The sequence below is a fragment of the Faecalibacterium sp. Marseille-Q4137 genome (genome assembly GCF_017377535.1).
GTDB lineage: Bacteria > Bacillota > Clostridia > Oscillospirales > Ruminococcaceae > Faecalibacterium > Faecalibacterium duncaniae.
The window spans coordinates 1-113,415 of record NZ_JAFREK010000001.1; the positions used below are offsets into that span (position 1 = coordinate 1).

The window sequence follows — 113,415 nt, forward strand, 5'->3', positions numbered from 1 at the left end:
GGGACAGCTTGCCCACTCCCATGCCGATGGCACCGGACGAGACGAGGATGACCTCGTGCCCTGCGTTCTTCAGGTCGCTCAGCACCTTGACCAGATCCTCTGTGTGGCGGATGTTCAGCCGCCCGGTGGAGTGTGCCAGCGTGGAGGTGCCCACTTTGACGACGATGCGCATAAACTTAACCCTTTCCCATTTCCTTTGTCTTGTCGTAGGCGGCGATCACCGCATCGGTCACCGCGCCGCGGAAACCGTGCTCTTCCAGCACGCGCACGCCCTGAATGGTGCTGCCGCCGGGGCTGCACACCGCGTCCTTGAGCTCACCGGGGTGTTTTCCGCTCTCCAGCACCAGCTTGGCGCTGCCCAATACCATCTGGGCTGCGTATTCCTGTGCCTTGGCCCGGGGCAGGCCGCAGGCCACGCCGCCGTCGGCCAGCGCTTCAATGAACTGATACACCCAGGCCGGGCCGCAGCCGGAAACGCTGCTTGCCGCATCGATCAGGGCCTCGGGCACAGCGTCCAGCCGCCCGGCGGGTGCCATCAGCTTCAGAAACTCCTGCTCCTCCTCCGCTGTCACATTGGCGGAGCAATATTGGATCATGCCTGCCCCCACCGAAGCCGGGGTGTTGGGCATGATGCGGATCACGGGGTAATCTTCCCCCGCCATCTCCTGGATGCGCGCGATGGAAAGCCCTGCCGCCATGCTGCAAAGGATGAAGCGGCTCGGCCGCTCGTTCAGGGTGAACTTAAGCGGAGCCAGCAGAGCCTCCATCATCTGGGGCTTGACCGCCAGAAAAATCAGGTCGGAGCGGCCCGCCACTTCGGCGTTCGTGGTGGTGTTGCAGCCCAGCTCTGCGGCCAGCGCCTCTGCCTTGGCGGCAGTGCGGTTGGCAAGATAAACATTTTGTGGGTCGGCAGCCTTGCAGACGGCCCGCGCAATGGCACCGCCCATGTTCCCACAGCCTAAAAATCCGATGGTCTTGATCATACTTGCTTTCCCTTCCTTTCTCACTCAGAAAGAAATAAATAAATGGAACGCACATTCGTTCCACTCCATCCATTGTAAGCATCCGGAGCCAGAAAATCAAGAGGAACCTCCCGGAAACCCGGCAAAAAGGCGGCGGGACGGCTGCAAAATGGAGAAGAACGTGAAAAAAATATCAAAATGAGAGATTTTGAACTTGCAAAACGGGGGGCATTTGCGTTATAGTATAAAGGAAGTATTCTTACTTCTCTGGCCCCATAGGGCGGCTACCACGGTCGGCGGCACAGTGTGTGCCGCTGGGAAAGGATGGATCTCGTGTCGCAAACTACAAAAAGGGCGTTGGAGGCATCGCTGAAAAAGCTGCTGCTTCAAAAGCCGCTGAATAAGATCACCATCAATGATATCACCGAGGACTGCGGCGTGAACCGTATGACCTTCTACTACCACTTCAAGGACATCTACGACCTCGTGGACTGGATCATGGTCGAGGATGCCGCCAAGGCGCTGGAGGGCAGACAGAGCTTTGAGAACTGGACAGATGCCTTTCTGGATATCCTGCATCAGGTGCAGGACAACAAGGTTCTGGTGATGAATGTTTACCGCTCCGTGAGCCGTGAGCAGTTGGAACAGTACTTATATAAACTGCTGGACTCCATGCTGCGGGACTTTGTGGACCGCAGTGCGCAGGGCTTTACCGTGCAGGATTCCGACAAGCAGTTCATCATCGACTTTTACAAATACGCGCTGGTGGGCATGGCACTGGAATGGATCCGCAGGGATATGAAGGAGGACCCCGTCCGGATGACCGAGCGGCTGAATGTTCTGCTTCATGGCGAGCTTGAGCGGGCGCTCCGCCGCTTCCGCACCGACCGCAGCCCCGCAGATCTTGACGACTGACAATATTTTATCAATCCGGGCACCGTGATGGGTTTTCCATCACGGTGCTTTTTCTGTTTATGGCTTTCCGTTTGACAAAATGTTACAGTATGATCAGCGCAAAATGAAAGGTGAAAACCTGGAAACCACAGCAAACGGAGGGAATAAAATGTATTATTCCAGCGGGAACTATGAGGCCTTTGTGCGCCCGAAAAAGCCTGTGGGAGTGGATCGGAAATCGGCCTATCTCGTGGGCACCGGTCTGGCGGCGCTGACAGCTGCCTGCTACCTGGTCCGTGACGGTCAGATGAAAGGGGAGCATATCCATCTCTTTGAAAAGGGGGCCATCCCCGGCGGTGCCTGTGATGGCTGCCAGTACCCCGGCATCGGTTATGTGATGCGGGGCGGCCGGGAGATGGATGACCATTTTGAAGTCATGTGGGATCTGTTCCGTTCCATCCCGTCGCTTGAGACCGAGGGCGCAAGCGTGCTGGATGAGTACTATTGGCTGAACAAGGCAGACCCCAACTACTCGCTCTGCCGCGCCACGGAAAACCGGGGGCAGAACGCCCACACCGATGGGAAGTTCGGCCTTTCGGATCAGGGCTGCATGGAACTCATTAAGCTCTTTTTTACCCCGGATGAGCAGCTCTATGATAAGCGCATCACCGATGTCTTTGACGCGGAGGTGTTCTCTTCCAACTTCTGGCTTTACTGGCGCACCATGTTCGCCTTTGAGAACTGGCACAGCGCACTGGAAATGAAGCTCTATCTGAAGCGCTACATCCACCATGTGGGCGGTCTGCCTGATCTGCGGGCACTGCGCTTTACCCGGTACAACCAGTACGAGAGCATGATCCTGCCCATGATCCGCTATCTGGAAGGGCATGGCGTGCGCTTCCACTACAACACCAAGGTGACCAACATTGAGTTTGAGCTGACCGGGGGCAAAAAGCAGGCCAGGACCATCTGCCTGCTGGTGGACGATGAAGCGGAACGGGTGGACCTGACCGAGAATGATCTGGTGTTCATCACCAACGGCGGCTGCGTGGAAAGCACTTCCATCGGCTCCCAGGATCAGCCTGCAGTGTTCAACCCCACCCTCCGGCCCGGCAACGGCTGGGATCTGTGGAAGAAGATCGCCGCGCAGGATGAGGCCTTTGGCCGCCCGGAGAAGTTCTGCTCCGATCCGGAGCAGACCAACTGGATGAGCGCCACGGTCACCACGCTGGACGAACGCATCGTGCCCTACATCCAGAACATCTGCCAGCGTGACCCGTTCAGCGGCAGGACTGTCACGGGCGGCATCGTCACGGCGCGGGATTCCGGCTGGCTGCTCAGCTGGACGTTCAACCGTCAGCCCCAGTTCCGGGATCAGCCCAAGGGTCAGCTCGTGGGCTGGATCTACGGCCTGTTCAGCAACACGCCCGGCGACTACATCAAAAAGCCCATGCGGGATTGCACCGGCAAAGAGATCTGCATGGAGTGGCTGTATCATCTGGGGGTCCCCGAAAACCAGATCGAGGACCTGGCGGAGCACAGTGCCAACACCGTGCCCGTAATGATGCCCTATATCACAGCTTTCTTCATGCCCCGCGCGGCAGGCGATCGCCCGGCGGTGGTGCCGGAGGGCGCAGTGAACTTTGCCTTCATCGGCCAGTTTGCCGAGACAAAGCGGGATACCATCTTCACCACCGAGTATTCCATGCGCACCGGCATGGAAGCCGTGTACACCCTGCTGGATATCGACCGGGGCGTGCCGGAGGTCTGGGGCAGCACCTACGATGTCCGCGATTTGCTGAACGCCGCTGTTCAGCTGCGGGATGGCAAACCCCTGAGTGATCTGAAAATGAACTGGATCAAAAAATTTGCACTGGGAAAAGCGGTAGAAAAGGTACAGGACACCGACCTGGGCCGTCTGCTGCTGGAGTATAAGATCATCTGAGCGCCGGGAATTCAGCCCGGCAGGCAGGGAAGAGAGCCCTGTAAAATTCTATTGAATCTGGAGGAAATAAAAATGAATACCGCATTTGATTCTCTGACGCACAAAATGCAGCGTGCTGCACTGGGCAAGACTGTGGATCTCGTGCTTTCTCATGCCGAGAAGGACCCCGCCAAGACGGTTGGACAGATCGTAGATCTTTCAAAGCAGTTCTACGGCGATTCCTTCAGCGAGGAGACCTACACACACGCCAAGCAGACCCTGACTGACCCCAACAGCAAGTGGTCGAAGCTCATCAACTGTATGCTGAACCAGCTGGACCCCAACGTGGCCCGCACCACGGCCCTGAACCTGGGCTATGAGGCCTTCTTCCGCGGTACCAAGACCATCCGCGAGAATCGTGTCAAATATCAGTGCAACATTCCCTGGCTGATCCTGTTTGACCCCACCTCTGCCTGCAATATGCACTGCGTGGGCTGCTGGGCCGGTGAGTACGGCCACAAGAACAACCTGAGCTTTGACGATATGGATAAGATCGTCACCGAGGGCAAGGAGCTGGGCGTTTATCTGTACATGCTCACCGGCGGTGAGCCGCTGGTGCGCAAGGCTGATATCCTCAAGCTGGCCGAGAAGCACAACGATGTGCAGTTTGCCATCTATACCAACTCCACCCTGATCGATGAGCCGTTCTGCAAAGAAGTGGTCCGCCTGGGCAATATTGCGTTTATGCTGTCCATTGAGGGCACCCCGGAGACCAACGATGCCCGCCGCGGCGAGGGTCACTATGCTGCCGTTATGCGCGCGATGGATCTGCTCAAGGAGCACGGCATCCTGTTCGGCACCTCCATCTGCTACACCCGCGACAACATCGAAGCCGTTACCAGCGATGAGTTCATGCGTTTCCTCTGCGATAAGGGTGCACACTTCGGCTTCTACTTCCACTACATGCCCGTGGGCAACGAGGCAGCGCCTGAACTGATGCCCTCTCCCGAGCAGCGCAAGTACATGATCCAGCGCATCCGCTATCTGCGCAGTGAAGCCTGCGATATCCCGTTCTACCCCATGGACTTCCAGAACGATGGCGAGTTCGTGGGCGGCTGCATTGCCGGCGGCCGCAACTACTTCCACATCAACTCGGCTGGTGACGCTGAACCCTGCGTGTTCATCCACTACTCCAATGCCAACATCCATGACAGCAGCATCCTGGAGATCCTGCAGAGTCCGCTGTTCATGGCCTACCACAACGGCCAGCCCTTCAATAAGAACCATCTGCGCCCCTGCCCCATGCTGGAAAACCCCGAGCTGCTGCGCAAGATGGTTCACGAGACCGGTGCCCACAGCACCGACCTCCAGAGTCCGGAAAGCGTCGATCATCTGTGCGACAAGTGCAAGAGCTACGCAGCCAATTGGCAGCCGACCGCCGACGAGATCTGGTCCCATACCAAGATCCGCGAGAGCCGTTACGAGAACTATAAGGATTGGAAGCCCAATCAGCAGTGATTTGCAGGCATAAGCCCTTGAAATAGAAAAATTTCCCTCCCGATGTGCTGAGACGGCATAGGGGAGGGAAATTTTTTTGTGTAAAGCAGAAGTTGCTTATGATTTATGGCTCTCTTTAAGTGCCTTCAGGATACAAATTCCCATAGCCAAAACAGGAAACAGCACCCTGAGCGCTAGAAATCCTTGCGGGTCTCCAAAATCGATGTTTACGTCTGCAAATAGCCCAACGAACCATGCCGCTAAAGTAGAAATGATCGCGATCGTGTAAGTCATTTGTCAAACCTCCGTGAATTATATCTCGGTTGTGTTTTTGCCCCGTACAAACATACCGGCAATTGTGATTAAAAGACCTGCGGCTCCACCAACAAAAGCAAAAATATTACTTATAGATAAGGCAATCCCAGCCAGAATAACGGCGATACCCAATAACATGATTTTAATACCCATTAAATCGTTCTCCTTTGTATACGTTCTTATGGTACGGCATGGCTAAAAAATACCCCGCATCGGAAGTGCTCTGATGCGGGGGCAGGGAAGGTTTACTAGTTTTCGGCAGGTTGCGGTGCAGCGGGCTGTGCCGGATCACTCGTCGTCGGGGTCACCGAAGGCATCGTGATAGAGGTTTACCATGCCGGATTCGTCGTTGCGATTCAGGCCGTGGAACACCAGCTTTTTGATGACATCATAGATGACTGCGAAGAGCGGCACGCCGATGATCATGCCCACAAAGCCCCACAGGCCGCCGAACAGCAGGATGGCGAACAGCACCCAGAAGCTGGAAAGGCCGGTGGTGTTGCCCAGGATCTTGGGTCCGATGATGTTGCCGTCCACCTGCTGCAGCACCAGAACGAACAGCACGAACCAGAGCGCCTTGATGGGGTTCTGGATCAGGATGAGCAGGGTGGCGGGAATGGCACCGATGAAGGGGCCGAAGAAGGGGATAACATTGGTCACGCCGATAATGACCGACACCAGCAGGGCACTGGGGAACTTGAAGATCAGGCAGGCAATATAGCACAGCACGCCGATGATGGCGGAATCCAGGATCTTGCCGTTGATGAAGCCGCCGAACATCCGGTCAGCGTAACGGACTTCCTCCATGATGAGGTCGGCCCAGCGGGGCTTGACCAAACTATAAAGGATGAGCTTGCCCTGCTGCCCGAATTTCTTCCGGCTGGCCAGCAGATACACCGAAACGATGAGGCCGATAATGAAATTTTTGATCCAGGTCACCACATTCACCACGCCTACAGCGGCACCGCTGAGGATGTTCTGCATGGAGGGGAGCAGGGTGTTTTTGATCCAGGCATCCAGGTTGGCATCCAGGCTGTCGTAAGAGTTCTCGATGAAGTCCAGCAGCTTTTTGTTGTTGGCAATGAACTCCTGCTTGGAGATCCACTCCACAAAGTCGCCGATGTTGTCCCGTGCCGTGTAGTACAGGGCGGTCACGCTGTTGATGAGCTGCGGCACGATCATCATGATCAGCGCGTAGATCAGCAGCAGACCGAACAGGATGGTCAGAGCAACGGCCAGCATGTTGGCAAAGCGGTGCATCCTTTCCGGGAACAGCTTGTGGAGAAATGCTTCAAGCCAGTTGCACACCGGCTTGAGCAGATAGGCAATGACACTGCCGTAGATAAAGGGCATCAGGATGCCTGTCAGGGTCGAAACGGCATTGCCGAAGCCCTGAAAGCGGTAGATCAGGAAAAAGAAGAGGATGCTCAGGCTGATCGCGCCAAAGCCTGCGAACATTCCGTAGAGATAGGGTTTGATATGCGGTTTTTTGTCCATCATGTCATAGAAACTCCATTCCTGCCGCAGACAGCAGGATTCCCTGCGGCAATGTCAGCGCTTGTTGCTCCTGCGCCAGATGTGCAGCTTTTCGGCTTCGGCGATCAGCTCGTCCCGGAAATCGGGGTGTGCCACGCTGATCAGTGCTTCTGCCTTTTCCCAGCTGGTCAGTCCCTTCAGGTTCACACAGCCGTACTCGGTGCACAGGTAGTGCACGTTTGCGCGGGTGTCGGTGACGATGCTGCCGTTTTCCAGGGTAGGACGGATGCGGCTTTCCAGCTTGCCGGTCTTTTTATTCATAAAGGTAGAGGACAGGCAGATGAAGCTCTTGCCGCCGTTGGAAAGGTATGCGCCCAGAACAAAGTCCAGCTGACCGCCTGCACCGGAAATGTGCTTGATGCCTGCACTCTCCGCGTTCACCTGACCGAACAGGTCAATATCCACCGCATTGTTGATGGAGATGAAGTTGTCGATGGCGGAGATGCTGCGGATGTCATTGGTGTACTCCACGGGAGCGGCCATGCACTCCGGGTTGTCGTTCAGGTAATCGTACATCTTCTGGGTACCGGCACCAAAGGCATAGACCTGACGGCCCTTGTCCAGATTTTTGTGGCGGCCGGTGATCTTGCCGGCCTTTGCAATATCCACAAAGGCATCCACATACATCTCGGTGTGCACGCCCAGATCCTTCAGGTCGCTCTGCGCGATCAGGTTGCCGATGGCGTTGGGCATACCGCCGATGCCCAGCTGCAGGCAGGCACCGTCGGGGATCTGCGGGACGATGAGGTTTGCCACCTTCAGATCGACCTCGGTGGCGGCACCGGCAGCGGCCATCTGGCCGATGGGCGGGTTGCTGCCCTCCACAACACCGGCAACCTGAGAGATGTGCACCCAGTTCTCGGTGCCGCCCAGGCATTTGGGCATGTTCCGGTTGACCTCAACGATGATCTTCTTGGCCTTATCGCAGACGGCACCCAGGTGGGAAGCACAGGGGCCAAAGTTGAAATAGCCGTGCTCGTCCATGGGGGTCACCTGGAACACCGCCACATCCACGGGGTCAGAGCTGTCGCGATAGTAGCGGGGCAGTTCAGAGTAGCGGATGGGGGAGTAGAAGGAAAAGCCCTGGGCAATGGCCTTGCGCTCAATGCCACCCATGTGCCAGCTGTTCCAGGTCATGTGGGCAGCGGGATCCTCGATCTGGAAGATGGCGGGCACCCACATCAGGATGCCGCCGCGGAAGTTGACATCCTCCAGCTCAGGCAGACGCTTTGCAATGGCAGCGTCCACTGCAACGGGGGTGTTCACGGCCCAGCCGTAATCCACCCAGTCGCCGCTTTTGACCAACGCGGCAGCCTGGTCAGCTGTCATTTTCTTCTGCGCATACAATTCCGTAAAATCCATTATAAACCATCCTCTCTTACAATAACATAAAGGAATTGTAAATTCCAACTTAGTTATATCATTAACAAACGGGAGAATCAATACTTTCCCGGCAAAAAACAGGGCTGAATGCAATATGACTAAAAATCTTAGCTTTTTGTAGAGATTCTTTGGTGCACAAAAAATAAATTTTACACAAAAAATACTTGATAAAATTTTGACGATGTGCTTTACTTATAGCGTAGCAGGATGCAGCGTGGCACTGCGGGTAAGATTGTTTAAAAATTAACGATGCACCGTAGCAGAAGAAAAGAACATCTTGCACAGCAAACTGGAAAGTGCTATCATGTCAGAACCAATGCGCTTTTCAAAGGCGCGCAAGGAGGACAAAACCGATGGCAACTGCAGTTTACCCCGGGTCGTTCGATCCGGTCACACGAGGTCATCTCGATATCATCAAGCGCGCGGCAAAGATCAACGATCATCTGATCGTGGCCGTGCTCATCAACAGTGCAAAGCACCCATTGTTCACCGTGGAGGAGCGGGTGGCCCTGCTGCAGGAATGCTGCAAGGGGATCCCCAATGTCACGGTGGAGAGCTTCGACGGCCTGACCGTGGAGTTCGCCAAGAAGCGCCACGCTTCGGTCATGGTGCGGGGCCTGCGGGCGGTAACGGATTTTGAAAACGAGATCCAGCTGGCGCAGACCAATCATGCGCTGATGCCCGGCATCGAGACCATGTTCCTTGCAACCAGCATCAAGTGGAGCTATCTTTCCTCTACCATTGTAAAGGAAGCCGCCCGCTACGGCAGCAGCATCTCCAAGTTCGTTACTCCGAATGTGGAAGCCGCCGTGGAGCAGAAGATGGCTGAGCTGCGCAGCAGGGGAGAGAACGTCTGACCCCATTCCTTATGCAAGAAACGCTTCGGCGTTTTGATAAAACAGTCTTTCTTAAATCACAACATACACAATCAGGAGGCTATTCACATGAAAAAGATCGTTATCGCATCTGCATGCCGTACCGCCATTGGTAAGTTCGGTGGCACCCTTGCCAACGTCCCCGCTGCTGAGCTGGGCTCCATCGTCATCAAGGAGGCTCTGAACCGCGCAAACGTCAAGCCTGAGCAGGTCGATCATGTTTACATGGGCTGCGTGATCCAGGCTGGTCTGGGCCAGAACGTTGCCCGTCAGGCTTCCCTGAAGGCTGGCCTGCCCATCGAGACCCCCGCTGTCACCGTCAACGTGGTCTGCGGTTCCGGTCTGAACTGCGTGAACATGGCTGCTCAGATGATCGAGGCAGGCGATGCTGATATCGTGGTCGCAGGCGGCATGGAGAACATGGACATGGCTCCCTTTGCAATGATGAAGGGCCGTTACGGCTACCGCATGGGCGCTCCCATGGGCAAGAGCGAGCTGGTCGATACCATGGTCAACGATGCTCTGTGGGATGCCACCGGTTTCAACAAGCACATGGGCATGACCGCTGAGAATGTCTGCACCAACGAGACCTTCCAGAAGAAGTACGGCTACAGCCCCATCACCCGCGAGATGCTGGATGAGTTCTCCTACAACAGCCAGGTCAAGGCTGACAAGGCCATCAAGGACGGCGCTTTCAAGGATGAGATCGTTCCTGTTGTCATCAAGGGCAAGAAGGGCGACACCGTGTTTGATACCGATGAAGGCCCCCGTCTGACCCCGGTCGAGAAGCTGGCAACCCTGAAGCCCGCTTTCACCAAGGACGGCATCGTGACCGCAGGCAACTCTTCCGCCATCAACGACGGCGCTGCTGCTCTGGTCATTATGAGCGAGGAAAAGGCCAAGGAGCTGGGCGTTGAGCCTCTGGCAACCTGGGTTGCTGGCGCTCTGGCCGGTGTTGAGCCTGAGGTCATGGGTCTGGGCCCCATCGCAGCAACCAAGAAGGTCATGGCAAAGACTGGCCTGACTGTTGCTGATATGGACCTGATTGAGGCCAACGAGGCATTTGCTGCACAGTCTGTGGCTGTCAGCCAGGCTCTGAACTTCGATATGAGCAAGGTGAACGTCAACGGCGGCGCCATCGCTCTGGGCCACCCGGTCGGCGCTTCCGGCGCTCGTATCCTGGTCACTCTGCTGTACGCTATGAAGCACCGTGGTGCTCACAAGGGTCTGGCTACCCTGTGCATCGGCGGCGGCATGGGCTGCGCTACCATCGTTGAGATGTAAGCTCCCCCTTTGGAATTGAATTGAATGACAGCCCGCGCCCCGGCTCAGACCGGAGACTCTGCCGGGGCGCGGGAGCTGTTTTGAAACACTGAGAATCTGAATTGGAGGTTTTCACAATGGCTTTTGTAAAAACCGAGGTGCAGGGCGCTGTCGAGATCATCACCATCGACCGTCCCAAGGCACTGAATGCCCTGAACCCTGAGGTTCTGGCAGACCTGAAGGCAGCTTTTGAGGCTGTCGATCAGGAGACCATCCGCTGCATCGTCCTGACCGGCGAAGGCGACAAGAGCTTCGTTGCAGGCGCTGATATCGGCTCCATGAGCACCATGACCAAGGCAGAGGGTGAGGCCTTCGGCAAGCTGGGCAATGACGTGTTCCTGATGATCGAGAGCTTCCCCATCCCCGTCATTGCAGCCGTCAACGGCTTTGCACTGGGCGGCGGCAATGAGCTGGCCATGAGCTGCGACATCCGCATCTGCTCTGACAACGCCGTGTTTGGTCAGCCCGAAGTTGGTCTGGGCATCACCCCGGGCTTCGGCGGCACCCAGCGTCTGGCACGTCTGGTCGGCATGGGCATGGCAAAGCAGCTGGTCTACTCTGCCCTGAACATCAAGGCAGACGAGGCTTACCGCATTGGTCTGGTCAACGCCGTGTATCCGCAGGCTGAACTGATGGAGAACGTACTGAAGCTGGCCGGCAAGATCGCCAAAAACGCTCCCATTGCAGTGCGCAACTGCAAGAAGGCCATCAACGGTGGCATCAGCCTGCCCATTGAGAAGGCTGTGGAAGTTGAGGAGAAGCTGTTCGGTGCTTGCTTCGAGACCCACGATCAGCAGGAGGGCATGGCCTGCTTCCTGAGCCGTGAGAAACCGAAGCCCAAGGCAGTGTTCACCAACAACTAATCCGTTACATAATTTTTGATATTAAAGGAGAGATTTCCTATGAAGATCGGTGTTATCGGCGCTGGCACTATGGGCCAGGGCATCGCAAAGGCATTTGCACAGGTTGAGGGCAACACCGTTGCTCTGTGCGACATCAAGCAGGAGTGGGCTGAGAACGGCCTGGCAAAGATCAAGAAGGGCTACGAGAAGCTGGTTGCTAAGGGCAAGATCCCCCAGGAAAAGGCTGACGCGATCGTTGCAGCCATCACCCCGGGCCTGAAGGAAAATCTGTGCGCAGACTGCGACCTGATCGTTGAGGCTGCTTTTGAGGATATGAAGGTCAAGCAGACCACTTTCGGCGAGCTGGATAAGATCTGCAAGCCCGAGTGCATCTTCGCTTCCAACACTTCCTCCCTGTCCATCACCGAGATCGGCAAGGGCCTGAGCCGTCCTCTGGTCGGTATGCACTTCTTCAACCCCGCTGACCGCATGAAGCTGATCGAGGTCATCGCCGGCTGCAACACCCCCGCAGAGACCGTTGAGAAGATCAAGGAGATCTCCGTGGCCATCGGCAAGAATCCTGTTCAGGTTAACGAGGCTGCAGGCTTTGTGGTCAACCGCATCCTGATCCCCATGATCAACGAGGCTGCCTTCATCAAGATGGAGGGCGTTTCTGATATCGCAGGCATCGACACCGCTATGAAGCTGGGTGCCAACCACCCCATGGGACCCCTGGAGCTGGGCGACTTCATCGGCCTGGATATCTGCCTGGCCATCATGGATGTCCTGTACCATGAGACCGGCGACAGCAAGTATCGCGCCTGCCCGCTGATCCGCAAGATGGTCCGCGGCGGCAACCTGGGCTGCAAGACCGGCAAGGGCTTCTACGTTTACAACGCAGACCGCACCAAGACCCCTGTTGACCAGCTGTAATTTCTGATAAACATTTCTCCCGGCCGTGGGGAAAGCGGTCGGGAGGAATTTGTTTGCAACCGGGAAGGGGAGAACCCCGACCCCGGGAGATAAAAAACACCCGTTAGGAGGATATAGCGATGGATTTTACTCTGTCCAAGCAGCAGCAGATGGTGCAGAAGATGTACCGCGAGTTTGCTGAAAACGAAGTCAAGCCCCTGGCTAAGAAGGTTGATGCAGAAGAGTACTTCCCCAAAGAGACCGTCGAGAAGATGGGCAAGCTGGGCATGATGGGCATTTACTTCCCCACCTCTGTCGGCGGTGCAGGCGGCGATGTGCTGTCCTACGTCATGGCAGTGGAGGAGTTGAGCAAGGTCTGTGGCACCACCGGTGTCATCGTCTCCGCTCACACCAGCCTGTGTGCTGCTCCTATTTATGAGAACGGTACCCCCGAGCAGAAGGCAAAGTACCTGCCCAAGCTCTGCAGCGGCGAGTGGCTGGGCGCTTTCGGCCTGACCGAGCCGGGTGCTGGTACCGATGCACAGGGTCAGCAGACCATTGCCAAGGAAGAGGATGACTGCTGGGTCCTGAATGGCTCCAAGATCTTCATCACCAACGCCGGTTTCGCTGATGTCTTTATCGTCATCGCTGTCACCGACCACGTTCTGGATAAGAAGGGCCGCCCCACCAAGCTGTGCTCTGCCTTCATCGTTGAGCGCACCGATCCGGGCTTCTCCGTCGGTAAGGCTGAGGATAAGATGGGCATCCGTGGTTCTTCCACCTGCGAGCTGATCTTCGAGGATTGCCGTATCCCGAAGGATCGTATGCTGGGCGTGCGCGGCAAGGGCTTCCAGCTGGCCATGGCTACCCTGGACGGCGGCCGTATCGGCATCGCTTCTCAGGCTCTGGGCATTGCCGAGGGCGCTCTGGAGGAGACCGTTGCCTACGTCAAGGAGCGCAAGCAGTTTGGCCGCAGCATCTCCGCATTCCAGAACACCCAGTTCGAGCTGGCTGAGATGAAGGCCCGCGTTGAGGCTGCCAAGTATCTGGTCTACGCTGCCGCTCTGAAGAAGCAGCAGGCCATGGACGGCGCAAAGGTCCGTTACAGCGTGGAGGCTGCTCAGGCTAAGCTGATCGCAGCCCGCACCGCAAGCGATGTGACCCGCCGCTGCCTGCAGCTGTTCGGCGGTTACGGCTACACCCGTGACTACCCCATCGAGCGCATGATGCGTGATGCCAAGATCACTGAGATCTACGAGGGCACCAGCGAAGTGCAGATGATGGTCATTTCCGGCGCTCTGCTGAAGTAAGGGAGGTAAGATTTACAATGAAAGCAATTGTTTGTGTAAAGCAGGTTCCTGATACCTCCGGCAAAGTCGCCGTCAAGGCAGACGGTACTCTGGATCGTGCCTCTATGGCCACCATCACCAACCCCGATGACCTGAACGCTCTGGAGGCTGCTCTGAAGCTCAAGGACGCTACCGGCTGCGAAGTCGTTGTCATCACCATGGGTCCTCCTCCGGCCGAGGGAATGCTGCGTGAGCTGCTGGCCCGCGGCGCTGACAAGGCCGTTCTGGTCTCCGGCCGTGAGTTCGGCGGTTCCGATACCTTTGCAACCAGCCAGATCCTGGCCGCTGCTGTCAATAAGATCGGCGTTGGCCCCGAGGACGTTGTGTTCTGCGGCCGTCAGGCAATTGATGGCGATACCGCACAGGTCGGCCCCCAGATCGCTGAAAAGCTGCATCTGCCTCAGGTCACCTATGTGGCTGACATCCAGAAGGATGGCAACACCCTGACCGTGAAGCGTATGCTGGAAGACGGCTACATGATGGTCAAGGTGCAGACTCCCTGCCTGCTGACCTGCATCAAGGAGCTGAACCAGCCCCGTTACATGAGCGTCAATGGCATCTTCACCTGCTACGACAAGCCCATGGAAGTGTTCGATTACAACGCTCTGAAGGATGATCCGCTGATCGAGGTCGATACCATCGGTCTGAAGGGTTCTCCGACGAACGTCTTTAAGTCCTTCACTCCTCCGCAGAAGGGCGCAGGCACCATGCTGACTGGCGACGACACCGCCGCACAGCTGGCAGGTATCCTGGCCAAGAAGCACCTGATCTGATGAAAGGAGCATAGGATTACAATGGCTGATTTTAACGAGTACAAGGGCGTTTGGGTCTTTTGTGAGCAGCGCCAGGGCAAACTGATGCCCACCGATTTCGAGCTGGTCAGCGAGGCCCGCAAGCTGGCTGATGAGCTGAACTGCGAAGTCACCGGCCTGCTGCTGGGCGATAACGTGGACGGCATTGCCAAGGAGCTGGGCGGCTATGGCGCTGATAAGGTCATGGTCTGCGACAGCCCCCTGCTGAAGGATTACACCACGGACGCATACGCCAAGGTTGTCTGCGACATGGTCAACGAGTACAAGCCCGAGGTCCTGCTGATCGGTGCCACCAACATTGGCCGCGATCTGGGCCCCCGCTGCGCAGCCCGTCTGCACACCGGCCTGACCGCTGATGCTACCCACCTGGATATCGACACTGCAAAGTACATCGACTTCCTGAAGGAGAGCTCCACCATCGACCTGTCCAAGCAGAAGTTCGATATGGAAGACCGCAACCTGAAGATGACCCGTCCCGCATTCGGCGGCCATCTGATGGCTACCATCATCTGCCCCCGCTTCCGTCCTCAGATGTCCACCGTGCGCCCCGGCGTTATGAAGAAGGCTCCCTTCGATCAGGCCAAGGCTGATGCCTGCCAGATCGTGAAGCCCGCTTTCGAGCTGTCCGCTGCCGACATCAAGACCGAGGTCCTGAGCGTCGAGAAGGCTGCTGAGAAGCTGGTCGATCTGATCGGTGCCGATGTCATCGTCTCCGTTGGCCGCGGCATCAGCAAGGATGTCAACAAGGGCATCGAGCTGGCTGAGCAGCTGGCTGCTGCACTGGGCGGCGGCGTTGTGGGTGCTTCCCGTGCCGTTACCGATGCAGGCTGGATGACCGCTGACCATCAGGTCGGTCAGACCGGTAAGACGGTCCACCCCAAGATCTATGTTGCTCTGGGTATTTCCGGTGCCATCCAGCACACCGCTGGTATGCAGGATTCCGAGTGCATCATCGCTGTCAACAAGAACGAGAGCGCACCCATCTTCGGTGTTGCTGACTACGGCATCGTGGGCGATCTGTTCAAGGTCGTTCCCGAGCTGATCAAGCAGATCGAGGCTGCCAAGGCTGCTGAATAAGCACCTGATTTTCCCCGAACCCTGATTGTGATAAGGCCGCCGCGCAGTGGAAACGCTGTGCGGCGGCTTTTTGCATCCCCGGAAAAGCGCTCCGTTCTATCCCACCTGTTCCCGGAATAAAATGACACCAAGAGCGGACAGGAAAGGAGCGCGTACCATGGAGTTGAAGATCTTTCGGGATGCCCTGCCGGCGGCGGGGACAAACTGTACCCTCAAGGCAGAGCTGCCGCTGGAAACAGAGATCCTGATCTCTGATTATCTGCCACCGGTGTTCAAGCTGGTCAAGTGCTTTGTCAGGCCGGTGGTGCTGCAAAAGCGGCTGCAGCCCGGCAAGCTGCAATTGGAGGGATATCTGCGCTGTGTGGTCTATTATCAGGGGGAAGATGGAGCGGGCCTGTGCCAGACCGAGCAGAAGCTCCCTTTTACAAAGCTGCTGGACCTGCCGGAGTTCGTCTTCACGGCATGGGCCGTGCAGGTGGAAGGCCAAACCGAATATCTGAACTGCCGCACCGTCAACCCGCGCCGCATCGAGGTGCGGGGGGCGTATGGGCTGGTGGTATCGGTGCATACGCAGGTCAAAACGGATGTCATCACGGCCCTTTCGGATGGCGGGGTGGAGCAGAAACTGGTCACCCTTTCCGGGGTGCGGCGCGCCGCTGTGCTGGAAAAGCTGGTCACGGTCGAGGGCGAGATCCGCTTTCCCACGCCGCCCGCCGCCGTTTTGGACCTCAGCGGCAATGCCTCTGTCGGAGACCTCAAACTCCTGAACGGGAAAGCCGTTGCCAAGGGCGGGCTGGTCGTTTCCTGTGCCTGGCGTGCCGAGGGCGACCCGGCACTGCAAAGCCAGAGCGTGAACCTGAACTTCAATCAGGTGCTGGATGTGGACGGCCTGAGCGAGGACTGCCGCTGCCTTTGCGTGGCTGAGCCGGTGGGCTTTACGCTCACGGAGGGAGAAGGGGAGGAACCCAGTCGCCTGACTGCCACCCTGATGCTGCGCCTGCGGGCATGGAGGCCCTACCAGCTGCAGTGCGTGGCGGATGCCTTCTCCACGAAATTTGAGACAGAACAGACCCCGCAGACGGTACAAACGGAATCGCTGGCCTGCACCCTGGATGAGACCGTGACCCTGACCGGCTCCGGCCCCCTGCCAGACGCTGGGGCTAAAATTCTGGCCTGCTTTGCCTCCTTTGGCCCGGCCCTGCTGGCATACAGGGAAAACAACTGGGATCTGACCAGCCGGGTGACCGTGACTGCCTTTGGGGAGAACAGCCTTTCAGAGCTGGAAAGCTATGAAAAGGTGTTGGAGCTTGCCCTGCCGCTGGGGCGGGAGCTGCCCTCGGACGCGGAGCTGATCCCGGAGTGCTGGCTCCGTGCCGAGGACCTGCGCTGTGTCTGCGCAAACGGCACACTGGAGGTCAACCTTTCCGTCAAGGCAGAAGGAGCCATCCTACAGCGGAGCGGAAACACCTGTGTGGGCTCCATCGCGCTGGGAGAGCCGTTGACCCCGGCAGACCCGGAGATCAGCCTGCGCATCTATTATGCACAGGCGGGGGAGGAGCTGTTTGCCATCGCCAGGCGATTCCATGTCTCCCCGGCCCAGATGCTTGCCGCCAACGACCTTGCAGAGGGCACCACGGCCATCGATGCGCCTCAGAGGCTTCTGGTGCCGGGAGCAGGAGGCTGATCCATCCGATTTTGTACTTCATAGAAGAACAATTCAAAGCTAAAGTATGACTTATGAACTAAAAATGAACAAAAAACATCCCGGACCTCTCCCAATTTGAGAAAGGCTCTGCTATAATTATTTTTGTCGTGTAAAAAAGCCTTTTAGATAAAGGAGAAGTTATGATCAAAAATATCGAGTTGGAGAAGGGTGCATACCAGTTTGATGCCAAGATGCCCCTTCGCCAGGCCATCCCGCTGGGCCTGCAGCATGTATTTGCCATGTTCGTGGGCAACCTGACCCCGCTTCTTATCATCACCAGTGCCTGCGGCCTTGCAGGCGGTGAGTTTGCTGACCTGCAGGTCAGCCTGCTGCAGAACGCCATGTTCGTGGCCGGTGTGGTCACGCTGGTGCAGCTGTTCTCCATCGGCCCTGTGGGCGGTCAGGTTCCTATCATCATGGGTACCAGCTCCGGCTTCCTGGGCGTGTTCAACAGTGTGGCTGCTTCCATGGGCGGCGGTGTGCTGGCCTACGGTGCCATCATGGGCGCTTCCATTCTGGGCGGCCTGTTTGAGACTGTGCTGGGCTTCTTCCTCAAGCCCCTGCGCAAGTTCTTCCCCACGGTGGTCACCGGCACGGTGGTGCTGTCCATCGGTCTGTCCCTGATCTCCGTGGGCGTCAACTCCTTTGGCGGCGGCAACGCAGCCAAGGATTTCGGTTCCGCGGAAAACCTGCTGCTGGCCGTGTTCGTGCTGGTGGTGATCCTGTTCTTCAAGCATTGGACCACGGGCTTCCTGAGTTCTTCCTCCATCCTCATCGGCATTGTGGCGGGATATCTGGCAGCCTTTATCATGGGCTTTGTCCTGCCCACCACCGGTGTCACTGCCGAGGGTGTGGAGTTCACCAAGGCATGGGTGCTGAACTGGAGCAAGGTGGCACAGGCCGACTGGTTTGCCATCCCCAAGCTGGTTCCCGTCAAGATCGTTTTTGATATGCGCGCCATCCTGCCCGTGCTGATCATGTTCATCGTCACCGCTGTGGAGACCGTGGGCGATATCTCCGGCGTGATGGAGGGCGGCATGAGCCGTGAGGCCACCGATAAGGAGCTGTCCGGCGGTGTTATCTGCGACGGCCTGGGCTCTTCCTTTGCCGCCTGCTTCGGCGTTCTGCCCAACACCTCCTTCAGCCAGAACGTGGGCCTGGTTTCCATGACCAAGGTCGTCAACCGCGGTGCACTGGCTACCGGTGCCATCTTCCTGATCCTCTGCGGCCTGATCCCCAAGCTGGGCGCACTGGTCTCCATCATGCCGCAGGCCGTTCTGGGCGGTGCTGCCGTGATGATGTTCTCTTCCATCGTGGTGTCCGGCATCCAGCTCATTACCAAGGAAAAGATGACCCCGCGCACCCTGACCATCGTTTCCGTTGCACTGGGCGTGGGCTACGGCATGGGTGCCAATGCCAGCATCCTGGCACACACCCCCCAGTTCTTCCAGTTGATCTGCGGCGAGAGCGGCATCGTGCCCGCAGCCTTTGTGGCCATTGTGCTGAACGTGCTGCTGCCCAAGGACGATAAGGCCGAATAAACCTCTCAATCACCTTCGGTGACAGCTCCCCTGACAGGGGAGCCAAGAAGTGCCCTTGCCTCTCCTGTCAGGTGACGCACCATTGCGCTGCAATGGCGGAGAGCTCCTCCAGAGCTTCCGGCGTATCTACATCCAGCAGTTCTTCCCGCCGCTGGGCGTAAACGATCTGTACCTGCTCAGGGTGAGCCTTGAGCACAACACTGCCGCCCTTGCCCTCGGGCAGGGTGCGCAGAGCGGGAAAATATCCGTATCCAAACAGAACGGGACTTCCGACAACGGTATCCGGGCCATGTGCGGCCCGGGCTCCCAGCCGGAAGATCGCCCGCTCTGTTTCTTTTTGTGTCTGGGCAAAAGCAGTGATCAGCGCTTCCAGCGTCTCCCGCTGTAGCAGGGGCTGATCTCCGGGCAGGAAGATGCAGCCTGCAAGACCGGGGCATTGCTCCAGCAGCGCCTCCAGCCCCAGCCGGACGGTGTCGTTCCGGCCCGGCAGGCTGTGGAGCAGGCAGGGAACGGCCTGTGCGTCACACAGGGTCTTTACCTCGGCAGAACGGGTCACGACCACCCGGGCGGCAAGGGCAGGGGTGGCGGTGACCTCCAGCGCCCGGCAGAGCAGGGGGCGGCCCCCGAAATCGGCCAGCAGCTTGTTGGAGCCAAACCGCCGGGCCAGCCCCGATGCCATGATGACGCACCCCACCGAAGGGCGGGCGTTTTTTCTGCACAACTCTGCCATAAAATCATTCCTCCTGAACCTGCCGGATCTGCGGCAGTCTTTCCAGTGGCATTATAAGGGATTTTGTGATAAAATAAAAGTAGCAATCGAAAAAAGAGAGGTACTGCGTATGATGACGATCCGGGAATACAAACGGGCCGAAAGCCTCGAGGAAGCCTGGCAGCTCAACCAGAAGCGAAACAATCGGGTCATCGGCGGCATGATCTGGCTCAAGATGGAGAACATCAATGTCGGCACCGCCATCGACCTGTCGGGCCTTGGGCTGGACAAAATTGAGGAAACGGCCGAGGGCTTTTCCATCGGGGCCATGGTGCCCCTGCGGCAGATCGAGCTCCACGAGGGGCTCAATGCCTACACGGACGGCGCTGTGCGGGAATCTGTGCGCCACATTGTGGGTGTGCAGCTGCGCAACCTTGCCACCGTGGGCGGCAGCATTTACAGCCGTTTTGGCTTTTCCGATGTTCTGACCATGTTCCTGGCCCTGAACGCTTCGGTGGAGCTCTACAAGGGCGGCATCGTGCCGCTTTCGGAGTATGCTCAGCGCCCGTACGACAGGGATATCCTGGTGCGGGTCATCGTGCCGAAGGAGCAGGCAGCATTCTGCTATCAGTCGGTGCGCAACAGCCAGACGGATTTTCCTGTGCTGACCTGTGCCGCCGCGAAAACGGCCGGGGGCTTCCGGGTCGCCATTGGTGCCCGGCCCGGCAAGGCAGTGCTGTATACCCTGCAGCCCAATGCCGCCGAAACGCCGGAGCTGACCGCCGCCCGCTTTGCCGCTGAGGTGCGGGCAAACATCCGGACGGAGAGCAACATGCGCGGCAGTGCGGAATACCGCAATCATCTGGCCGGGGTGCTGGTCAAGCGCGCTGTGCTGAAATTGGAAGGGAACAGGTGAGACAAGATGCAGGTGAATATTATTCTGAACGGAACCAAAGTCACGGCAGAGGCCGCACCGGACACCCTGCTCATCGATTTTGTCCGCGCACACGGCTGTTACAGTGTCAAGCGCGGCTGTGAGACCTCCAACTGCGGCCTGTGCACCGTCTTTCTGGACGATGTGCCGGTGCTGTCCTGCTCTGTGCTGGCAGCCCGTGCCGACGGCCACAGGGTGACCACGCTGGAGGGCCTGCAGGAGGAGGCTGCTGAGTTCGGTGCTTTTATCGCTGATCAAGGTGCGGAGCAGTGCGGCTTCTGCAACCCGGGCTTTATTATGAACGCCCTCGCCCTCTTCCGGGAAAAGGAATACCCCACTGAGGAGGAGATCAAGGAATATCTCGCGGGCAACCTCTGCCGCTGCTCCGGCTACGAGGGTCAGCTGCGGGGCATCCAGAATTTCCTCGCCTGGAAAAAAGCAAAACAGGAGGGTGCCGAATGAAAAACGTCAACAAAGCATTCCGCAAAAAGGATGCCATGCAGCTTGTGACCGGCAAGCCCGTTTACATGGATGATCTGGCCCCGGCAGACTGCCTGATCGTCAAGCTGTACCGCTCGCCCCATGCCAACGCCATGGTGGAGCGCATCGACACGTCCGTGGCCAAAAAGGTGCCCGGCATCGAGGCCATCTTCACCTGGGAGGATGTGGACCAGAACGCCCGCCGCTACACGCAGGCCGGCCAGACCTACCCCGAAGCCAGCCCCTACGACCGCCTGGTCATCGACCGCCACGTCCGCTTTGTGGGGGACGTGGTGGCCATTGTGGTGGGCAAGGATGAGAAGTGTGTCGAGAAGGCCATGAAGCTCATCAAGGTGGAGTATCAGGTGCTGGAGCCGGTGCTGGATTTCCACACTGCGAAGGACAACCCCATCCTTGTCCACCCGGAGGACAACTGGGAGAGCCTGAGCCCCGTGGGTGCCGACAACAAGCGCAATCTCTGTGCTCACGATGCGTGCGGCGACGGCGACATCGATGCCGTGCTGGCAAAGTGCGATGTTGTCATCGACCGTGTCTACCACACCAAGGCCTGCCAGCAGGCCATGATGGAGACCTTCCGCACCTGCTGCTGGATGGACCTGTACGGACGGCTGAACATCCTCAGCTCGACCCAGATCGTGTTCCATACCCGCCGCAATGTGGCAAACGCCCTGCACATCCCCAAATCCATGATCCGCGTCATCAAACCCCGCATCGGCGGCGGCTTTGGTGCCAAGCAGACGGCAGTCTCGGCCATCTATCCGGCCTTTGTTACCTGGAAGACCAAGAAGCCCTGTAAGCTGATCTTCACCCGCGAAGAGAGCCAGACCGCATCTTCGCCCCGCCACGAGATGGAGATGCACGTCCGTCTGGGTGCCACCAAGGACGGCATCGTGAAGGGTATCGACCTCTACACCCTGTCCAACACCGGTGCTTATGGTGAGCACGGCCCCACAACGGTGGGCCTTTCCGGCCACAAGTCCATCCCGCTGTACGGCAAGGCCGAAGCCTTCCGTTTTGTCAGCGACGTGGTCTACACCAACCACATGTCTGCCGGTGCGTACCGCGGCTATGGTGCGACCCAGGGCCTGTTTGCGGTGGAATCTGCTGTCAACGAGCTGGCTGCCAAACTTCACATGGACCCCTTCAAGATCCGTGAAATGAACATCGTCAAAGAGGGCGATGTAATGCCCGCCTATTACGGCGCTGTGAACACCAGCTGCGCGCTGGATCGCTGCCTGAAAAAAGTCCATGAGATGATCGACTGGGACAACAAGTACCCTGTGCGCGACCTTGGCAATGGCAAGGTGCGCGCCGTGGGTATGGGCATGGCCATGCAGGGCTCCGGCATTTCCGGCATGGACGTGGGCAGCGCCACACTCAAGGTAAACGATGACGGTTTCTACTCCCTCATCATCGGCGCGGCCGATATGGGTACCGGCTGTGACACCACGCTGGCTCAGATCGCCGCCGAGGTGCTGGACTGTGACTTGGACAATATCACCGTTTTTGGTGCAGATACCGACACCTCGCCCTATGACTCCGGCTCCTACGCTTCCTCTACCACCTATGTCACCGGCAAGGCGGTGGAGAAGTGTGCCCTCCGGCTGCGCGGCCAGATCTGCAAGCTGGGTGCGGAGCTGCTCCAGACGACCGAAGATGCCGTGGATTTTGACGGCAAGTTCGTCTCCCTGAACGCAGACCCGGAGAAGAGGGTCTCTCTCTCTGAGGTGGCCTTCGCCTCCCAGTTCGGCCACATGGTGCCGTTGGAGATCACCGAGACCCACAGCTCGCCCCTTTCGCCCCCGCCCTACATGGTCGGTGCGGCTGAAATTGAGTTGGACAAGGAGACCGGTGAGGTCAAGGTGGTGGATTATGCCGCCTGTGTGGACTGCGGCACCCCCATCAACCCCAACCTGACCCGTGTGCAGGCCGAGGGCGGTATCCTGCAGGGCATCGGCATGGCCCTGACCGAGAACATCACCTATGATGCCAAGGGCTGGCCGATGGAAAATTCCTTTATGCAGTATAAGATCCCTGCCCGTGTGGACATCGGACACATCCGGGTGGAATTTGAGAGCAGCTACGAGCCCAACGGCCCGTTTGGTGCAAAATCCATCGGTGAGGTGGTCATCAACACCCCGCTGCCCGCCATCGCGGATGCCATCTACAATGCCATCGGCACCCGCTTCTATGAGCTGCCCATCACCCCGGAGCAGGTCGCCATGGCGGTGGAAGAAAACCGCTGATGTTTCCGGAAAAACAGTTTCCGTTTCTGGCTGAAAAGGGCCATGTGGTCTCGCTGGTGGGCGGCGGCGGAAAAACCACCCTGCTCTATGCCTTTGCCCGGCATTGTGCCGCCAAAGGCTGGCGGGTGCTGGTGAGCACCACCACCCACATCCGACAGCCCGGGGAGAATTATGCCGCAGATGAAGCAGCTCTTGCGTCCCTCTGGGCGGCAGGGCAATATGCCGTGGCCGGTGTCCCGGCAGAGCAGGGCAAGTTGACCGCCCTGCCGCCGGAGCAGCTGACCTGCTGGATGGCACGTGCGGATATGGTTCTTCTGGAAGCGGACGGTGCAAAACGGATGCCCTGCAAAGTTCCGGCGGCCCATGAACCGGTGCTGCTGCCGGAAAGCGATATCGTGCTGGCCGTGGCAGGATTGTCCGCGCTGGGCAGACCTCTTCGGGAGGTCTGCTTCCGGCTGGAGCAGGCCTGCGCCCTGCTGGGCGCTGCCCCCGAAACGCTTCTGACCCCTGAGCTGCTGGCAAGGCTGCTGGCCAGTGAGCAGGGGGGACGAAAACGGGTGGGGGATCGCCGTTTTTCTGTGGTGCTCAATCAGGCGGATGACCCCGTCCGCATTGCCGCAGGCGAACAGACCCTCGCGCTCCTGCACGAAAAATATGAGGTGCAGGGCGTGTTGACTTATTTTGACGAAAGGGAGCGTGCATGAAATGGCAGAACAAGGCCCCATTGTCTTCTGCACCGGCGGCGGGTGCACCGCCAAGCTGGGTGCCGGGGTACTGAGCCGCATTCTGGAAAAGCTGCCCCGGGGCGAAAAAGACCCCGACCTTCTGGTTGGCTACGACAGCCGGGACGATGCTGCCGTCTACCGCATCACCGAGGACATTGCCCTGGTGCAGACTGTGGATTTCTTCCCGCCGATGGTCGATGACCCCTATACCTTCGGGCAGATCGCCGCGGCCAATGCCCTGAGCGATGTTTACGCCATGGGCGGTGAGGTCAAAACGGCACTGAATCTTGTCTGCTTCCCCGAGAGCATGGATCTGAACGTGTTGGGGGAGATCCTGCGCGGCGGTGCCGAAAAGGTGGCCGAAGCCGGGGGCACGCTGGCGGGTGGGCACTCCATTGCCGATACCGGTGTGAAGTACGGCCTGTCGGTGACCGGTCTGGTAGACCCGCACCGCCTGACGGCCAACGATACCGGCCGCTCGGGCGACAAGCTCCTTCTGACCAAGGCGCTTGGCGTGGGGCTGATCTGCACCGCCAACCGGGTGGGCGAAGCCGCTCCGGAACAGATGGAAGCCGCAGTCCGTTCCATGACCACCCTGAACAAAGCAGCGGCAGAGATCGCGCGCAGGTACGAGGTGCACGCCGCCACGGATGTGACCGGGTTCAGCTTTCTGGGCCATCTGCACGAGATGATGGGGGAGAAACTCTCCAGCGTCATCGATGCCCATGCGGTGCCGATACTGCCCGGTGCGTGGGAGGCCGCAGATGCCTGCCTGTACACCGCTGCCGGTCAACGCAACCGCAACCACACCGGGCCCTTTGTCCGGTTTGAGAAAGTGCCCTTCCCGATGGAGGAAATTCTGTTTGATCCCCAGACCTCCGGCGGCCTGTTGTTTGCTGTGGCCCCGCAGGATGCCGCTGCACTGGAAGCAGAGCTGCAGGCGGCGGGTCTGCCCGCAAAGATCGTGGGCACCATTGGGGAAAAGCAGACACCGGAGATCACAGTAACATACGAATGATGGAGGAACAATCAATGATCAAGATCGATGCCCGTGGAGATGCCTGCCCGCTGCCCGTGGTCAAGGCCAAAAAGGCCATTGCAGAGCTGCACGGCTCCGGCGAGGTGGAAGTGCTGGTGGACAATGAGATCGCTGTCCAGAACCTGACCAAGATGGCCCAGCAGAAGGGCTATCTGTCCAGCTCTGAAAAGCTGGCCGAGCAGGAATACCGTGTCCGCTTTACCATCAAGGACACGCCCGCTGCGGATACCGCTGTGCTGGGCGAAGAGAAACAGCAGGCAGAAGCGGAAACCTGCATCCCGGATGCCCGCACCGATACAGTGGTGGTCATCTCGTCCGAAAAGATGGGGGAAGGGGCCGAGGAGCTGGGCAAGACCCTGCTCAAGGCCTTTGTGTTCTCCCTGACCCAGCAGGACAAGCTGCCCAAGACGATCCTCTTCTATAACGGCGGCGCATCCCTGACCTGTGAGGGTTCGCCCATGCTGGAAGACCTGAAGGCACTGGAAGCTGAGGGCGTGGAGATCCTGACCTGCGGCACCTGCCTGAACTTCTACGGCATAACGGAGAAGCTGGCTGTGGGCGGCGTGACCAATATGTATGTCATCGCTGAAAAGATGCTGAACGCCGGGAACGTGGTCAAGCCGTGATCTACCTTGATAACGCCGCAACCACCTTGTACAAGCCCCCGGAGGTGGGGCAGGCGATGCTGGATGCTCTGCAGACAGCGGGCAACCCGGGCCGTGGAGCCCATGCGCCCACCCTGCACGCCTCCCGTGTCGTCTACGAGACCCGGGAAGCGCTGGCCCAGCTCTTCCACGCCGAAGGCCCGGCCTGCATCGCCTTTGCATCCAATGCGACCCAGGCACTGAACACGGCCATCAACGGGCTCTTTGGCCCAGGGGATCATGTCATCACTACGGTCTGTGAGCACAATTCCGTCCTGCGGCCCCTCTACCGCCTCCAAAGGCAGGGGGTTGAGGTGAGCTTTGTGGATGTGGAGGCAAACGGTGTGCTCCGCTATGCGCAGCTTGAGCAGCTGCTCCGCCCCAACACCAGGGGCGTTGTTGTGACCGGTGCCTCCAATGTCACCGGCAACCGCACGGACCTGGCGTTCGTATCCGCTTTTGCAAAAAACCACGGCCTGTTGTTCATCGTGGATGCCGCCCAGACAGCGGGTGCCATGCCGATGGATGTGCAGGCACTGGGGATCGATGGGCTTTGCTTTACCGGGCACAAGGCGCTGCTTGGCCCGCAGGGCACCGGCGGGCTGTATGTCCGTCCCGGGCTTCAGGTTGCCCCCCTTGTGGTAGGCGGCAGCGGAGTCCACAGCTTTGATGAACACCACCCTACCGAAATGCCCACCGCTCTGGAAGCCGGGACGCTGAATGTGCCGGGAATCGCCGGGCTGGGGGCCGGGGTGCGCTGGCTCCTGACGCAGGGCGTGGAAGCGCTGGAAGCAAAAGAAAATGCGCTTGCACGCCTGTTTTATGAAACTGTCCGGGAAATTCCCGGTGTGCGGCTCTATGGTGACTTCACTGCGCCGCGTGCGCCCATCGTCTCGCTGAACCTGATGGGCGAGGATTCCGCCCGGGTGGCAGATGCGCTCTGGGAGGAGTACGGCATCTGTGTGCGGGCCGGTGCGCACTGTGCTCCACTGATGCACAAGGCGCTGGGCACCGTGGAGCAGGGCGTGGTGCGGTTCAGCTTCTCCCACACCAACACCCGGGAGGAGGCGCTTGCCGCTGCCCGTGCGGTGCGCAGCCTGGCGGAGGAATAAATAATGCGTGCAAAGAGACCCTATATCGTGTTATCCTTCCGCACCACAGTGGAAGCAATGGCATGGGAAAAACACTGCGAAGCGGAACACATCCCCGGGCGGCTTATTCCGCTGCCCCGGGAGCTCTCTGCCGGGTGCGGCCTTGCGTGGCGGATGCCGCCCGAGGACTGGCCGCTGTGGCAGAGCCGCATCGACCCCGCCGCCTATGATGCCGCAGCGGTGGTAGAACAATAACAAATAAAGGAGAATTGGATGGGAAACCGTTCTTTTTTCAATGCACTCCATGACCGGGAGGGGGATTTTCTGCTGGCCACGGTGCTGGAAGGCCGGGCGCAGGGGGAACGTGTCCTGCTGCGGAACACAGCACCGGTCTGGCCGGAGGAGCTGCCTGCGTTCTGGGGGGAGCATCTGCCTGCCTTGGCCGCTGTGACCTCCAGTGGAATTCTGAAATCAGCCGGACAGCGCATCTTTGTGGAGCGCTTTGGCGCAGCCCCGCAGCTTGTGGTCTGCGGCGGCGGCCATGTGGGCGCGTCGGTGGTGCGGCTGGCAAAGCTGCTGGGCCTGCCGGTCACAGCGCTGGAGGACCGCCCCGAGTTTGCGGAGGAGCTGCGTCAGGTCGGGGCCGATGCTGTGCTCTGCCTGCCCTTTGCAGAGGGCCTTGCACAGATCCCCGGCGGGCAGGAGACATACTTTGTGGTCGTGACCCGCGCCCACAGCTGTGATATCGCCTGCCTGCGTTCTATTCTGCAAAAGCCCGCCGCCTATGTGGGCATGATGGGCAGCCGGAAGCGCGCGGCTCTGGTGCACACACAACTGGCCGAGCTGGGGCTGCCGCAAGAGCGCATTGATGCCCTGCACGCGCCCATTGGGCTTTCCATTGGCGCAAAAACCGCACAGGAGATCGCACTTTCTATTCTTGCGGAGATCGTCTCTGTTAAAAACAGCCGCCAGCAGACCGAGGGCTTTTCCCCGGTGCTGCTGGCTGCGCTGGAACAGCAGACCGCTCCGGCGGTGCTGGCGACCATCGTAGGCCGCCATGGCTCTACGCCACGGGAGGAAGGCTCCAAGATGTTGGTCCTGCCCGATGGCTCTGCCGTGGGCAGTGTGGGCGGCGGCATCATGGAGTACCGCACCCAGCAGCTGGCGCGGGAATTGCTGGAGCCAGGGGCTGCCCCGTGCAGGCTGGCCGCCTTTACCACAGAGGGGGCTAGCGATGCCGCTGCTATTGCAGCCTGCGGCGGCTCCATGGAAGTCTTTTTGCAGCGTCTGGAACCGGAGGAATGAGCCATGAAACGTGATGACCTGATCGTTGTCCGGGGCGGGGGAGACCTTGCCACCGGTGTTGTGCATCGGCTCTGGTCGGCTGGCCTGCGGGTGCTGGTGCTGGAAACGGCCCATCCCGCCGCCATCCGTCGGCAGGTGTCTCTCTGTGAGGCTGTTTACGAAGGCGAGACCGCTGTGGAAGGAATGCGGGGCATCCGAGTGGAGACGCTGGCGGATGCCGATGCCGTCTGGGCACAGAACGCCGTGCCGGTCCTGATAGACCCAACAGGTGCGTGTCTGCCGCAGGCAAGGCCTGCTGTTCTGGTGGATGCCATCATCGCAAAGAAAAATCTGGGCACCACCCGGGAGATGGCTCCGCTGACCATTGCCCTTGGTCCTGGCTTTGCGGCGGGGCAGGATGTTGACGTGGTGGTGGAGACCAAGCGCGGCCACAAGCTGGGCCGCATCATCCGGGAAGGGTCTGCCGCACCCAACTCCGGCGTGCCGGGCATCATTGGCGGCTATGGTGCCGAGCGTGTGCTCCATGCGCAGGCCGCGGGCATCTTCCGCAACCTGCATTCTATCGCTGATTTTGTGGAGGCAGGCGAGGCTGTGGCCGAGATCGAAACACCAGACGGCCAGCGTTTACCGGTGGCCACACAGATCTCCGGCATCCTGCGGGGTCTGCTGCGGGATGGCTACCCGGTGACCAAAGGATTCAAGGTAGCCGATGTGGACCCCCGTCGCGCAGAGCTGGAAAACTGCTTCCTCATCTCGGATAAGGCCCGCTGCATTGCGGGCAGTGTGCTGGAACTGATCACAGCAGCGTGCTGGAACTAAAAGAAACGGGACTGTTTTTGCAACAGCCCCGTTTCTTTGTTACTCTGTCAGTTTGGTGATGAGCATCTGATAGATCTCGTTGCCCTTGAGGATGAACTGCTTCTTGACCAGATCGGCACTCAGTCGGTCAGGCGTGCCGATGTCCAGACAAAACAGCTCCTGATCCAGTGCCTTGATGGTGCAGCGGATGGAGCAGTGGCCGTCCGGCTTTTCGGTGATGCGGGCGCTGTACTCGGCTTCCTTGCGGGCCCAGGTCTGGCTGCGCAGAACCGCCGCCACCGCGCGCTCCCGCACACTGCGGGGCAGGTCATAGGCAAGCTCCTGTGCGACCCTGCGTCCTTTTTCGGTGATGGAATAGCGATCTTCCTTCAGTGTGACCAGCTGCTGGCGAGTGATATCATCCAGACAGGAGCCGATCTCAAAATAGTTGACCAGCTGCTCTTCCATCAGCGCATTCTCGATCTCCGTCCGGGTGATCGGCCCGGCATTCTTTACCAGATAACACAACAGCAACCGGATCTCCGTGCTGTCGGTCAGTCCGCCGGGACGAACACCGGCGGTAAAAGCATCGTTGGCGGCCATCGTTCTGCACATCCCCCTGTTATTTCAAATTGCTGCCCGGCACTGCCTCGGGGCAGGCCGTAAAGAATCACTTTCTTATAGTATAAAGGGTTTCAGACCGGATTGCAAGCCGCAACCGCAAAATCTGTCTCAATGCGCTTGCGGCTTTCGGGGGTGGAATACAGCCAGTGGTCGATATGCCCCTCGGTGATGAAATAGCGCAGGTCGAACCGGTGGCTCTGGCCCAGGCTGTGGTTGACGATGACCAGCTTGATCTTCATTTTATCGGGCAGGATGTTTTTGATGTAGACGCTCACCGCCTGCCCGGGGTGCAGGTCGGGGCAGGTCTCGGCAAGACCGGCCAGATTGGGGGCGATCTCCACAAAGGTGCCGTATTCCTCCACGCTCCGCACAATGCCCACCACGGTCTCGCCCACGGTGAACCCGGCGGCGTTCTCCTCCCAGGTGCCCAGCAGCTCACGGATGGTCAGCACGAACCGCCCCTGCACATCCCGGCTTTTGATGGCGCACAGGATCTGCTGGCCCACACTCACCCGGTCGGCAGGGGAGGAGATACGGCTGACCGACATGCAGTCGATGGGCAGCAGGGCGCTGATGCCGCACCCAACGTCACAAAAGGCACCAAACGGCTCGATGTGGGTCACAGTGCAGGGCAGGATGTCCCCGGGCTGTAAGGTGTCCAGATACTCTGCCTTGCACATCCGCTGTGCCTCAGCCCGGGAAAGCAGGTAGCAGGGCTGGCCGTTTTCCCCGGTCTTCATCCCTTCAATCACAAAGCAGGTGGGGCGGCCCACCCGCGTCAGCACCGCAATGTCCCGCACGGTGCCGCTCTCAGCCCCATCGGCACACTGGCCAAAGGGCATCACGGCCTTTACCCCGCCCAGGTCGAACCGGAGCTGGCGCTGGGTGTCAAAGGCAAGGGCAGTGCTCTGTAAAATTTCGCGGCTGGCGATGGCGGCGCGCAGTTCTGCGGGGCTGAGCCGGTCTGCGGAGCGGTAATTGCCTTCAGTACGAAATGTCTGCATCATGGTTTGTTCCTCTTTCTGTGTTATTTTAGCGTTTTCCGCTGCACGTCGGCACACAAAGCAGGTGTCGGCATTAAAACTCTATGCGCGGACAATTGCATTTTATACGAGTTTGGTTTATACTATATCTGTATGTGCGGCATGGAAACCTGCTGCACAGGGTACTGCCCCGCAAAGGGGCGGCAGGAGGGAAAGAAATATGGATATCGCAGTGGGAGATACCATCCAGACCCGCAAAAAACACCCGTGCGGAGCTTCCAGCTTCGAGGTGCTCCGGGTCGGTATGGATTTCAAGATCCGCTGCACGGGCTGCGGCCGTGAGGTCATGCTGCCCCGCGCGAAAATTGAAAAAAACATCAAGAAAGTGCTCAAGCCCGGCGCTGCCGAGTAACCATTGGGTCATGTAAGGAGAACTGCACAGTATGTCAAGACTGCTTTCCCAAATGGAGGCTGTCAGCCACCGGTTTGAAGAACTTTCCATCCGCCTGAATCAGCCGGAAACAGCGGCAGATCCTGCACTGTTCCGCCGCTTGATGCAGGAGTATCACGAGGCGGAACCCGTGGTGCAGGCCTATCAGGCCCTGATCACGGCGCAGGATCATCTTGCTCAGGCCAAAGCCCTGCTCGAGGGCGAGGCCCTTGATCCGGACTTTAAGGAAATGGTACAGCAGGAGATCAGCGAAAAAAGTCAGGAAGTGGCGCAGCTGGAAAATAATCTCAAAATTTTGCTGCTGCCCAAGGATGTCAACGATGATAAAAGTGTCATCATGGAGCTGCGCGGCGGTGCGGGCGGCGAAGAAGCCGCGCTGTTTGCCCACAGCCTGATGCGGATGTACACCATGTACGTCCAGAGCAGGGGCTGGGAGCTGGAGGTGCTGAACCTCAACGAGACGGAGCTGGGCGGTGTCAAGGAAGCCATTCTTGCCGTGAACGGCGCAGGGGCCTATAACCGGCTCAAGTATGAGAGCGGAGTGCACCGTGTCCAGCGTGTGCCCGAGACCGAAACGCAGGGCCGCATCCACACCTCCACAGCAACCGTGGCGGTGATGCCGCAGGCCGAAGAGGTGGATCTTGTCATCGACCCCAAGGATCTGCGCATCGATACCTTCCGCTCCTCGGGTGCGGGCGGCCAGCACATCAACAAAACGTCCAGCGCCATCCGGGTGACGCACATCCCCACCGGAATGGTGGTGGAGTGCCAGAACGAGCGCAGCCAGTTCCAGAATAAGGATAAGGCGCTGGAGATCCTGCGCAGCCGCCTGCTGGCCCAGAAGCAGAAGGAACAGCAGGATGCCATCAATGCCAACCGCGCGGGGCAGGTGGGAACCGGTGATCGCAGCGAGAAGATCCGGACTTACAACTTCCCGCAGGATCGCTGCACCGACCACCGCATCGGCCTGACGGTCCACAATCTGGATAAGATCATGGACGGAAATCTGGACGAGATCATTGATGCACTGGCAACCCATGAACAGGCCGAAAAACTGCGTCAGCTCAACGCACAGGCTGAATGAAGCTGCGATGAAAAGAATAACGTGCTTGCGTTGATTTGATGATTGAAAAGCGTTTATACTTTACAGATAGAAAGAACGATGAACCGCATGAAAATGAAAACTGAAATTTTACCTGCTGAGGGCGAAGCGATCGCCAAAGCGGCTGATCTGCTGCGCAGAGGGGAGCTGGTGGCCCTGCCCACCGAGACGGTCTACGGCATTGCCGCCGATGCGCGCAACGGCGCGGCAGTCGCAAAGATCTTTGTGGCCAAGGGCCGCCCGCAGGACAACCCCCTGATCGTCCATGTCACCGGCCCAGAGATGCTGCCCGGCCTTGTCAGCGAGGTGCCCGAGCGTGCCCAGCTGCTGATGGCCGCGTTCTGCCCCGGCCCTCTGACCATCATCATGCCCCGCGGCCCGGAGGTGGCCGCGGAGTGCTGTGCCGGTCTGGACACGGTGGGCATCCGGATGCCCAGCCACCCGGTGGCACGGGCTGTCATTGCGCAGAGCGGCTGCGCCTTTGCGGCCCCCAGTGCGAACCTTTCCGGCAAGCCCAGCCCCACCAACGCACAGGATGTGTTCACCGATATGGATGGCCGTCTGCCCCTGATCCTGGATGGCGGCGAGTGCGATGTGGGTGTGGAGAGTACCGTGATCTCTGTGGTAGGCGAAAAGCCCACCCTGTTCCGCCCCGGCCATATCACGCTGGAAGATCTGGAGCGCGCTCTGGGTGAGGAGGTCGAGGTCTCCAAGGCCATCCTCGAGAAGCTGCCCGAGGGTGCTGTTGTCCGCAGCCCCGGCATGAAGTATAAGCATTACGCCCCTAAGGCAGATGTCACCCTGCTGGACGGCACCTTTGAGCAGTTCAAGGCCTATGTGGATGCCCATGCCGACCAGAACCCCAGCTGCCTCTGTTTTACCGGCGAGGCCGAAAAGCTCGGCTGGCCCTGCGTGGAATATGGCAGGGAGGGCGACGGTGCCGATCAGGCAAAGCATATCTTCCGCAGCCTGCGTGCCCTGGATGAGCAGGGGGACGGGGTGGTCTATGCTCGCTGCCCCAAAAAGGACGGCCTGTCCATGGCGGTGTACAACCGCCTGATCCGTGCGGCAGCGTTCCGGGTGATCCAGCTATGATCACGCTTGGGATCACCGGCCGCAGCGGCTGCGGCAAATCGACTGTGACGGCGGTGTTTGCCGCCCATGGTGTCCCGCTGGTGGATGCCGACCAGATCTCCCGCGAGATCCTGCTGCCCGGTTCTCCGCTGCTGCCGGTGCTGGCCCAGCGGTTCGGGGCAGATATCCTGTATGCCGACGGCAGCCTGAACCGCCGCCTGCTGGCAGACCGCGCCTTTGCTGCGCCGGAAGGAAAGGCTGCTCTGGATTCCCTCGTGCTTCCGGAGATCATCCGGCGGGTCTGCAGACTGAAGCAGGCCGCCCGGGAAGCCGGAGCACCGCTTTTTGTGATAGACGGAGCCGTGATCGTGGGCACCGATGCGGAAAAAGAGTGCGACCACCTCTGTGTGGTCACTGCGCCCTTTGCCACCAGTGTGGCCCGCATTGCGGCCCGGGACGGCATCGCCCCGGAGATGGCGGCACGGCGGCTCAACGCCCAGACCCCGGAAGAGGTCCTGCTTGCCCGGGCCGATCATGTCCTGCGCAACGATGCTGACCTTGCTTCTCTGGAAGCGGCAGCAGCGGCGCTCTGTGAGCAGCTGCAGGCTGAGGGCGCACGGAAAGGGGGCGCGGACACTTCGCTTTGAAAAAGTTTTTGAAAACGCTGGTGCTGCTCTTTCTGCTCTGTGTGGTCCTGCTGGCGCTGCCGCCGGTGCGCCGTCAGGTGGAACAGCGGCTCTACCCGCGGAAATACAACGACCTTGTGGAGCAGTACGCTGCCGAGTATGACCTTGACCCGCTGCTGGTCTATTCCTTCATCCGCACCGAGAGCGGCTTTGACCCGGGCGCAACTTCCAGTGTCGATGCGCGCGGCCTGATGCAGATGACGGAGGAGACCTTCCTCTGGCTCCGCAGTAAGCTGGGCCTGGGGGAGGAGGTTTCCTTTGGCGACCTGTACGACCCGGATGTGAGCATCCGCTTTGGATGCTATTACCTCCACCTCTGCCTGGTGCGTTACAACGGCGATATCTCCACGGCCGCCGCAGCCTACCACAGCGGGTGGGGTACCGTGGATGCCCTGCTTCAGAAGGAGGAACACTCGGAGGACGGGTTGACCCTGTCGGGTTTCCCCTATAACCAGATGCACCACTATGTGGAAAAGATCACCGCCTGCTATGCCAAGTACACCGAGCTGTACGGAGCCTGAGCAGGCTGCAAACCCGCTTGAACCGGCTTGCGCCGGTTTGAAATATTTAGGAATACCGAAAGAGAAAGGCAGGAGAAATTCTATGGCAGAAAAAACTCCGAACCAGCAGCTGGCTGAAAAGCTGCTCTATAAGCCTGCTTACGTCGCCGATAAGGACGCTGACGTGAAGCAGAAGGCCCACGACTTTGCCGAGGGCTACAAGAAGTTCCTGGATGCAGGCAAGACCGAGCGTGAGGTCGCCGCCGAGAGCGAGCAGATGCTCAAGGATGCAGGCTACCAGCAGTTCGACCCGAAAAAGACCTACAAGCCCGGCGACAAGATCTACTTTGTCCAGTGCAACAAGGCTGTGGTGGCTTCCACCATCGGTACCAAGAGCTTTGAGGATGGCTTCCATCTGGTCATTGCCCACACCGACAGCCCCCGTCTGGACCTGCGTCCCACCCCGCTGTATGAGTCTGACCACCTGAGCTACTTCAAGACCCATTACTACGGTGGTATCCGCAAGTATCAGTGGGGCACTATCCCTCTGTCCATCCACGGCGTGTTCACCCGTGAGGATGGCTCCACCGTCACCGTCCGTGTGGGCGAGGACGAGAACGATCCCGTCTTCTGCATCACCGACCTGCTGCCCCATCTGGGTGCCGAGCAGAACGCCCGTCCCCTGAAGGACGGCATCAAGGCTGAGGAGCTGAACATCCTCATCGGCTCCGACGCTGTTGATGACGAGAACGTCAAGGAAGCTGTCAAGCTGAACACCATGATCCTGCTCAACGAGAAGTACGGCATCACTGAGAAGGAGTTCATGCGCGCTGAGATCGAGATCACCCCGGCTTACAAGAGCCGTGACGTTGGCTTCGACCGCTCCATGGTGGGCGGCTATGGCCACGATGACCGTGTGGACGCTTATCCCGCACTGATGGCCGAGATCGAGACCAAGAACCCCGCCTACACCACCGTCTGCGTCCTGACCGATAAGGAAGAGATCGGCTCCGACGGCGTGACCGGTATGCAGAGCATGTACGCCTTCCACTTCATGCAGGAGCTCTGCCGTACCGCCGGTCAGGATGATATCCTGGCCTTCCGTCACAGCGTCTGCCTGTCCGCTGACGTGACCGCTGCCTACGATCCCACCTGGGCAAGTGCATTCGAGCCTATGAACGGCACTTATGCAGGCCGCGGCGTTGCCATCTTCAAGTACACCGGCGGCGGCAGCAAGGGCTCCGCAAGCGATGCCTGCGCTGAGCTGGTCGGTGATATCACCCGGATGCTGGACAACGGCAGCGTTGCATGGCAGATCGGTGAGCTGGGCCGTCTGGATCTGGGCGGCGGCGGCACCATCGCCAAGTATGTCGCAAACCGCGGCATTCCCGTGCTGGATATCGGTGTGCCTGTGCTGTCCATGCACGCTCCCTTCGAGGTCATCCATAAGAACGACCTGTACATGGCTTACCGCGCCTTCTCCCTGTTCAACAACGCACAGTAAGCGTGATCCAGAATGAATGCCCCGGCAGGTTTTGCGCCCGCCGGGGCATTTTTGCGCTATTTTTTGAAAAATGCTTGACCTTCAACCGACTTTATGGTGTAGTGTAAGGGCGGAGGTGAAGCAAATGAACATCAAACAGGCTGCGGAACAGAGTGGAGTTTCCAGCCCCAACATCCGCTTCTACGAAAAAGAAGGGCTGATGACCCCTGCCCGTAACCGGGGCAATGCCTACCGGGATTACACCGCCGGGGATATCCGGACCCTGAAACTGATCCGGATGCTTCGGATGCTGGATATGCCGCTGCCCGTAATACAGAGGGTCCTCAACGGGGAACAGCCGCTGAGCGAAGCACTTCAGGCACAGCAGGCGGTACTGGAGCAGCAGGCGGCACAGCTGGCGGGTGCGATCCGCTTTTGCGCAGAGCTGACCCAACAGACTCCTCAGGTGGATCAGCTGGATGTGGACGACTGCCTGAAACGGATGCAGGACCCGCAGGAGCCGGGCAGATTTTTCTCCGGCTGGCTCAGGGATTACCGTACCGTGGCAGAAAACGAACAGAAAAAACGCTTTTTCATCGTATCGGAACAGTCCATCAATACCCCGGAGGATTTTGCAGCCGTGCTGCTGCGCTATGGGGAAGCTCAAGGGAGCCCCGTCTGCATCACAAAAGGGGGAATGTACCCGGAGTTTGAGTGGCACGGTATCCGGTATAAGGCATGGCGCGGGCAGGGCCGCTATTGCGATTCTATCTGCTGCGAAGCACTCTTCCCGGAATCTCTCAAAACGGGACTGCCGCTCAGGCGGGAACGCCTGCTGCGCTGGCTGCGGCGGCTGCTTCCTGTGGCAGTGGCCGCTATGGTGCTGGGAGCACTTGCTCTACGCGGCAGAATGTGAACCCCTGATCCCGATACCACTGGATGATGTCCGGCAGCGCCTCGGCGGTGGTGCGGGTGGTGGCAGAATCATGCATCAGAACGATGCACTGGGTCTGCTCGCCGGTCTCACGCACCACATTCCGGTAGGTGGTCCCGGCACTGGGCTTGCCGCCCACGGCATCCTCAGCGCAGACATTCCAGTCTACATAGGCATATCCCTTCTCGGCACACTGCTGTTTCAGCTCGGCCATCACACCGCGCCCGCCGTAGCGGCGGCTGACCGTGTTGGTGCTGCCGCCTGGAAAGCGCAGGTAATGCAGAGAAGCTGTGTTGACATAGGGCGAGATGCGCTCTTTCAACAGTTCGATATCCTGCCAGTAGGCATCTGCACTCTGGTAGATGCCACTGTATTCATGGGAAGCGGAATGCAGCGCGATCTGGTGGCCTGCTGCCGCTGCATCCGCAATGAGCGGCAGGTACTTTTCATTGTAGCCCGTGGCCACCACAAAAAAGGTGGCCTTGACCCCGGCGGCGTTCAGCGCATCCAGAACCGCCGGGGTCGTTTTGCTGGGGCCGTCATCAAAGGTCAGGCAGACCCATTTCTCCGGCACCGGCTCCTCCTGCGGCAATGAGCTTGCAGGGGCTGCCTCCGGAGCAGGGGAGACAAAGCCGGTATCCGGTACCGGGGTCAGGTCGCTTTCTCGGCAGCTGGGCCCCGCCGGCACAGCAATGAACAGCCCCAGCCCAAAGCCTGCCGCTGCGCCCGCCAGAAGCAGAGCTGCCCCGCGAAATAAGATCTTCCCGTTTGCTCTCAGCCATGAAACCATCTCCCAAACCTCCTTGACAAATCGCATTGGATCTGCAGTATCTCTTATAGGATATGACCCGCTGAAAATTTGTAGAATACAAAAGCAGGCAGAGGAATTGACATTTCCCGCAAAAATTGATAAACTAAATAAGTTCTCCGTGCAGGAGTGGCGGAATGGCAGACGCGCTGGTTTTAGGCACCAGTTCCCAGTGAGTGAGGGTTCAAGTCCCTTCTCCTGCATACACAAAACGGCAGGCCCTTGGATAGAATCCGGGCCTGCCGTTTTGTTTGCGGCTTTGGTTGGAAAGCATAAGAAAAGCCCACGATCTATCGCTAGACCGTGGGATTTCTTTTATGCGAGGGAGGGGACTCGAACCCCCAAGGATAAACCACACGCACCTCAAACGTGCGCGTCTGCCAGTTCCGCCACCCTCGCACAACTATAAAATTGTTGCAATCCCGGATTTCTGAGGCTCGAAACCGTTGTTGCGGACTGCTTGAATATACTACCACATTACCCCGGGAAAGTCAAGCGATTTTGATAGAAATTTCCTCGTTTCATATTCGATCGTGTTCCGGTGCATACTAGAACAAATTATCACCGGGGAGGCAGGACCGTGAAACGACGCAACAGAGCACAGCGATTGCTGAGACTGACAGCAGTGTATCTTCTCCTGCTGCCGTTTCTGCTGCTGGGTTGGCTGTACAGCCGCCTGCCGGATCGTGTTTATCTGGAACCCGGGCAGGCCTTGCTTTTGCCCCGCTTTGGCTGGGTGGAACCTATGGGGCTTCACGGCAGCCAGAATGCGGCCAGTACCCAGGTCGTGGGCAGTTACCAGACCACTCTGTCACTGGGCGGCTGGCTTCCCATCAAGAATATCCGCACGGTGGTCACGGAGCGCACGCAGGTCACGGTCTGCGGTACGCCGTTCGGGGTCAAAATGTTCTCCGAGGGGGCACTGATCGTTGGCTTTTCCGATATTGACAGCCCCGGCGGGAGCACAGTGAACCCGGCAAAGGCGGCGGGACTGCGCCTGGGAGACCGCGTGATCCGCATTGGACAGACCAGGACGGAAAACAATGACGCTGTGAAGGAAGCGCTGGAAGCCGCCCGGGGAAGCGCCGCAGAGGTCATCTATGTCCGCAGCGGGGAACAGCGCAGCACCACCCTGACCCCTGTCTGGGATGCTGCTGCCGCCCAGTGGCGGGCAGGCATGTGGGTGCGGGATTCCTCCGCCGGTGTGGGCACTCTGACCTTTGTGGACCCGGAAAAGGGTGTCTTTGCAGGGCTGGGGCATCCCATCAGCGACGGCGACACCGGCGAAAGCATCGCTCTGCGCAGCGGGGAGATCGTGCCGTGTGATATCACCGGGTGCAGCATGGGCACTGTGGGCAGCCCAGGGGAGCTGAAGGGGAAGTTCCTGAGCGCCCACGCCATTGGCAGCATCCGGATCAATGGAGAAAACGGTGTTTATGGCACAACGCGGACAGGCTTTTCCGGGCAAACCATGCCGGTGGCGTTTGCGCAGGAGGTCGAGACGGGGGATGCACAGATCCTGGCTACCGTCGCTGGGGAAACACCCCGTACCTACCATGTCCGCATCGAGAAGATCAGCGATGCCGATCCGCGCCGCAATATGGTCGTCCGGGTGGTGGACAAAGCCCTGCTTTCCCGGACCGGCGGCATTGTGCAGGGGATGAGCGGCAGTCCCATTTTGCAGAATGGGCGGCTGGTCGGCGCGGTGACCCATGTTCTCGTCAACGATCCGACACGGGGCTATGGAATTTTCGCGCAGACCATGCTGGAGCAGGCTGAACAGGTTGCAACGGCGGAAAAATGAGCAGATTTGGTAAAACAAAACAGGCTGATTCGACTGAAGATTCCATAATATGGCAAAAATAACAGTTGAAATCCATGGGAATTTATGGTAAAATCAGAAACGTAAGGAAAACCGCACACATTGGAGGAATGAACGATGGACAAGATCAAATTTTTGATGTCGGATACTGGCGCAGAGATCACGGCAGCCTGTCGTGAAGCTTTGGAGCAGAAGGGCGTAGAGGTGACCGTGGTGGAAAAAGACGGCCTGAAGGTCCTGCAGAAAATGCTTGCAGTGCGGCCCCAGGTGGTGTTGCTGGATGCCTTTATGCCCGGGCTGGATGCGCTGGCCGTGAAACAGAAGTACAATGCAGCCGGTGAGCGTCACACCTCTTTCTTTGTGACGGGGGCGTTCCAGAGCGAGGAAATGGTGCAGGAGCTGCTGGACGAGGGCTTTGCTTACTACTTCGTCAAGCCCTTTGACGAGACGGTTCTGGCAAGCCGCGTGCTGAAGGTGGCTGCCGGGCAGGAAAAGCGCATTCTGCATACCAGCGTGGACAGCGATGAACTGACAGTCACTGAGATCCTGCACCAGATCGGCGTTCCCGCCCACATCAAGGGCTACCAGTTCCTGCGGGATGCCATCCTGCTTACCATGAACGAGCCGGAGTACATCAACGCTGTGACCAAGCGTCTCTACCCGGAAATCGCCAAGAAAAACGGTACCACTGCCAGCCGGGTGGAGCGCGCCATCCGCCACGCCATTGAGGTGGCGTGGGACCGGGGCGATGTGGACACTCTTAACAGCTATTTCGGCTATACCATCCACAACCTGCGGGGCAAGCCCACCAATTCAGAGTTCATTGCGATGATTGCCGATAAGATGCGGCTGGATAAACGGCAGAGGGCAGTGTGATGGATACACGTGCCGACGTGATATTTTGTGCGCAAAGCTGGCAATTCTGGGATGGTGAAAAATGTTTATCGCTATGGCATTATAGAATTATGGATTCCATAGCGATGAATTGAATGTTGATAGGGCGATAAATCTCCGGAATTTATTGGGTGTGGAGCCGAATGGATTCCGGAGGTTTTTTGTGGTGGAAAAAGATGTAGAAATGTTTCTGGAGGCGTGTGAGTTAAAGGGACTGAGTCGGTATTCTTTTCGGAGAAGATGGCAGGGCAGATTCGGAAGTGGATCAAGTATAAAGACCGCTATCGTAAAAGCATGGCTCACACCGAAGGCTGGGTAACAGCAGAACAATAAGACACCAGCGTATCGTGTTACGAAAACATGGTACGCTGGCGTTTTTGCTTGAAGAAATTGCTATGTTCTCTTATTGCTGGTAAAATAGGGGCGGATGTACGAATAAGAATGAATGTGGGAGCGTGATGGAAAGTGGATATCTCTTTTAAGATGGGCGATGAAAAGTTCAATTACAGAGTAAGTGCAATCATAATTTCTAACGGAAGAATTTTGGCAATGTCCCATGACAAACCGTCAGAGTACTACTCTCTGCCCGGGGGTAGAGTGATGATGGAGGAAACGGCCGAACAAGCGATGATACGGGAAGTTCGGGAAGAGCTTGGTGTTTCACTGAAGATATCCCGGCCATTATGGTTGAATCAATCTTTTTTCACAAAAGATACAGATGGTCTCCGATATCACGAGATATGTATTTATTTTTTGATGGATACCGCAGATGCTGGCCTGCTGGAAAGGCAAAACACGTTTACTCGAACAGAGGGAACCGATACGCATATATTTAAATGGTTAGAGATTGCTCAATTAAAGGATGAAACTTTTTATCCATTGTTCCTGAAAAAAGAAATTTCCAACCTTCCGGATGGGTTCACGATCCGAACGGAAGTGCGATGATGAATCTGTGCTTTCGATGTTGACGTTTTTGTTGTACAAAATTGAGGAATTTATCCTAATGGCATTTCTTCTGCTGTGATATCATTATATCGATCAAAAGGAGGAATGCAAAATGATTCATCTGCTGTTAGCGGTGATCTATGTTTCTTTTATCAGTCTGGGCCTGCCAGATTCTCTGCTGGGGGCTGCGTGGCCTTCGATCTATCAGGGGTTTGGGGTTCCGGTCTCCTACTCCGGTGTGATCTTCTGTATCATATCGGTGGGAACGGTGCTCTCCAGCCTGCAAAGTGACCGGATGACCCGCCGGTTTGGAGCAGGCGGTGTTACGGCCATCAGCGTTGCCATGACCGCTGCTGCACTGTTCGGGTTCTCCGTCAGCAGCTCGTTCTGGGCCATGTGCCTGTGGGCAATTCCTTATGGACTTGGGGCTGGAAGCGTGGATGCGGCACTCAACAACTATGTGGCGCTCCATTTTGCCAGCCGCCACATGAGCTGGCTCCATTGTATGTGGGGAATCGGAGCCTCGGTCGGGCCCTACATCATGGGTGCGGCGCTTTCTTCCCATGCCGGGTGGCAGACGGGGTATCGGGTCATCAGTGTGATGCAGATGGTGCTGACGGTCATTATTCTGCTGAGCCTCCCGCTCTGGAAAACGAAATCGGGTGCGAATGCCGAGGAGCGGGAAGCAGTCCCGGCAGAAGTACTGACCCTGAAACAGATTTTCCGGATCTCCGGCGTAAAAGAGGTTCTAGTCACATTTTTCTGCTACTGTTCTCTGGAGCAGACCACCAGCCTGTGGGCCAGCAGTTATCTGGTGCTGAACAGGGGAATCGCGCCGGAGACCGCCGCCGGCTTTGCCAGTCTTTTCTTTGTCGGCATCACCGTGGGACGGGCGTTGTGCGGCTTCCTGACCTTAAAATTCGATGATACCCAGATGGTTCGTATGGGGCAGGGGATCATCGCGATTGGGATAGCGGCGTTTCTTCTGCCGCTTGGGGAAGCAGTGACACTGGCAGGGCTGCTGCTGGTTGGTCTTGGCTGTGCTCCGATCTATCCCAGCATCATTCATGCAACGCCGGGCCGCTTCGGTGCGGACAGGTCACAGGCGATCATTGGGGTTCAGATGGCCAGCGCCTATATTGGCAACTGCCTGATGCCGCCGTTGTTCGGCGTGATCGCAAACCACACCACGATCGCAATTTTTCCGTATTACCTGCTGGTGATCCTGATTTTGATGGGATATATGCACGAAGCGCTGCAAAAGAAAACGAAAGCGGCGCAATAAAATACCGCTGCTCTTGCATTTGGGGAAATGCACAGGAGCAGCGGTATTTTTGTACGCATATCATCCTGCGCCTGCACCGGAACAGCCGGCAGCAATGCACACGATGATGGTTCTGGGTGTGGCACTTGGGTGAAGAACCCCCTTGCTCAGGCAGTCTGGATTACTGGGGTTCTCTTGCCTGTATGCGTCGGCAGGCATCCTCCTTCACAAGCTCAATGATCACCGCTGTCAGGGGGATAAAGAAGATGATACCGATGATGCCAAAGAGCTTTCCACCGATCATAGCGGCAACAAGGGTGTACAGCGGAGAAAGCCCCACGGACTTTCCCACCACCCGGGGGTAGATGAACTGGTTTTCAATAAACTGTACGGCAAGGTAAACAATGAGGCAGCGGACGGCCAGAACGGGATCCACCAACAGCACGAGGAACACGCTGACTACGCAGGAGATCAGCGCTCCAACGTAAGGGATGATGGCGCAAATAGCAGTCAGCATTCCCACCAGGCTGCCGTAGGGGATCTTGAAAACGGAAAACGCAAGAGCCATGAGAACGCCAAGGATCACGGCCTCACTGCATTGCCCTGTCAGAAAGTTTGCGAAGGATTGCCGGAACAGCCGGCAGAACTTCAACAGCCAGTCGGCATGGCTGGGCTTCAGGTAGGCACAGACCAATGTGCGGGCGTGGTGGCAGAGACTCTCTGAGCCAACGGACATATAAACGGAGATGATCAGAGCAAAGGATGCGGTCACCACGATATTTACCGTAGCAGATACGGCACCTACCGCATTGACCAGCACGGTATCGATGCTGTCGGTGACCCTGTGGAGCAGCTGCTCCCAGTCGATGCCCTCCAGCCAGCTCATCAACCACCCCATGTCGGCATCCTGTGCGCTGAGATAGGCGGTCCAGCGGGGGATGTTTGCTTCGATCTGTACATAGAGGCTGTGAAAAGACTGCACCAGCTCCGGGATCAGCAATGTCAGCGCCAGCACCAACACCAGCACAACACCCAGCAGGGTGATGAAGAAGCTCAGGAGATGGAGTACTTTATCCGAGGGCTGTTTTTTGGCCTTGCAGAACAGGCGTTTCAGCCGTTTTTCCAGCCCGGTCATAGGCACATTGATAAATAGTGCCAGAATGCCGCCTGCCAGAATGGGCAGTACCAGGTCTACCAGCTGTGCTGCAAAGGTCAGAACGGCAGAAAGCCGCAGCAGCGCCACAAAAAGCGTTACTCCTACAACGGTTATGAGCAGATATTGTTTTGTTTTTGGTTCCATGAAAAAAATCCTTTCCCGGAGCTGATGGCTGAAATATGCAAAGAGAACGTCTGTGAACTCTTTTTTTGTATTGTAATCAGAAGCAGCTGGCTTGTCAAGAAGTCGGGAACTGCGGGGTTTTCTTTTTGGACTGGGCGTGATATAATATGTAGGTCACAATTCCGTGAAAAAACTCAAAATAAACGGGAATGCGTGGAAAAGCAAAGGAATATAACAAAGAGTATCTTTGCTGCTTATATAATGTTGAATGAAAATCAACTTAATACAAAATTCCATAGTACAGTCTGTATAAAAATGATACGAAAAAAGCTGAAATTTCCTCTTGCTTTTTCTGAGATCTGTGATATAATACTAAGGCAATCGTTTCCAAGGCCGCTCGCGGGGGTAGCCGATATTGAAGGTTGTGATGGGCACATACATTTATAATATGGCCCCAATAAGTCAGAACCAGAAATGAGGTGAAAAAGAATGAAACAGGGTATCCATCCGAACTACGTTGACTGCACCATCACTTGTGCTTGCGGCAACGTCATTAAGACTCGTTCTACCAAGCCCGAGATCCACGTCGAAGTTTGCTCCAAGTGCCATCCCTTCTACACTGGTAAGCAGAAGCTGGTTGACACCGGCGGACGTGTTGAGCGCTTCAACAAGCGTTTCGGCCGTAAGTAATTACTGGTCTTTTCAGCGCCGTCTCCTTTGGGAGGCGGCGTTTTTTGTTGTTATGCCGCACAAAAGCTCTCTTTCTGTAATTTACACGCCGTTCCCTTATTTTGAACACATTTCCGGACTAAAATAAACCAGTATCTTCAAAAAGCGCTTTGCGCTGCCTTAGAAAGGAGCGTTGTGAACGTGATCGAAGTTTCTCATCTCACCAAACAGTATGGCAATCATCTTGCCGTGGACGATGTCTCGTTTACCGTGGCAGATGGCCAGATCTGTGGTCTGCTGGGGCCCAACGGCGCGGGCAAATCCACCATTATGAACATCCTCACCGGCTATCTCTCTGCCACCAGTGGGCAGGTGACGGTGGCAGGGCACCCTCTGCCCGAGGAGGCCGATGCCGCCAAGGCCTGTGTGGGCTATCTGCCCGAACAGCCGCCCCTTTACCCGGAGATGACGGTGCAGGAGTACCTGACCTTTGCCGCCGAGCTGAAGGGTGTGAAAAAGGCGGAACGGAAGGAGCAGGTATGCAGGGCTGCCCGCCGTACCGGGCTGGAAACCGTTCTGCCCCGGCTCATCCGCAGCCTTTCCAAGGGCTACAAGCAGCGGGTGGGCATTGCACAGGCATTGCTGGGCAGCCCCAGGCTCATCATTCTGGACGAGCCGACGGTCGGCCTGGACCCGGCACAGGTCATCGAGATCCGCAAGCTCATCCGGGAGCTGGGCCGGGCACATACAGTTATCCTGTCCAGCCATATCCTCAGTGAGGTGCAGGCAGTCTGCCAGCAGATCCTGATCCTTTCCAAAGGGCATCTGGCGGCAGCAGGCAGTCTGGAGGAGCTGACCGCCGATGGCAAGAGCCTGGAAGAGGTGTTTCTGGAACTGACCGACGGTGAATCGGAAGAAGCAACCGGAGAGGAGGACGCAGAATGACAGCTATTTTTAAGCGGGAATTCCGCAGTTTCTTTCACGGGATGCTGGGGTACGTCCTCACGGCGTTTCTGGTGGCGAGTTCCGGCCTGTATTTTCTGGCCCGGTGCCTGATCTACGGCCTGACGGATTTCAGTTACTACACCCTCTACCAGACCATTTTCATGCTGCTGCTCTATATCCCGGTGCTGGCGATGCGCTCACTGGCTGAGGAGCGCCACAGCCGCACCGACCAGCTGCTGCTCACCAGCCCGGTCTCAGTGTGGGGCATCGTGCTGGGCAAGTTCTTTGCCATGGCGGCCGTGTTCGCACTGCCCTGCGCCGTGGATGCGGTGATGATCTTCATCCTCTGGGCGCTGGGCGGCACCGTGTCTGCTCTACTCGCAAACCTTGCGGGGCTGCTCTGCTACTTTTTGCTGGGCTGTGCGGCCGTTGCATTGTGTGAGTTTCTCTCCGGCCTGACCGAGAACCAGATCATTGCCGCCGTGGCGGGCTTTTCAGCCTTGCTGCTGGCCTACCTGATGCCCAGCCTGCGCAGTATGTTCAATGCGGGCAGCGCCGTGGCGCTGGCAGTGTTCACCGGGATCGCAGGCGCAGCATCTCTGGCGGCCGGTCTGCGCACCCGCAGCTTTGTGCTGGGGTGCCTGACCTTTGCGGCGCTCTGCCTGGGCCTGACGGGGCTGTTTCTGCTCCGCAGTGCATGGCTTACCGAGGCTTTCAGCGCCGTGCTGAGTGCCCTGTGCCTGTTTACACCCTTTGAGGATTTTGTCAACAACAGCTTCTCTATCCCTGCCGTGGTCTATTATCTGACCGTGACGGCGGTGTTCCTGTTCTTTACGGCGCAGGACATAGAGAAGCGCCGCTGGAACTGAGAGGAGGGAACACAGATGAAGCTTTTTGCAAAGCAGAGATCCTCGGGTGACGGGCGGGTGTTCCGCAGCGGGGTGTGGTCGGCAGCCATTGCCGCGGCTGTGATCGTGCTGGCCGTGCTGGTCAATCTCATCGTCCGGGCCATTCCTTCCAGATATACCGAGTTCGATCTCTCCGAGGCTGGGCTCTACACCTTGAGCGAGAGCTCCAGACAGGTGGCCGATGACCTGACGCAGGATGTGACCATTTACTATCTGGCCCAGACCGGCAATGAGGACCAGATCATCTCCAAGCTGCTGGACAAATACGCCGCCCAGAGCAGCCATATCACCTGGGAGCTGAAAGATCCGGCAGTCTACCCGACCTTTGCGGCCCAGTACGGCGCACAGGATCTGACCTCCGGTGGGCTGATCCTGGTCTGCGGGGAACAGAGCAAGGTGCTGGATGCCGCAGAGCTTTACGACTACGATTACAGCGATTATGCCGCCACCGGCGCGGCCAACGTGACCTTTGACGGTGAAAGCAGGATCACCTCTGCCATCTACCAGCTGACCAGCGGAGAGAGCCGCCATGTGTACTACACCACCAACCATGGCGAGCAGGCGCTGACTTCCACCCTGACCGATGCGCTGGAAAGCCAGAACCTGACCGTCTCGGCACTTGACCTGCTCTCCCAGACCATCCCCGAGGACTGTGACCTGCTTGTCATCAACGATCCGGCGCAGGACTTTTCCGGCGCAGGCAGTCTGGTGGATGAGCTGAGCCAGCTGCGCAGCTACCTGAGCAACGGAGGCCGCGTGCTGCTGCTGACGGATTCCTATTATAGTACCCCCAATCTGGATGCTGTGATGGCCGAGTTCGGCCTGACCCGCACCGAGGGCCTTGTGGTGGAGGGCGACACCAACCATTACCTCAATGGCTACCCGGCCCTTTACCTGCTGCCGGATTATGCCAGTACAGAGGAATCCACCGCGCTGGACGGTGTGAACACCAGCCGCAGAGTTCTGCTGCAGATGGCACAGGGCATCACCCTGACCGAGACAGAGCAGGTGGTCTCGGAGGCCTTGCTGGTCAGCTCGGACAGTGCTTACAGCAAACCGGAAGGCTACGAGATGACCACCACCGAGAAGGCGGACGGCGACATTGCCGGTCCCTTCACGCTGGCAGCATACGCCCGCAATGAGGATACGGGTGCCCAGGTCATCTGGGTCAACTGCGGCAATATGGACAATGAGGGCATCTATCAGGTCATCCCGGGCAATGTGACCTTCCTGCAGGGGTGTGCGGCTTCGCTGGCCGGGCAGGAGAGCGCTGTCCTCATCGACAGCAAGGCACTGGAAGCAGCTCCGTTGGAGGTGCCCGGCATTGCTGCCTCTACGCTGGGCCTGCTCTTTGTCATCGTTCTGCCTGCGGCCCTGCTGGCTGTGGGTGCCGTGGTGGTCGTGCTGCGGCGCAGAAAGTGAGGACCTGTCTATGAAAGCAAAACGGCGTACCCTCGGGGTGCTGCTTTTCCTCATCCTGCTGGCAGGCGGCGTGTTTGCCCTGCTGACGCTGCGGAATGCCCGGGAAGAACAGGCTGCCAGTGCGGCCGCAGATGGAACCATTCCGCTGGCGGCAGTTTCGGGCAATGACCTGACGCAGATCGTGCTCCACTATCAGGGCGAGACGAACACCCTGCTCTATACCGCCGATGGCTGGACGCTGGCTGAAGATCCCGCTTACCATCTGGACACCTCTGCCTGCAACACGATGCTCACCGCGCTTTCCTCTTTGAACGCAAAGCGGGAGCTGAGCCCGCAGGCAGGGGAGGACTACGGCTTTACGGAGCCTGCGCTGACCATAGAGGTGACGGCAGCGGGCGAAACGGACACCTATACCTTCGGGGCCAGCAATACCATGACAGGGGATCTCTATGTCCGCAAGAATAACAGCGATGTCATTTATACAGTATCGGGGACCAAAGCCGCCTGCTTTGAGTTGACCAGGGCGGAGCTGTTCGGTGCCTTCAACCCGGCGGGGCTGACGGCCTCGGAGATCGAAGCCGCCTCCTATACGCTGGCCGATGGCGAGACCGTGACCCTGAAAGCAAACTCGGAGCCTGCAGCAGAGAGTGACAGCAACGCCTACCAGACTGCCTGGCGGCTGGCGGGGGATACCGCCGCAGACCTCGACGAGACAAAGGTGGATGCCATCCTCTCGGCTCTCTGCACCTATGTCTCGGCACAGGCAACAGATGCCGACCCGGCGGCGTATGGTTTTGAGGCTCCGCTGGTCACAGCAGAGGTCACCACAGCCGATGGCACAATAAATCTGACCTATGCCATGGGGACAGACGGCTGTTACCTGATGGTGGAAGGCGACAGCTCCGTTTATACGGTGGATGCCAGTGTGGTGAGTGCGCTTTTGTACCCCGCGGATCAGCTGAAAGCAGAATAAAACGTTTCACTCCCGCGCTGTGCGAATTCTTGGTACAGCGCGGGATTTTTTTGCGCCGGATGTAAAGTTTCGGCAAACCTCGACAGAGTGATTGACATTTCAGTTCGGATTGTTTATGATAGGCGATGACAGGGCAGAATAACTGCACAATATTACGGATGTCATGGATGTTGTGCGGGGCTGGGTCGCCCTGGTACGAAGGATGGGGTGGATGCCCTGTCTTTTTTCGTATCTGAGTTTAAGGAGGAAAAGTAAAAAATGGACAACTCGGTGATCGTTTCACTGCGCGATATCGTGGTGGAATTTGACGGTCAGCGCATTCTGGATGGGCTGAACCTGGACATCCATGACAAAGAGTTCGTAACGCTGCTGGGCTCCTCCGGCTGCGGCAAGACCACCACCCTGCGCCTGATCGCAGGCTTCCTGGAACCCAACGCGGGTCAGGTTCTGCTGAAGGGCCAGGATATTACCGGTGTGCCACCCTATAAGCGTCCGGTGAATACCGTGTTCCAGAAGTACGCGCTGTTCCCGCACCTGAACGTGTTTGAGAATGTGGCCTTTGGCCTGCGCCTGAAGAAGATGGACGAAGAGACCATCCGCCGCAAGGTGCGCGATATGCTGGAGGTGGTCGGCCTGAAGGGCTTTGAGCGCCGCAGCATTGGCCAGATGTCCGGCGGTCAGCAGCAGCGTGTTGCCATTGCCCGCAGTCTGGTCAACGAGCCTGAGATCCTGCTGCTGGACGAGCCTTTGGGTGCGCTGGACCTCAAGCTCCGCAAGGAGATGCAGCTGGAGCTCAAGCGCCTGCAGCGTGAGATGAACATCACCTTTATTTATGTTACTCACGATCAGGAAGAGGCCCTGACCATGTCCGATACCGTCGTTGTGATGAACGGCGGAAAGGTGCAGCAGATCGGTACCCCCGAGGATATCTACAACGAGCCTAAAAATGCCTTTGTGGCGGACTTTATCGGCGATTCCAACATTGTGGACGGCGTGATGCACCGCGACTTCCTGGTCTCCTTCTCGGGTGTGCAGTTCCCCTGCGTGGACCGCGGCTTTGCTCGGGAACAGAGCGTACAGGTGGTGGTCCGCCCCGAGGACATTGAAGTGGTCAGCCCCGTGGAGGGTCAGCTGGTGGGCGTAGTCAATGATGTCATCTTCAAGGGCGTTCACTTTGAGATGCACGTTGAGTGCGAGGGCCGTGAGTGGCTGATCCACTCCACCCGCGCCTGCACCCCCGGTGAGACCATTGGTATGCGCATCGGCCCCAACGAGATCCATATCATGGCACGTTCGGAGGGCTGAATGGGAAATGATGAAAATTTACGATAAGAAGCTGGCCTATCCTTATTTTATCTGGATGGTGCTGTTCACGGTGATTCCGCTGATCATCGTGGTCTATTATGCCCTGACCGATGGCAGCGGCAATTTCACCATTGCCAACCTGACCAGCGTCAGCGGCTACGGCTCCGTGTTTGCCCGCAGCCTGCTGCTGGCCCTTGTGGCTACCGTGATCTGCCTGATCATTGCATTTCCGGTGGGCTATTTCCTGTCCCGCCTGCGGGTGAACAAACAGCATATCATGCTGATGCTGGTCATGCTGCCCATGTGGATGAACTTCCTGCTCCGCACCTATGCCTGGATGGGCCTGCTGAGCATCAACGGCCCTGTGAACGCGGTGCTGGGCTTTTTTGGTCTGGGCCCCTATACCATGCTGAACACCTCCGGCGCGGTAGTGCTGGGCATGGTGTATAACTATGTGCCCTACATGATCCTGCCCCTCTACACCAGTATGACCAAGATCGATCAGAGCCTGGTGGAAGCGGCACAGGATCTGGGAGCCTCCACCACCCAGACCCTTTTCCGGGTGCTCATCCCCATGAGCGTGCCCGGCATCAGCACCGGCATCACCATGGTGTTCGTTCCGGCGGTGTCTACCTTTGTCATCAGCCGTATGCTGGGCGGCGGCTCAAACCTGATGATCGGCGACCTGATCGAGATGCAGTTCCTGGGCAACAGCTACAACCTGAATGTCGGTTCGGCCATGAGCCTTGTGCTGATGATCATCGTCCTGCTCTGCATGAGCTTCACATCCAGCTTTGATGAAGATGAAATGGAGGGCGTGTCCTGATGAAAACGAAACATCTGCGCCTGATGCAGCGGGCCTACGTCATCCTCTTCTTCTGCTTCATGTACCTGCCCATTGCTTATATGATCGTGTTCAGCTTCAACCAGAGCAAGGGCTACGCACTGTTCACAGGCTTTACCCTCAAGTGGTACACCAGCCTGCTCCATAACTCTGCCATCCTGAGCGCTTTGCGCGTCTCACTGGAGGTGGCCCTCATCTCTGCGGTCATTGCAACGGTTCTGGGCACTGCGGCCTCGCTGGGCATTGCGTCCATGAGCCGCAAGAGCCGCCTGGTGGTCACCAATATCACCTATATCCCGGTGGTCAACCCGGAGATCATCACCGGCATCTCCCTGATGCTGCTGTTTGTGGCTTACCAGCGCTTTTCCGAAGGAGTCTCCTGGCTGCCCGACACCATCATGGGAATGCCCACGCTGCTGATCGCGCATATCGCCTTCAATGTTCCCTATGTCATCTTCAACGTGACCCCCAAGCTCAAGCAGCTGGACATCAAACTGTATGAGGCAGCTCTGGATCTGGGCTGCGACCCCAGGCAGGCGTTCTTCAAAGTCATCCTGCCTGAGATCAGCCCGGCCATCCTGTCGGCCTTCCTCATCTGCCTGACCTACTCCATCGATGATTTTATGATCTCCTATTTCAACTGCGGCACGGTGGAGACCCTGCCCATTGCCATCTATTCCATGACCCGAAAAAAGGTCAGCCCGGAGATCTATGCCCTGTCCACCATCATGTTTGTGGTGATCCTGACCATCATTCTCATCTCCAATGCCATGGAGAGCCGGGAGTACCGCCGGGATCAGAAGGCACTGAGAGGGGAGAACGTAAAATGAAACGTTTTGCTGTTTTGCTGCTGACGCTGACCATGGCGTTCTGCTGTGCTGCGCCCGCCTTTGCCGCCGGAACCATTGAGGTGACCGAGGACGTTTCGGTCTCGGACGATTACGACTGGACCCGCTTTCAGGGCCAGAATCTCACCCTCAACGTTTACAACTGGGGCGAATACATCTCCAACGGCTCCGATGACAGCGTGGATGTGGTGGCCGCCTTCGAAAAGCTTACCGGCATCAAGGTCAACTACACCACCTTTGATTCCAACGAATCCATGTACGCCAAACTGAAATCCGGTGCGGCCAACTACGATGTGGTCATCCCTTCGGATTACATGGTGGCAAAGATGATCGCCGAGGGGATGCTTGCACCGCTGGATTACAGCAATATCCCCAACTCCCAGAACATCGATGCGGTCTACCGTGATCCGGATTATGACCCCACCAACGCCTATACCGTGCCCTATATGCTCTGTACCACCGGCATCATCTACAACACCACCATGGTGGAGAATGCCCCCACCAAATGGGCTGACCTGTGGGACGAGCAGTACGCGGGCAACATCCTGATGTTCAATAACAGCCGTGATGCTTACGCCATTGCAGCGTTCAAGAATGGCACCAGCATCAACCCCGAGACCCCGGAAGAGGTGGACGAGGTGGTGGAGACCCTGAAAGCGCAAAAACCGCTGGTGCAGGCCTACGTTATGGATGAGATCTTTGATAAGATGATCGGCGGCGAGGCGGCCATCGGCGTGTACTACTCCGGCGATGCCATCACCATGATCGATGATAACCCGGATCTGGCCTGGGTGTTCCCGGAGGAGGGCAGTGTGCTGTCGGTGGACTGCATGGCGGTGCCTGCCACCAGTGAGCACAAGGAAGCTGCGGAGATGTTCATCAACTTCATGTGCGAGCCGGACATCGGAAAGGCCAATGCGGAGTATATCGGCTATACCACCCCTATGCAGAAGGTGTGGGATATCCTGGACGAGGATCTGAAGTACAGTGAGATCGCATACCCCTCTGAGGAAGTGGAAGCCAAGGAAAAGGTGTTCACCGCCCTGAGCGATGAGGTCAACAACGAGCTCGATGTAAAGTGGAGCGAGATGAAGAGCTACAATGAGGGCGGCAGCGGCGTTGTGTTCCTGCTGCTGCTGCTTGCCATGGTAGCGCTGGCCTGCTTCAACATCTGGCGCAAGCTGCGCAAAAAGACCCGGAATCAGTATTGAGAAGAAAGGGCCCTCTCCGTCAAAGCCTCTGGCAATGCGAAGCAATGACGGAGAGGGTCCTCTTTTGGAAAGGAAACGTATGAATCAATATACCTATCATACAACTGTCCTGAACGCAGACGGCGACTTTCGCCGGATGATCAAGCCCAGCGCCCTGTTCCGCTATGTGGAGCAGGCTGCGGCAGACCACGCCCGTGCCTACGGCATGGATGATGCTTTTTTCAAGGCACACCACACGGCGTTTCTGGTGGGCAAGCAGGCGGCGCAGATCACCCGGATGCCCCTGCGTGCCGAAAAGCTGACATTTGTTACCGCCTGTGAGCCGTGCAAGAAGGGTTCGATGAAGCGGCTGACCCGCATTCTGGACGAAGCAGGGAAGGAGTGTGCTCTGATCGACAGCCGGTGGATCATGGTGGATACCGATCGTGAGTGCATCCTGCGCCAGCCCTCCTGGCATACGCCCGGTTACTGGAACGAGGATCTGGAAGGGGAGCTGCCCCAGCTGGTGCACAAAGCAAAGGAACTGACCTGTGCGGGCAGCCGGACAGCCAGCTACTCCCTGTGCGACCTGAACGGCCATGTGAATAACGCCTGCTATCTGGACATCGCCTGTGATGCCCTGCCGCTGGAGGTGGTCAAGGGCGGGCCGTTGAAATTCGTCTCCGTCAAGTACCACCGGGAGATCCCGCTGGGCAGTCAGGTCGAGGTGTTCTATGCGCCCTCGGCCGATGGCTGGTATGTGGTGGGCCGCCGTGAAGAGCACGCCGCGTTTGAATGCTACCTGGAATTTACAAAATAAATCCGGAAAAATTACAATTATGTTACAAAATCTGCGAAAAAGGTCTTGCAAAATGGGAACAAAAGAGTTACAATATGGTTACAGAAAGCGATGAGCGCTTTTTGAGACTGAAATCTTTTTCTTCTTGTTGAATAAGAGATATCGGGTGCAGGGCCTTCTCCTCCTCCGGCTGTTCTCCTTCACAGCTGTCGGCACTGTACCGCACAGGCGGTATCTCGCTTCGTGTGCAAAAAAGTCCGTCCGGTTTTCCGGTACGGACTTTTTTGCATTCCACTTTGTGCCAGAAAACCGGCCTGTCAGGCGGAAAAGTATGACCTTGCACGTTTTTGGTGGTCAATTTTACTGTTTTTCCGCAAAGGACAGTTCTAAAGTTTGTTGCCGCTGGGGTTTGTATTCTGACGGGGTTTGTGGTAAAGTATAGTCAATCAATTTATAAGCAGCAAACATGAATTATTTTGATGCTGGCCCGTTGTTGATGCGTTAAGAAAAAAGGAGTTTAGAGTATGGCTTATTTCTATGAAGAACCTTCCCGCACCTTTGGCGAGTACCTGCTGGTTCCGGGCTATTCCTCTGCAGAGAATGTCCCCACGGCAGTCAGCCTGAAGACCCCGCTGGTCAAGTACCGCAAGGGGGAAGAGGCCTGCCCGCTGGAAATGAACATCCCCATGATCAGTGCCATCATGCAGTCGGTCTCCGGCGATAAGCTGGCCATTGCACTGGCACGTGAGGGCGGTGTGTCCTTCATCTACGGCTCCCAGAGCATTGAGAACGAGGCTGCCATGGTGCGCCGCGTCAAGAGCTATAAGGCCGGTTATGTGGTCTCCGATTCCAACCTGGCTCCTACCGCCACCCTGCACGATGTGCTGGAGCTCAAGGCCCGCACCGGCCACTCCACCATCGCTATTACTGCCGACGGCACTCCTCACGGCAAGCTGATGGGCATTGTGGCCTCCCGTGATTACCGTGTCAACCACACCCCCGATGATGCTTCCGTTACCACCTTTATGACTCCCATCGAGAAGCTGGTCACCGCACCGGAGAATACCTCCCTGCACGACTGCAACAACATCATCTGGGACAACAAGATCAACACGCTGCCGCTGGTGGATGCTGAGGGCAACCTGAAATACTTCGTGTTCCGCAAGGACTACGATTCCCATAAGAAGAACGTCAACGAGCTGCTGGATGCCAACAAGAGCTATGTGGTCGGTGCCGGCATCAACACCCGCGACTATGCCCAGCGCGTTCCCGCACTGGTCGAGGCTGGCGTGGATGTGCTCTGCATCGACTCCTCTGAGGGCTACTCCGAGTGGCAGAGCCGTACCATCGCCTGGATCCGTGAGCACTACGGCGACACCGTGAAGGTGGGCGCAGGCAACGTTGTGGATGCCGAGGGCTTCCGTTTCCTGGCAAAGGCCGGTGCAGACTTCGTCAAGATCGGTATTGGCGGCGGTTCCATCTGCATTACCCGTGAGACCAAGGGCATCGGCCGTGGTCAGGCCACCGCTGTCATCGAGGTCGCAAAGGCCCGTGACGAGTACTACAAGGAGACCGGCATCTATGTGCCCATCTGCTCCGATGGCGGCATCGTCCACGATTATCATATCACTCTGGCTCTGGCCATGGGTGCTGACTTTGTCATGCTGGGCCGCTACTTCGCACGTTTTGACGAGAGCCCCACGAACAAGGTGCGCATCAATGGCCAGTATATGAAGGAGTACTGGGGTGAGGGCTCCAACCGTGCCCGCAACTGGCAGCGTTACGACCTGGGCGGTTCCACCAAGCTGAGCTTTGAGGAAGGCGTGGACAGCTATGTTCCTTACGCCGGTCCTCTGGCCGATGGTGTCCAGACCACCCTGTACAAGGTCAAGAGCACCATGTGCAACTGCGGCGCACTCTCCATCCCCGAGCTGCAGCAGAAGGCCAAGCTGACTGTGGTTTCCTCCACCTCCATCGTGGAGGGCGGCAGCCATGACGTTGTGCTGAAAAATGCGACCCCCAATATTATAAACGGCTGAGCCTGAACAGGCTTGCAGGGCCGCTCCCGGAGCTTTCGGGGGCGGCCCTTTTGACAGTACCGGAAAAAAGATTTTTCTTTCTGCACGCAGGAAATTTACAAAAGCCCTTGCACCCGGGCGGCAAAGATGCTATCATGGTACAAACGTCCTGTCAAGACAGGGTGCAGGCCCACGCACTGCCGGAACAAAGGCAGGGGGAGAAGGGGCTGTTTTTTCAGCAGTGGCAAGGTTTTTTCGCTGCTGCGAAGTACAAGGAGAGGAAACTTTTCATGGACGAGATCAAAGTTGTTCCGTACATTCCGGACGAAGATTATGATAACCCTGCCATGGTGGTGGATTTCTACGAATTCACGATGGCAAACTGCCTGTTCCTGCACGGCTTTAAGAACACCACCCTTGTGTTCGATATGTTCTTCCGTAAGAACCCGGACAACATGGGTTACTCCATCAGCGCAGGCCAACGCAAGCTGACCCGGTTCCTGCTGAATTATCACTTCAACGAGCAGGATATCCGCTGGCTGCGCACCAAGGGTATGAGCGAGGAATTCTGCGAGTATCTGCGCACCTACAAGTGGAAGGGTGATATGTACGCTCTGCCCGAGGGCACGGTTTGCTACCCCCATGTGCAGATGGTCCGCATTGAGTGCGACCTGGTGGGTGCGATCCTGATCGAGACCTACCTGCTGCAGACGATGAACTTCCACAGCCTGATCACCACCAAGGCGACCCGTGTGACCGGCCTGAACACCCATACGCCCCGCAGCGTCATGGAGTTTGGCACCCGCCGCGCACAGGGCGAGAGCGCAGGCAATGATGGCGCGTATGCCGCTGTTCTGGGCGGCTGCATCGGCACTGCCAACTGCCTGGCTGAGATGAAGTATGGCTCTGAGGTCAAGGCGGTTGGCACCGTGGCACACAGCTTCATCGAGTTCTTCCCGACGGAGTTTGATGCCTTCAAGGCCTTTGCGGATACCTACCCGGATTCCGTCAGCCTGCTGCTGGATACCTACAACATCATGGAGAGCGGCCTGCCCAACCTCATCAAGCTGGACGACTACCTGATCGAGAAGTACCCCAATGACCCCAACCGCCGCGTCAAGAGTGCCCGTATCGATTCCGGCGATCTGGCCCGTGGCTCCAAGCGCCTGCGCAAGGCACTGGATGCCGCAGGCAAGCCCTATATCAAGCTGGTGGCCTCCAATGGTCTGGACGAGCGGAAGATCGCCAACATGGAGCTCTATGAGCACGCTCATTTTGATTCCTACGGCGTGGGCGAGAATCTCATTACCTCCGCTTCTGACCCCGTGTTCGGCGGCGTGTATAAACTGGTGGCGGTCAAGCTGCCGGATGGCACCTATCAGCCCAAGATGAAGTGCTCGGATTCTGCCAGCAAGGCCATCATCCCGGGCAAGAAAATGCCCTGGCGGCTCTACGATGAAAATGGTCAGGCCCAGTGCGATCTGATCGCCATGGATGGCGAGGTCATCGAGGCAGGCAAGCCGGTAAAAATGATCAACCTTGACCCGGATGCCATCGAGCGCACCATTACCATCACCCCCACCAGGGTCAAGCGGCTGCTGGTGCCCCATATCCTGAACGGTGAGCTGGCCATCGAACTGCCCGGGATTGCCGAGAAAAAGGCCTATATCGCAAAGCAGCTGACCGAAGAGACCTGGGAGACTGAGCTGCGCATCGAGATGCCGCATAAGCACTATGTCAATATGACCCCCGCTGTGGCCGAGTGCCGTGCCAAGATGTATTCGGAACTGCATGGCGGAAAGGTGTAACTTGACAAAGCAGGGTTTCTATTGTATTATAATAGCCGTTGTGTGAATCTTACATGTTTTGATACATGTTTGCAACTCCGTAACGACGGACTTGTGATAAATGTTTACCTCATCACCTGTTATTCCCGGCTCTCTGTGAATGTCCAGAGCAGCAGGGCTTTGTAAGCCGGGTTTCTATGCGCCACTGTGGTGAAATTGGCAGACACGAGGGACTTAAAATCCCTTTCTGGAGACAGAGTGCGGGTTCAAGCCCCGCCGGTGGCATGAAAAATCCCCTTCAGCGTAAGCTGAGGGGGATTTTTTACTGTTGGATCGCGTACAAAGCGTGATTCGGCGCAGGCAGAAATGCGGATGCAGCTCAGTGGTTTTCCATAGCATGGAATCGTTCCAGGAAGCTGTGATCCACACCCTCGGATCGATAGCCCGGCATGGTATCAATGGCAACATTGTGGATGCTGCGGAAGATGCTGTTTTCGATATTGGGATTGTCGCGCTTCAGGCGGCGGAGCAGGATCTTGATCTCCTGCCGCTTGGAACCACCGCCGCCGTTGTCGCACATGGTGCAGTTCTCGGTAAAGCGGCAGGCGCACTGGATGAATTCCAGATCATTGTAGCGCTTCCAGGCCAGGATATCTTCTTCCCGGATGCAGTACATGGGGCGGATCAGGGTCATGCCGGGGAAGCTGGTGCTGTGGAGCTTGGGCGGCATGGCCTGCATCTGGGAGCCGTAGAACATACTCATCACGGTCGTCTCAATCACATCGTTGAAGTGGTGGCCCAGCGCGATCTTGTTGCATCCCAGCTCCTTGGCCTTGCTGTACAGGTGACCGCGCCGCATCCGGGCACAGAGATAGCAGGGGTTCTTTTCGGTGTTGTTGGCAACGGAAAAGATGTTGCTCTCGAAGATGGTCACCGGAATGTGCAGCAGCTCGGCATTGGACTCGATCTTCTGGCGGTTGATCTCATTGTAGCCGGGGTCCATCACCAGAAAGACCAGCTCAAAGGGAACATCGCTGTGCTTCTGCAGCTCCTGCATCAGCTTTGCCATCAGCATGGAGTCTTTGCCGCCCGAGATGCAAACGGCGATCTTGTCTCCCTCCTGTACCAGCTCGTAGCGCTTTACCGCCACGATAAAGGGGGTCCACAGCTCCTTTCGGTATTTCTTGATGATACTGCGTTCGATCATCTGATAAGGTTCAAGCTCACGTTTCATGTTGGTTCCTCTTTTTATTTAATGTAGGGCGGTCAGCTCACGGCAGCAGACATCGAACGCCTGCAAAAAGGCTTTGATCTCGTCCTCGGTGGTCAGGTGGCTCAGGCTGATGCGCCAGGAGGACAGTGCGTTGCGACGGTCGCGGCTGACCGCAAACACCGCACGCGAAGGCAGACCGTCCGAAGAGCAGGCTGACTTGACCGAGACGCAGACCCCTTTGGCATCCAGCTCCCGCTGGAACACGGTGCCCTTGACATTACGGACGCTCAGATTCAGCACATGAGGGACGGCGTGTTCCGGGCTGTTGATGCGCACCAGCGGATATGTGCTGAGGGCGGCGCGGAGCTCTGCATTCAGTTTTGCCACATGGTCAACGCGTCCGGGCAGGTCAGTGACGGCGAGATCAAGCGCACAGGCCAATGAGGAGGCCAGCGCCACAGTGGGGGTGCCGCTGCGGTAGATGGTGGTACTCTCGCCGCCATGGATGAGAGGCTCCAGCGCCAGATTCCGCCGCTTGATCAGCAGGCCGATGCCGTTCAGCCCGTAGAATTTGTGGGCCGTCAGGCTCATGGTGTCCACGCCCTCAAAAGAAACGGGGATCTTGCCCACAGCCTGGGTCGCATCCACATGCAGGTGACAGTGAGGGTATGCTTTCAGGATGGCGGCGATCTCCTGTACAGGCTGCACCACACCCAGCTCACTGTCCACCAGCGTTACGGCAACGCAGATGGTATCCGGGCGAAGCAGATCCTTCAGGTGCTCAAGATCTACAGTACCGTCCTGCTTCACGTCCAGCAGGTCGATCTCATACCCCTGCTCCTGTAATGCCGTCAGGGTGCCGCTGACCGAAGAATGTTCCAGTGGAGTGGAGATGATGTGCCTGCCCGCATGGCGGGAGAGACGGGCCAGCCCCTTTAAAGCAAAGTTATTGGCCTCGCTGGCACCGGAGGTATAGATGATCTCTGCGGGCTGAACGCCCAGCAGGGAGGCGATTTTGATGGTGGCGGCATCGATCTCTGCCTTGGCGGCAGAGCCTGCCTGGTGGTGAGAGTTGGCGTTGCCGATGCAGCGGCGCTCCACGGCACAGAACTGCTCCAACACCCGCGCATCCACCGGGGTGTTTGCAGAATAATCCAGATAGATCATAACATTCCTCTTGAAATACAAATCAATTCAATAGGTTATATTATAGTGCGGACAGGGGCATATTTCAAGATGTCCGGCCAAAAAGCTGAGGGAAACTGCGGCAAACGGATTGCACCCGGGCATGGTTTCTGGTATACTTTATAAAGTCAGACAGGGAAGGAGAGAGCAAAATGTTTCGTTCGACTTTGCGGAGCGCGTGTTTTGCCTTCCGGTCCCGTTTTTTGAATCTGCTCCAGAAGATTGAGGCACTGCCGTTGCTGCGGCACTGCCTCTTTTTTTGGGCAGCGATGAAAGGAGAACTTCTCTATGAGTGAAAAGATCGATTACTCCAAGGGCATTTACGATGCCCGGCAGCTCGGCACCGGACGGATGCTGATCCTGGGCTTGCAGCACATGTTTGCCATGTTCGGCGCAACTGTGCTGGTGCCCCTGCTCACCGGCCTGAGCGTTTCCACCACTCTGCTCTGTGCCGGTCTGGGCACCCTGCTGTTCCACCTTGTCACCAAGGGCAAGGTCCCGGCCTTCCTTGGCTCCTCGTTTGCCTACCTGGGCGGTTTTTCCATTGTAGCCCCCATGCTGGCTGACGCAGACGGCAACCTGACCGTTGCCAATACCAAAATGCTGCCCTACGCCTGCGCGGGCGTGGCACTGTCCGGCATTCTGTACCTGCTGGTCAGCCTGCTCATCTCCACCTTTGGCATCCGCCGCATTATGAAATTCTTCCCGCCGGTGGTCACAGGCCCCATCATCATCTCTATTGGTTTGATCCTGGCCCCCTCCGCCATCACCAACTGCGAGTCCAACTGGCTGCTGGCTTTTGTGGCCCTGGGCACCGTTATTGTCTGCAACATCTGGGGCAAGGGCATGGTCAAGATCCTGCCCATCCTGATCGGTGTGCTGGTCTCCTATGCTGTGGCTCTGGTCACTGGTGCAGTCAACTTTGAGGCCATTGCTGCTGCCGACTGGTTCGGCATCCCCCTGCACAAGAGCGCCATGGGTCTGTTTGCCATCGACGGCAGCCCTGAGTTCATCAGCGCAATGTTCACCATCATCCCCATTGCGCTGGCAACCATGATGGAGCATGTGGGCGATATCGCTGCCATCAGCGCTACGGTCGGCCACAACTATATCAATGATCCCGGCCTGAACCGCACCCTGATGGGCGACGGCCTTGCCACTGCCATGGCCGGTCTGCTGGGCGGCCCCGCCAATACTACCTACGGTGAGAACACCGGTGTTCTGGCCCTGAGCCGCATCTACGACCCGCTGGTCATCCGCATTGCCGCTGTGATGGCTGTGATCCTGAGCTTCAGCCCCAAGTTTGAGGCCGTCATCAACACCATCCCCACCGGCATCATTGGCGGCATCAGCTTTGTGCTGTACGGCATGATCTCCGCGATCGGTGTCCGCAATGTGGTCGAGAACCGTGTGGACTTTACCAACAGCCGCAACCTGATCGTTGCCGCTGTCATCCTGGTCTGCGCACTGGGCTTCAACTCTGTGGGCGGTCTGACCTTCGCTGTGGGCGGTGTCTCCATCAACCTGTCCGGCCTGGCCATTGCTGCTATCGTGGGCATCCTGCTCAACGCCATCCTCCCCGGCAATGATTACGAGTTTGATGCTGCCAACGGTTCCGATGCTCCGAGCAGCGGCAACCTGCAGGTCTGAAAAATAAATAGGAATACTTCTTAAAATTAGCCTTGACTAATCTGGGAATCGTTGCTATAATAGGCTCAGAAGCAAGGCCCCCTGTACCAGAGGAGAGGCCAAGATCATAATGAAAAACAATGGAGGATATTCCTATGAAAAAGTATGTCTGCACCGTCTGTGGTTATATCGCTGAAGGCTCTATCCCTGAGCAGTGCCCCGTCTGCAAGGCTCCTGCATCCGCATTTGTCGAAAAGACCGGCAATACCTATGTGACCGAGCATGTGGTCGGCATCGGCAAGGCTGAGGGTGTGCCTCAGGAGATCGTTGACGGTCTGCGCGCAAACTTTGAGGGTGAGTGCAGCGAAGTCGGCATGTACCTGGCCATGGCCCGTGTGGCAGAGCGCGAGGGCTACCCCGAGATCGCTGAGGCTTACAAGCGCTATGCCTACGAAGAGGCTGACCACGCATCTCGTTTTGCCGAGCTGCTGGGCGAGGTCGTGACCGACAGCACCAAGAAGAACCTGATGATGCGTGCTGAGGCTGAGTGCGGTGCATGCTCCGGCAAGATGGACCTGGCCAAGAAGGCAAAGGCCCTGAACCTGGATGCAATCCATGATACCGTCCACGAGATGGCAAAGGACGAGGCACGTCATGGCCGCGGCTTCGAGGGCCTGCTGAAGCGCTACTTCAACGTGGAGCTGTAATTCCTGCATTTTTCTGAACCTGTTATCATAAAGCTGCCGTGCGGTTCCAAAGCTGCACGGCAGTTTTTTTGCTTGACGGGATCCATGGCAGGGCGTACAATGGAAAAAACGTTCCGAAAAGGGGAAGTCTTATGAAATCAACTTCCGCACGCTGTGCGCTGCTGGACGAGCTGCGCGGGCTGGACCTAATCAGCATGATGCTTTACCATGGCATGTGGGATCTGGTTTATCTGTTTGGTGTGCGTGCACCGTGGTATGGCAGCTGGCAGGGAGAACTGTGGCAGCAATCCATCTGCTGGGTGTTCCTCCTGCTGTCCGGCTTCTGCCTGCCGCTGGGCCGCCACCCGGTCAAACGGGGTGCAATGGTGTTCGGGTGCGGCGCGCTTGTCACGGCGGTCACGCTGATCTTCATGCCTGCGGATGTCGTTTGGTTCGGTGTGCTGACGCTTCTGGGTTCGGCTATGATCATCACGGGTCTGCTGGAAAAGTGGCTGGAAAAGGTGCCGCCGGTGGCAGGCCTTGCAGGGAGCTTTTTTCTGTTTTACTTCACCCGCCATGCAGCCGATGGCTATTTGCAGCTGGGCCATTGGCTCATCACACCGCCGGGCTTTCTCTACGCCAACTACTTCACGGCCTATCTGGGGTTTTATCCCTTTGGCTTCTTCTCTACGGATTACTTTCCGCTGATCCCGTGGCTCTTCCTGTTCTGGGCTGGTTTTTACCTGCATCATCTGGCAGAGCGAACAGCGCAGAGTCTCCGTCCGCTGTGTCATTCGGTTTGCCCGCCGCTGGGGTGGCTGGGGCGGAACTCGCTGATGCTATATCTGCTCCACCAGCCGGTGATCTACGGCGTGCTGACGGTGGTGTTCCTGTTGCTGCGCCGGGGTGGAGGAGCGCTCTGAAAAATTCTGCAAAAGGTTCTTGACAAGGAGCCCGCCCTGTGGTATTCTTTTGATGGTTAGAAATGCCTAACCAAATTGCTCTGTCTTATGTCAGGCAGAGCAATTTCTTGAAGATAAAAGTTAGAATATACTAACCAAAATTGAAAGAGAGGTTCTTCTTTATGAGCAAAGTAGCAGTCGTATTCTGGAGTGCAACCGGCAACACGGAGACCATGGCAAACTGCGTGGCAGAGGGTGCAAACGGCACCATCGTCCCCTGCGGCGAAATGAACGCCGCAAAGCTGGCAGAGTTTGATGCAGTTGCATTTGGCTGCCCCGCAATGGGCGCAGAGCAGCTGGAAGAGAGCGAGTTTGAGCCGATGTTCTCCGATCTGGAGGGCTCTCTGAACGGCAAGAAGATCGCTCTGTTTGGCTCTTATGGCTGGGGCGACGGCCAGTGGATGCGCGACTGGGTCGAGCGTGCACAGGGTGATGGCGCACAGGTGCTCAACGGCGAGGGCTTGATTTGCAACGAGGCACCGGATGAGGATGTTCAGGCTGCCTGCCGCAAGCTGGGTGCAGATCTGGCTGCATGGTAAAGCGGAAACTTGACAAAAGAAGTTTGTTCTGATAGACTAACCGGCAGAGTGTAAGAATTCCGGCTCTCTGCCGGTTTTTTGTTTTGTCAGGAGGAAAAGAATGTCAAAGACCACCCCGAAAGACCTTGCCAAAAAGAGAAACGATGAAAAACTGCTGGTCAGTGAGATGATCGCACTTTACTGCCGCAAACAGCATCATAGCCCGAAGGGAAAACTCTGCCCGGAGTGCCAGCAGCTCCATGATTATGCACTGGCCCGGATCGAGCATTGCCCCTTTATGGAGACGAAAACTTTTTGCTCTGCCTGCAAAGTTCACTGCTACAAACCGGAAATGCGGGAGCGGATCCGTACTGTCATGCGCTGGGCCGGGCCACGGATGCTGCCGGTGCATCCCATCCTTTCCATCCGGCATGTGGTCGTCACCTTGAAATCGAAGCGGGAAGCCCGGGCAGAAAAATAAGCACCCATGTATAATCGCCTGAAGCCGGGGCAACCTAGAGCCAAGGAGGCGATAGAAATGGAAAACACAGGTGTGACCTGCGATGTCTGCGAGTGCCGCCACAATGTGCAGAGCTGCAAGTGTGATCTGCCCCAGATCAAGGTGACAGAGCACTGCTCCTGCACCACCCAGCAGGTGGAGACCCCGCACTACTGCCAGAATTACGAAAAGAAATAATCTGTAATGGCAGAAAACTCCCCGCCCAGCGCCCAAGACAGGGCATTGAGCGGGGAGTTTTTGTGTGCTGTTCAGTGGATGACCACACTGCAGGTAGCAAGGCTGCGCACCAGTGTGCCGACGCTGTCCTTCATCTGGATGCCGGCAAAGCCCAGGCGGAAAGCGGTCTGCACATTCTCCAGCCGGTCGTCAATGAAAACACTTTCCCCGGCCTTGAGCTGGTATTTGTCCAGCAGGGCCTTATAGATGCGCGGGTCAGGCTTGTTGATGTGCACCTCGCAGGAGGCCACGCCGCCGTCGAACAGGCCCTTGAGGTCGCGCTCGGTCAGAAAATCCAGCACATCCTCGGGGATATTGCTCAGGTAGTAGACACAGTAGCCACGGCTCTTGAGTTTCCGCACCAGCTCCTGCATCCGGCGGCGGGGGCGGAGGATATGCATCCAATCGTCCAGCACGCCCTGCACCTCAAACGCGCGGCCATATTCCTTTGCGCGGGCCAGCATCCGCAGGTTGGCCTCGGAGCGGGTGATAAGCCCTGCATCCAGCAGCTTCCACTCCTCGCTTTCAAAAGTCAGCTGGGAGACCTGTTCCTCTACCTCGGCATTGCAGAAGCGGTCTACCAGGTAGGTCTTGGGGTCGAAATCCACCATGACACCGCCCAGATCAAAGATGATATTTTTATACATCGCTGTTTCCTCAATTCTGTATGGATGTTTCTGCCAGAAAGATTCTGTCCACAGTATAGCACAACTGCCCGCTCTGCATCAAGCACTGCGCTGCCGCATAGGATGAAACAGGCAAACTGCGGGGAGGGGAGCACGATGACATTCCGGGAGCTGTGCACAAAGGAGATCGTTCAGCTGAGCAACGGGGCCTGCCTTGGCCGCGCCGATGATCTGGAGCTCGATCCGGCAACGGCGCAGGTCAAAAGCCTGCTGCTGCTCGGGCAGCCTCATCTGTTTGGACTGCTGGGCCGGGACGAGACTCTGGTCATCCCCTGGACGGACATCGAAACACTGGGAGTGGACGCGATCCTGGTCCGCACGGAGCTGCCGGAGCCGGAAGCCAAAAAGCAGGGTTTCTGGCAAAAAATGCGGCACTGGCTGGACGGCTGAAATTTTTCGTGAATTTTTCCTGCATCAGGGTTTGATTTTACAAAAAATCGGATTATAATAGAGAACCGTGAGCGGCAGAGCCTTGCCGCTCCGGCTTGAAATCTGATTTCCGGAAGTGAAAGGAACTTCTCTCTATGAACGCAAAAAAACATACGCCGCTTTCCCTGCATGGGCTGCGGCTGCTCTTCCCGCCGCTGGCAACGCTGGGCATCCTGTTCCTGACGGAGTGGATCGCCCGCGGCAGCCTGACAGGGGAGACCTTTACCCAATACATTTTCCCCCATGCCGAAGCCTATCTGCTGGCGTGGGCCATGCTGTTTCTCAGCTGGCTGGCAGTGGACTGGCTGACCCGGTTTGCACCGTTGGCGACCCTGCTGGCGGCGGTGCTGGGCTGTGCCCCGGCGGCAGTCAATTTCTACACACTGCAGCTGCGCGGCGAGCCCTTCCTGCCCTGGGATCTGATGCAGGTGTCAGAGGCTGCGGGCGTGGCAGCTGCGGCCGGTATCCACATCCAGACCAGCATGGTGGTATCCATTGTTATTATCGTGCTGCTGGTCGTAGTGTCTTTCTTCCTTTATAGAGGGCGGCAGAAGCTGAACTGGAAGCCCCGGGTGGCAGGCTTTCTTGCCAGTGCGGCAGCTACCTGCGGCCTGCTCTTTGGCGTGTTCCTGCAGCCTGCCGTGACACAGGCCATTGGCATTGTGCCGGATGCCTGGATGCAGGATCGCTACTACCGCTATTATGGTGTCATCACCAGCTTTCTGACCAATCTGACCAATCTGGAGATCTCCAAGCCGGAGGGGTATTCAGAGGAGGCTGTCAACGAGATCCTGGATGATACTGAAGCTGCACAGAAATATTCCACTGCTCCGCTCTACCCGGGATCTTACGGTGCCACCACCTCTGCGGACGAGACTGTGAAAAAGCCCACCATCATCTACGTGATGGACGAGTCCTACTGGGATGTGTCGGAGCTGGAGCAGTACGGTTTCCAGTTTGATACCGATGTCTCTGCCAACCTCCACGCCCTGCAGCAGACCAGTGCTTCTGGCCGGGCGTACAGCCCCAGTTTCGGCGGCGGAACCTGCGATGTGGAGTTTGAAGCGCTGACAGGCTATTCGGCTTCCTTTCTGCCCAATGGCAGCAAGCCCTACCAGCAGCATGTGACCAAGCCCATGTTCTCGCTGCCCAATTACCTCAAGCTGACGCAGGGATATCAGACGGCGGCAGTTCATTGCTTCTGGGCCAGGTATTGGAGCCGGGACACGGCATACCCCAACCTGGGCTTTGACACCTTCCTGAGCCTGGAACAGATGACCCACGTCAACAAGGTGCGCAGGCACTACTGGACCAGCGGTCTGGTCACGGATGACTCCATGGCGGACCAGATCATCCAGCAGTATGAAAAGATGAAGACATCCTCGGATGCACCGGTTTTTCTGCACGCAGTCACGATGCAGAACCATACCAATTATAATAAAGACAACTACCCGGACGATGTGCGGGTGAAGGTGACAGAGCACCCGGCGGGCCTCAAGGCCAGCACCATCGGCGCACTGGAAGATTTTGCGACTGGCATCCGGGATGCCGATGCCATGCTGGGCAAGCTGACCCAATACTTCTCGCAAGTGGACGAGCCGGTGATCCTGGTGTTCTGGGGCGACCATTACAACCCCATTGATTCCAATTATGATGTCTTTACCAGCAGCGGCTATGCCAGCGATTCCAGTGCGGACCCGCGCCTGCACCAGACCACCCTGTTGATGTGGTCGAACTACACCGACAAGCCCGTGGATCTGGGCACCATTGCCGCTTACGATATCTCGCCGGTGATGATGAACCTCTACGGTCTGGAGCAGCCGCTTTATTTCCAGCTGCTGAACCGCCAGCTGCAGGTGGCCGACCGCGCCAATACCCGGGGTACGGTGATGAATCTGGACGGTACCACCACCCAGACCCCGAGCTCCCTGCAGGAAAGCTGGAGCCAGAAGCACTGGCTGCTGCAATATGACCTGATGTTCGGCAAGGGCTATGCCCTCAGCCGGATGGGCATGGAGAGCCTGAACAGCACTCAGACGGGCGAATAAACGAAAAATACGCGATTTTCTTGTAAAAAACAGAGAAAACCCCTTGCATCACACGCCTGTTTGTGCTATTATTATTCAGCATTACACACGCATCACTATGCCCTTTTGTGCTCTTTCGGGAGTGGAGGGCAGTCCAAGGCCATCCGATATGGCCGCGGATCACGGTGTGCGGAGGCAAAACAATATTGGAGGTATTTTTACTATGGCAGTCGTTTCTATGAAGCAGCTTCTCGAGGCAGGTGTGCACTTCGGTCACCAGACCCGCCGCTGGAACCCCAAGATGAAGAAGTATATCTTCACCGAGCGCAACGGCATCTATATCATCGATCTGCAGAAGACCGTGAAGAAGCTGGACGAGGCTTACAACTACGTGAAGGAAGTTGCAGCTGAGGGCGGCGACATCCTGTTCGTCGGCACCAAGAAGCAGGCTCAGGAGTCCATCCGTGACGAGGCTCTGCGCTGCGGCATGCACTATGTCAACGCTCGCTGGCTGGGCGGTATGCTGACCAACTTCCGTACCATCCGTAAACGCATCGACCGTATGGATCAGCTGGCTAAGATGAAGGAGAACGGCACCTTCGAGCTGCTGCCCAAGAAGGAAGTTGCTAAGCTCGAGCTGGAGATGGAGAAGCTGGACAAGTACCTGGGCGGTGTCAAGAACATGAAGACCCTGCCGAAGGCTATGTTCATCGTTGATCCTCACAAGGAGCGCATCGCTGTTGCTGAGGCTCGCAAGCTGAACATCCCCATCGTGGCTATCGTTGATACCAACTGCAACCCCGACGAGATCGATTACGTCATCCCCGGCAACGACGACGCTATCCGCGCTGTCAAGCTGATCGCTGGCGCTATGGCTGACGCTGTTCTGGAAGGCAAGCAGGGCAACCAGGAGGCTCCCGCTGAGGAAGCTGCCAACGCCTGATTTCTGGCTGTACAGAACAAACCCGTGAAATAACGTGTAAGGGAGACTACAAAAATGGCTATTTCTGCAAAGGACGTTATGGAACTGCGCAAGCAGACCGACTGCGGCATGATGGAGTGCAAGAAGGCTCTGACTGAGGCTGACGGCAACTTCGAGAAGGCTATTGAGATCCTGCGCGAGCGTGGTCTGGCTACTGCTGCCAAGAAGGCAAGCCGCGTTGCTGCCGAGGGTATGGTCTACGCTGACTACTGCCCCAAGTGCAAGGTCGGTGTTGTCATCGAAGTCAACGCTGAGACTGACTTCGTTGCCAAGAACGACAAGTTCGTTGATTTCGTCAAGGAAGCAACCAAGGTCGTCATGCTGCAGAACCCTGCTGATGTTGAGGCTCTGATGGCTTGCAAGACCGAGGCTGGCGAGACCGTTGACGAGGCTCTGAAAAACCTGATCCTGGTCATCAAGGAGAACATCAAGATCCGTCGTTTTGTCCGTTACGAGGGCGTTTGCTCTGCTTACGTCCACGGTGGCGGCACCCACGGCATCCTGGTCAACTTCGAGACCACCAACGACATCGACAGCAAGGACGAGTTCACTGCTTACGGCAAGGACATCGCCATGCAGGTCGCAGCTGCTAACCCCAGCTACGTCGATGAGGCTTCTGTCCCCGCTGAGGTCGTTGCCAAGGAGAAGGAGATCATGCTGGCTCAGATGGCTGGCGATCCCAAGAACGCCAACAAGCCTGATGCTGTGAAGCAGAAGATGATCGAGGGCAAGATCAAGAAGTTCTTCAAGGAGAACTGCCTGGTCGATCAGGAGTTCGTCAAGGACGGCGATCTGTCTGTTGCTCAGTACACCGCTAAGGTCGCTAAGGATCTGGGCGGCGAGATCAAGATCGTCAAGTTCACCCGTTTCGTGAAGGGCGAGGGCCTGGAGAAGCGTGCTGATGACTTCGCTGCTGAAGTTGCAAGCATGGTGAAGTAATTCAGTCTGACTGAATGAATTTAAGAGCTGTGGTACCTGTAATAGGGTGTCACAGCTCTTTTTGTTTGTGTTTGAACGGGAAGTGTGTTATCATAGGAACAATTACAATGAAGAGAAAGCTGGAAGTGAAGAATCTCAACCAGCCGCTGTACCGAAAAAAGGAAAGCGGCATCTGACAGGAGATGTTACGATGAAAACACAGAAACTTGAGATCAGCGGTATTCCTGCTTTGCTGTACGGGAAAGAAAGCCGAAAAGTATATCTCTATGTCCATGGCAAAATGGGATGTAAAGAAGAAGCCCTGCCATTTGCAGAGCTTGCTTGCCCAGCAGGGTATCAGGTTCTTGCTGTTGATTTGCCTGAACATGGAGAGCGCAAGGGCAGCTCCGAGAAGCTGCTGCCGTGGGTGGCGGTTCCAGAGTTGGAAGCGGTCTATTCCTATGCTGCAGAGCGTTGGAAGAATGTTTCGCTGCGGGCTACAAGTATTGGAGCCTGGTTTTCCATGTTGGCCTTACAGGCAAAGCCTTTACGGAGTACTCTTTTGCTCTCACCAGTGTTAGATATGGAAAATCTTATCACCAATATGATGCAGTGGGCAAATGTGAGTGAGGCCCAGTTGAAAGAAGCAGGGGAGATCTCCACGGATTTCGATGAGACGTTGTCGTGGCAGTATCTCTGCTGGGTGAGGGAGCATCCCTACCGCTGGAAAGCGCCAACGCAAGTGCTCTATGGCGCAAGGGATAACCTGACTTCCAGGGCAGTGCTTGAGCAGTTCAAACAACGGACAGGTGCGCATCTGACCATCATGGAAGAAGGAGAACACTGGTTCCATACCGAGCTGCAATTGGCTGTTCTGCAGGAATGGGAGCGAGCACATATCTGAAAGAAGAGGAGAGAGAAACATGAAGATCGAACCCAGAACGTTCACACTGCCCAACGGGGAAGTGCTGACGGTGCGCAGCTTATGCGCCGATGATGCGGAGGCATTGAGTGCATTCCGCAATGCAATCTACAGCGAAACACATTTTATGGCCCGATACCCGGAGGAAGGAGCGAGTCTGGAAGCGATGCGGAACTGGCTCGCAGGCTACGGGGAAAGCCCTGTGAACTTTGAGGTGGGCGCTTTTGCCGGAGAAAAGCTGGTGGGGGAGTTTGGTGTTGCACAAGTGCGGCCGCATATCAAATATCGCCATCGTGCCGTAATGGGCATCTCCGTACGGAAAGATTACTGGGGCTGCGGTCTGGGCAGTTATCTGATGCAGCTGGCCATTGACCAGACCCGCGCCAACGGCTTCGAACAGCTGGAACTGGGGGTGTACAGCGATAACGCCCGTGCCATCCATCTCTATGAGAAGTTTGGGTTTGAGCGCTATGGCATCCAGCCCCGGGCCTTTAAACTGAAAGACGGCACCTACCGGGATGAGATCATCATGGTGAAGATGCTGTGACCTGAAAAGGATAAAATAAAATCTCCCACTGACGGGGTTCGATGTCGTCAGTGGGAGATTTTTATCGTTTTACGGTCAAACCGTGAAAACCTCAGATTTTGGCCTCGCTGTTGTGCTCAGCCTTTTTGTAAGCAGAGAAGGAGTGGAACACAATGTTCAGACCCAGAACGATCAGCAGAACAGCCAGGATCAGCTGCAGGCCATTGGCAATGAACACGGCACCCCAAGTGGTCTCGCCCGCAGGAATGCTGACAGAAGCGGCGGTGCTGATGGCCTTGACCATGGCAATCAGGCGCTGCACCAGAGCGGTGAAGGTGACGCACAGCATGATGATCAGCGGGGGGAACAGCATCTTGTTGCTGCGGCCGGTGACCTTCAGGAAGACGCACAGAGTGGCCAAAACCAGAGCGCTCAGCAGCTGGTTGGCGGAACCGAACAGAGGCCAGATGTTTGCGTAGCCGATCTTGGTCAGCAGGAAGCCGAAGGCCAGAGTGAGGAAGGTGGAGAAGTAGACGTTGCAGAACAGCTTGCGCCAGCCCTCAGCGTGCTCCATGTCGTCCACACTGAACAGCTCCTGGAAGCTCATGCGGCCGATACGGGCCACAGCGTCCAGACTGGTCAGGGCCAGAGCGGAAACACACATCGTCATAAAGACCGTTGCTGCATAAGCGGGAACGCCGAACATCTCAAAGAAACCGGCAACACCGCGGCTGAAGATCTGGAACGGGGTGCCTGCAGCGGGGGTACCGTCCGCAGCAGCGGCAGCACCGGCAACGCACAGGGCCAGAACAGCCAGCAGGCTCTCCAGAATCATTGCGCCATAGCCAACCTTCAGCATATCCTTCTCGTTCTCAACGGTCTTGGAGGAAGTACCGGAGGAAACCAGGCTGTGGAAGCCGGAAACAGCACCACAGGCAACGGTGACGAACAGGATGGGGAACATGGTACCCAGCTTCTCATTGGTGAAGCCGGTGTAAACGGGCAGATTCATGGTGGGGTGTGCAACGACCAGACCAACCACAGCGCCTGCGATCATGGCAACAAACATGAAGGTGGTCATGTGGTCCCGGGGCTGCTTCAGCAGCCACATGGGAAGCACGGCGGCAAAGAAGATATAAACGAAGGTGATATAGCTCCATGCGGCCTTGCCCAGGATGATGGGCAGATTTGCGCCAATGACAAAGGACAGCACGATGAAAACAATGCTGATGACGCTCTCCTTCCAACCGGAGAAGTTGAACTTCTTCTGGATCAGGCCAAAGACCACGGCGAAGACCATGAACATGATGGAGACCATGCCGGCAGCGCCGTTGGTCTGAGCAGCGTCCACCAGAGCGCCGTCCGCGCCATAAGCATTGAAGGTGCCGGCGACCATGTCAGCAAACGCTGCAATAACGATGCCGCAGAACAGCCAGCAGAACAGCAGGAACAGCTTGCGGCCTGTCTTGCCGATATACTTTTCGATCAGCATACCCATGGACTTGCCGTCATTCTTTACAGAAGCATACAGAGCGCCGAAGTCGGTAACAGCACCAAAGAAGATGCCGCCCAGCAGGACCCACAGCAGAACAGGCAGCCAGCCAAAGGCAGCAGCCTGAATGGCACCGGTAACAGGGCCGGCACCTGCAATGGAGCTGAACTGATGTGCAAAAACGGTCCAGCCGTTGGTGGGAACGTAATCCCGGCCGTCCTCATGGACGACCGCAGGGGTCTTGGCGGTGGGTTCGATGCCCCACTTGTTTGCCAGCCAGCGTCCGTAGAGGGTGTAAGCACCAAACAGACACACGGCTGCGATCAAAACGATGACCAGCGTGTTCATTTCTTTTACCTCTTTCCTTTGCTTTTCATGCGGCAAAGAGGTCACGCTGTGGCTCCTTTGCCTGAAAATTGTGTATACTTTATCCCCATTTTCATAATTTGTCAATATTTTTCGGAGCAGTTCAGAGGATGTGCTAATTCGACAGAAAATCAGGCAAAAAATTTTAGGTGATTTTATTTCACTTGTGAAGAGAAGAAAACTGTGGACACGCTGAATTGAAAACGATTCACGCAAAAGACTTGACTTTCGCACTTTCGTGTGCTAAAGTGATAACATGATATGATTCTTTCTGTCAGAAGTTCCGGCGTTTGCCGCAGAGGAGACCGCAATGACTGAGAAAAATTCCAGAAAAAACGAGACCGTAGATGCGTTGTTCGATGCCATCCTGAGCCTTGAGAGCCGGGAGGAGTGCTATGCTTTTTTTGAGGATCTGTGCACAGTAAAGGAGATCTCCGATATGGCACAACGGCTGGAAGCGGCAAAGCTGCTGCTTGGCGGCCGCACCTATGACCAGATCGTGAAAGAGGTAGAGATCAGCACGGCGACCATCAGCCGGATCAATCGCTGCATCCAATACGGAACCGGCGGTTACCAGAGCGTAATTGAAAAGATCTCTGCACAGGAGAAAAAGCAGTAACGGCTGCACGGCAGGGGACATAGGATGGGGTACACCTTATATAGAAAGGATGAGTCCCCTATGGCAACGATCAATTGTCCCACTACGTTGGAATGTCCGGCCCTGCCCCGTGTTACCCTGAGTCAGGCTGTGATCGATCTGATGGAAAGTATCGCGCTGCAGGAAAGTGCTCTGAGCCACATCCTCTGCGCCGAGAGCCAGAAGATGAAAACCGCACTCGCCATGAACGAGATCGACCTGTGCAAGCTGCTGGAAGTGAACGATTCGGCCACCAACATGGTGCACGCCGTGGCAAATCTGGAGCTGGTGCTGAAGGAAAAGCTGGAGTTTATCTCCAATAACCTCTATTATCCCTCCGCTGATAACGGCGCTGCAGCCCAATAAGCCTGCACGACCCCCTGCCTGTCCGCATTCTGGCGGGCAGGCATTTTGCGTTTTAAGGCCAGATTGTGACCGATTTGTATAAAAAGAATAAAAACGATTTGTTGGAATTGCTGAAAGCGCAATTCTGTGCTATACTATACCGTGTATATGTGTGAAAGAGAGGGAAACGAACTTGCAGCACTATGACGTGATCTTATTTGACGTGGACGGAACCCTGATCGATTCCGCCCCCGGCATCCTGAATACACTGGAAGAAGTTTTTACCAAGATGGGCGTGGATGTCACCCATGTGAACCTGCGGCGCTATCTGGGGCCGCCGCTCCGCAAGAGCTTTGGAGAGCATTTTTCTGACCCTGCAAAAATCGAGGAGGCCACCGAGCTCTATCGGGAGAGTTACCGCGAAAAGGGCAGCCATGAGGGTACGGCCTACCCCGGTGCGGCAGAGATGCTGCGCCGCCTGAAGGAGGCAGGATTTGTGCTCTGCACCGCAACCTCCAAGCCGACTGTGGTGGTGACCCCCATCCTGGAAGAACAGGGGCTGGCCCCTTACTTTGATTTCATCGGCGGCGCGTCCATGGATGAGAGCCGGGATACAAAAACAGAAGTGGTGCGCTATGTTCTCACCCAGCCCTGTGTACAGGGCAAGCGGGTGCTGATGGTGGGCGACCGCAACGATGATATGCGCGGTGCCGCCGATTGCGGGCTGGATGCCGCCGGTGCCCTGTATGGCTACGGCAGCAGGGAAGAACTGGAACCCTTTGGCCCGGTGCTGCTGGCGGAAAGTTGTGAAGAACTGACGGACAAGCTCCTGGCCTGCCGTGCAAACGGTTGAACGATAGGATAAGTGGTGAATATAACATGAATCATAAGAATCAATCGGACAAACAGTCTATGACATCGCTGCAGCGGCAGGCCGTTCTGGTCTGTGTGGTCTGCGCACTGGCGGCTTTGCTGACCGTAGGCATCACCCTGACCCTGCTCAAACGGGGAAAGCCGGAAACGCCCGGCACACCCGCAGACTCCGTGCCGACGGACACCACCGGGGACGGTGGAAGCACAGATCTTGCCAATCACTATCAGATCGATAACACCTCCAGTGCTCTGCTGACTGAAACAGCGGATGCGGGCACGGAATATCTGGACAGCACCCTGTTTCTGGGAGACTCCAACACTGTGCGTCTGTATAACAACGGCCTGATCTCCTTGCAGCAGTTTTGCGCCAAGGAGGGCATTGGCACCCAGGTGGCCCTGAACGAAGGAATCGTCACCTTTAAGAATGACACCACCCACTACACCATCGCACAGGCGGTGGCAAAAATGAAGCCCCGCCGTGTCGTGATGACCTTTGGTACCAATGACACCGGCATGGAGGTGGCTGATTTTATCAGCAATTATACCGCGCTGGTGCAGGCCATTCAGGAGGCTTACCCCTACACCGATCTCATCGTGAACACGGTGCCTCCTATCCCGGAGAATCACTCCAATTACCCCCACATGGATCAGGCTAAGATCGATGATTTTAATATGGCGCTGCTCAACATGTGCGAACAGCTGGGGGTCAAATTTCTGAATACGGCTGAGGTCCTCAAAGGAGAAAATGGCTACGGCCAGCCGGATTACTACACGGATGGTGATATCCACCTCAAGAGCGCTGGTCTCAAGGCTGCGCTGAACTACCTGCGCGCCCACGCCTACCAGACCGAGGATCGCCGCCCGGACACCAATAATATCCCCACCCGTACGCTGGAATATGTATCCAACCCCAGCTCGGCGGTGCAGGCTCCCAGCTCGGAAGAACCCGCTTCTTCCAGCGAGAGTGAAAGCGTCAGCAGCTCTGAGACTGCCAGCGTCAAGTTTGAGGCCCGTTATCAGGTGGAAAAGAGCGGCGGCGGCACCCTGAGCTGTGGGAACGAGAGCGGCAAGACCAGCCTGACATACGGCATCACAGATGCATCCCAGTCGCTGACTGTTACGGCCACCCCTGCGGAGGGCCATGTGTTCGTCAAGTGGAGCGACGGCGTGACCAGCAAGACCCGTACCGATACCGGCTTCAAGCAGAATCTGGACGTGACAGCAGTGTTTGCAGCTGCTTCCGTTCACATCTCGGAAGGCAAGGCTTCCGCCGGCTCCTATGTCTTTAAGGCTGCGCTGGAGGGTAAATATGCCAAGAGTGAAAACCTGCATTGGTTCGCCAACGGTCAGGAAGTGAAGGAGGCCGCAGGCCGGACAACGGTCACCGTGTCCGCTTCGGCCATCACCAGCGGCAGCTATAAGATCTATGCGGTGGTCGTGTACAACGACTGCGCCGTGGTCAGCAATGCGCTGACCATTACGGTCAGCCCGGAGCCTGCTTCCAGCTCAAATTCCGGCAGCTCTTCTACTTCTTCCGGCAGTACATCCGCGTCCTCTTCGGAGAGCGGCAAGTCTGAGAGCTCGAGCAGCAGTTCTTCCCACAGCACGGCGGAAAGTGAGAGTAAGAGCGAATCCAAGAGCGAGAGCACCTCTTCTTCTCACAGCAGCTCAGAGAGCAAGGCAGAGAGCACTTCGTCCTCCAGCAGCACTGCTTCTGAGAGCAAAACGGAATCCAAAGAGCAGACCAACAGTGAATCGGTCTCCGCTTCGGTTGAAAATGATATTGAGCCCGCAGAGGAGCCTTCCGCTTCCACCGAAGCAGAAGCCAGCCGGTAAACCTTTTTCTGTCTGCCCGCATAGGCTGGGCAGAAGGGAGGGAGCCGGATGTTCTGTGAAGAGATCAAGATCCCCGGGCTGCCCGGTGAGGGAACTGTGACCGATGGCAGTGTGGATTGGTATGAAATGGACTGGGAGAATGTGGACAACGGCGTGACCGAGGAGCAGATGCCCAGAAACGTTGACAAACCCTGCACCGCGCAAGATCCGTGCACGGACAATTCCCCGGTACAGACCGATGATGAAACCTATGAGATAGTTCAGGAATAACTGGAAGCCAGCTCTGCCGGGGCGGGGCTGGCTTCTCGCTGTTCTTTTGATCTGGGAAAAATTCCCCGGTGATCGGGGAACAAGCGTCCCGGAAAATGACACAAGTATGAAAGAGGGGTAATGAACCATGGCAAAATACTATTGTGTTCTGTTTGATGCTGATAATACGCTGCTGGATTTTGATGCAGCGGAAAACAAGGCGCTGGCTGACACCCTGCGGGAGTACGGCATTGAGCCGGATGCCGAGACGGTGCAGACCTACCGCACCATCAACGAAGAGCTCTGGCGGCAGCTGGAAAAGGGCCAGATCCGCCGGGACAAGCTGATGGGGGAGCGGTTCACCCGCTTTCTGAAGGCAGTGAATGCCGCAGGCAACGGTGTGGAGATGAACAAATTCTATCTGGATCAGCTCTCTACCCACCCTGACCTGACATCTCCCAACGTGCTGGACGTGCTCCGGGAACTTTCCGAAGTGGCAACATTGGCTGTAGTGACCAATGGCTTTGACCGGGTGCAGGGCCGCCGTGTGCGGGAATCCGGCATTCTGGATTTTGTGGAGGATGTGTTCGTTTCTGAAAAAATGGACAGCGAAAAGCCCAACCGCAAGATTTTTGATGCCGCGCTCCGTGCGCTGGGCGTGGAGAACCGTGAGCATGTGCTGATGGTGGGCGACAGCCTGAGCAGTGATGTGCAGGGCGGTGTGAACGCCGGGCTGGATACCTGCTGGTATAACCCCAACCACGCCGAGAATCTCGGCAAGGTCGTGCCTACCTATGAGATCAGCAGCCTGGAGGAGCTTTATCCGCTGGTGATGGAGCCGGAGGAGCTGGCCAATGTGGGCCTGAAGAATCGCCGCCACCAGCTGTAATGCTGTGCGGCCTGTGTGAGAGATTGGAAAACGAACAATGCTGATACATTTGGAAAAGCTGGGCAAGAGCTTTGGCGAGAAGATCGTCCTGCATGATGTCACGGCCAGTGTCGAACGGGAGGACCGCATCGGCATCGTGGGCCAGAACGGCGCAGGCAAAACGACCCTGCTGAAGATCCTGACCGGCGAATATACGGACTACGAGGGCGAGTTCAGCGTGACCCATGGTGTGACGCTGGGCTATCTGGAACAGAATGCAAAGCTCGACCCTACGTTGGATATCTACGGCGAGATGCGCTCCTGCTTTGCCCATGTGCTGGATGCCATGGCCCAGATGCAGATCCTGGAGCGCAGAATGGCCGCCAGCCCGGAGGATGCCTCTCTGCTGGAACAGCACGATGCCTTGCAGAACATCATTGATGCCGCTGACGGCTACAATATGGATGTCAACATCAAAAAGGTGCTGTCCGGTATGGGGTTTGCGCAGGATACCTGGACGAAGAATATCGCTGTGCTTTCGGGCGGTGAGCTGACGCGCCTTCGTCTGGCAAAGCTGCTGTTGGAGAAGCCGGATGTCCTGATTTTGGACGAGCCCACCAACCACTTGGATTTTGCCACCATGGAATGGCTGGAGAATTACCTCAAGAGCTATTCTGGTGCCGTGATGGTCGTCAGCCATGACCGCTATTTCCTGGACAATATCTGTACCAGGATCTGGGAGGTCTCCTTCCAGACCATGACCACTTATAAGGGCAACTTCTCAGCCTATCTGCCTCAGAAGGAAGCTGCCGATGCCCTGCGCCAGAAGCAGCACGATGCAGATGTAGCACTGGCTGAAAAGCTGCAGGATTATGTTGACCGCAACCTTGTGCGCGCTTCCACCACCAAGATGGCCCAGAGCCGCCGCAAACAGCTGGAAAAGCTGGAGATCACGGAAGCACCAAAGGATGAAACAAACCAGCTCAAGTTCCGCTTTGAGTATGATGTGGAGCCGTGGAACGAGCTGGTGCTGATGAAGAACCTGACCATCAGGATCGGGGAGCGCACCCTGCTGGAACCCTTTACCTACACGGTCTGCCGGGGTCAGCGGCTGGTGATCGCAGGCCCCAACGGTGCGGGTAAATCCACCCTGATGCAGGTGCTGGATGGTAAGCGCCGCCCCTCCGGCGGCATGGTGCGGCTGGGTACGGGAGCCCGACCCAGCATTTTTGCCCAGCAGCAGAACCGTTTGGGACAGGGCCGGGTGATCGATGTCATCTGGAACAAATATCCCCGGATGACGGAGCTGGAAGTGCGCAGCCATCTGGCAAAGCTGGGTTTCCGGGGCGAGACAGTGTTCAAGCCCTGCGAGGCACTTTCGGGCGGCGAGTTGGCCCGCCTGCGCTTTGCTGAGATCGTACTGGAGCGGCCCAATCTGCTGTTTCTGGACGAGCCTACCAACCACCTGGACATCTACACCCGTGAGAACCTGACTGAAGCCCTGATGGCATACACTGGGACGCTGCTCATGGTCACCCATGACCGCCATCTGATGAACAGTCTGGGCTGTCCCATCCTCTATCTGGAAGATGGCAAGGCTACTCTGTATCCGAGCTACGATGCCCTGATGGGCCGTGCCGCTCCTGCAACTGCCCCAGAAAAAGCCGGGGATCAGCCCGCCAAGGCCGGTTACGGCAAAGAGCAGCGCCGCCGCCGCGCGGAGCTGCGGGCCAAGATCAAGGCTTGCGAGGATGAAATGGAAGCCTGCGGGGCAAGGGAAGTGGAGCTTGACAATGAGATCAACTCCCCGGAGGTCTACAATGACCCCGATCTGCTCCGCCAAAAGAGCGATGAGCTCAGTGATCTGCGTTTCCATCAGGAGGAGCTGTTTGCTGCCTGGGAAAAGGCAATGGAAGAGCAGGAACAGTACGAACAGGCTGCTGGTGAAGAATAATCCGCTGCAAAGGAGAACAATGATGCCTCATAACCGCCGCAATTACAACAAAACGCACAGCATCGCCCTTTCAGGTCTGCTGTTTGCTCTGGCGATGGCGCTTTCCTTCATCGAGGGCACATTGGTCATCCCCGGGCTTTTGCCAGGCATGAAGCTGGGTCTGGCGAATATTGTGGTGATGTATGCCCTGTTCTTCATGGGGCCAAAACAGGCCCTTGTGCTGGATGTGCTGAAGGCGTTCTTCGTCTTTCTGGTCTCCGGCTGGACGGCAGGTTTTCTTTCCCTCTGCGGCGGCCTGCTCTCACTGCTGGTGATGTGGCTGCTCTACTATCACTGCCCGCTGCGGCCTACCTGGTTCATCCTGTCGGTCTGCGGCGCGCTGGCCCACAACATCGGACAGCTGCTGGGAGCCAGTGTCATCCTTTCCACAGCAGTGTCCCTTTACTATGCACCGATTATGCTGGTGCTGGGCCTTGTGATGGGAATGCTCACCAGTGTCACCCTGCGGGCCATACTGCCTGCGCTGGGACGGCTGGGTTATAATATCCAGGAAAACCGCAAAGGATGAGCTGCCCGGTTGCAACCGGGGCCGGAATCCGATATAATAAATCAAATCTGAATTTTTACCCAACATAAAAACTGCCCACGGGATAGCGCACTTTGGCGCGGGGCAGCTGGGAGGTATGAGTTTATGTCTGAAAAAGTGACTGTCAAGGTGGAGCGCAATATCCTCCATCTTCCCGCCATTGCCCTGCGTGGGCTGGTGGTGTTCCCCAACAACCTGCTGCATTTTGAGGTGGGTCGTGACAAGAGCATTGCCGCTGTGGAATGGGCCGTGCGGAATAAATCCGAGGTGTTCCTCATTGCGCAGAAGGATATGAAGGCTGAGGACCCCAAGGCAGAGGAGATGTACCAGTACGGCGTTGTGGCCGAGATCAAGCAGGTCATGCGTGTTTCGGATGATCTGGTGCGCATTCTGGTGGAGGGCAAGTTCCGCGCCAAGCGCACCGAGCTGGATACCGATGGCAGCTTCCTGCTGGCATCGGTGCGGCCGGCTCCTGTGCGCCCCATCAAGGCAGAGGAAGAGACCGAGGCAGAGGCCCTGCTCCGCAACGTGAAAACGAGCTTCGACGCGGTGCTTTCCATGAATCCCCGCATCAGCAAGGACGTGGTGTTTGCTGTTACCTCGAATAACGACCCCGCCTTCCTGTGCGAGTACATCCCCGCCAATCTGCTCTTCCGCTTTGAGGATAAGCAGGCTGTGATGGAGGAAAGCACCCTCATCGGCCGTCTGCGCCTGCTGGTGGAACGCCTGCATCGGGAACGCCGGATGCTGGAGATCGACAAGGAGATCGCCCAGAAAGTGGACGAGGCCATGGATAAGAACCAGCGTGATTACTACCTGCATGAGCAGATGCACATGATCAGCCAGGAGCTGGGCGAGGACGATGATACCACGGCAGAGGCCGAGGAGTATCGCCGCAGGATCCAGGAGCTGCATCTGGACGAGGAGCGGGAGAAGAAACTGCTCAAGGAAGTGGACCGCCTTGCCAAGATGCAGAGCAGCAATCAGGAGGGAACGGTCATCCGCACCTATCTGGATACCTGCCTGGATCTGCCCTGGAACAGCTTTACCGAGGACGACCTTGATATTGCCAAGGCACAGCGCATCCTTGACCGTGACCACTACGGCCTGAAGAAAGTCAAGGACCGCATTCTTGAGGTGTTGGCTGTCCGTAAGCTGGCTCCGGATGTCAAGGGGCAGATCATCTGCCTGGTCGGCCCTCCGGGTGTCGGCAAGACCAGCATTGCCCGCTCCATTGCCGAGAGCCTGAACCGCAAGTATGTGCGCATCAGTCTGGGCGGTGTGCGGGATGAGGCAGAGATCCGCGGCCACCGCCGCACCTATATCGGGGCCATGCCCGGCAAGATCATCAACGCCATGATCTCCGCCAAGAGCTCCAACCCCCTGATGCTGCTGGACGAAATCGACAAGCTGGCGGGCGATTTCCGGGGTGACCCGGCCGCTGCCCTGCTGGAAGCCCTTGATCCCGAGCAGAACACCACCTTTAATGATCACTTTATCGATATGCCGTTTGATCTGAGCCATGTGCTTTTTATCACTACGGCAAATGATCTGAGCGCCATTCCCGGCCCTCTGCGTGACCGCATGGATGTCATTGAGCTGCCCAGTTATACCCGGGTGGAGAAATACAACATTGCCCGCAAGCATCTGGTACCCAAGCAGCTCAAGGCCTGCGGTCTGGCCGGGAAGGTCACCTTCTCCCAGAGCGCGCTCTACGGCATCATTGACGGCTACACCCGTGAGGCCGGTGTCCGCACCCTGGAGCGTACCATCACCAGTGTCCTGCGCAAGTGCGCCCGCAAGATCGCGTCCGGTGAGGCGGAAAACGTTTCTGTGACCGGCAGCAGCCTGGAAGAGCTGCTGGGGCCCCGCTTCGTCAAGCCCGATTTTCTCAACCGGACCAATGCCATTGGCATTGCCAACGGTCTGGCCTGGACCAGCATCGGCGGCGAGACCCTGCCCATCGAAGTCCAGGTCATGGACAATGGCAGCGGCAAGATCACCGTCACCGGTTCGCTGGGCGACGTGATGAAAGAAAGTGCCCAGCTGGCCATCACCTATGTCCGTGTCCACGCCGAGGAATACGGCATCGACCCTGAGCGGCTGAAAAAGTGCGATCTGCACATCCATGCCCCCGAGGGTGCCGTGCCCAAGGACGGCCCCAGCGCCGGTGTTACTCTGACCACGGCTCTGGTGTCCTGCCTGTCCGGCATTCCGGTGCGCGGTGATGTTGCCATGACCGGCGAGATCACTCTGCACGGCAATGTGCTGCCCATCGGCGGTCTGCGCGAAAAGAGCATGGCTGCCTACCGTGAGGGGATGAAAACTGTGCTCATCCCCAAGGATAACGTTCCGGACCTGTACGAGGTGGATGACGAGGTGAAGAAGAATCTGACCTTCCTGCCCATGTCTGACCTCGCGCAGGTGCTCAATGCCGCTCTGCTTAAGCCCAAGAGCGTTTCTGCCCGTCATCCGCACCCCGCCAAAAAAGCAAAGCCGGTGGAAGCGGCCATCCCGCCCGCACCGGAAAAACCGAAGCCGGGGGCTGTCTGCTAATCAAAGGAGCAAACGATGAACTACAACAAAGCGGATTTTATTGCAAGCTACGGCATTTCCAGCCAGCTGCCCGAAAGTGACCGTCCGGAACTCAGCTTCTCAGGCCGTTCCAACGTGGGCAAGTCCAGCCTCATCAACAAGCTGTGCAACCGCAAGAACCTTGCCCGTGTATCCAGTACACCGGGCAAAACGGCCACCATCAACTTCTATGAGGTGGACAACTGCTATTTTGTGGATCTGCCCGGCTATGGCTATGCCAAGGTCAGCAATGCAGACCGCGAGCGCTGGGATGACCTCATCAACAGCTATTTTGAGGCTCCCCGGCATCATACCCTGCTGGTGCAGCTCATCGACTGCCGCCATGCCCCCAGCGCAGATGACCTGCAGATGCTGAAGTATCTGCACTACCATCAGATCCCCTTTGTTGTGGCATTGACCAAAGCCGATAAGCTCAAAAAGAGCCAGCTGGCCAAGACACAGGAGGATTTTGAAAAGATCTGCCTGCCCTATGGCTGCCAGAAGGTGGTACTGACCAGCGGCGAGAACGGCTACGGCATCCCAGAGCTGCAGGCGGTGTTGAACGAGGCCGTGGCGGCTGAGTTCACCGATGACGAGGAAGCGGAGTAAACCATGGCCTACAATGAATTTGCCTATTTCTATGATGAATTCAACGGCGAAGCCGACTACGATGCCCTCTATGAGCAGATCCGGCAGGAGTTGAATGCCCACGATATCCGGGATGGCATTCTGGCCGATCTGGGTTGTGGAACAGGGGAGCTGACCTTGATGCTGACCCAGGCGGGCTATGATATGATCGGCATCGATCAGTCCGAGGAGATGCTCTGTGTTGTGCGGGATAAGGCGGAACAGCTGGGCCTTTCCGGCAAGCTGCTGCTTTTGCAGCAGGATCTGCTCAAGCTCGACCTCTACGGCACGATTCGTGGCGCAGTGTCTACCTTCGATACCTTCAACCACATCCCGGACCTGGATACCGCCATTGCCAACGCGGCTTTTTTCATGGAAGAGGGCGGCGTGTTCCTCTTTGATATGAACACCCCTTACAAGCACCAGAAGGTGCTGGGGGAGAATGTATTTACCTTTGAGGAAGAGGATGCTGCCTGCGTCTGGCGCAACCACTATCACCCTGCGGACCGCCGGGTGGAGATCACGGTGGACATCGATTACCGCGAGACCGGCGAACACTTCCATGAACAGTTCTATGAATATACCTACGACCTGGATACCATCCGAGCTGCGTTGGAAAAGCACGGCTTTGTGCTGGAAAAGGTCTGCGACGGTGAGAGCTTCGGCCCCCTGACCGAAGAGAGCGAACGCTATTTCTTCTGTGCCGTCAAGCAGTATACCCAATTGGAGGAAAAAGAAAATGTCTAATCTGATCCGCGGTATTTCTGAAAACGGCGGTGTTGTGTTTTGTGGTGTGGACTCCACTGAGATCGTCCGCACGGCCGAGCAGCTGCACCACACCAGTGCAACCTGCAGCGCAGCCCTGGGCCGCCTGCTCACCGGTGCGTCCCTGATGGGCTCCATGCTCAAGGACGATGGCGATTCCATTACGCTGCGTGTGGCGGGCGGCGGCCCCACCGGCACGGTTGTTGCCTGTACCGATGGCACCGGCAATGTCAAGGGCTGCATCGACCACCCGCTGGTAGAGCTGCCTCTGAAAGCAAACGGCCATCTGGATGTGGGCGGTGCTGTGGGCAAAAACGGCGTGCTGACTGTCATCCGTGACAACCGCCTGCAGAAAGAACCCACTGTGGGCCAGGTGCCGCTGGTCTCCGGCGAGATCGCCGAGGACCTGACCAGCTACTATGCTTACAGCGAGCAGGTGCCCACCGTCTGCGCTCTGGGGGTGCTGGTGGATACTGACCTGACCATTGCCTGCGCGGGCGGCTTCCTGCTGCAGCTGCTGCCCGGTGCCACCGATGCCGAGATCACCCAGCTGGAGCAGAACATCGCCGCCATGCCTTCCGTTACTGAACTGCTTCGGGAAGGCAAGACCCCCGAGGATATGATGAACCTTGCACTGGCAGGCTTCAACCCCAATGTTCTGGATGAGCGCGAGGTGCAGTACGAGTGTGACTGCAGTGCCGAGCGCACCGAAGAGATGCTGCTGAGCCTGGGTCGCAAGGAGCTGGAAAAGCTCCGGGATGAGGATCCTGACTGCGAGGTCGTCTGTCATTTCTGCCACACTAAATATCATTTTGACCTGAATCAGCTGGTGGAGAAGGCTGCTTATAAAAAAGAAGCGGCCGAAGAGCCCGCCGAAAATGCATAAGATGTAACCTGAAAACGGCCCGGAGCGAGAAACTCCGGGCCGTTTTCAGGTGCAGATATCAGCAATGATGGTGTAGACTACCCGGTAATGCAGCATATCGTTCTCGGTTGTGACATCTACTTTCTGCGCCACAAATTCTGCGTCCGGGTAATCATTTTGCAAGGCCTGTAAGCCATGCAGACGGGCCAGTGCTCTGGCTTCATCCTCTGAGGAATGAATTTCATTTTCTGCCTGTTCGTAATAGGTGGTTTCCTTAACGGAAAGCGGGAGCGTCAGCCCCAGAAGCTCTGGCTGAAGATGCCGTGTGACCGCCGTGGAATCGTCCGCAGGGGAGAAAAGGGAAGGCAATGGGAACACCTGCCCGGCAAGGAAAAGCCTTCGCTGAACGGCAGTGTTTCCGGTCAGCTGGTATGTGGCAGCCATCAGCGGAAGCTCTTCCGCAAACTCCCACTCGAACTGTGCCCGGACGCTTCCGGCGGCAGGCTGAAAGATCAGCGTGCCGTCCCGTTCAGCCCGGGCAGTGCCGATGAGTCCCTGGTCTTTTTCCACTGCCTGCCCGGGAATCACCAGCATCGTCCCGCTGACAAGGTTTGTGCTGACCACCGTACCTGCAGCCTTTGCCCGCAGGCCATGGAGCGTTCCGGCGGCGATCTCCGGCACCGGTTTGGCTTCTGCCGCTTCCAGTTCCAGCCGCCCATCCAGAAAATTCAGGCTGACCCACGAGAACTCACCGCTCTGGAGCAGCGCATATTCCCCGGCGGCAAGTTTTTCCTGCGTGACGATACTGCCCGGCATCAGGGAAACGGTTTCCCGCAGCACGGAAGCTGCCCGCGCCTGCTGGCCGGTCGTCAGGCCGGAAGCATCCACAGCCCAGACAAGGCCCTGTGACCAAAGCAAAAGCGGCACAAACAGCAAAAGCCCGGCCCACAGCCCCCGCCGCCGGAGGTAGGGCCGCAGGAGAAAAAACAGCCCTGTCTTTTTGCGGATGCGCAGATGCACCCGCCGCTTGCGGGCAAGTTTTGCCAGCCGGAGGTAACGCCATGCCGCACATCGGGCTGTAAAGCCGCCGGGAGCAGGGAAGATGTCGGTGAGATGCAGGCCTGTCCGTGCAGCTTCGGAGAGCAGGCCATCGGTATCACCGTTCCGGGCAGAAAATGCTGCCCCGGCCCAAAGCTGTAAGATGCTGCATCCCCCCTAACTGCTGGAAAAATCCGTGCGCAGGAACCGCCCCCGCAGGGTAATGCGGTGAGCGGCCAGCGTTTCGATTCTAAGCCCGTCCCCATACACGGTGAACAGCCCGCCCGCAAATTCCAGGCAGAGCCTGCCCTCCTCATAGGTGCGCACCCTGCGGAAGTGCTCGATCTCCATCACACCGCCGCTCAGATAGACAGACGGCTGGCCGTAAAAGCCCCGGGGAGGCTGGCGCAGCATCCGACCAAACCAGCCGCGCAGGGAGAGCCGCCCGGTTTTCTGCTGTTTCACACCCGCTCCCTCCCCGCCGGGCAAAACTGCGCCCCGTATCACATATATATGGAACCGGAGGGCGTGTGTATGAATCAGCTTTTCAGATGGGATCAGACGGGTTTGTTTTTGCTGGCACTGGCGGCAGGGATTCTGCCGTTTGCAGTGCCGGAGATTTGTGCCGCTGCTCTGCGGGAAGGGCTGACCCTCTGCAGCGGGCCGCTGCTGCTCTCGCTGTTCCCGTTTCTCGTGGTATCGCGCTTACTCATCCAATGCCCGGAAAGCGACCTGCTGGCCCTGCCGTTCCGTCTGGCGGCGTGGGGCATCGGCATCCGCACACCCTGTGCGGCACGGGTGCTCTGCATCGGGTTCCTGGGTGGCTTTGCACCAGCGGCCAGTGCTGCGGCGCAGGCAGTCAGGACCGGTCAGCTTACGGCTGAGGAAGCGGATGCCCTGCTACCTGCCTGTATCTGTTCCGGGCCATCCTTTGTGGTTCTGACGGTGGGGCAGAGCCTGCTGGGCAGTGCAGAGCTTGGCGTGCTGCTGTTTGCGTCACAGATCACCGCAAACTATCTGACTGCCGCCCTGCTGAACCGGTTTGCAGGAGTGCGTTCGGTCAAACCGGAATCTGCAGCACCAGCATCCCCTGCACCGCCGCGGCTGGATGAGATCCTGGCCGATGCCGCCATAACGTACTGCAAGCTTTGTGGGTTTATCCTCTTTTTCCGGATGCTGGCCGCCGGGGCAGGGGCGCTTTTGCCTGCCGGTGCGGGCACACTCTGTTCCATTCTGCTGGAAGTCTGCTCCGGCTGTGACCTGGCCTCCCGCACCGGACGATGGGGGAGCCTGCTCTGCTGTGTAGCACTGAGCGTGCAGGGGCTTTCTGTGTTGCTGCAGGTGCGCACCATCTGCCCGCCGGAAATGACCCTGCGCCCGCTCTACCGGTCCAGGTTGCTCCATCTGCCGCTTTCACTGGCCCTGTTCTATCTGCTGCTGCCTGGCGGGGAGGCGGATGTGTTCAGCACTCTGCCTGCCCGGGTACTTTTGATGCGGCGGGTGCCGCCGGATTGTGCCCTGCTCGTCTTTGCAGTGTGTTGTATGGCAGCCTGCACTTTGCGCAGTGGAATCCGTCAAGTTGAACAGAAACAGATGGCAAGAAATGCAGGTGGGTGTTGTATAAATTCCAAAACTTTGCTATAATAAGACGTAAGCATTCAATGACAGGGAAGCTTCCCTGAACAGATGGAAATAAAATAAATGAGCACACGCTTATTTTAGATGGAGGACCATAGAATGGATTTACAGAATATGGATCTTAAGGGCGGGAGCCTGCAAATTTCCACCGAGGTCATCGGCAAGATCGCACGCTGTGCTGCACTGGAAGTGGACGGTGTGTCCGAGGTCTCCTGCGGCAAGCAGAACAAAAAGGTCAAGGAGCTGCTGGCTGCTGCCAGCATCCAGCCCCCTGTTACCGTGGAGATGCGGGACGGTACCGCGGAACTGACCCTGAATCTGGTGGTCAAGTTTGGTGCAAAGATCCCTGCTGTGGCCGAAAAGGTACAGGAGAATGTCAAGTCTGCTGTTCAGAACATGACCAATGTCACGGTAAGCCGTGTGAACCTTGTCATTGCCGGCCTTGCGGCCGAGGAACAGGAATAAAAAGTAGAAGAGGAAGATTATGGAAAATATTTTGCCCCGTCGTGAAGCCCGTGAGAATGCGTTCCTGCTGGCTTTTTCCCAGACCTTTGGTGATGTGCCCCTGCAGGAAGCACTGGATACGAACAATGAGTGTGGGGAAGAGCGTCCTGTGGATGTGTTCGGCCAGCGCCTGCTGAGTGCCTATTACAGCCATTCTGCAGAGGTGGACGACCTCATCCGTGACCATCTGCGCAACTGGACCATGGAGCGCCTGCCCCGTGTCAGCCTGACTGTCCTGCGTCTGGCTCTGGCTGAGATGCTGTATGGCGACGAGCGTAAGCCCGGTGTTGTCATCAATGAGGCTGTGGAGCTGACCAAGAAATACGGCGCAGATGAGGACTATCAGTTCGTGAATGGTCTGCTGGGTGCTGTTGCCCGTGAGCAGGGTCTGGATACGGAGCCGGTGGAGTCGGAAGAACAGTGAGCCACTATACGCTGGGCATCGACACAAGCAACTATGCAACCTCTCTGGCGGTTTTTCACACAGCCGGAGAGGTTGTTTGCGCAAAGAAACGTTTTCTGCCGGTCAAGGAAGGCCAGCTGGGCCTGCGGCAGAGTGATGCGCTCTTCCACCATACCGCGGCTCTGCCCGAGATGCTGGAGGAGCTTGGCCGGGAGTTTGATCTGACCCAAATCTCGGCAGTGGGCGTTTCCCAGAAGCCGCGCCCCGTGGAGGGAAGCTATATGCCCTGCTTCCTGGCGGGTGTCAGCGCGGCCACAGCCTTTGCGCAGGCCCGGGGCATCCCGCTCATCCATACCACCCATCAGCAGGGACACGCAGCGGCAGCGCTGTTTGCAGCAAAAGGGGAAGAGCTCTTCCGCCAGAAAGTGCTGCTCTTCCACATCTCAGGCGGTACAACGGATCTTCTGCTCTGCAATGAGGTAAAGGAAATCACCACACTGGGCACCAGCACCGACCTATACGCCGGGCAGGCAGTGGATCGTGTGGGGGTCAAGCTGGGGTTTGGCTTCCCGGCAGGTGTGGAAGTTTCCCGTCTGGCTGCCTTGTGTGAGGAACCCATTAAGCCAAGATCCAGCGTGAAGGGGATGCAGTGCAGTCTTTCGGGGCTAGAAAATCAGTGCAATGCCCTGCTGAATGAGGGCAAAACCCCGGAGTATGTCTGCAAATACTGCCTGCTTTGTGTAGCGGATACCGTGGTGAAGATGACAAAAGCCGCCCAGAAGGAATACCCCGGCCTACCGGTGGTCTGTGCGGGCGGTGTGATGAGCAGTGATATCATCCGTGCCTGGGTGCAGCAGCGCCTTCCGCAGGTGTATTTCGTGCCCGGGCAGTATTCCAGCGACAACGCCATCGGTGTGTCCATTCTTGCCGCACAGGAGGCTGGATTATGGCTGAAGTGATCTCAGTCTCGGCCCTGAACCGGTACGTCAAGAATCTGCTGGACGTGAATGATGTTCTGTTCGATCTGGCCCTGCGGGGCGAGATCGCCAACTTTGTACAGAACGCCCGGAGCGGGCACTGCTACTTTTCCCTGCGGGACGAAGCCGCCAGCGTCAGGGCTGTGATGTTCCGCTCCGATGCGCGGCGGCTGGGCTTCCAGCCCGAAGAGGGCATGAAGGTGGTGGTGCGCTGCCGTGTGACCCTTTACGAGCGGGACGGTGCGTTTCAGGTCTATGTCAACGACATGTTTCCGGACGGCATCGGTTCGACACAGCTGGCCTTTGAACAGCTGAAGGCGAAACTGGACAAAGAAGGACTGTTTGCACCGGAGCACAAAAAGCCGCTGCCCCGGTTCCCGCAGTGTATCGGCCTTGTTACCAGCAAGACTGGTGCTGCACTGCAGGATATCCGCAATGTCATCGGTCGGCGCTGGCCCGCAGTGCGTCTGCTGCTGGCTCCTGTGAATGTGCAGGGCTTTGAAGCGGCAGAGGAGATCGCCGATGCCATTACCCGGCTGGACAAAAGCGGGCGGGTGGACGAGATCATTGTAGCGCGCGGCGGCGGAAGCCGGGAGGACCTGTGGGTATTCAACGCCGAGGTCATTGCCCGGGCGGCCTACCGCTGCAAAACGCCCCTCATCAGCGCCATTGGTCACGAGATCGATTTTACGATCCTGGATTTTGTGGCAGATCAGCGCGCGCCCACACCCTCAGCGGCGGCAGAGCTTGCTGTGCCCGACCGTGCCGAACAAGGACGGAAATTATGCACTTTGGAAGAAAATATTCACAATTGTATCCAATTTAAGCTGAGTTTATGTTATAATAAGCTGGAACAGACCGAACAGCTGCTTTCCCGTGCTGGTGTACAGGCAGCGCTGGAGGAGCGTGCTGCCCGCCTGGATACTCTGGCCGGGCGGCTGCAAACTGCCGCCAGAGGTAAGCTGCAGGCCGGAGAGCTGCGTCTGAAGCATACGGCGGCACTTGCCGCATCCCTGAACCCCTACGGTGTACTGGCCCGCGGCTATGCCATGGTGCAGGACAATAGGGGAAGGATCTGCACGCCGGATGCACTCCGGCCCGGGCAGACCTGTAAACTCCGGGGCACGGAACACCGCGTGACCTGCACGGTCAACACAGTGGAGGAACTGGATGAGAGCACCCAAAAGCTTTGAGGATGGAATGACCCGGCTGGAAGCCATCCTTGAACAGATGCAGCAGCCGGAAACAACGCTGGCGGAATCGGTCAAACTCTATGCCGAAGCCGCATCCCTGATGGATTATTGTAACGGTACGCTGGAAAAGGCCACGCTGCAGCTGGATGAGATCGACGCGCAGCGGGCCCCCCGGCCGGATGCCGCACATTAAGGAGGAAGTTTCATGGATTACGCGAAGCAGTATCAAGAGTATCTTGCCAGGGCAAATCAGGCACTGGAAAAGGCCTGCGAGACTTTTTTGCCCGAGGAATCTGAGGTCTGCCGGGCTGCCCGTTACAGCCTGCTGGGCGGCGGCAAACGCATCCGCGCAGTGCTGGTTCTGGCCGTGTGCGATATGCTCAACGGCAGCGCTGAAGCAGCCGAGCAGTTTGCGGCGGCGGTCGAGATGCTGCACTGCTATTCTTTGATCCATGATGATCTGCCCTGTATGGACAACGATGACCTGCGCCGGGGCAAGCCCAGCTGCCACAAGGCCTTTGGTGAATCCACTGCTATGCTGGCCGGCGATGTACTGTTGACCGAGGCGTTCAACGTGGTTGCAAATGCACCGGCTTCGCCCGTTGTCAGTGTGCGGGCCGCAAGGGCCTTGGGCGCTGGTGCAGGCAGCCATGGCATGGTTTACGGGCAGGAGCTTGACCTGAAATATGAGGCACTGGCTGCCACTGAAGAGCAGCTGCGGCTGATCCACCGGAACAAGACCGGTGCGCTCATCAATGCTGCTGTTCAGATGGGTGCTGCCGCTGCTCAGGCCAATGAGGCCCAGTGCAAGGAGCTGGAGGACTATGCCTTCGGCATTGGTCTGGTGTTCCAGATCGTGGACGATGTGCTGGATGTGACCAGCACCGCCGAACAGCTGGGCAAACCCATTGGCAGCGACAGTGAGAACGGCAAGACCACCTTTGTGACCTTGTATGGGGCCGAGGGTGCCATGGAGCTAGCAAAAAAACTGAACAACGAGACCTGCGCCTCCCTGCACGCGGAATTTGGCGAAAAGGCCGCTTTCCTGGAGCAGCTGGCAAAAGAGCTGCTGGTGCGCCGCAGCTGATCCGAAAAAATAAGAAGGTGGAACTACCATGCAATTTATCCATAGCGTCCTGACGTTCAATGAGATCCTTACAGTATCCCTGTTGTCCTGGTTTGTGGCGCAGGTGCTCAAGACCATCATCAACTTCGTCCTGCTGGGCAGGTTCCAGCTGGAGCGGATGTGGGGCGATGGCGGTATGCCCAGTGCCCACAGTGCCACGGTAACGGCCATGGTCATTGCTACGGCACGCAGCGAGGGTATCCATTCGGCTATCTTTGCGGTGGCCGCAGTTGTTGCCATCATCACCATGCACGATGCTATGGGTGTGCGCCGCGAGACCGGTGAGCAGGCCAAGGTGCTGAACAAGATGCTGGAGCAGTGGATCGAAGTGACCGAGAAAAACAATCCCTTCCTGCAGAATATGCACCTGAAAGAGATGGTTGGTCACACTCCGCTGCAGGTTATGGCCGGTTTTGCACTGGGTATACTGGTCGGCTTCCTCTATCCTATGGGCCTCTGAGCGCCCCATTTCAAAACGTGAGAAGGACGTGAATTTATGAATTCGCCTTTGCTGGAGAAAATCTCTCAGCCCAGCGATCTGAAAAAGCTGTCCAGTCAGCAGACCGTGCAGCTTTGCGCAGAAATCCGTGAATTTCTTCTGGATAACGTATCAAAGACCGGCGGCCATCTGGCATCCAATCTGGGTGCTGTGGAGCTGACGGTGGCTCTGCACCGGGTGCTGACCACCCCCACGGATGAGATCGTGTTTGATGTGGGCCATCAGTGCTATACCCACAAGCTGCTGACCGGCCGCCGCGAGGGCTTTGCCAAGCTGCGGCAGCTGGATGGCATTTCCGGTTTCCCGAACCCAAACGAAAGTGAGCATGATGCTTTTATTGCCGGTCACGGCAACACCGCGCTCTCGCTGGCCGTGGGCATTGCCTGGGCCAAAAAGCTGCGGGGCGAGCCGGGACAGGTGGTTGCCCTCATTGGTGACGGTGCCTTTACCGGCGGTATGGTCTACGAGGGCATGAACAATATCGGCGGGCTGGACAATCTGCTGGTCATCCTGAACGACAACAAGATGTCCATTTCCAAGAATGTGGGCGCGTTGTCCCGCTACCTGAGCCATCTGCGCACCACCAGCCGCTATTACGATGCCAAGGAAAATGTGCGTTCCTTTCTGGATGGCGTGCCTGTCATCGGCCCACCGCTGAAATCTGCGATCCAGAACAGCAAGGCCATGGTGCGCAGGGCAATGTATCATTCGACCATGTTTGAGGATATGGGCTTCCACTATTATGGTCCTTTTGATGGTAACAATGAGCCGGAGCTTGAAGGGATCCTGCGCGATATCCACAGGCAGCCCGGCCCCCATTTCCTGCATGTCGTGACCAAGAAAGGCAAAGGCTATGCCCCGGCTGAGAGCAACCCCGGTAACTTCCACGGTGTTTCGACCTTTGATCTGGTCAACAGCATCCCGGACCCTGAGGTGGCTCCCAAGGAGTCTTTCTCGACGGTGTTCGGCAATGTCCTGAACAAGGAGGGGGCGGAAAACCAGAAGATCTGTGCCATCACGGCCGCAATGAAGTATGGTACGGGCCTGCAGTTCTTTGCACACACCCACCCCAAGCGTTTCTTTGATGTGGGCATGGCAGAGCAGCATGCTGTGACCTTTGCAGCGGGCCTTGCCAGCCAGGGAATGCTGCCGGTAGTCTGCATCTACTCCACCTTCCTGCAGCGTTCCTATGACCAGATCATCCATGATGTGAACCTGCTGAAGGAGAATGTTGTCCTTGCCATCGACCGGGCCGGTTTTGTTCCGGCAGACGGCGAGACTCATCAGGGAATCTTCGACCCGGCCTTCCTCAGTCAGGTGGGAATTCCTGTCTATTCGCCCTCCAACTATGCCGAACTGCGGCACTGGCTGCCCATCCTGCTCAGTGATGAGATGCAGGGTCCCCGGGCAATCCGGTATCCCCGCGGTGGTGAGAGCGCAGCACTGGCGCAGTTTGGCTGTTCCGGCAGGGAATATGACCGGCTCTATACCGCCCCTGATGCTAAGACTGTAATGGTCAGTTACGCCGACGAAGTCGAGGATGTGCTGACTGCGGCGAAGCTTCTGGGCAAAGAAAATGTTCCCTGTGATGTTTATAAGCTTGTAAAGATATATCCCTTTACACCTGAGCTTATTTCTGAAATTTCAAGATATGACGTTGTTTTGCTTGCGGAGGAATGCGTAGCCTGCGGCGGCATCGGTGAGCATCTGGAAATGGCTCTGCGGAAAGCAGGATGGCAGGGTGCTTATATCCATCGTGGTGTGGAGGATGTGCGTCTGCCCCATGCGACGGTTCCGCAGATCAAGCAAAGCACCGGCCTGGATGCAGAACATCTGGCACAGGCCATCCGTACATGGAAAGGAGCAGAATCTTGAAGATTCGTTTGGATCAATATCTGGTTCAGCATGGCCTGATCCAGAGCCGTGAGCGCGCCAAGGCGATGATCATGTCCGGCGTGGTCTTTGTCAATGAACAGAAGGTAGACAAAGCCGGTGAGATGATCAAAGAAGATGCCAAGGTGGAGGTGCGCGGCCATGATATCGGTTATGTCAGCCGCGGCGGCCTGAAGCTGGAAAAGGCGATGCAGTGTTTTCCGCTGACCCCCAAGGGGAAAGTCTGCATGGACATTGGCGCATCCACCGGCGGCTTTACCGACTGTATGCTGCAAAATGGGGCAGTCAAGGTCTACGCAGTGGATGTGGGCTACGGTCAGCTGGCATGGAGTTTGCGCACCGATGAGCGAGTGGTCAATATGGAGCGCACAAACATCCGCAACGTGACCCTTGACCAGCTGGCAGAGCCAATCGAGTTTTTCAGTGTAGATGTCTCTTTTATCTCGCTGCATCATATTTTCCCGGTGGCGCAGGCCATCACCACTCCGGACGCTATGGGTGTCTGCCTGGTCAAGCCTCAGTTTGAGGCTGGCCGCGAAAAGGTGGGCAAAAACGGCGTTGTCCGTGACCCTGCCACCCACCGTGAGGTGCTGCACAATGCCATGGGCTATGCTGCTGCCAACGGCTTCAAGGTCTGCGGACTGGATTTCAGCCCCGTCAAGGGCCCTGAGGGAAACATTGAATATCTGATGTTCGTTCAGAAGAGCGATGAACCCGGTGCGCTGGATGATTCGGTTGCTGAACAGGTGGTGGTATCCAGCCATTCTACGCTGGACCGCTGAACCATAATCCATAAAATCAGGGAGGGCGCGGACGATGACCGTCTACATTTCCCCAAACCCCGGCAAGGCTATGGCCTACGGCATTTCCCAGCGTGCGGCGCAGATCCTGCTGACCCATGGGGCACAGGTGCTGATGCAGGACGGCCTGCAGGCCGAGTGCATGACCATGGGCGTGGAGTATCTGACCCAGAAGGAATGCCTGGAACGGACGGATGTCATCCTGACCATCGGAGGAGATGGCACCATCCTGCATGAAGCCAACCTCTCACTGGAATACAGAAAGCCCATTCTCGGCATCAATCTGGGCCGGTGCGGCTTTCTGGCTACCTGTGAGGTCGATGAAATGGAAGCCAAGCTCTCCGCCGTAGCCCGGGGTGAATATTTTCTGGATAACCGGATGCTGCTTTATGTCCGTGTGCTGGGGGATGACAGCTGGGAGGGCCATGCCCTGAATGATGTGGTTATGACCAAGGGCCGCCTGCAGCAGGCAGTGGATTTCAGCATCTATTGTGATGATATCCTGGTGGAGCATTACCGGGGCGATGGTGTCATTGTGGCAACGCCCACCGGCTCCACCGCTTATTCTCTGGCGGCAGGCGGGCCGATCCTTGATTCTCAGACCAAGGGCATCGTTGTCACACCCATCTGCCCCCACAGCCTTGCCAGCCCGGCCATGGTTTTTGCGCAGGAGCGCAAGATCAACCTCTGTGTGGGCCAGGTGGCAGATGAAGAAGTTTTTATCAGTTGTGATGGGAATGCGGGCTATTCCGTAAAAGCCGGAGCCACCGCGGAGGTGCGGCTGTCTGATCAGGTCGTGCAGCTCATCACCTTCAGCAAGGCCGACCAGTTCCAGGCCATTGACCAGAAACTGCGCGGCAGACGATGACACAAACACAACGAAGGGAGAAGATCACATGGGACGCACCAGCCGAGGGGATAACAAAAGCAAGCAGCAGCGGCAGCAGACCATCCTGCGTCTGATCCAGGAGAATCCCATCAGCCGACAGGAGACTCTGTTGGAGTACCTGAGCAAGGAAGGTTTTGATGCCACACAGGCGACCATTTCCCGCGATATCCGGGAGATGAACCTTGTCAAAGCTGCCACCACCACCGGCTACCGCTATGTTTCCAGCCACAGCGAGGCACTTAACCCCAAGATGCAGGCCCGGTTTGAGACCATCTTCCATGAATCTGTCCTGGGGGTGGACTTTGCGGGCCATGTGGTGCTGGTAAAGTGCTACTCTGGCATGGCCAATGCGGCCTGCGAGGTGTTTGACGCACTCAAGTGGAAAAATGTGGTCGGCACCCTTTCTGGTGACGATACCTTTCTGATCGTGGCCCGCTCAGAGCGGGACGCAAAGACCATTTGCACCGAGCTTGGGCATTACATCGGGCAGAAATAAAGGCAGGAGAGAACGAACATGTTGAGCAGTCTGCAAATTGAAAATGTTGCAGTCATCCAGAAGGCCAACGTGCATTTTGAGAAGGGCCTGAATGTCCTTACCGGCGAGACCGGTGCGGGCAAATCTATCCTGATTGACTCCATCAATGCCATTCTGGGCAACCGCACCTCCAAGGATCTGGTGCGCACGGGGGCTGCAAAAGCAGTCATCCGGGCGGCATTTGATGATGTTCCGCCTGCAGTGCTGGACAGCCTGGAAAAGGCAGGATATGAGCGCTCAGAAGCGCTGACCCTGAGCCGTGAGATCACTGCCGAGGGCAAGAGCACCTGCCGCATCAACGGAATGCCTGCCACAGCAGCCATTCTGCGGGAACTGTGCGGTGGGCTCATCAACATCAACGGCCAGCACGATTCCGTAGGCCTGTTGAACCCGGCCCGCCATGAGGGTATCCTGGATGCCTACGCCCAGAACGGGGCGGTGTATCAGGAGTATTATGCTGTTTACCGGGAGCTTATCAAGGTCAAAAAGGAGCTGGATGCCATCATCACCGATGAGGGTGAAAAACAGCGAAAGATCGATCTGCTGAGTTATCAGGTACAGGAGATCGAGGATGCCAGCCTGACCGCAGGCGAAGAGGAGACGCTGATGGCCCGCCGTAAGGTGCTGGCAAATGCCTCCACCATCCGGGAGCGCATCTCCCAGAGCTATGCGCTGCTTTCGGGCGGAGATGATGCCCCGGGTGCCGTTGATCTGCTGGGGGAAGCCTCCAATGCGATCGATGGAGCCGCCCAACTGGACAGCGGCCTTTCTGCTGCCGCCGGACAGCTGCTGGATCTTTATTACACCGCAAAAGACCTTTCTGCTGACCTGATCGGGCGGCTGGAGGGCTACGAGACGAATGATGCAGAGCTGGATGAGATCGAACAGCGGATGGATCTGATCTACAAGCTCAAGCGAAAATACGGTGATACTGTGGAAGATATCATCGCCTTTGGACAGCAGGCAAGGGAAGAGCTGGACCGCATCCAATTCTCACAGGAGCGGACAGAGCATCTGCAGGCTGAAAAGCATCGGCTCTATGTACTTGCCCGGGATAAGGCCGAGGTGCTGACCCAGACCCGCCTGAAAGCCTTTGAGGAATTGAACAGGCGCATCTCCGGCACACTGGATTTTTTGAACATGCCCGGTGTCCGCATGACCCTGCGCCATACCCGCGGCCCGTTGGCCAGCCATGGCCAGGACAGCGTGGAGTTTTATATTTCCACAAACCCCGGTGAGGATCCCAAGCCGCTGGCAAAAATCGCTTCCGGCGGTGAACTGAGCCGTATCACGCTGGCAATCAAAAATGCCATGGCCGATAAGGACGCAGTGCCTACGGTCATCTACGATGAGATCGACAGCGGCGTATCCGGCAAGGCGGCCAGCCGCATCGGTGAGGTGCTCAAACAGAGCGCAAAAGATCACCAGATCCTCTGCATCACCCACACAGCGCAGATCGCTGCACTGGCCGACTGCCATCTGCTTATCCAGAAGAATATCACGAATGAGCGAACCTATACCGAGATCCACCCGCTGGATACCGAGGGAAGAGTGGACGCACTGGCGCATATCATTTCTGGTGACCATGTCACGGAGCTTTCCCGTGCCAATGCCAGAGAGATGCTGGGGCTGGCCGAGCATGAAACCGGTGATTGACAACCCTGCTGATTTGTGCTAAACTGATTTTTGTTGAAAGACGTTGAAGGGAACAAGTACCTTGTTAGTGTCTGCCCAGAGAGACCCCGGTTGGTGCAAGGGGTGTGCAGAACAACAGGGGAAATACCTCCCGGAGTTGCAGGCTGAATGCTTTGGCTAGTAGGCTGTGCCGCGTGCGAGCGTTACAAACGCAGGAGTGTATCCCATCTCTGTGGGGCGCACTCGTGAGGCCGTTTCCGTGAGGGGGCGGCAAACAGAGGTGGTACCGCGATTTTCTCGCCCTCTGCCAAATTCATTTTTGGCAGGGGGCGTTTTCTTTTGTCCTCTGCCCGATAAAACAGGAGGATAATCCCATGACCCTTTACGAAGAACTGCAGGCTCGCGGTCTGGTAGCCCAGATCACCGACAATGAGATCATTGACCTCATCAACAACGGCAAGGCCACTTTCTATATTGGCTTTGACTGCACTGCAGACAGCCTGACTGCAGGCCATTTTATGGCCCTGACCCTGATGAAGCGCTTGCAGATGGCTGGCAATAAGCCCATTGCCCTGATCGGCGGCGGCACCACCATGATCGGTGACCCCTCTGGCCGTACCGATATGCGCAAAATGCTGACCAAGGAGGATATTGCTCACAATGCAGCCTGCTTCAAGAAGCAGATGGAGAAGTTCATCGATTTCTCTGAGGGCAAGGCTCTGATGCTGAACAATGCCGACTGGCTGCTGAACCTGAATTATGTTGAGCTGCTGCGTGATGTGGGTGCCTGCTTCTCCGTCAACAACATGCTCCGCGCCAAGTGCTATGAGCAGCGCATGGAGAAGGGCCTGTCCTTCCTCGAGTTCAACTACATGATCATGCAGAGCTACGACTTCTACTACATGTTCCAGCACTACGGCTGCAACATGCAGTTTGGCGGCGATGACCAGTGGAGCAACATGCTGGGCGGCACTGAGCTGATCCGCCGCAAGCTGGGCAAGGATGCCTACGCGATGACTATTACCCTGCTGACCGATTCTCAGGGCAAGAAGATGGGCAAGACTGCAGGCAATGCGGTCTGGCTCGACCCCAACAAGACCAGTCCCTTTGAGTTCTACCAGTACTGGCGCAATGTCGGCGATGCTGACGTGATGAAGTGCATCCGGATGCTGACCTTCCTTCCGCTGGAGCAGATCGATGAGATGAGCACCTGGAAGGATCAGCGTCTGAACGAGGCCAAGGAGATCCTGGCCTACGAGCTGACCAAAATGGTGCACGGCGAGGAAGAGGCTGAGAAGGCCCAGAACGCTGCCCGTGCCCTGTTCAGCGGTGCTGCCGACACTGAGCACATGCCCTCCACTCAGCTGACCGAAGCGGATCTGACCGATGGCTCCATCGGCATCCTGACCCTCATGGTCAAGGCCGGTCTGGCCGCTTCCAACGGCGAGGCCCGCCGCCTGGTCGTGCAGGGCGGTGTCCTGGTGGATGGTGAAAAGGTAGCTGCTCCCACTGTCAGCTTTACCGCTGATCAGCTGAAGAACGGTATCGTCATCAAGAAGGGCAAGAAGATCTACCACAAAGTGACCCTGTAATCTTTTAGAACCAGCGTATGATAAAAGCCCGGCGGCATCCGATTTTTGGATGCCGCCGGGCTTTTTACGTTTATGTGATATTCACAGAGAAGGGCAGCTTACAGCTCAAAGGCCTTCTTCAGCACATCGTAAGCGGAGTCCTCGTTCTCACTGCGCACCAGCAGAGAAATATCCAAATCGCTGGTGGTAATGAGCAGAACCTCGATGTCAGCCATGGCCAGTGCGTTCAGGGCCCGGGCAGCTACACCGCAGCTGGTGACCATGTCCTCACCAAAGAGGTTCAGCTTGGAGTAACCAACGCTGATCAGCGGGGAGGCCTTGGCATCCTTGTCAAGATTGGCGGCAGAGATGGCCTTCATCACCAGCGTCAGATCGCTGGCAGATGCGGTAAAGCTGAAATCGATGTTGGTACCGTGAGGGGCGTTCTGACTGATCATATCCACCACAACGCCGGTATCGGCAAAGATCTGCAGGTAGCGGGCCAGGCTGTTGCCCTTGAACTCCACATCCTGTACACTGATCATCATCAGGCTGGGCTCAATGTTGATTTTGGAAACACCATACATAATGAACACTCCAATCTGCCCCAAAGGGCTGCAAATTCAGGCGAGCGCCAAAAACGCGCTGTTGATGTTGGTCTGTAATACGTTCTGAATGTACTCTATCCCAAAGCTGGGGTAGGCGGCCCGGACACCGTGCGCCTGCGCCAGTTCCGACGTGTAATCCCGGAAGAGGTAGGTGCGGACGTTGGATTTACCGGCATCATAGTGGGTCACGGTGGGATGTAATTGCGGGGAAGCGACAGCGCAGTGAACGCTGCCATCCGGGTCCGTCGTCTTGTTCAGCTCCAGTGTCAGGATGGCACCGATGAGTTGATCCGGTTTGCTCTGGGTGCTGAGGAAATTTCCCAGGGAATAGGCCACAAAGGTCTGACGGCCATCCACAGAGGTCTTCCACTCGGCATCCTGCACCACATGAGGGTGCGTGCCCAGAATAACATCCGCACCCCAGTCGGAAAGCTGCTGGGCGAGGTCCCGCTGGATCTGGGTGATCTTGTGGCTGTCCTCCACGCCCCAGTGAACTCCCACCACCACGAAATCGGCCAGCTCACACGCCCTGCGCACCTGTTGTTCCATCACATCCCGCTGGCTGGTGTAGATGACATTGGCCGTCATGGCACTGCTCTGCGGGATGCCATTGGTGTGGTCGGTGTAGGAGAGGTAGGCAATCGTCACACCGTTTACCGTCTGCAGGGGGATGGTACTATAATCGCTCTCTCCGTACCACAGGCCGGTCGTGACCACATCTTCCGGCATCTCGTCCCAGAACCGCAGCGTTGCTGCAATACCTTTGGCACCTTTATCGTAGGTGTGGTTGTTGGAAAGACTGAACACCTGGATGCCTGCCCGGTAAAGAGCCTCTGCGCATTCACCGGGGGTAGAAAAGCAGGGATAGGTGGAAGGCTCCAGTTCCTTGCTGCAGAGCGTTTCCTGGTTGATCCAGTTTACATCCTGCGCGGCATAAAAATCCAGCAGGTGCTCGTAGCAGTAGTCAAAATTATATCGCTGGCCTTCCGCTGCCCGGCGGGCTGCCTGTTTGTAGATGGGAGCATGGATCAGATTGTCCCCGGTGGCCGAAAAACGCAGTGTGGTTGTAACAGGCTGCGGTTCCGGTTCGGGCGGGGAAACGCTTTCAGCGGTCGAAGGCTCGTCCTCAAAAGGGCCAAGCACGATGCCGGGAGTCTGGAAGCGCCAGAAGCCCAAGCAGGCCAATGCCGCACCAGCCACCAGCAGCACGCCCATCATCCTCAGAAAAACGGGTTTTCGTTTTCGCCGGTTCTGCAGTTCGTGCCGCGAATGTCGTTTCGTGGATGCAGCGTGTCTTGCCTGTTCCATTCCGTCAGCCCTCCTGCCACTCAAAATGGTGGAAGACGCAGAGACCTTACAGCTCTGCGATCATGTTACCCATATTGTACAGGCCCGGCTCTTTTTTTGCAAGATAGACAGCAGCATTTATTGCGCCATTTGCAAAAACACTGCGGGAATATGCAGTATGCTTGAGGGTGATGACCTCGTCCGGACCGCAGAACAGCACCTCGTGGTCGCCCACGATGCTGCCTCCGCGCACGGAGCTGATGCCGATCTCCTTGGGGTCGCGCTTCTGGCGCACAGAGGAACGGTCGTAAACATAATGATATGCGCCGTTGTTCTCTTCGTTGATGGCATCGGCCAGCATCAGGGCAGTGCCGCTGGGAGCATCCAGCTTGTTGTGGTGGTGCTGCTCCACGATCTCCACATCATAGTCTGCACCCAGAATGGCCGATGCACGCTTGCACAGCTCCGACAGCAGGTTGATGCCGATGGACATGTTGGCGCTCTTGAACACGGGCACAATGCGGGACAGCTGCACCACCTTCAGCTGCAGCTCTTCGGAAAGGCCAGTGGTGCAGACCACGATGGGCATCTTGTGTGCTTCGCAATAGGTCAGCGCTTTTTCCACAGCAGCAGGAGCGCTGAAATCAATGATGACATCGCCCTTGCCGTCCAGCTTATCCAGACTGTCGTATACGGGGATGCCGTTCTGCTCACCGTCCTGCTGGTCGATCCCGGCGACCACGCGGCAGTCACTCCGGTTTGCAATCATCTCGCAGAGGGCGTGGCCCATCCGGCCGCCAATGCCCTGAATGATAATATCCGTCATTTTTGTTTCCTCGTTTTCTGTTGTAACGGCAAATGCCCGGGAGAAACCATTTCCACCGGGCATTGTGCGTTGTTTCGTTTATTCCCGAATCAGACCTTCGGCCTCCAGTGCCTGCTCGATCTTCTCCTTGTGGGCATCACTGGGCTCGACCAGCGGCAGACGGCAGGGACCGGCCTCCCAGCCCAGCACATTCATGGCGTACTTGACAGGGATGGGATTTACTTCGCAGAAGAGTGCATCCGCCAAGGGCAGGATCTCCAGCTGCAGCTTGCAGGCAGTTTTGGTGTCACCCTCAAACCATGCCTTGCAGCAGTTGTGCACCAGCTCAGGCTTGACATTTGAGACCACACTGATGACACCCTTGCCGCCCAGAGATAGCAGGGGGACCACCTGATCATCGTTGCCAGAGTAGATGTTCAGCTCGTCGCCGCACAGCTGAGCGATCTTGGCCACCTGAGAGATGTTGCCGGAGGCCTCCTTGATGCCGTTGATGAGCGGATTCCGGCTCAGCTCCAGCGCTGTCTCGGGGGTGATGTTCAGGCCGGTACGGGAAGGCACATTATACAGGATAACAGGGATGCCGCCCGCCTCGGCCATAGCGGTAAAGTGAGCCACCAGACCTGCCTGCGTGGTCTTGTTGTAATAAGGGGTCACCAGCAGCAGGGCATCGGCACCGCAGGCAGCAGACTTTGCTGCCAGTGCACAGCCGTGATCGGTATCATTGGAACCAGCACCCGCAATAACAGGCACCCGGTGGTTGACCGTCTCGACCGTAAACTTGATGGCGGCCAGCTGCTCCTCATCGGTCATGGTAGAGCATTCGCCGGTAGTTCCGCAGATCACAATCGCATCGGTGCCCCGTGCAATCTGATTTTCAATGATGCGGCCCAGCTCATCAAAGTTGATGCTGCCATCTTCGTACATGGGGGTGATGATCGCCACCGCCGCACCGGTAAAGACAGGATTCTTCATAGTATAAAACTCCTTTGTACGCTCCGTCAGGAACGTGTTGTTCAGTCAAAATAGCCCTTTGCCGCCAACAGCTCAGCCAGCAGCACGGCACCGCCGGCAGCGCCGCGCAGGGTGTTGTGGCTCATGCAGGCGAACTTGTAGTCAAACAGGGTGTCCTCGCGCAGGCGGCCGATGCAGACAGCCATGCCGTTCTCGGTGTTGCGATCCAGCTTGGGCTGAGGACGATCGGGCTCAGTGAAGTAGTGAAGGAACTGCTTGGGTGCGCTGGGCAGGTTCAGCTCCTGTGCAGGGCCGCGGAAGTTAGCCCAGGCCTCGAGCATCTGCTCCTGGGTGGGCTTTTTGTCAAAGCTTACAAACACGGCAGCGGTGTGGCCGTCAGAAACGGGAACACGGAAGCACTGCGCAGTGATCGTGGGCTTCTCGGCGTTGACGATCTGATCGCCCTCGATGTGGCCCCACAGCTTCAGCGGCTCGCGCTCGCTCTTCTCTTCCTCACCGCCGATGTAGGGGATAACGTTATCTACGATCTCGGGCATCCGGTCAAAGGTCTTGCCTGCACCGGAAATGGCCTGATAGGTGCAGACCAGAGCCTTGTTGACACCAAACTCCTTCATCAGAGGATGCAGGGCAGGCACATAGCTTTGCAGGCTGCAGTTGGACTTGACCGCAATGAAGCCGCGCTTGGTGCCCAGACGCTTGCGCTGGGCAGGGATGATCTCAATGTGGTCCGCGTTGATCTCAGGCACGACCATGGGAACGTCCGGGGTAAAGCGGTTTGCGCTGTTGTTGGAGACCACGGGACACTCAGCCTTTGCGTAAGCCTCTTCCAGTGCCTTGATCTCGGCCTTGGGCATATTGACTGCGCAGAAGATGAAATCGACCTGAGAAGCGACCTCTTCCACCTTGGCGGCATCCAGCACGACCATCTTCTTGACGCTCTCGGGCATTGGAGTGGTCATTGCCCAGCGGCTGCCAACGGCATCCTCATAGGTCTTGCCTGCGCTGCGGCCGGATGCGGCCAGCGTGGTCAGCTTGAACCAGGGATGATTCTCAAGCAGGGTCACAAAACGCTGCCCCACCATACCAGTTGCACCAACGATACCAACTTTATACTGTTTTTCCATTTCCAGCACCTTTCCTTTCAATAAAAAGCAAATTTACATCGAACACGGCTTGCAAACAAGCCGACCTTGCAATATAATAGATACTGTTTATACAGATTTTATGATAACATTGATACGGCACTCGTGTCAATCATCGGAAAGGCAAATGCAAAGCATGTTAAAAAAAGATTTTTGGTATGATTTACCCAAAGAACTCATTGCACAGGAGCCTGCAGACCCCAGAGATTCGGCCCGGCTCATGGTTCTGAGCCAGAAGGACGACAGCATCCAGCACCGGATCTTCCGCGATCTGCCGGAATATCTTGAGCCGGGTGACCTGCTGGTGGTCAACAACTCCAAGGTGCTGCCCGCCCGCATCGTGGGGGTCAAACAGCCCACCGGTGCTGTGTGTGAGCTGCTGCTTCTGCGGCAGGTCAAGGGAGATCAGTGGGAGTGCCTGGCAAAGCCCGGCAAGCGGATGCAGCCCGGCACCAAGGTTAGTTTTGGTGACGGCACCCTGACCGCTGTGGTGGACGAAACGCTGGAGGATGGCAACAAGTTTGTTACATTCTATTATGACACCGAGACCCTTTATGAAAAACTGGATGAATTTGGCAAGATGCCGCTGCCGCCCTACATCACCAAGCAGTTGGAAGATCAGAGCCAGTATCAGACGGTCTATGCCAAGGAGCTGGGCAGCGCTGCTGCACCCACGGCAGGCCTGCACTTCACCCCGGAGCTGATGGATACCATCCGTTCCAAGGGTGTCGGAATTGCTGAGGTTACCCTGCATGTGGGTCTGGGAACCTTCCGCCCCGTGCAGGAGGACGAGATCGCGGATCACAAGATGCACAGTGAGTGGTATTCCATCAGCGAGGAGACTGCTCAGCGCATCCGGGAAACCAAGGCCGCCGGGCACCGCGTGATCGCCGTTGGCACCACCAGCTGCCGCACGCTGGAAGCCGCCGCTGCAAAATATGGCGAGATCAAGGCCTGCAGCGGCAATACCTCTATTTTTCTCTACCCGGGTGTCAAGTTCAACTGCATCGATGGCCTGATCACCAACTTCCACCTGCCGGAAAGCACCCTCATCATGCTGGTCTCTGCCCTCTACGGCTACGAAAAGACCATGGCTGCCTATAAAGTTGCCGTAGAGGAAAAGTACCGCTTCTTTTCCTTCGGCGATGCGATGCTGATCCTGTGATCCCTCAGCACCCGCTCTCCCAAAAGCCCAAAACACTGCCGGATCCGTTTCGGCAGCTCGGTATCCACCACTTCTGAACCTGCCGCCTGCCCGGCGGCACAAGGCTGTACGGCTGTTTTCCGTACACAGAAAGGAAAAAACTTATGCCTTCTTTGACCACTTTTAAGCTGCTCAAGCAGGAGCACAACGCCCGGCGGGGTGAGTTCAAGACCGTGCACGGCACGGTGCAGACCCCTGCCTTCCAGAATGTTGCCACCGCCGGTGCCATCAAGGGCGGCCTGTCCGCGCAGGATCTGCAGCGGATCGGCACCCAGGTAATGCTCTGCAACACCTACCACCTGCATCTGCGCCCCGGTGATCAGCTGGTAGCCGATATGGGCGGCCTGCACAAGTTTACCCGCTGGAACGGCCCCATCCTGACCGACAGCGGCGGATTCCAGGTGTTCAGCCTGTCTAAGCTGCGTAAGATCACGGAAGAAGGCGTGACCTTTGCTTCCCATCTGGACGGCCACCGCATCTTTATGGGCCCTGAGGAAAGTATGCAGATCCAGGCAAACCTGGGCTCCACCATCGCAATGGCCTTTGATGAGTGTGTGGAGAATCCTGCCCAGCACGCGTACTCCAAAGCCAGCTGTGAGCGCACCACCCGCTGGCTCAAGCGCTGTAAGGCTGAGATGGCCCGCCTGAAGCAGGAGGGCAAGGCCACCAACCCTGACCAGCTGCTGTTCGGCATCAATCAGGGATGCACCTTTGCTGACCTGCGTGTAGAGCACATGAAGCAGATCGCGGAGCTGGAGCTGGACGGCTACGCCATCGGCGGTCTGGCTGTGGGTGAGCCTGCTGAGGTGATGTACGAGATGATCAGTGAGGTGGAGCCTTATATGCCCAAGGATAAGATCCGCTATCTGATGGGTGTCGGTACCCCTGGCAACATGATCGAGGCCGTTTCCCGCGGCGTGGATCTGTTTGACTGCGTCATGCCCAGCCGCAATGCCCGCCATGGACACCTGAACACCTGGGGCGGCATTATCAATATCAAAAACGCAAAGTATGAGCGTGACGAGCGCCCCATTGACCCCACCTGTGGCTGCCCGGCCTGCCGGAACTACTCCCGTGCCTATATCCGCCACCTGTTCAAGGCAGAGGAGCTGCTGGGCATGCGTCTGGCCGTTATGCACAACCTGTGGTTCTACAACCACCTGATGGAGCGTATCCGCGATGAGTTGGATGCAGGCACCTTTACCGCCTTCCATGACCGTTATGTCAAGCTGCTGGATACAAGAATTTGAGCTTTTTCATGCTTTTCCCTTGCAAGAGGGAGCAGAAGCGGTTATAATGAGTTTATCTGAATTTTGAGAGGAGACTTTGTCCCATGCAATTTCTGACTACTACCACTGAAAGCTATATCAGCCTGTTCTTCACCCTGGCTCTGATGCTGGTCCTGCTCTACTTTATGATCTATCGTCCCCAGAAGAAGCAGGAAAAGAAGGATGCTGCCATGCGTGCAGCTCTGGAGATCGGTGATCAGGTCGTGACCATCGGCGGTATTGTTGGCCGTGTGGTCGCCATCAAGGATGACACCTTTGTTCTGGAGACCGGTTCCGACCGTGTGAAGATCCGTTTCACCAAGAATGCCATCAGCTCTGTTGAGAAGCTGAACATGGACAATGCTCCTGCCAACGCAAAGAAGTAATTTCTAAAAGCAAGGTCTTTTTTACCCGCCCCTCTGCATACAGTAGTGCAGGGAGGCGGGTTTTTATGTTGGAACAGAAGAAGTTACCCATCCTGGAAGCACTGGCTGCATTCGGCATTGGTGGGGTATTCACCGCCGCCTGCATGGCCGGGCTGGCCTACCTGATGGCAAACCAGAGCCTTGCGCAGAGCACTGCCTGGCCCATGGTCAGTGCCATTGTCTGTGCCGGGAGCTTTTGCAGCGGCTGGCTCATGGCGTTTTTCTATCACAGCAGAGGCCTTATCTGCGGTGCTGTACAGGGCGGACTGTTTGTTCTGCTTCTGCTGGGGTTCGGTCTTTCGGAGGGCATTGAACCAACGGAAATGCAGCTGACCCGCTTTGCACTGGTATTCGTTTTTGGCTGTCTGGGCGGGGTGTTCAGCATCCTGCGTACAGAACGGCACCGGCATTGAGAATTTACAGCAGAAAAACAGGAGGACAGGGAAGTATGTGGGTCTATCAGGAAACACCGGAAACCGCAGCAGCAAAAGCACTGCCCGAAGCGATCATGCCGACAGCACAGGAAGAGCAGCTAAAACAGAAGAACGGTGGAGTTCATCCTGAGACATCGCAGGAAGAAAGGCAATCCATCCCGGCAATGTTCTCTGAGAGGTACGGAAACACACCGGAGAGAGTCGCTGTACGCCGAAGCAAGCCGAGCAGGGAAACTATCCTTCTGGCGGCGGCGTACCTTCTGGGGACCTTTCTGGCGGGTGTGGCGGCAGCGCGTTGTGTGGCAGGCGATGCTGAAACGCTTTCCTATTACTTGAACTGCTGGCAGAGCCTGTTTTCTGTGCAGGATGCCGCCGGAGCAGTGTGCCTGTTCCGAACGGAATTTCTCACTGTGGCAGGTGCGCTGACGGCAGTGCTGTTCCTGGGGCTTTCCGCCCTGGGGCCGCTGCCCATCTTCCTTTTTGCGATGCTGTATGGGACAGGCTCCGGATTGCTTTCGTCCAGGCTGCTTGTGGATTTGAACCCACGGACAGCATTTGTGCTGCTCTGCGTCTGCGGTATCCCTGCATCCCTTGCGGCCGGAACGCTGTGCACGTTCGGCGCATCCGCACTGCAGGTAAGCGGAAGGCTCTGTTCAGCCGCCTTCGGGCGCGGAGGACAGGCCCCCAGTACAGGCGCGCTTTTGGGTCAGTTTGCCCGGATGCTGTTTCTGCTCCTGCCGCTTTGCGGTGCGGCAGTGGGGATGCTGTATCTGGCAGGGCAGGCAAAACTTATTTGAGCTGAAAAAAACTCTGGCAAAAGAGTTTGTGAAGCCTACGATAAGAATTGAATAGGGCAAATCATTACGAGATGGCTTTCTGCAAAGTTCCGGAATTGTTTTTGCGTAGGGAGTACTTGACAGGTATTCTCTTTTATGCTAAACTATCTATCGTTGCAGAACGCGTGCTACTGTGGCTCAGCTGGTAGAGCAGCTCACTCGTAATGAGCAGGTCGCCTGTTCGAATCAGGTCAGTAGCTCCAAAAGTCCTATGAATCTACGATGAATTTCGTCTGGTTTATAGGACTTTTTTGTTATTCTGTTTCTGTACAAAAAAGATTCTTGCATCGTTTTTGCATCTGTAATGTGATTGTTTGCAGATTTCAGAGAATATGGTACAATAAAGCCAATCATTTTGAGGAAGGAGCTGAACACAGCGCACAATGTACACGAACCATATCAACCCCGTTGCGCAGAAAAATCAGGATGCATTTTGCACGGCACTGTTTCAGCTTTTAATGAAAAAGCCGCTGGAAAAGATCTCCGTCACAGAGCTGTGTCACATGGCAGACCTCGACCGAACCACCTTTTACCGCAGCTTTGAATCCAAGGACGATGTGCTGGATTATTATCTCGACCGGCAGATGACCCTGCTTGCGGGGCAGCTGCCGGCGTACAGTACCCTGGAAAAAAACCTGACTGCGCTGTTCCGCTGGACGTATGCGGAGCGAAAGAACCTTTGTGTCCTGATGGATTGCCATCTGACCAGTTTTTTCAGTGATGCGTTGAGCGAGAAGATCATCCTTGTTCTGATCTCCAACATCGAAGTCGGGGATGCAAGACAGTTTGTGCCATGGCCCGTTTCATTGCCGGGCGAAAATCGATACTTCCGCAACTCGTTCATCGGGGCATATATGGGTTTTTTCAACAGCTGGCGCTATGGAAACTTTGCAGAACGACCAGAGGATCTGGCCAAATGTATGGCTTCGTTCTATCTTCACTGAGGAGGGTGAAACGGGATGGCGGACTTGCGGAAAGCGGAGTTGTTCCCAGCGGATGCATTTGGCTTGTTCTATCTGCAGATTACACGCATCCCCGGCGGATGGCACCGCCATGCAGAGTATGAGATCTTCTACCACATGCATAGCAAAATCCCCTCAGAGATTTCTGACAGCACTGTCAGAGCTCTGAGGGGATTTTGCGTGTCAAGAAACGGAGATCAGATCTCGACCATTCCGTTTTCGTCCTTCGGAATAGGGAGTACGATCAGGAGGTCAACCAGAGCAAATGCAAGGCCGAGACCGGTCCAGCCGACAAGCAGGTAGAGGATAAATCCTGCTGCTCTGTTTTTCGCTGCCAAGAAATCGAAGTCAAAGATGGACATTTTGCACAGTTTTTCTCCCTTTTTCACCCCACAAGATTGGTTTGATGCACCTTGTTTTATGATATGCAACAAAACGGAAAAATCTGTTGCACAACGTGCTAAAAAAACCGAAAAAGATTTGTGCGGCATTTTTTTAACAATTGTGATATATTACTTACAGTAAGGCTTGTATCCTACACAAAAAAGGAGATTTTTATGAAGGATATTTATATTTCCGGCTTTGCCGATGAGATCAGCTCTTCTTTTGATGAGCAGCTCAAGACAGTCCGTGAGCTTGGAATGCATTACATCAGCCTGCGCAGTGCAGATAAGAAAGGAATCGCCGACTTTACTGTTGAGGAAGTCAAGACCGATCTGCTGCCCCGCCTGCAGGCCGCTGGTGTTGGCGTTTCCAGCCTGGGCAGTCCCATTGGCAAGGTCAAGATCGATGATGAAGAGGGCTTTGAAAAGCAGTGTGCTCAGTTGGAAACGCTGTGCGAGATCGCTAAGGTCCTGAATTGCAAGTACATCCGTATGTTCAGCTTCTTTATGCCGGAAGGCAAGGATCCTGCCGACTATCGTGACGCTGTCATCGAGAAGCTGCGCAAGTTCATTGCCATTGCTGAGAAGCACGACGTGATCCTGATGCACGAAAACGAGAAGGATATCTATGGTGATGTTCTTTCCCGCTGTGTTGACCTGATGCAGACGCTGAACAGCGCGCACTTCAAGTCCGCATTCGACTTTGCAAACTTTGTACAGTGCGGCGAGGATACCGCCAAATGCTGGGATGCTCTCCGTCCGTACATTGTATATATCCACATCAAGGATGCCGTTTCTACCGACAAGGAGAATGTGCTCTGCGGCACCGGCGAGGGAAAGATCCCCGAGCTGCTGCACAAGGCCATCGTGGAAGAGGGTTATACCGGCTTCCTGACCCTGGAGCCGCATCTGGTGCTGTTTGACAGCCTGCAGAGCCTTGAGACCACGGATGCAAAGAACATCATCCGTGAGAACAAGTACAAAAACGGTGCTGAAGGTTACGCCGCACAGTATCACGCACTGTGCGATATTCTGGCAAAATTCTAACGTAACAGAAAAAAGGAGAAGATTCAAATGGAAAAGACTGAAGGAAAGATTCGTTATGGCCTGATCGGTATCGGTGCTCAGGGCGGCAGCTATGCTCGCTTCCTGACCAACGCTCCCGCTCCGTTCCCCGGCATGGTCTGCGCACCGTGCCCCGACAACTGCGCACTGGGCGCTCTGTGTGATATCGACCCCGAGAAGGAGAAGATGTGCAAGGAGCAGTACCCCGATGTGCCCTTCTTCAAGGATTGGAAGGATATGATCGCCAGCGGCACTGTTGATGCCATCATCACCACCGTTCCTCACTACCTGCACCACGAGATCTCCATCTACGCTATGGAGCATGGCATGAACGTTCTGTGCGAGAAGCCCGCAGGTGTCCGCAGCAAGGATGTTCAGAAGATGATCGCCTGCGCTAAGGCTCATCCTGAGGTTTCTTTCGGCATCATGTTCAACCAGCGCACCAACAAGCTGTATCAGAAGATCAAGGAAATCGTTGCCAGCGGTGAGCTGGGCGAGATCCGCCGCTCTCAGTGGATGATCAACTCCTGGTGGCGTCCTGACAGCTACTACCAGCAGAGCGCATGGCGTGCTACCTGGGGCGGCGAAGGCGGCGGTGTCCTGGTCAACCAGGCTCCCCATCAGCTCGACCTGTGGCAGTGGATCTGCGGTATCCCCGTGAAGGTCTTCTCCAAGAACATCAACGGCTGCCATCGTAACATCGGCGTTGAGAACGACGTGACCATGCTGGTCGAGTTCGCTAACGGCGCTACCGGCACCTTCACTACCTGCACCCACGATGCCATCGGCACCGATCGTCTGGAGATCGACCTGGACGGCGGCAAGATCGTTGTTGACAACAGCAAGACCGCTCATGTCTACCACTACATCGATAAGGAAGGCAACCCCTGCACTGAGGATTACCTGAACGAGCACATGAACATGATGGAAGTTGCCATGCTGACCAGCGGCAACGGTGCAGGCTCCAAGCTGTACACCGAAGAGACCTTTGAGAACAACGATGGCTGGGGCTTCCAGCACACCACCGTTATGCAGAACTTTGCTGCTCACATCCTGACCGGCAGCCCGCTGCTGGCTCCCGGCGAGGACGGCATCAACGGTGTCAACCTGGCAAACAGCAGCCAGCTGTCTGCATGGACCGGCCGCGAGGTCTCCAACCCCTGCGATCCCGAGGAGTATGCTGCTGAGCTGAACAAGCTGATCGAGGCTGAGGGCAAGTTCCCCGTCCGCGAGTAATCAGTATCCCTGAAAAAAGCAATGCCTGTTCCAGGCTTACAAGGAGTTGCGTTTCCATGAAAAGAGCTGCGATCATTGGCTGCGGCACCATCTTTCAGGTTCATCTGCCCATCATTGTGGCAAATCCTGAGATCGAACTGTGTGCCGTGTGCGATAACAATCCCGCTGTGCAGGAAAAGCTGCCTGCTGTAGCAAAGGCCGTGCCGTTCTATACGGACTATGAGGAGCTTCTGGAAAAGGAGCATCCCGATGTGGTACATCTCTGCCTGCCGCATTACCTGCATGTGCCCGTGTCGGAGTATTTTGCTTCCCACGGTGTAAATGTCTTCTGCGAGAAGCCGGTGGGTCTGAACACCGCACAGGCCAAGGAGTTCGTGGAATTTGAGGCTGCGCACCCTGAGGTCAAGATCGGCATCTGCCTGCAGAATCGTCTGAACCGCACCACCGTTGAACTGAAAAAGATCATCGATGGCGGCGAATATGGCAAGGTCATCGGCTGCCGCGGCTTTGTACCCTGGTTCCGCGGCAAGGCTTACTATGACGAACAGCCCTGGCGCGGCCAGCTGGAAACTGCTGGCGGCGGCTGCATGATCAACCAGAGTGTCCACACGCTGGATCTGCTGTATTATCTGTGCGGAGATATCGATGCCATCCATGGCTCAGTGAATCAGCTGGCAGATTACGGTATTGAGGTCGAGGACACCGTAGCTGCCCGCCTGCACTTTGCTAATGGTGCAAACGGTGTGTTCTTTGCCACCAACTGTGATTACACCAACGAGAGCGTCCAGATCAAGGTTGCCTGTGAAAAGGCTTCCTTCCTGATCGAGGATGATGCCCTGTTCCGGATCGACGCAGATGGTGTGCGCACCAAGCTGTGCGAGAATGAGAAGCTGCCCGGTGCCAAGTTCTATTTTGGTGCTTCTCATGGCATCCTGATCGACAAGTTCTACCGCGCCATTGAGAACAACACAGACGATTATATCCATGTAAGAGATGCGGAAATGAGCATCCGGCTGATCGATGCCATCCATGCAAGCAGCAAGGCTGGCCATCCCGTTGCTCCGTGACCGCAAAACACAAATAGAAGGAGAAATGAACCATGGCAAACAAAGGT

115 protein-coding genes, 4 tRNA genes, 1 pseudogene and 1 other annotated feature (1 of these 121 only partly in view) are annotated in these 113,415 nt (G+C 57.0%); of the genes and pseudogenes, 96 read left to right on the plus strand and 24 right to left on the minus strand.

What is annotated here, in order from left to right; genetic code table 11:
• Positions 1-172, minus strand: a pseudogene (locus tag J3353_RS00005) (glutamate 5-kinase); the annotation flags it as partial.
• Positions 173-176: 4 nt separating this feature from the next.
• Positions 177-983: a pyrroline-5-carboxylate reductase gene (proC, locus tag J3353_RS00010; RefSeq protein WP_097772215.1), complete on the minus strand. Its 807-nt coding sequence runs from the start codon at positions 981-983 to the stop codon at positions 177-179.
• Positions 984-1,286: 303 nt separating this feature from the next.
• Between proC and J3353_RS00015 the strand changes: the two genes are divergently transcribed.
• The 3 genes from J3353_RS00015 to J3353_RS00025 all read left to right on the plus strand — a co-directional run bounded on the left by J3353_RS00015 (position 1,287) and on the right by J3353_RS00025 (position 5,298).
• On the plus strand, positions 1,287-1,877 hold the full coding sequence (locus J3353_RS00015) for a TetR-like C-terminal domain-containing protein (RefSeq protein WP_242700784.1): 591 nt from the start codon (positions 1,287-1,289) through the stop codon (positions 1,875-1,877).
• A 148-nt stretch (positions 1,878-2,025) separates the two neighbouring features.
• Positions 2,026-3,801, plus strand: coding sequence for an oleate hydratase (locus tag J3353_RS00020; protein ID WP_207683812.1), 1,776 nt, complete (start codon positions 2,026-2,028; stop codon positions 3,799-3,801).
• A gap of 72 nt (positions 3,802-3,873) precedes the next feature.
• Positions 3,874-5,298: a radical SAM protein gene (locus J3353_RS00025; RefSeq protein WP_207683813.1), complete on the plus strand. Its 1,425-nt coding sequence runs from the start codon at positions 3,874-3,876 to the stop codon at positions 5,296-5,298.
• Between the two features lie 96 nt (positions 5,299-5,394).
• On the opposite strand, the gene J3353_RS00030 is transcribed toward J3353_RS00025, so the two are convergent.
• The 4 genes from J3353_RS00030 to J3353_RS00045 form a co-directional block, all read right to left on the minus strand.
• On the minus strand, positions 5,395-5,571 hold the full coding sequence (locus J3353_RS00030; protein WP_181967159.1) for a hypothetical protein: 177 nt from the start codon (positions 5,569-5,571) through the stop codon (positions 5,395-5,397).
• An 18-nt stretch (positions 5,572-5,589) separates the two neighbouring features.
• The gene (locus J3353_RS00035; protein WP_181966815.1) at positions 5,590-5,745 is read right to left on the minus strand and encodes a hypothetical protein; all 156 of its coding nucleotides are present in this window, start codon (positions 5,743-5,745) and stop codon (positions 5,590-5,592) included.
• A 135-nt stretch (positions 5,746-5,880) separates the two neighbouring features.
• On the minus strand, positions 5,881-7,092 hold the full coding sequence (locus tag J3353_RS00040; RefSeq protein WP_117476805.1) for an AI-2E family transporter: 1,212 nt from the start codon (positions 7,090-7,092) through the stop codon (positions 5,881-5,883).
• Between the two features lie 51 nt (positions 7,093-7,143).
• Positions 7,144-8,490, minus strand: a complete 1,347-nt coding sequence (locus tag J3353_RS00045) for a butyryl-CoA:acetate CoA-transferase (RefSeq protein ID WP_005932736.1) — start codon at positions 8,488-8,490, stop codon at positions 7,144-7,146.
• A gap of 374 nt (positions 8,491-8,864) precedes the next feature.
• On the opposite strand from J3353_RS00045, the gene coaD reads away from it, so the two are divergent.
• The 9 genes from coaD (at position 8,865) to J3353_RS00090 (ending at position 18,947) form a co-directional block, all read left to right on the plus strand.
• Positions 8,865-9,368, plus strand: a complete 504-nt coding sequence (gene coaD / locus J3353_RS00050) for a pantetheine-phosphate adenylyltransferase (protein WP_005932740.1) — start codon at positions 8,865-8,867, stop codon at positions 9,366-9,368.
• Positions 9,369-9,455: 87 nt separating this feature from the next.
• On the plus strand, positions 9,456-10,670 hold the full coding sequence (locus J3353_RS00055; RefSeq protein ID WP_005932742.1) for an acetyl-CoA C-acetyltransferase: 1,215 nt from the start codon (positions 9,456-9,458) through the stop codon (positions 10,668-10,670).
• Positions 10,671-10,786: 116 nt separating this feature from the next.
• Entirely contained in the window at positions 10,787-11,572 is a 786-nt protein-coding gene (locus J3353_RS00060; protein ID WP_098922489.1) for an enoyl-CoA hydratase-related protein, read from the plus strand.
• A 39-nt stretch (positions 11,573-11,611) separates the two neighbouring features.
• Positions 11,612-12,484, plus strand: a complete 873-nt coding sequence (locus J3353_RS00065; protein WP_005932746.1) for a 3-hydroxyacyl-CoA dehydrogenase family protein — start codon at positions 11,612-11,614, stop codon at positions 12,482-12,484.
• A gap of 119 nt (positions 12,485-12,603) precedes the next feature.
• The gene (locus J3353_RS00070) at positions 12,604-13,773 is read left to right on the plus strand and encodes an acyl-CoA dehydrogenase (protein WP_154276263.1); all 1,170 of its coding nucleotides are present in this window, start codon (positions 12,604-12,606) and stop codon (positions 13,771-13,773) included.
• 17 nt (positions 13,774-13,790) lie between these two features.
• Positions 13,791-14,585 carry an acryloyl-CoA reductase electron transfer subunit gamma gene (gene acrB, locus J3353_RS00075; RefSeq protein WP_005932750.1) on the plus strand — a complete coding sequence of 265 codons (795 nt, stop codon included), beginning with the start codon at positions 13,791-13,793 and terminating at the stop codon, positions 14,583-14,585.
• Between the two features lie 21 nt (positions 14,586-14,606).
• The gene (gene acrA, locus J3353_RS00080; protein ID WP_005932752.1) at positions 14,607-15,701 is read left to right on the plus strand and encodes an acryloyl-CoA reductase electron transfer subunit beta; all 1,095 of its coding nucleotides are present in this window, start codon (positions 14,607-14,609) and stop codon (positions 15,699-15,701) included.
• A 157-nt stretch (positions 15,702-15,858) separates the two neighbouring features.
• Positions 15,859-17,385 (plus strand): SPOCS domain-containing protein, encoded by a 1,527-nt coding sequence (locus J3353_RS00085; protein WP_207683814.1) that lies wholly within the window; start codon positions 15,859-15,861, stop codon positions 17,383-17,385.
• Between the two features lie 161 nt (positions 17,386-17,546).
• Complete coding sequence (locus J3353_RS00090; RefSeq protein ID WP_097772211.1) at positions 17,547-18,947, plus strand: uracil-xanthine permease family protein; 1,401 nt, start codon at positions 17,547-17,549, stop codon at positions 18,945-18,947.
• Between the two features lie 67 nt (positions 18,948-19,014).
• On the opposite strand, the gene J3353_RS00095 is transcribed toward J3353_RS00090, so the two are convergent.
• Positions 19,015-19,677: an NTP transferase domain-containing protein gene (locus J3353_RS00095; protein ID WP_242700785.1), complete on the minus strand. Its 663-nt coding sequence runs from the start codon at positions 19,675-19,677 to the stop codon at positions 19,015-19,017.
• Between the two features lie 109 nt (positions 19,678-19,786).
• On the opposite strand from J3353_RS00095, the gene J3353_RS00100 reads away from it, so the two are divergent.
• Genes J3353_RS00100 through yqeB form a run of 10 tightly spaced genes read left to right on the plus strand, consistent with a single transcriptional unit; the run spans position 19,787 to position 28,960 of the window.
• Positions 19,787-20,572, plus strand: a complete 786-nt coding sequence (locus J3353_RS00100) for a xanthine dehydrogenase family protein subunit M (protein ID WP_097771055.1) — start codon at positions 19,787-19,789, stop codon at positions 20,570-20,572.
• A gap of 6 nt (positions 20,573-20,578) precedes the next feature.
• Positions 20,579-21,052, plus strand: a complete 474-nt coding sequence (locus J3353_RS00105) for a (2Fe-2S)-binding protein (RefSeq protein WP_005932760.1) — start codon at positions 20,579-20,581, stop codon at positions 21,050-21,052.
• The gene (locus J3353_RS00110) at positions 21,049-23,337 is read left to right on the plus strand and encodes a xanthine dehydrogenase family protein molybdopterin-binding subunit (protein ID WP_207683815.1); all 2,289 of its coding nucleotides are present in this window, start codon (positions 21,049-21,051) and stop codon (positions 23,335-23,337) included. Before J3353_RS00105 ends, J3353_RS00110 begins: the two co-directional genes overlap by 4 nt.
• Positions 23,337-24,041 carry a selenium cofactor biosynthesis protein YqeC gene (yqeC, locus tag J3353_RS00115; protein ID WP_207683816.1) on the plus strand — a complete coding sequence of 235 codons (705 nt, stop codon included), beginning with the start codon at positions 23,337-23,339 and terminating at the stop codon, positions 24,039-24,041. The genes J3353_RS00110 and yqeC overlap by 1 nt, the downstream gene beginning before the upstream one ends.
• 1 nt (position 24,042) lies before the next feature.
• A complete protein-coding gene (gene selD, locus J3353_RS00120) occupies positions 24,043-25,080 on the plus strand; it encodes a selenide, water dikinase SelD (RefSeq protein WP_207683817.1) in 1,038 nt (345 codons plus the stop codon).
• A 14-nt stretch (positions 25,081-25,094) separates the two neighbouring features.
• Positions 25,095-25,727, plus strand: coding sequence for a sulfurtransferase-like selenium metabolism protein YedF (yedF, locus tag J3353_RS00125; protein WP_207683818.1), 633 nt, complete (start codon positions 25,095-25,097; stop codon positions 25,725-25,727).
• The gene (locus J3353_RS00130; RefSeq protein WP_207683819.1) at positions 25,724-26,857 is read left to right on the plus strand and encodes an aminotransferase class V-fold PLP-dependent enzyme; all 1,134 of its coding nucleotides are present in this window, start codon (positions 25,724-25,726) and stop codon (positions 26,855-26,857) included. Before yedF ends, J3353_RS00130 begins: the two co-directional genes overlap by 4 nt.
• A 3-nt stretch (positions 26,858-26,860) precedes the next feature.
• Positions 26,861-27,091 carry a DUF3343 domain-containing protein gene (locus tag J3353_RS00135; RefSeq protein ID WP_097771062.1) on the plus strand — a complete coding sequence of 77 codons (231 nt, stop codon included), beginning with the start codon at positions 26,861-26,863 and terminating at the stop codon, positions 27,089-27,091.
• 18 nt (positions 27,092-27,109) lie between these two features.
• Entirely contained in the window at positions 27,110-28,141 is a 1,032-nt protein-coding gene (locus J3353_RS00140) for an XdhC family protein (protein ID WP_242700786.1), read from the plus strand.
• A gap of 3 nt (positions 28,142-28,144) precedes the next feature.
• Entirely contained in the window at positions 28,145-28,960 is an 816-nt protein-coding gene (yqeB, locus tag J3353_RS00145) for a selenium-dependent molybdenum cofactor biosynthesis protein YqeB (protein WP_207683820.1), read from the plus strand.
• Positions 28,961-28,999: 39 nt separating this feature from the next.
• Here yqeB and J3353_RS00150 read toward each other — a convergent pair whose 3' ends face one another.
• Positions 29,000-29,542, minus strand: coding sequence for a DUF4364 family protein (locus J3353_RS00150; RefSeq protein ID WP_207683821.1), 543 nt, complete (start codon positions 29,540-29,542; stop codon positions 29,000-29,002).
• A 92-nt stretch (positions 29,543-29,634) separates the two neighbouring features.
• Entirely contained in the window at positions 29,635-30,570 is a 936-nt protein-coding gene (locus J3353_RS00155) for a S1 RNA-binding domain-containing protein (RefSeq protein ID WP_207683822.1), read from the minus strand.
• Between the two features lie 196 nt (positions 30,571-30,766).
• Between J3353_RS00155 and J3353_RS00160 the strand changes: the two genes are divergently transcribed.
• The 7 genes from J3353_RS00160 to J3353_RS00190 all read left to right on the plus strand — a co-directional run bounded on the left by J3353_RS00160 (position 30,767) and on the right by J3353_RS00190 (position 36,758).
• Positions 30,767-30,958: a DUF951 domain-containing protein gene (locus tag J3353_RS00160; RefSeq protein ID WP_005932779.1), complete on the plus strand. Its 192-nt coding sequence runs from the start codon at positions 30,767-30,769 to the stop codon at positions 30,956-30,958.
• A 31-nt stretch (positions 30,959-30,989) separates the two neighbouring features.
• A complete protein-coding gene (gene prfA / locus J3353_RS00165; RefSeq protein WP_207683823.1) occupies positions 30,990-32,081 on the plus strand; it encodes a peptide chain release factor 1 in 1,092 nt (363 codons plus the stop codon).
• A gap of 87 nt (positions 32,082-32,168) precedes the next feature.
• Entirely contained in the window at positions 32,169-33,194 is a 1,026-nt protein-coding gene (locus tag J3353_RS00170; RefSeq protein ID WP_223454101.1) for an L-threonylcarbamoyladenylate synthase, read from the plus strand.
• Positions 33,191-33,820, plus strand: a complete 630-nt coding sequence (gene coaE, locus J3353_RS00175) for a dephospho-CoA kinase (protein WP_207683824.1) — start codon at positions 33,191-33,193, stop codon at positions 33,818-33,820. Before J3353_RS00170 ends, coaE begins: the two co-directional genes overlap by 4 nt.
• The gene (locus J3353_RS00180) at positions 33,817-34,380 is read left to right on the plus strand and encodes a lytic transglycosylase domain-containing protein (protein ID WP_097771069.1); all 564 of its coding nucleotides are present in this window, start codon (positions 33,817-33,819) and stop codon (positions 34,378-34,380) included. The genes coaE and J3353_RS00180 overlap by 4 nt, the downstream gene beginning before the upstream one ends.
• Before the next feature lie 82 nt (positions 34,381-34,462).
• Positions 34,463-35,863 carry an aminopeptidase gene (locus J3353_RS00185; protein WP_207683825.1) on the plus strand — a complete coding sequence of 467 codons (1,401 nt, stop codon included), beginning with the start codon at positions 34,463-34,465 and terminating at the stop codon, positions 35,861-35,863.
• Between the two features lie 124 nt (positions 35,864-35,987).
• Entirely contained in the window at positions 35,988-36,758 is a 771-nt protein-coding gene (locus J3353_RS00190) for a MerR family transcriptional regulator (RefSeq protein ID WP_227622011.1), read from the plus strand.
• Here J3353_RS00190 and J3353_RS00195 read toward each other — a convergent pair.
• A complete protein-coding gene (locus J3353_RS00195) occupies positions 36,718-37,566 on the minus strand; it encodes a polysaccharide deacetylase family protein (RefSeq protein WP_207683826.1) in 849 nt (282 codons plus the stop codon). The genes J3353_RS00190 and J3353_RS00195 overlap by 41 nt on opposite strands.
• Before the next feature lie 141 nt (positions 37,567-37,707).
• Here J3353_RS00195 and J3353_RS00200 point away from each other — a divergent pair.
• Positions 37,708-37,787: transfer RNA gene (locus J3353_RS00200), tRNA-Leu, on the plus strand.
• 115 nt (positions 37,788-37,902) lie between these two features.
• Here J3353_RS00200 and J3353_RS00205 read toward each other — a convergent pair.
• A tRNA-Leu gene (locus J3353_RS00205) sits at positions 37,903-37,983 on the minus strand.
• A gap of 181 nt (positions 37,984-38,164) precedes the next feature.
• Between J3353_RS00205 and spoIVB the strand changes: the two genes are divergently transcribed.
• From spoIVB to J3353_RS00225, 4 genes are all read left to right on the plus strand, one after another.
• Complete coding sequence (spoIVB, locus tag J3353_RS00210) at positions 38,165-39,388, plus strand: SpoIVB peptidase (RefSeq protein WP_249260043.1); 1,224 nt, start codon at positions 38,165-38,167, stop codon at positions 39,386-39,388.
• Between the two features lie 135 nt (positions 39,389-39,523).
• Positions 39,524-40,282 carry a sporulation transcription factor Spo0A gene (spo0A, locus tag J3353_RS00215; protein WP_117476226.1) on the plus strand — a complete coding sequence of 253 codons (759 nt, stop codon included), beginning with the start codon at positions 39,524-39,526 and terminating at the stop codon, positions 40,280-40,282.
• A 501-nt stretch (positions 40,283-40,783) separates the two neighbouring features.
• Positions 40,784-41,245, plus strand: coding sequence for an NUDIX hydrolase (locus J3353_RS00220; RefSeq protein WP_005932800.1), 462 nt, complete (start codon positions 40,784-40,786; stop codon positions 41,243-41,245).
• Positions 41,246-41,357: 112 nt separating this feature from the next.
• Positions 41,358-42,530, plus strand: a complete 1,173-nt coding sequence (locus tag J3353_RS00225; RefSeq protein ID WP_207683827.1) for a sugar MFS transporter — start codon at positions 41,358-41,360, stop codon at positions 42,528-42,530.
• 160 nt (positions 42,531-42,690) lie between these two features.
• Here the strand turns inward: J3353_RS00225 and J3353_RS00230 are convergent, their stop codons facing one another.
• A complete protein-coding gene (locus tag J3353_RS00230) occupies positions 42,691-43,809 on the minus strand; it encodes an AI-2E family transporter (protein WP_207683828.1) in 1,119 nt (372 codons plus the stop codon).
• A gap of 468 nt (positions 43,810-44,277) precedes the next feature.
• On the opposite strand from J3353_RS00230, the gene rpmE reads away from it, so the two are divergent.
• From rpmE to J3353_RS00295, 13 genes are all read left to right on the plus strand, one after another.
• Positions 44,278-44,478 carry a 50S ribosomal protein L31 gene (gene rpmE / locus J3353_RS00235; RefSeq protein ID WP_005926533.1) on the plus strand — a complete coding sequence of 67 codons (201 nt, stop codon included), beginning with the start codon at positions 44,278-44,280 and terminating at the stop codon, positions 44,476-44,478.
• A gap of 180 nt (positions 44,479-44,658) precedes the next feature.
• Positions 44,659-45,402 carry an ABC transporter ATP-binding protein gene (locus J3353_RS00240; RefSeq protein WP_207683829.1) on the plus strand — a complete coding sequence of 248 codons (744 nt, stop codon included), beginning with the start codon at positions 44,659-44,661 and terminating at the stop codon, positions 45,400-45,402.
• A complete protein-coding gene (locus J3353_RS00245; RefSeq protein ID WP_207683830.1) occupies positions 45,399-46,271 on the plus strand; it encodes an ABC transporter permease in 873 nt (290 codons plus the stop codon). The genes J3353_RS00240 and J3353_RS00245 overlap by 4 nt, the downstream gene beginning before the upstream one ends.
• Positions 46,272-46,286: 15 nt before the next feature.
• The gene (locus J3353_RS00250) at positions 46,287-47,732 is read left to right on the plus strand and encodes a GldG family protein (protein ID WP_207683831.1); all 1,446 of its coding nucleotides are present in this window, start codon (positions 46,287-46,289) and stop codon (positions 47,730-47,732) included.
• Positions 47,733-47,742: 10 nt separating this feature from the next.
• Positions 47,743-48,705, plus strand: coding sequence for a DUF4340 domain-containing protein (locus J3353_RS00255; RefSeq protein ID WP_207683832.1), 963 nt, complete (start codon positions 47,743-47,745; stop codon positions 48,703-48,705).
• A gap of 258 nt (positions 48,706-48,963) precedes the next feature.
• Entirely contained in the window at positions 48,964-50,010 is a 1,047-nt protein-coding gene (gene potA, locus J3353_RS00260) for a spermidine/putrescine ABC transporter ATP-binding protein (RefSeq protein ID WP_097771994.1), read from the plus strand.
• Positions 50,011-50,020: 10 nt separating this feature from the next.
• Positions 50,021-50,836: an ABC transporter permease gene (locus J3353_RS00265; protein WP_207683901.1), complete on the plus strand. Its 816-nt coding sequence runs from the start codon at positions 50,021-50,023 to the stop codon at positions 50,834-50,836.
• Positions 50,836-51,684, plus strand: coding sequence for an ABC transporter permease (locus J3353_RS00270; RefSeq protein ID WP_207683833.1), 849 nt, complete (start codon positions 50,836-50,838; stop codon positions 51,682-51,684). The genes J3353_RS00265 and J3353_RS00270 overlap by 1 nt, the downstream gene beginning before the upstream one ends.
• Complete coding sequence (locus J3353_RS00275) at positions 51,681-52,913, plus strand: PotD/PotF family extracellular solute-binding protein (protein ID WP_207683834.1); 1,233 nt, start codon at positions 51,681-51,683, stop codon at positions 52,911-52,913. The genes J3353_RS00270 and J3353_RS00275 overlap by 4 nt, the downstream gene beginning before the upstream one ends.
• A 79-nt stretch (positions 52,914-52,992) precedes the next feature.
• Positions 52,993-53,712 (plus strand): acyl-[acyl-carrier-protein] thioesterase, encoded by a 720-nt coding sequence (locus J3353_RS00280; RefSeq protein WP_242700787.1) that lies wholly within the window; start codon positions 52,993-52,995, stop codon positions 53,710-53,712.
• A gap of 503 nt (positions 53,713-54,215) precedes the next feature.
• Complete coding sequence (locus J3353_RS00285) at positions 54,216-55,730, plus strand: IMP dehydrogenase (protein WP_156061204.1); 1,515 nt, start codon at positions 54,216-54,218, stop codon at positions 55,728-55,730.
• Between the two features lie 269 nt (positions 55,731-55,999).
• Positions 56,000-57,517 (plus strand): nicotinate phosphoribosyltransferase, encoded by a 1,518-nt coding sequence (locus tag J3353_RS00290; protein ID WP_156065715.1) that lies wholly within the window; start codon positions 56,000-56,002, stop codon positions 57,515-57,517.
• A 180-nt stretch (positions 57,518-57,697) separates the two neighbouring features.
• Positions 57,698-57,781: transfer RNA gene (locus tag J3353_RS00295), tRNA-Leu, on the plus strand.
• 94 nt (positions 57,782-57,875) lie between these two features.
• Here J3353_RS00295 and J3353_RS00300 read toward each other — a convergent pair.
• Both J3353_RS00300 and J3353_RS00305 read right to left on the minus strand, forming a co-directional pair.
• Positions 57,876-58,730: an ATP-binding protein gene (locus tag J3353_RS00300; protein ID WP_156058009.1), complete on the minus strand. Its 855-nt coding sequence runs from the start codon at positions 58,728-58,730 to the stop codon at positions 57,876-57,878.
• An 18-nt stretch (positions 58,731-58,748) separates the two neighbouring features.
• On the minus strand, positions 58,749-59,876 hold the full coding sequence (locus tag J3353_RS00305) for a cysteine desulfurase family protein (protein WP_156065717.1): 1,128 nt from the start codon (positions 59,874-59,876) through the stop codon (positions 58,749-58,751).
• 306 nt (positions 59,877-60,182) lie between these two features.
• On the opposite strand from J3353_RS00305, the gene J3353_RS00310 reads away from it, so the two are divergent.
• The 6 genes from J3353_RS00310 to J3353_RS00335 all read left to right on the plus strand — a co-directional run bounded on the left by J3353_RS00310 (position 60,183) and on the right by J3353_RS00335 (position 64,386).
• The gene (locus tag J3353_RS00310; protein ID WP_097771088.1) at positions 60,183-61,544 is read left to right on the plus strand and encodes a uracil-xanthine permease family protein; all 1,362 of its coding nucleotides are present in this window, start codon (positions 60,183-60,185) and stop codon (positions 61,542-61,544) included.
• A gap of 134 nt (positions 61,545-61,678) precedes the next feature.
• The gene (locus J3353_RS00315) at positions 61,679-62,230 is read left to right on the plus strand and encodes a ferritin family protein (protein ID WP_035394078.1); all 552 of its coding nucleotides are present in this window, start codon (positions 61,679-61,681) and stop codon (positions 62,228-62,230) included.
• Between the two features lie 131 nt (positions 62,231-62,361).
• Positions 62,362-63,132: a heparan-alpha-glucosaminide N-acetyltransferase gene (locus tag J3353_RS00320; RefSeq protein WP_207683836.1), complete on the plus strand. Its 771-nt coding sequence runs from the start codon at positions 62,362-62,364 to the stop codon at positions 63,130-63,132.
• Between the two features lie 161 nt (positions 63,133-63,293).
• The gene (locus tag J3353_RS00325; protein WP_097771090.1) at positions 63,294-63,710 is read left to right on the plus strand and encodes a flavodoxin; all 417 of its coding nucleotides are present in this window, start codon (positions 63,294-63,296) and stop codon (positions 63,708-63,710) included.
• A 100-nt stretch (positions 63,711-63,810) separates the two neighbouring features.
• The gene (locus J3353_RS00330; RefSeq protein WP_117504043.1) at positions 63,811-64,170 is read left to right on the plus strand and encodes a nitrous oxide-stimulated promoter family protein; all 360 of its coding nucleotides are present in this window, start codon (positions 63,811-63,813) and stop codon (positions 64,168-64,170) included.
• A gap of 57 nt (positions 64,171-64,227) precedes the next feature.
• Positions 64,228-64,386 (plus strand): DUF1540 domain-containing protein, encoded by a 159-nt coding sequence (locus tag J3353_RS00335; protein ID WP_117504045.1) that lies wholly within the window; start codon positions 64,228-64,230, stop codon positions 64,384-64,386.
• Between the two features lie 71 nt (positions 64,387-64,457).
• On the opposite strand, the gene J3353_RS00340 is transcribed toward J3353_RS00335, so the two are convergent.
• The gene (locus tag J3353_RS00340) at positions 64,458-65,072 is read right to left on the minus strand and encodes an HAD family phosphatase (protein WP_117504047.1); all 615 of its coding nucleotides are present in this window, start codon (positions 65,070-65,072) and stop codon (positions 64,458-64,460) included.
• Between the two features lie 135 nt (positions 65,073-65,207).
• Here J3353_RS00340 and J3353_RS00345 point away from each other — a divergent pair, with 135 nt between their 5' ends.
• From J3353_RS00345 to J3353_RS00370, 6 genes are all read left to right on the plus strand, one after another.
• Positions 65,208-65,501, plus strand: coding sequence for a PRC-barrel domain-containing protein (locus J3353_RS00345; RefSeq protein ID WP_207683837.1), 294 nt, complete (start codon positions 65,208-65,210; stop codon positions 65,499-65,501).
• A 134-nt stretch (positions 65,502-65,635) separates the two neighbouring features.
• A complete protein-coding gene (locus J3353_RS00350; RefSeq protein ID WP_207683838.1) occupies positions 65,636-67,588 on the plus strand; it encodes an LTA synthase family protein in 1,953 nt (650 codons plus the stop codon).
• Between the two features lie 202 nt (positions 67,589-67,790).
• Positions 67,791-68,510 (plus strand): 30S ribosomal protein S2, encoded by a 720-nt coding sequence (rpsB, locus tag J3353_RS00355; protein WP_035394088.1) that lies wholly within the window; start codon positions 67,791-67,793, stop codon positions 68,508-68,510.
• 54 nt (positions 68,511-68,564) lie between these two features.
• Positions 68,565-69,488 carry a translation elongation factor Ts gene (gene tsf, locus J3353_RS00360; protein WP_005932850.1) on the plus strand — a complete coding sequence of 308 codons (924 nt, stop codon included), beginning with the start codon at positions 68,565-68,567 and terminating at the stop codon, positions 69,486-69,488.
• A gap of 190 nt (positions 69,489-69,678) precedes the next feature.
• Positions 69,679-70,371 carry a carboxylesterase gene (locus tag J3353_RS00365; protein ID WP_207683839.1) on the plus strand — a complete coding sequence of 231 codons (693 nt, stop codon included), beginning with the start codon at positions 69,679-69,681 and terminating at the stop codon, positions 70,369-70,371.
• A 19-nt stretch (positions 70,372-70,390) separates the two neighbouring features.
• Positions 70,391-70,936, plus strand: coding sequence for a GNAT family N-acetyltransferase (locus tag J3353_RS00370; RefSeq protein ID WP_156071929.1), 546 nt, complete (start codon positions 70,391-70,393; stop codon positions 70,934-70,936).
• A gap of 91 nt (positions 70,937-71,027) precedes the next feature.
• On the opposite strand, the gene J3353_RS00375 is transcribed toward J3353_RS00370, so the two are convergent.
• Positions 71,028-72,755 (minus strand): carbon starvation protein A, encoded by a 1,728-nt coding sequence (locus J3353_RS00375; protein WP_207683840.1) that lies wholly within the window; start codon positions 72,753-72,755, stop codon positions 71,028-71,030.
• Positions 72,756-73,083: 328 nt separating this feature from the next.
• Between J3353_RS00375 and J3353_RS00380 the strand changes: the two genes are divergently transcribed.
• From J3353_RS00380 to hslO, 12 genes are all read left to right on the plus strand, one after another.
• Positions 73,084-73,392: a YerC/YecD family TrpR-related protein gene (locus J3353_RS00380; protein ID WP_097771978.1), complete on the plus strand. Its 309-nt coding sequence runs from the start codon at positions 73,084-73,086 to the stop codon at positions 73,390-73,392.
• Positions 73,393-73,452: 60 nt separating this feature from the next.
• A complete protein-coding gene (locus J3353_RS00385) occupies positions 73,453-73,776 on the plus strand; it encodes a hypothetical protein (RefSeq protein ID WP_035394090.1) in 324 nt (107 codons plus the stop codon).
• 172 nt (positions 73,777-73,948) lie between these two features.
• Entirely contained in the window at positions 73,949-74,608 is a 660-nt protein-coding gene (locus J3353_RS00390) for an HAD hydrolase-like protein (RefSeq protein WP_035394092.1), read from the plus strand.
• Between the two features lie 59 nt (positions 74,609-74,667).
• Positions 74,668-76,464 carry an SGNH/GDSL hydrolase family protein gene (locus J3353_RS00395; protein WP_242700788.1) on the plus strand — a complete coding sequence of 599 codons (1,797 nt, stop codon included), beginning with the start codon at positions 74,668-74,670 and terminating at the stop codon, positions 76,462-76,464.
• Positions 76,465-76,512: 48 nt separating this feature from the next.
• Positions 76,513-76,734, plus strand: a complete 222-nt coding sequence (locus tag J3353_RS00400) for a hypothetical protein (protein ID WP_097771102.1) — start codon at positions 76,513-76,515, stop codon at positions 76,732-76,734.
• Positions 76,735-76,861: 127 nt separating this feature from the next.
• Positions 76,862-77,602 carry a YjjG family noncanonical pyrimidine nucleotidase gene (locus tag J3353_RS00405; protein WP_207683842.1) on the plus strand — a complete coding sequence of 247 codons (741 nt, stop codon included), beginning with the start codon at positions 76,862-76,864 and terminating at the stop codon, positions 77,600-77,602.
• Positions 77,603-77,639: 37 nt separating this feature from the next.
• Positions 77,640-79,535: an ABC-F family ATP-binding cassette domain-containing protein gene (locus tag J3353_RS00410; RefSeq protein WP_207683843.1), complete on the plus strand. Its 1,896-nt coding sequence runs from the start codon at positions 77,640-77,642 to the stop codon at positions 79,533-79,535.
• Positions 79,536-79,554: 19 nt separating this feature from the next.
• Positions 79,555-80,103, plus strand: coding sequence for a Gx transporter family protein (locus J3353_RS00415; RefSeq protein ID WP_242700789.1), 549 nt, complete (start codon positions 79,555-79,557; stop codon positions 80,101-80,103).
• A 123-nt stretch (positions 80,104-80,226) separates the two neighbouring features.
• Positions 80,227-82,677 (plus strand): endopeptidase La, encoded by a 2,451-nt coding sequence (gene lon, locus J3353_RS00420; RefSeq protein WP_207683844.1) that lies wholly within the window; start codon positions 80,227-80,229, stop codon positions 82,675-82,677.
• 15 nt (positions 82,678-82,692) lie between these two features.
• Positions 82,693-83,304 carry a ribosome biogenesis GTP-binding protein YihA/YsxC gene (gene yihA / locus J3353_RS00425; protein ID WP_207683845.1) on the plus strand — a complete coding sequence of 204 codons (612 nt, stop codon included), beginning with the start codon at positions 82,693-82,695 and terminating at the stop codon, positions 83,302-83,304.
• A 3-nt stretch (positions 83,305-83,307) separates the two neighbouring features.
• A complete protein-coding gene (locus tag J3353_RS00430) occupies positions 83,308-84,069 on the plus strand; it encodes a class I SAM-dependent methyltransferase (RefSeq protein ID WP_098922388.1) in 762 nt (253 codons plus the stop codon).
• Positions 84,062-84,973 carry an Hsp33 family molecular chaperone HslO gene (gene hslO, locus J3353_RS00435; protein WP_207683846.1) on the plus strand — a complete coding sequence of 304 codons (912 nt, stop codon included), beginning with the start codon at positions 84,062-84,064 and terminating at the stop codon, positions 84,971-84,973. Before J3353_RS00430 ends, hslO begins: the two co-directional genes overlap by 8 nt.
• A gap of 45 nt (positions 84,974-85,018) precedes the next feature.
• On the opposite strand, the gene J3353_RS00440 is transcribed toward hslO, so the two are convergent.
• Both J3353_RS00440 and J3353_RS00445 read right to left on the minus strand, forming a co-directional pair.
• The gene (locus tag J3353_RS00440; RefSeq protein ID WP_207683903.1) at positions 85,019-86,155 is read right to left on the minus strand and encodes a sporulation protein YqfD; all 1,137 of its coding nucleotides are present in this window, start codon (positions 86,153-86,155) and stop codon (positions 85,019-85,021) included.
• Positions 86,156-86,167: 12 nt separating this feature from the next.
• Positions 86,168-86,455, minus strand: a complete 288-nt coding sequence (locus J3353_RS00445) for a YabP/YqfC family sporulation protein (RefSeq protein WP_223454142.1) — start codon at positions 86,453-86,455, stop codon at positions 86,168-86,170.
• 69 nt (positions 86,456-86,524) lie between these two features.
• Between J3353_RS00445 and J3353_RS00450 the strand changes: the two genes are divergently transcribed.
• The 14 genes from J3353_RS00450 to tyrS all read left to right on the plus strand — a co-directional run bounded on the left by J3353_RS00450 (position 86,525) and on the right by tyrS (position 99,674).
• On the plus strand, positions 86,525-87,634 hold the full coding sequence (locus J3353_RS00450; RefSeq protein ID WP_207683847.1) for a hypothetical protein: 1,110 nt from the start codon (positions 86,525-86,527) through the stop codon (positions 87,632-87,634).
• Positions 87,635-87,712: 78 nt separating this feature from the next.
• Entirely contained in the window at positions 87,713-88,093 is a 381-nt protein-coding gene (locus tag J3353_RS00455) for an Asp23/Gls24 family envelope stress response protein (RefSeq protein WP_005933700.1), read from the plus strand.
• 19 nt (positions 88,094-88,112) lie between these two features.
• Positions 88,113-88,556, plus strand: coding sequence for a transcription antitermination factor NusB (nusB, locus tag J3353_RS00460; RefSeq protein WP_005933702.1), 444 nt, complete (start codon positions 88,113-88,115; stop codon positions 88,554-88,556).
• Positions 88,553-89,494 carry a glycoprotease gene (locus J3353_RS00465; protein ID WP_098922380.1) on the plus strand — a complete coding sequence of 314 codons (942 nt, stop codon included), beginning with the start codon at positions 88,553-88,555 and terminating at the stop codon, positions 89,492-89,494. The genes nusB and J3353_RS00465 overlap by 4 nt, the downstream gene beginning before the upstream one ends.
• Entirely contained in the window at positions 89,482-90,705 is a 1,224-nt protein-coding gene (gene xseA, locus J3353_RS00470) for an exodeoxyribonuclease VII large subunit (RefSeq protein WP_207683848.1), read from the plus strand. Before J3353_RS00465 ends, xseA begins: the two co-directional genes overlap by 13 nt.
• Complete coding sequence (xseB, locus tag J3353_RS00475) at positions 90,683-90,898, plus strand: exodeoxyribonuclease VII small subunit (protein WP_223383781.1); 216 nt, start codon at positions 90,683-90,685, stop codon at positions 90,896-90,898. The genes xseA and xseB overlap by 23 nt, the downstream gene beginning before the upstream one ends.
• A gap of 12 nt (positions 90,899-90,910) precedes the next feature.
• Positions 90,911-91,792, plus strand: a complete 882-nt coding sequence (locus J3353_RS00480; RefSeq protein WP_207683849.1) for a polyprenyl synthetase family protein — start codon at positions 90,911-90,913, stop codon at positions 91,790-91,792.
• 28 nt (positions 91,793-91,820) lie between these two features.
• Positions 91,821-92,291 (plus strand): divergent PAP2 family protein, encoded by a 471-nt coding sequence (locus tag J3353_RS00485; protein ID WP_005934165.1) that lies wholly within the window; start codon positions 91,821-91,823, stop codon positions 92,289-92,291.
• A 36-nt stretch (positions 92,292-92,327) separates the two neighbouring features.
• Complete coding sequence (dxs, locus tag J3353_RS00490) at positions 92,328-94,205, plus strand: 1-deoxy-D-xylulose-5-phosphate synthase (RefSeq protein WP_207683850.1); 1,878 nt, start codon at positions 92,328-92,330, stop codon at positions 94,203-94,205.
• On the plus strand, positions 94,202-95,005 hold the full coding sequence (locus J3353_RS00495; protein ID WP_035394439.1) for a TlyA family RNA methyltransferase: 804 nt from the start codon (positions 94,202-94,204) through the stop codon (positions 95,003-95,005). Before dxs ends, J3353_RS00495 begins: the two co-directional genes overlap by 4 nt.
• 34 nt (positions 95,006-95,039) lie before the next feature.
• The gene (locus J3353_RS00500; protein ID WP_097771968.1) at positions 95,040-95,891 is read left to right on the plus strand and encodes an NAD(+)/NADH kinase; all 852 of its coding nucleotides are present in this window, start codon (positions 95,040-95,042) and stop codon (positions 95,889-95,891) included.
• A gap of 28 nt (positions 95,892-95,919) precedes the next feature.
• Entirely contained in the window at positions 95,920-96,408 is a 489-nt protein-coding gene (locus J3353_RS00505; protein WP_005934198.1) for an arginine repressor, read from the plus strand.
• An 18-nt stretch (positions 96,409-96,426) separates the two neighbouring features.
• On the plus strand, positions 96,427-98,103 hold the full coding sequence (gene recN / locus J3353_RS00510) for a DNA repair protein RecN (protein WP_005934201.1): 1,677 nt from the start codon (positions 96,427-96,429) through the stop codon (positions 98,101-98,103).
• Positions 98,104-98,137: 34 nt separating this feature from the next.
• Positions 98,138-98,390: a binding site (T-box leader), on the plus strand.
• 66 nt (positions 98,391-98,456) lie between these two features.
• Entirely contained in the window at positions 98,457-99,674 is a 1,218-nt protein-coding gene (tyrS, locus tag J3353_RS00515; RefSeq protein ID WP_097771118.1) for a tyrosine--tRNA ligase, read from the plus strand.
• Between the two features lie 98 nt (positions 99,675-99,772).
• Here the strand turns inward: tyrS and J3353_RS00520 are convergent, their stop codons facing one another.
• The 5 genes from J3353_RS00520 to asd all read right to left on the minus strand — a co-directional run bounded on the left by J3353_RS00520 (position 99,773) and on the right by asd (position 104,470).
• Positions 99,773-100,240 (minus strand): ACT domain-containing protein, encoded by a 468-nt coding sequence (locus J3353_RS00520; protein ID WP_207683851.1) that lies wholly within the window; start codon positions 100,238-100,240, stop codon positions 99,773-99,775.
• A gap of 36 nt (positions 100,241-100,276) precedes the next feature.
• A complete protein-coding gene (locus tag J3353_RS00525; RefSeq protein ID WP_242700790.1) occupies positions 100,277-101,569 on the minus strand; it encodes a CapA family protein in 1,293 nt (430 codons plus the stop codon).
• A gap of 46 nt (positions 101,570-101,615) precedes the next feature.
• A complete protein-coding gene (gene dapB, locus J3353_RS00530; protein WP_098922361.1) occupies positions 101,616-102,374 on the minus strand; it encodes a 4-hydroxy-tetrahydrodipicolinate reductase in 759 nt (252 codons plus the stop codon).
• 78 nt (positions 102,375-102,452) lie between these two features.
• Positions 102,453-103,346: a 4-hydroxy-tetrahydrodipicolinate synthase gene (gene dapA / locus J3353_RS00535; protein ID WP_156069870.1), complete on the minus strand. Its 894-nt coding sequence runs from the start codon at positions 103,344-103,346 to the stop codon at positions 102,453-102,455.
• 41 nt (positions 103,347-103,387) lie between these two features.
• Positions 103,388-104,470, minus strand: coding sequence for an aspartate-semialdehyde dehydrogenase (gene asd / locus J3353_RS00540; protein ID WP_035394444.1), 1,083 nt, complete (start codon positions 104,468-104,470; stop codon positions 103,388-103,390).
• Between the two features lie 154 nt (positions 104,471-104,624).
• On the opposite strand from asd, the gene queA reads away from it, so the two are divergent.
• The 7 genes from queA to J3353_RS00575 all read left to right on the plus strand — a co-directional run bounded on the left by queA (position 104,625) and on the right by J3353_RS00575 (position 109,599).
• Entirely contained in the window at positions 104,625-105,653 is a 1,029-nt protein-coding gene (queA, locus tag J3353_RS00545; RefSeq protein WP_156075686.1) for a tRNA preQ1(34) S-adenosylmethionine ribosyltransferase-isomerase QueA, read from the plus strand.
• 143 nt (positions 105,654-105,796) lie between these two features.
• Positions 105,797-106,942, plus strand: coding sequence for a tRNA guanosine(34) transglycosylase Tgt (gene tgt, locus J3353_RS00550; protein ID WP_156061155.1), 1,146 nt, complete (start codon positions 105,797-105,799; stop codon positions 106,940-106,942).
• 83 nt (positions 106,943-107,025) lie between these two features.
• A complete protein-coding gene (gene yajC / locus J3353_RS00555; RefSeq protein ID WP_005934224.1) occupies positions 107,026-107,346 on the plus strand; it encodes a preprotein translocase subunit YajC in 321 nt (106 codons plus the stop codon).
• Positions 107,347-107,411: 65 nt separating this feature from the next.
• Complete coding sequence (locus tag J3353_RS00560) at positions 107,412-107,798, plus strand: TIGR04086 family membrane protein (protein WP_207683852.1); 387 nt, start codon at positions 107,412-107,414, stop codon at positions 107,796-107,798.
• Between the two features lie 35 nt (positions 107,799-107,833).
• Complete coding sequence (locus J3353_RS00565) at positions 107,834-108,616, plus strand: hypothetical protein (RefSeq protein ID WP_207683853.1); 783 nt, start codon at positions 107,834-107,836, stop codon at positions 108,614-108,616.
• A 166-nt stretch (positions 108,617-108,782) separates the two neighbouring features.
• Positions 108,783-108,858 (plus strand) — tRNA-Thr (locus J3353_RS00570).
• 180 nt (positions 108,859-109,038) lie between these two features.
• Positions 109,039-109,599: a TetR/AcrR family transcriptional regulator gene (locus J3353_RS00575; protein WP_207683854.1), complete on the plus strand. Its 561-nt coding sequence runs from the start codon at positions 109,039-109,041 to the stop codon at positions 109,597-109,599.
• A 215-nt stretch (positions 109,600-109,814) separates the two neighbouring features.
• Here J3353_RS00575 and J3353_RS00580 read toward each other — a convergent pair whose 3' ends face one another.
• On the minus strand, positions 109,815-109,979 hold the full coding sequence (locus tag J3353_RS00580; protein ID WP_156069864.1) for a hypothetical protein: 165 nt from the start codon (positions 109,977-109,979) through the stop codon (positions 109,815-109,817).
• A gap of 195 nt (positions 109,980-110,174) precedes the next feature.
• On the opposite strand from J3353_RS00580, the gene J3353_RS00585 reads away from it, so the two are divergent.
• The 4 genes in view from J3353_RS00585 to J3353_RS00600 are tightly spaced (at most 56 nt apart) and all read left to right on the plus strand, a layout consistent with a single transcriptional unit that may run on beyond the window.
• Positions 110,175-111,047, plus strand: a complete 873-nt coding sequence (locus J3353_RS00585) for a sugar phosphate isomerase/epimerase (protein WP_156061145.1) — start codon at positions 110,175-110,177, stop codon at positions 111,045-111,047.
• Between the two features lie 27 nt (positions 111,048-111,074).
• Positions 111,075-112,301 (plus strand): Gfo/Idh/MocA family protein, encoded by a 1,227-nt coding sequence (locus tag J3353_RS00590; protein ID WP_005934242.1) that lies wholly within the window; start codon positions 111,075-111,077, stop codon positions 112,299-112,301.
• 56 nt (positions 112,302-112,357) lie between these two features.
• The gene (locus J3353_RS00595) at positions 112,358-113,368 is read left to right on the plus strand and encodes a Gfo/Idh/MocA family protein (protein WP_207683855.1); all 1,011 of its coding nucleotides are present in this window, start codon (positions 112,358-112,360) and stop codon (positions 113,366-113,368) included.
• Between the two features lie 32 nt (positions 113,369-113,400).
• A protein-coding gene (locus tag J3353_RS00600) for a sugar phosphate isomerase/epimerase (protein WP_005934249.1) crosses the window boundary here: on the plus strand, positions 113,401-113,415 show its 5' end (the start). Its footprint extends 873 nt past the window's final position; only the first 15 of its 888 coding nucleotides appear in the window; its start codon is at positions 113,401-113,403; its stop codon lies beyond the right edge, outside the window.

Bases quoted from the DNA above. Each gene is read 5' to 3' on its own strand.
- proC (WP_097772215.1), bottom strand. From the start codon at position 983: ATGATCAAGACCATCGGATTTTTAGGCTGTGGGAACATGGGCGGTGCC.
- J3353_RS00015 (WP_242700784.1), top strand. From the start codon at position 1,287: ATGGATCTCGTGTCGCAAACTACAAAAAGGGCGTTGGAGGCATCGCTG.
- J3353_RS00020 (WP_207683812.1), top strand. From the start codon at position 2,026: ATGTATTATTCCAGCGGGAACTATGAGGCCTTTGTGCGCCCGAAAAAG.
- J3353_RS00025 (WP_207683813.1), top strand. From the start codon at position 3,874: ATGAATACCGCATTTGATTCTCTGACGCACAAAATGCAGCGTGCTGCA.
- J3353_RS00030 (WP_181967159.1), bottom strand. From the start codon at position 5,571: ATGACTTACACGATCGCGATCATTTCTACTTTAGCGGCATGGTTCGTT.
- J3353_RS00035 (WP_181966815.1), bottom strand. From the start codon at position 5,745: ATGGGTATTAAAATCATGTTATTGGGTATCGCCGTTATTCTGGCTGGG.
- J3353_RS00040 (WP_117476805.1), bottom strand. From the start codon at position 7,092: ATGATGGACAAAAAACCGCATATCAAACCCTATCTCTACGGAATGTTC.
- J3353_RS00045 (WP_005932736.1), bottom strand. From the start codon at position 8,490: ATGGATTTTACGGAATTGTATGCGCAGAAGAAAATGACAGCTGACCAG.
- coaD (WP_005932740.1), top strand. From the start codon at position 8,865: ATGGCAACTGCAGTTTACCCCGGGTCGTTCGATCCGGTCACACGAGGT.
- J3353_RS00055 (WP_005932742.1), top strand. From the start codon at position 9,456: ATGAAAAAGATCGTTATCGCATCTGCATGCCGTACCGCCATTGGTAAG.
- J3353_RS00060 (WP_098922489.1), top strand. From the start codon at position 10,787: ATGGCTTTTGTAAAAACCGAGGTGCAGGGCGCTGTCGAGATCATCACC.
- J3353_RS00065 (WP_005932746.1), top strand. From the start codon at position 11,612: ATGAAGATCGGTGTTATCGGCGCTGGCACTATGGGCCAGGGCATCGCA.
- J3353_RS00070 (WP_154276263.1), top strand. From the start codon at position 12,604: ATGGATTTTACTCTGTCCAAGCAGCAGCAGATGGTGCAGAAGATGTAC.
- acrB (WP_005932750.1), top strand. From the start codon at position 13,791: ATGAAAGCAATTGTTTGTGTAAAGCAGGTTCCTGATACCTCCGGCAAA.
- acrA (WP_005932752.1), top strand. From the start codon at position 14,607: ATGGCTGATTTTAACGAGTACAAGGGCGTTTGGGTCTTTTGTGAGCAG.
- J3353_RS00085 (WP_207683814.1), top strand. From the start codon at position 15,859: ATGGAGTTGAAGATCTTTCGGGATGCCCTGCCGGCGGCGGGGACAAAC.
- J3353_RS00090 (WP_097772211.1), top strand. From the start codon at position 17,547: ATGATCAAAAATATCGAGTTGGAGAAGGGTGCATACCAGTTTGATGCC.
- J3353_RS00095 (WP_242700785.1), bottom strand. From the start codon at position 19,677: ATGGCAGAGTTGTGCAGAAAAAACGCCCGCCCTTCGGTGGGGTGCGTC.
- J3353_RS00100 (WP_097771055.1), top strand. From the start codon at position 19,787: ATGATGACGATCCGGGAATACAAACGGGCCGAAAGCCTCGAGGAAGCC.
- J3353_RS00105 (WP_005932760.1), top strand. From the start codon at position 20,579: ATGCAGGTGAATATTATTCTGAACGGAACCAAAGTCACGGCAGAGGCC.
- J3353_RS00110 (WP_207683815.1), top strand. From the start codon at position 21,049: ATGAAAAACGTCAACAAAGCATTCCGCAAAAAGGATGCCATGCAGCTT.
- yqeC (WP_207683816.1), top strand. From the start codon at position 23,337: ATGTTTCCGGAAAAACAGTTTCCGTTTCTGGCTGAAAAGGGCCATGTG.
- selD (WP_207683817.1), top strand. From the start codon at position 24,043: ATGGCAGAACAAGGCCCCATTGTCTTCTGCACCGGCGGCGGGTGCACC.
- yedF (WP_207683818.1), top strand. From the start codon at position 25,095: ATGATCAAGATCGATGCCCGTGGAGATGCCTGCCCGCTGCCCGTGGTC.
- J3353_RS00135 (WP_097771062.1), top strand. From the start codon at position 26,861: ATGCGTGCAAAGAGACCCTATATCGTGTTATCCTTCCGCACCACAGTG.
- J3353_RS00140 (WP_242700786.1), top strand. From the start codon at position 27,110: ATGGGAAACCGTTCTTTTTTCAATGCACTCCATGACCGGGAGGGGGAT.
- yqeB (WP_207683820.1), top strand. From the start codon at position 28,145: ATGAAACGTGATGACCTGATCGTTGTCCGGGGCGGGGGAGACCTTGCC.
- J3353_RS00150 (WP_207683821.1), bottom strand. From the start codon at position 29,542: ATGGCCGCCAACGATGCTTTTACCGCCGGTGTTCGTCCCGGCGGACTG.
- J3353_RS00155 (WP_207683822.1), bottom strand. From the start codon at position 30,570: ATGATGCAGACATTTCGTACTGAAGGCAATTACCGCTCCGCAGACCGG.
- J3353_RS00160 (WP_005932779.1), top strand. From the start codon at position 30,767: ATGGATATCGCAGTGGGAGATACCATCCAGACCCGCAAAAAACACCCG.
- prfA (WP_207683823.1), top strand. From the start codon at position 30,990: ATGTCAAGACTGCTTTCCCAAATGGAGGCTGTCAGCCACCGGTTTGAA.
- J3353_RS00170 (WP_223454101.1), top strand. From the start codon at position 32,169: ATGAAAATGAAAACTGAAATTTTACCTGCTGAGGGCGAAGCGATCGCC.
- coaE (WP_207683824.1), top strand. From the start codon at position 33,191: ATGATCACGCTTGGGATCACCGGCCGCAGCGGCTGCGGCAAATCGACT.
- J3353_RS00185 (WP_207683825.1), top strand. From the start codon at position 34,463: ATGGCAGAAAAAACTCCGAACCAGCAGCTGGCTGAAAAGCTGCTCTAT.
- J3353_RS00190 (WP_227622011.1), top strand. From the start codon at position 35,988: ATGAACATCAAACAGGCTGCGGAACAGAGTGGAGTTTCCAGCCCCAAC.
- J3353_RS00195 (WP_207683826.1), bottom strand. From the start codon at position 37,566: ATGGTTTCATGGCTGAGAGCAAACGGGAAGATCTTATTTCGCGGGGCA.
- spo0A (WP_117476226.1), top strand. From the start codon at position 39,524: ATGGACAAGATCAAATTTTTGATGTCGGATACTGGCGCAGAGATCACG.
- J3353_RS00220 (WP_005932800.1), top strand. From the start codon at position 40,784: ATGGGCGATGAAAAGTTCAATTACAGAGTAAGTGCAATCATAATTTCT.
- J3353_RS00225 (WP_207683827.1), top strand. From the start codon at position 41,358: ATGATTCATCTGCTGTTAGCGGTGATCTATGTTTCTTTTATCAGTCTG.
- J3353_RS00230 (WP_207683828.1), bottom strand. From the start codon at position 43,809: ATGGAACCAAAAACAAAACAATATCTGCTCATAACCGTTGTAGGAGTA.
- rpmE (WP_005926533.1), top strand. From the start codon at position 44,278: ATGAAACAGGGTATCCATCCGAACTACGTTGACTGCACCATCACTTGT.
- J3353_RS00245 (WP_207683830.1), top strand. From the start codon at position 45,399: ATGACAGCTATTTTTAAGCGGGAATTCCGCAGTTTCTTTCACGGGATG.
- J3353_RS00250 (WP_207683831.1), top strand. From the start codon at position 46,287: ATGAAGCTTTTTGCAAAGCAGAGATCCTCGGGTGACGGGCGGGTGTTC.
- J3353_RS00255 (WP_207683832.1), top strand. From the start codon at position 47,743: ATGAAAGCAAAACGGCGTACCCTCGGGGTGCTGCTTTTCCTCATCCTG.
- potA (WP_097771994.1), top strand. From the start codon at position 48,964: ATGGACAACTCGGTGATCGTTTCACTGCGCGATATCGTGGTGGAATTT.
- J3353_RS00265 (WP_207683901.1), top strand. From the start codon at position 50,021: ATGAAAATTTACGATAAGAAGCTGGCCTATCCTTATTTTATCTGGATG.
- J3353_RS00270 (WP_207683833.1), top strand. From the start codon at position 50,836: ATGAAAACGAAACATCTGCGCCTGATGCAGCGGGCCTACGTCATCCTC.
- J3353_RS00275 (WP_207683834.1), top strand. From the start codon at position 51,681: ATGAAACGTTTTGCTGTTTTGCTGCTGACGCTGACCATGGCGTTCTGC.
- J3353_RS00280 (WP_242700787.1), top strand. From the start codon at position 52,993: ATGAATCAATATACCTATCATACAACTGTCCTGAACGCAGACGGCGAC.
- J3353_RS00285 (WP_156061204.1), top strand. From the start codon at position 54,216: ATGGCTTATTTCTATGAAGAACCTTCCCGCACCTTTGGCGAGTACCTG.
- J3353_RS00290 (WP_156065715.1), top strand. From the start codon at position 56,000: ATGGACGAGATCAAAGTTGTTCCGTACATTCCGGACGAAGATTATGAT.
- J3353_RS00300 (WP_156058009.1), bottom strand. From the start codon at position 58,730: ATGAAACGTGAGCTTGAACCTTATCAGATGATCGAACGCAGTATCATC.
- J3353_RS00305 (WP_156065717.1), bottom strand. From the start codon at position 59,876: ATGATCTATCTGGATTATTCTGCAAACACCCCGGTGGATGCGCGGGTG.
- J3353_RS00310 (WP_097771088.1), top strand. From the start codon at position 60,183: ATGAGTGAAAAGATCGATTACTCCAAGGGCATTTACGATGCCCGGCAG.
- J3353_RS00315 (WP_035394078.1), top strand. From the start codon at position 61,679: ATGAAAAAGTATGTCTGCACCGTCTGTGGTTATATCGCTGAAGGCTCT.
- J3353_RS00320 (WP_207683836.1), top strand. From the start codon at position 62,362: ATGAAATCAACTTCCGCACGCTGTGCGCTGCTGGACGAGCTGCGCGGG.
- J3353_RS00325 (WP_097771090.1), top strand. From the start codon at position 63,294: ATGAGCAAAGTAGCAGTCGTATTCTGGAGTGCAACCGGCAACACGGAG.
- J3353_RS00330 (WP_117504043.1), top strand. From the start codon at position 63,811: ATGTCAAAGACCACCCCGAAAGACCTTGCCAAAAAGAGAAACGATGAA.
- J3353_RS00335 (WP_117504045.1), top strand. From the start codon at position 64,228: ATGGAAAACACAGGTGTGACCTGCGATGTCTGCGAGTGCCGCCACAAT.
- J3353_RS00340 (WP_117504047.1), bottom strand. From the start codon at position 65,072: ATGTATAAAAATATCATCTTTGATCTGGGCGGTGTCATGGTGGATTTC.
- J3353_RS00345 (WP_207683837.1), top strand. From the start codon at position 65,208: ATGACATTCCGGGAGCTGTGCACAAAGGAGATCGTTCAGCTGAGCAAC.
- J3353_RS00350 (WP_207683838.1), top strand. From the start codon at position 65,636: ATGAACGCAAAAAAACATACGCCGCTTTCCCTGCATGGGCTGCGGCTG.
- rpsB (WP_035394088.1), top strand. From the start codon at position 67,791: ATGGCAGTCGTTTCTATGAAGCAGCTTCTCGAGGCAGGTGTGCACTTC.
- tsf (WP_005932850.1), top strand. From the start codon at position 68,565: ATGGCTATTTCTGCAAAGGACGTTATGGAACTGCGCAAGCAGACCGAC.
- J3353_RS00365 (WP_207683839.1), top strand. From the start codon at position 69,679: ATGAAAACACAGAAACTTGAGATCAGCGGTATTCCTGCTTTGCTGTAC.
- J3353_RS00370 (WP_156071929.1), top strand. From the start codon at position 70,391: ATGAAGATCGAACCCAGAACGTTCACACTGCCCAACGGGGAAGTGCTG.
- J3353_RS00375 (WP_207683840.1), bottom strand. From the start codon at position 72,755: ATGAACACGCTGGTCATCGTTTTGATCGCAGCCGTGTGTCTGTTTGGT.
- J3353_RS00380 (WP_097771978.1), top strand. From the start codon at position 73,084: ATGACTGAGAAAAATTCCAGAAAAAACGAGACCGTAGATGCGTTGTTC.
- J3353_RS00385 (WP_035394090.1), top strand. From the start codon at position 73,453: ATGGCAACGATCAATTGTCCCACTACGTTGGAATGTCCGGCCCTGCCC.
- J3353_RS00395 (WP_242700788.1), top strand. From the start codon at position 74,668: ATGACATCGCTGCAGCGGCAGGCCGTTCTGGTCTGTGTGGTCTGCGCA.
- J3353_RS00400 (WP_097771102.1), top strand. From the start codon at position 76,513: ATGTTCTGTGAAGAGATCAAGATCCCCGGGCTGCCCGGTGAGGGAACT.
- J3353_RS00405 (WP_207683842.1), top strand. From the start codon at position 76,862: ATGGCAAAATACTATTGTGTTCTGTTTGATGCTGATAATACGCTGCTG.
- J3353_RS00410 (WP_207683843.1), top strand. From the start codon at position 77,640: ATGCTGATACATTTGGAAAAGCTGGGCAAGAGCTTTGGCGAGAAGATC.
- J3353_RS00415 (WP_242700789.1), top strand. From the start codon at position 79,555: ATGATGCCTCATAACCGCCGCAATTACAACAAAACGCACAGCATCGCC.
- lon (WP_207683844.1), top strand. From the start codon at position 80,227: ATGTCTGAAAAAGTGACTGTCAAGGTGGAGCGCAATATCCTCCATCTT.
- yihA (WP_207683845.1), top strand. From the start codon at position 82,693: ATGAACTACAACAAAGCGGATTTTATTGCAAGCTACGGCATTTCCAGC.
- J3353_RS00430 (WP_098922388.1), top strand. From the start codon at position 83,308: ATGGCCTACAATGAATTTGCCTATTTCTATGATGAATTCAACGGCGAA.
- hslO (WP_207683846.1), top strand. From the start codon at position 84,062: ATGTCTAATCTGATCCGCGGTATTTCTGAAAACGGCGGTGTTGTGTTT.
- J3353_RS00450 (WP_207683847.1), top strand. From the start codon at position 86,525: ATGAATCAGCTTTTCAGATGGGATCAGACGGGTTTGTTTTTGCTGGCA.
- J3353_RS00455 (WP_005933700.1), top strand. From the start codon at position 87,713: ATGGAGGACCATAGAATGGATTTACAGAATATGGATCTTAAGGGCGGG.
- nusB (WP_005933702.1), top strand. From the start codon at position 88,113: ATGGAAAATATTTTGCCCCGTCGTGAAGCCCGTGAGAATGCGTTCCTG.
- xseA (WP_207683848.1), top strand. From the start codon at position 89,482: ATGGCTGAAGTGATCTCAGTCTCGGCCCTGAACCGGTACGTCAAGAAT.
- xseB (WP_223383781.1), top strand. From the start codon at position 90,683: ATGAGAGCACCCAAAAGCTTTGAGGATGGAATGACCCGGCTGGAAGCC.
- J3353_RS00480 (WP_207683849.1), top strand. From the start codon at position 90,911: ATGGATTACGCGAAGCAGTATCAAGAGTATCTTGCCAGGGCAAATCAG.
- J3353_RS00485 (WP_005934165.1), top strand. From the start codon at position 91,821: ATGCAATTTATCCATAGCGTCCTGACGTTCAATGAGATCCTTACAGTA.
- dxs (WP_207683850.1), top strand. From the start codon at position 92,328: ATGAATTCGCCTTTGCTGGAGAAAATCTCTCAGCCCAGCGATCTGAAA.
- J3353_RS00500 (WP_097771968.1), top strand. From the start codon at position 95,040: ATGACCGTCTACATTTCCCCAAACCCCGGCAAGGCTATGGCCTACGGC.
- J3353_RS00505 (WP_005934198.1), top strand. From the start codon at position 95,920: ATGGGACGCACCAGCCGAGGGGATAACAAAAGCAAGCAGCAGCGGCAG.
- recN (WP_005934201.1), top strand. From the start codon at position 96,427: ATGTTGAGCAGTCTGCAAATTGAAAATGTTGCAGTCATCCAGAAGGCC.
- tyrS (WP_097771118.1), top strand. From the start codon at position 98,457: ATGACCCTTTACGAAGAACTGCAGGCTCGCGGTCTGGTAGCCCAGATC.
- J3353_RS00520 (WP_207683851.1), bottom strand. From the start codon at position 100,240: ATGTATGGTGTTTCCAAAATCAACATTGAGCCCAGCCTGATGATGATC.
- J3353_RS00525 (WP_242700790.1), bottom strand. From the start codon at position 101,569: ATGGAACAGGCAAGACACGCTGCATCCACGAAACGACATTCGCGGCAC.
- dapB (WP_098922361.1), bottom strand. From the start codon at position 102,374: ATGACGGATATTATCATTCAGGGCATTGGCGGCCGGATGGGCCACGCC.
- dapA (WP_156069870.1), bottom strand. From the start codon at position 103,346: ATGAAGAATCCTGTCTTTACCGGTGCGGCGGTGGCGATCATCACCCCC.
- asd (WP_035394444.1), bottom strand. From the start codon at position 104,470: ATGGAAAAACAGTATAAAGTTGGTATCGTTGGTGCAACTGGTATGGTG.
- queA (WP_156075686.1), top strand. From the start codon at position 104,625: ATGTTAAAAAAAGATTTTTGGTATGATTTACCCAAAGAACTCATTGCA.
- tgt (WP_156061155.1), top strand. From the start codon at position 105,797: ATGCCTTCTTTGACCACTTTTAAGCTGCTCAAGCAGGAGCACAACGCC.
- yajC (WP_005934224.1), top strand. From the start codon at position 107,026: ATGCAATTTCTGACTACTACCACTGAAAGCTATATCAGCCTGTTCTTC.
- J3353_RS00560 (WP_207683852.1), top strand. From the start codon at position 107,412: ATGTTGGAACAGAAGAAGTTACCCATCCTGGAAGCACTGGCTGCATTC.
- J3353_RS00565 (WP_207683853.1), top strand. From the start codon at position 107,834: ATGTGGGTCTATCAGGAAACACCGGAAACCGCAGCAGCAAAAGCACTG.
- J3353_RS00575 (WP_207683854.1), top strand. From the start codon at position 109,039: ATGTACACGAACCATATCAACCCCGTTGCGCAGAAAAATCAGGATGCA.
- J3353_RS00580 (WP_156069864.1), bottom strand. From the start codon at position 109,979: ATGTCCATCTTTGACTTCGATTTCTTGGCAGCGAAAAACAGAGCAGCA.
- J3353_RS00585 (WP_156061145.1), top strand. From the start codon at position 110,175: ATGAAGGATATTTATATTTCCGGCTTTGCCGATGAGATCAGCTCTTCT.
- J3353_RS00590 (WP_005934242.1), top strand. From the start codon at position 111,075: ATGGAAAAGACTGAAGGAAAGATTCGTTATGGCCTGATCGGTATCGGT.
- J3353_RS00595 (WP_207683855.1), top strand. From the start codon at position 112,358: ATGAAAAGAGCTGCGATCATTGGCTGCGGCACCATCTTTCAGGTTCAT.